Annotated in this window: 109 protein-coding genes, 3 tRNA genes and 2 pseudogenes (1 of these 114 running past the window's edge); 61 read left to right on the top strand and 53 right to left on the bottom strand. The window is 60.3% G+C overall.

The window, feature by feature from the left end; all coding sequences use genetic code 11:
• From serS to OLZ32_RS13115, 10 genes are all read right to left on the bottom strand, one after another.
• Positions 1 to 197 carry the start of a serine--tRNA ligase gene (serS, locus tag OLZ32_RS13160; protein WP_017991199.1) on the bottom strand. The gene continues 1,087 nt to the left of window position 1, outside the view, so the window shows 197 of its 1,284 coding nt (coding positions 1-197); it begins with the start codon at positions 195 to 197; the stop codon falls past the left edge of the window.
• A 201-nt stretch (positions 198 to 398) separates the two neighbouring features.
• The gene (gene tatC / locus OLZ32_RS13155) at positions 399 to 1,226 is read right to left on the bottom strand and encodes a twin-arginine translocase subunit TatC (protein ID WP_003538993.1); all 828 of its coding nucleotides are present in this window, start codon (positions 1,224 to 1,226) and stop codon (positions 399 to 401) included.
• Positions 1,223 to 1,834, bottom strand: coding sequence for a Sec-independent protein translocase protein TatB (tatB, locus tag OLZ32_RS13150; protein WP_003538992.1), 612 nt, complete (start codon positions 1,832 to 1,834; stop codon positions 1,223 to 1,225). Before tatB ends, tatC begins: the two co-directional genes overlap by 4 nt.
• Before the next feature lie 51 nt (positions 1,835 to 1,885).
• Positions 1,886 to 2,077 (bottom strand): twin-arginine translocase TatA/TatE family subunit, encoded by a 192-nt coding sequence (locus OLZ32_RS13145; RefSeq protein ID WP_003538990.1) that lies wholly within the window; start codon positions 2,075 to 2,077, stop codon positions 1,886 to 1,888.
• Positions 2,078 to 2,259: 182 nt separating this feature from the next.
• Complete coding sequence (scpB, locus tag OLZ32_RS13140; RefSeq protein WP_003538964.1) at positions 2,260 to 2,976, bottom strand: SMC-Scp complex subunit ScpB; 717 nt, start codon at positions 2,974 to 2,976, stop codon at positions 2,260 to 2,262.
• Complete coding sequence (locus OLZ32_RS13135; RefSeq protein WP_017991197.1) at positions 2,973 to 3,830, bottom strand: segregation and condensation protein A; 858 nt, start codon at positions 3,828 to 3,830, stop codon at positions 2,973 to 2,975. Before OLZ32_RS13135 ends, scpB begins: the two co-directional genes overlap by 4 nt.
• A gap of 18 nt (positions 3,831 to 3,848) precedes the next feature.
• Complete coding sequence (gene nagZ / locus OLZ32_RS13130; RefSeq protein WP_264421249.1) at positions 3,849 to 4,862, bottom strand: beta-N-acetylhexosaminidase; 1,014 nt, start codon at positions 4,860 to 4,862, stop codon at positions 3,849 to 3,851.
• 110 nt (positions 4,863 to 4,972) lie between these two features.
• Positions 4,973 to 8,215, bottom strand: a complete 3,243-nt coding sequence (locus OLZ32_RS13125) for an SPOR domain-containing protein (protein WP_264421247.1) — start codon at positions 8,213 to 8,215, stop codon at positions 4,973 to 4,975.
• Positions 8,216 to 8,277: 62 nt separating this feature from the next.
• A complete protein-coding gene (gene argS / locus OLZ32_RS13120) occupies positions 8,278 to 10,035 on the bottom strand; it encodes an arginine--tRNA ligase (protein WP_003538960.1) in 1,758 nt (585 codons plus the stop codon).
• 65 nt (positions 10,036 to 10,100) lie between these two features.
• A complete protein-coding gene (locus OLZ32_RS13115) occupies positions 10,101 to 11,318 on the bottom strand; it encodes a deoxyguanosinetriphosphate triphosphohydrolase (protein WP_003538959.1) in 1,218 nt (405 codons plus the stop codon).
• Between the two features lie 222 nt (positions 11,319 to 11,540).
• Between OLZ32_RS13115 and erpA the strand changes: the two genes are divergently transcribed.
• Both erpA and xth read left to right on the top strand, forming a co-directional pair.
• Complete coding sequence (gene erpA, locus OLZ32_RS13110) at positions 11,541 to 11,873, top strand: iron-sulfur cluster insertion protein ErpA (protein WP_003538958.1); 333 nt, start codon at positions 11,541 to 11,543, stop codon at positions 11,871 to 11,873.
• Positions 11,874 to 12,099: 226 nt separating this feature from the next.
• Entirely contained in the window at positions 12,100 to 12,891 is a 792-nt protein-coding gene (gene xth / locus OLZ32_RS13105; RefSeq protein ID WP_017991194.1) for an exodeoxyribonuclease III, read from the top strand.
• Between the two features lie 44 nt (positions 12,892 to 12,935).
• Here the strand turns inward: xth and exoR are convergent, their stop codons facing one another.
• The 6 genes from exoR to OLZ32_RS13075 all read right to left on the bottom strand — a co-directional run bounded on the left by exoR (position 12,936) and on the right by OLZ32_RS13075 (position 20,968).
• Positions 12,936 to 13,739, bottom strand: coding sequence for an exopolysaccharide production regulator ExoR (gene exoR / locus OLZ32_RS13100; protein ID WP_017991193.1), 804 nt, complete (start codon positions 13,737 to 13,739; stop codon positions 12,936 to 12,938).
• Positions 13,740 to 13,758: 19 nt separating this feature from the next.
• Complete coding sequence (locus OLZ32_RS13095) at positions 13,759 to 14,370, bottom strand: hypothetical protein (RefSeq protein WP_264395682.1); 612 nt, start codon at positions 14,368 to 14,370, stop codon at positions 13,759 to 13,761.
• Between the two features lie 89 nt (positions 14,371 to 14,459).
• Positions 14,460 to 15,740, bottom strand: coding sequence for an OmpP1/FadL family transporter (locus OLZ32_RS13090; protein ID WP_003538954.1), 1,281 nt, complete (start codon positions 15,738 to 15,740; stop codon positions 14,460 to 14,462).
• A 397-nt stretch (positions 15,741 to 16,137) separates the two neighbouring features.
• Positions 16,138 to 18,981 carry a valine--tRNA ligase gene (locus OLZ32_RS13085; RefSeq protein ID WP_264421245.1) on the bottom strand — a complete coding sequence of 948 codons (2,844 nt, stop codon included), beginning with the start codon at positions 18,979 to 18,981 and terminating at the stop codon, positions 16,138 to 16,140.
• Between the two features lie 116 nt (positions 18,982 to 19,097).
• Positions 19,098 to 19,967 carry a PopZ family protein gene (locus OLZ32_RS13080; protein ID WP_017991191.1) on the bottom strand — a complete coding sequence of 290 codons (870 nt, stop codon included), beginning with the start codon at positions 19,965 to 19,967 and terminating at the stop codon, positions 19,098 to 19,100.
• Positions 19,968 to 20,302: 335 nt separating this feature from the next.
• Positions 20,303 to 20,968, bottom strand: coding sequence for a protein-L-isoaspartate O-methyltransferase family protein (locus OLZ32_RS13075; RefSeq protein ID WP_017991190.1), 666 nt, complete (start codon positions 20,966 to 20,968; stop codon positions 20,303 to 20,305).
• A 479-nt stretch (positions 20,969 to 21,447) separates the two neighbouring features.
• On the opposite strand from OLZ32_RS13075, the gene OLZ32_RS39225 reads away from it, so the two are divergent.
• Positions 21,448 to 21,750 (top strand): hypothetical protein, encoded by a 303-nt coding sequence (locus OLZ32_RS39225; protein ID WP_319641106.1) that lies wholly within the window; start codon positions 21,448 to 21,450, stop codon positions 21,748 to 21,750.
• A 73-nt stretch (positions 21,751 to 21,823) separates the two neighbouring features.
• Here OLZ32_RS39225 and OLZ32_RS13065 read toward each other — a convergent pair.
• Positions 21,824 to 21,897, bottom strand: a tRNA-Cys gene (locus OLZ32_RS13065).
• A gap of 305 nt (positions 21,898 to 22,202) precedes the next feature.
• Here OLZ32_RS13065 and OLZ32_RS13060 point away from each other — a divergent pair.
• Positions 22,203 to 22,523 carry a hypothetical protein gene (locus OLZ32_RS13060; protein WP_003538942.1) on the top strand — a complete coding sequence of 107 codons (321 nt, stop codon included), beginning with the start codon at positions 22,203 to 22,205 and terminating at the stop codon, positions 22,521 to 22,523.
• Here the strand turns inward: OLZ32_RS13060 and OLZ32_RS13055 are convergent.
• A pseudogene (locus tag OLZ32_RS13055) lies at positions 22,520 to 22,931 on the bottom strand (ATP dependent DNA ligase); the annotation flags it as partial. The gene OLZ32_RS13060 and the pseudogene OLZ32_RS13055 overlap by 4 nt on opposite strands.
• Positions 22,932 to 23,283: 352 nt before the next feature.
• On the opposite strand from OLZ32_RS13055, the gene OLZ32_RS13050 reads away from it, so the two are divergent.
• Positions 23,284 to 23,622 (top strand): KTSC domain-containing protein, encoded by a 339-nt coding sequence (locus OLZ32_RS13050; RefSeq protein ID WP_264421242.1) that lies wholly within the window; start codon positions 23,284 to 23,286, stop codon positions 23,620 to 23,622.
• On the opposite strand, the gene OLZ32_RS13045 is transcribed toward OLZ32_RS13050, so the two are convergent.
• Positions 23,619 to 23,960 carry a hypothetical protein gene (locus OLZ32_RS13045; RefSeq protein WP_003538937.1) on the bottom strand — a complete coding sequence of 114 codons (342 nt, stop codon included), beginning with the start codon at positions 23,958 to 23,960 and terminating at the stop codon, positions 23,619 to 23,621. The genes OLZ32_RS13050 and OLZ32_RS13045 overlap by 4 nt on opposite strands.
• A 93-nt stretch (positions 23,961 to 24,053) precedes the next feature.
• Positions 24,054 to 24,371 carry a membrane protein gene (locus OLZ32_RS13040; protein WP_017991186.1) on the bottom strand — a complete coding sequence of 106 codons (318 nt, stop codon included), beginning with the start codon at positions 24,369 to 24,371 and terminating at the stop codon, positions 24,054 to 24,056.
• A gap of 117 nt (positions 24,372 to 24,488) precedes the next feature.
• Here OLZ32_RS13040 and OLZ32_RS13035 point away from each other — a divergent pair.
• Positions 24,489 to 24,563: transfer RNA gene (locus OLZ32_RS13035), tRNA-Asn, on the top strand.
• 976 nt (positions 24,564 to 25,539) lie between these two features.
• Entirely contained in the window at positions 25,540 to 25,794 is a 255-nt protein-coding gene (locus OLZ32_RS13030) for a hypothetical protein (RefSeq protein WP_017991185.1), read from the top strand.
• A gap of 144 nt (positions 25,795 to 25,938) precedes the next feature.
• Here the strand turns inward: OLZ32_RS13030 and OLZ32_RS13025 are convergent, their stop codons facing one another.
• Positions 25,939 to 26,118, bottom strand: a complete 180-nt coding sequence (locus tag OLZ32_RS13025; protein ID WP_003538930.1) for a hypothetical protein — start codon at positions 26,116 to 26,118, stop codon at positions 25,939 to 25,941.
• Positions 26,119 to 26,192: 74 nt separating this feature from the next.
• Positions 26,193 to 26,558 carry a hypothetical protein gene (locus OLZ32_RS13020; protein WP_264395820.1) on the bottom strand — a complete coding sequence of 122 codons (366 nt, stop codon included), beginning with the start codon at positions 26,556 to 26,558 and terminating at the stop codon, positions 26,193 to 26,195.
• Between OLZ32_RS13020 and OLZ32_RS13015 the strand changes: the two genes are divergently transcribed.
• The 9 genes from OLZ32_RS13015 to OLZ32_RS12975 all read left to right on the top strand — a co-directional run bounded on the left by OLZ32_RS13015 (position 26,455) and on the right by OLZ32_RS12975 (position 35,719).
• The gene (locus tag OLZ32_RS13015; protein ID WP_264421240.1) at positions 26,455 to 27,351 is read left to right on the top strand and encodes a hypothetical protein; all 897 of its coding nucleotides are present in this window, start codon (positions 26,455 to 26,457) and stop codon (positions 27,349 to 27,351) included. The genes OLZ32_RS13020 and OLZ32_RS13015 overlap by 104 nt on opposite strands.
• Positions 27,352 to 27,555: 204 nt before the next feature.
• Complete coding sequence (gene katE, locus OLZ32_RS13010; RefSeq protein WP_264395687.1) at positions 27,556 to 29,673, top strand: catalase; 2,118 nt, start codon at positions 27,556 to 27,558, stop codon at positions 29,671 to 29,673.
• Between the two features lie 208 nt (positions 29,674 to 29,881).
• Positions 29,882 to 30,973 (top strand): extracellular catalytic domain type 1 short-chain-length polyhydroxyalkanoate depolymerase, encoded by a 1,092-nt coding sequence (locus OLZ32_RS13005; RefSeq protein ID WP_264395688.1) that lies wholly within the window; start codon positions 29,882 to 29,884, stop codon positions 30,971 to 30,973.
• 54 nt (positions 30,974 to 31,027) lie between these two features.
• Positions 31,028 to 32,161, top strand: coding sequence for an ABC transporter substrate-binding protein (locus tag OLZ32_RS13000; protein ID WP_264395689.1), 1,134 nt, complete (start codon positions 31,028 to 31,030; stop codon positions 32,159 to 32,161).
• Positions 32,162 to 32,165: 4 nt separating this feature from the next.
• Positions 32,166 to 33,230, top strand: a complete 1,065-nt coding sequence (locus tag OLZ32_RS12995) for a FecCD family ABC transporter permease (protein ID WP_264395690.1) — start codon at positions 32,166 to 32,168, stop codon at positions 33,228 to 33,230.
• Positions 33,227 to 33,985 (top strand): ABC transporter ATP-binding protein, encoded by a 759-nt coding sequence (locus OLZ32_RS12990; protein ID WP_264395691.1) that lies wholly within the window; start codon positions 33,227 to 33,229, stop codon positions 33,983 to 33,985. The genes OLZ32_RS12995 and OLZ32_RS12990 overlap by 4 nt, the downstream gene beginning before the upstream one ends.
• On the top strand, positions 33,982 to 34,599 hold the full coding sequence (locus OLZ32_RS12985; protein ID WP_003538916.1) for a hypothetical protein: 618 nt from the start codon (positions 33,982 to 33,984) through the stop codon (positions 34,597 to 34,599). Before OLZ32_RS12990 ends, OLZ32_RS12985 begins: the two co-directional genes overlap by 4 nt.
• Positions 34,596 to 35,216, top strand: a complete 621-nt coding sequence (locus tag OLZ32_RS12980; RefSeq protein ID WP_264395692.1) for a hypothetical protein — start codon at positions 34,596 to 34,598, stop codon at positions 35,214 to 35,216. The genes OLZ32_RS12985 and OLZ32_RS12980 overlap by 4 nt, the downstream gene beginning before the upstream one ends.
• Entirely contained in the window at positions 35,213 to 35,719 is a 507-nt protein-coding gene (locus OLZ32_RS12975) for a hypothetical protein (protein ID WP_264395693.1), read from the top strand. Before OLZ32_RS12980 ends, OLZ32_RS12975 begins: the two co-directional genes overlap by 4 nt.
• Positions 35,720 to 35,759: 40 nt before the next feature.
• On the opposite strand, the gene OLZ32_RS12970 is transcribed toward OLZ32_RS12975, so the two are convergent.
• Both OLZ32_RS12970 and OLZ32_RS12965 read right to left on the bottom strand, forming a co-directional pair.
• Positions 35,760 to 36,059, bottom strand: a complete 300-nt coding sequence (locus OLZ32_RS12970) for a DUF6074 family protein (protein ID WP_264421238.1) — start codon at positions 36,057 to 36,059, stop codon at positions 35,760 to 35,762.
• A 109-nt stretch (positions 36,060 to 36,168) separates the two neighbouring features.
• The gene (locus tag OLZ32_RS12965) at positions 36,169 to 38,190 is read right to left on the bottom strand and encodes an adenine deaminase (RefSeq protein ID WP_264421235.1); all 2,022 of its coding nucleotides are present in this window, start codon (positions 38,188 to 38,190) and stop codon (positions 36,169 to 36,171) included.
• Positions 38,191 to 38,263: 73 nt separating this feature from the next.
• Between OLZ32_RS12965 and OLZ32_RS12960 the strand changes: the two genes are divergently transcribed.
• From OLZ32_RS12960 to OLZ32_RS12935, 6 genes are all read left to right on the top strand, one after another.
• The gene (locus tag OLZ32_RS12960) at positions 38,264 to 39,304 is read left to right on the top strand and encodes an ABC transporter substrate-binding protein (protein ID WP_130672458.1); all 1,041 of its coding nucleotides are present in this window, start codon (positions 38,264 to 38,266) and stop codon (positions 39,302 to 39,304) included.
• 115 nt (positions 39,305 to 39,419) lie between these two features.
• Entirely contained in the window at positions 39,420 to 40,244 is an 825-nt protein-coding gene (locus OLZ32_RS12955; protein WP_130763463.1) for an ABC transporter permease, read from the top strand.
• Positions 40,241 to 41,032, top strand: a complete 792-nt coding sequence (locus tag OLZ32_RS12950; RefSeq protein WP_018481231.1) for an ABC transporter permease — start codon at positions 40,241 to 40,243, stop codon at positions 41,030 to 41,032. Before OLZ32_RS12955 ends, OLZ32_RS12950 begins: the two co-directional genes overlap by 4 nt.
• A 7-nt stretch (positions 41,033 to 41,039) precedes the next feature.
• Positions 41,040 to 42,098: an ABC transporter ATP-binding protein gene (locus OLZ32_RS12945; protein WP_130686334.1), complete on the top strand. Its 1,059-nt coding sequence runs from the start codon at positions 41,040 to 41,042 to the stop codon at positions 42,096 to 42,098.
• Between the two features lie 17 nt (positions 42,099 to 42,115).
• Positions 42,116 to 43,513 carry a dipeptidase gene (locus OLZ32_RS12940; protein ID WP_264421227.1) on the top strand — a complete coding sequence of 466 codons (1,398 nt, stop codon included), beginning with the start codon at positions 42,116 to 42,118 and terminating at the stop codon, positions 43,511 to 43,513.
• Positions 43,514 to 43,646: 133 nt separating this feature from the next.
• Positions 43,647 to 44,912, top strand: coding sequence for a glycerate kinase type-2 family protein (locus OLZ32_RS12935; RefSeq protein ID WP_264421225.1), 1,266 nt, complete (start codon positions 43,647 to 43,649; stop codon positions 44,910 to 44,912).
• A gap of 87 nt (positions 44,913 to 44,999) precedes the next feature.
• On the opposite strand, the gene OLZ32_RS12930 is transcribed toward OLZ32_RS12935, so the two are convergent.
• Positions 45,000 to 45,956 carry an NAD-dependent epimerase/dehydratase family protein gene (locus OLZ32_RS12930; protein ID WP_264421223.1) on the bottom strand — a complete coding sequence of 319 codons (957 nt, stop codon included), beginning with the start codon at positions 45,954 to 45,956 and terminating at the stop codon, positions 45,000 to 45,002.
• Between the two features lie 92 nt (positions 45,957 to 46,048).
• On the bottom strand, positions 46,049 to 46,999 hold the full coding sequence (locus tag OLZ32_RS12925; RefSeq protein WP_319641105.1) for a lytic transglycosylase domain-containing protein: 951 nt from the start codon (positions 46,997 to 46,999) through the stop codon (positions 46,049 to 46,051).
• Between the two features lie 222 nt (positions 47,000 to 47,221).
• Between OLZ32_RS12925 and OLZ32_RS12920 the strand changes: the two genes are divergently transcribed.
• On the top strand, positions 47,222 to 47,944 hold the full coding sequence (locus OLZ32_RS12920; RefSeq protein WP_264421221.1) for a glutathione binding-like protein: 723 nt from the start codon (positions 47,222 to 47,224) through the stop codon (positions 47,942 to 47,944).
• Positions 47,945 to 48,185: 241 nt separating this feature from the next.
• On the top strand, positions 48,186 to 48,956 hold the full coding sequence (locus OLZ32_RS12915; RefSeq protein WP_130655259.1) for a gamma-glutamyl-gamma-aminobutyrate hydrolase family protein: 771 nt from the start codon (positions 48,186 to 48,188) through the stop codon (positions 48,954 to 48,956).
• A gap of 64 nt (positions 48,957 to 49,020) precedes the next feature.
• On the opposite strand, the gene OLZ32_RS12910 is transcribed toward OLZ32_RS12915, so the two are convergent.
• The 3 genes from OLZ32_RS12910 to OLZ32_RS12900 all read right to left on the bottom strand — a co-directional run bounded on the left by OLZ32_RS12910 (position 49,021) and on the right by OLZ32_RS12900 (position 52,816).
• On the bottom strand, positions 49,021 to 49,680 hold the full coding sequence (locus tag OLZ32_RS12910) for a peroxiredoxin (RefSeq protein WP_017991164.1): 660 nt from the start codon (positions 49,678 to 49,680) through the stop codon (positions 49,021 to 49,023).
• A 291-nt stretch (positions 49,681 to 49,971) separates the two neighbouring features.
• A complete protein-coding gene (locus tag OLZ32_RS12905) occupies positions 49,972 to 50,970 on the bottom strand; it encodes a TRAP transporter substrate-binding protein (RefSeq protein WP_264421217.1) in 999 nt (332 codons plus the stop codon).
• Positions 50,971 to 50,983: 13 nt separating this feature from the next.
• The gene (locus OLZ32_RS12900) at positions 50,984 to 52,816 is read right to left on the bottom strand and encodes a TRAP transporter large permease (protein ID WP_264421215.1); all 1,833 of its coding nucleotides are present in this window, start codon (positions 52,814 to 52,816) and stop codon (positions 50,984 to 50,986) included.
• Between the two features lie 334 nt (positions 52,817 to 53,150).
• On the opposite strand from OLZ32_RS12900, the gene OLZ32_RS12895 reads away from it, so the two are divergent.
• The 6 genes from OLZ32_RS12895 to OLZ32_RS12870 all read left to right on the top strand — a co-directional run bounded on the left by OLZ32_RS12895 (position 53,151) and on the right by OLZ32_RS12870 (position 62,269).
• Complete coding sequence (locus OLZ32_RS12895) at positions 53,151 to 53,738, top strand: ANTAR domain-containing response regulator (RefSeq protein ID WP_018241751.1); 588 nt, start codon at positions 53,151 to 53,153, stop codon at positions 53,736 to 53,738.
• Between the two features lie 34 nt (positions 53,739 to 53,772).
• A complete protein-coding gene (locus tag OLZ32_RS12890; RefSeq protein ID WP_264421213.1) occupies positions 53,773 to 55,053 on the top strand; it encodes a CmpA/NrtA family ABC transporter substrate-binding protein in 1,281 nt (426 codons plus the stop codon).
• A gap of 481 nt (positions 55,054 to 55,534) precedes the next feature.
• Complete coding sequence (locus OLZ32_RS12885; RefSeq protein ID WP_017991156.1) at positions 55,535 to 56,803, top strand: MFS transporter; 1,269 nt, start codon at positions 55,535 to 55,537, stop codon at positions 56,801 to 56,803.
• 17 nt (positions 56,804 to 56,820) lie between these two features.
• Positions 56,821 to 59,271: a nitrite reductase large subunit NirB gene (gene nirB, locus OLZ32_RS12880; protein WP_011651608.1), complete on the top strand. Its 2,451-nt coding sequence runs from the start codon at positions 56,821 to 56,823 to the stop codon at positions 59,269 to 59,271.
• 4 nt (positions 59,272 to 59,275) lie between these two features.
• On the top strand, positions 59,276 to 59,611 hold the full coding sequence (gene nirD, locus OLZ32_RS12875) for a nitrite reductase small subunit NirD (RefSeq protein ID WP_017960132.1): 336 nt from the start codon (positions 59,276 to 59,278) through the stop codon (positions 59,609 to 59,611).
• Positions 59,612 to 62,269: a nitrate reductase gene (locus OLZ32_RS12870; protein WP_264421210.1), complete on the top strand. Its 2,658-nt coding sequence runs from the start codon at positions 59,612 to 59,614 to the stop codon at positions 62,267 to 62,269.
• A gap of 36 nt (positions 62,270 to 62,305) precedes the next feature.
• Here the strand turns inward: OLZ32_RS12870 and OLZ32_RS12865 are convergent, their stop codons facing one another.
• Together OLZ32_RS12865 and OLZ32_RS12860 are read right to left on the bottom strand one after the other, a co-directional pair.
• Entirely contained in the window at positions 62,306 to 62,983 is a 678-nt protein-coding gene (locus OLZ32_RS12865; protein WP_264421208.1) for an HAD family hydrolase, read from the bottom strand.
• Between the two features lie 115 nt (positions 62,984 to 63,098).
• Positions 63,099 to 63,416 carry a hypothetical protein gene (locus tag OLZ32_RS12860; protein ID WP_003538856.1) on the bottom strand — a complete coding sequence of 106 codons (318 nt, stop codon included), beginning with the start codon at positions 63,414 to 63,416 and terminating at the stop codon, positions 63,099 to 63,101.
• Between the two features lie 213 nt (positions 63,417 to 63,629).
• On the opposite strand from OLZ32_RS12860, the gene OLZ32_RS12855 reads away from it, so the two are divergent.
• The 5 genes from OLZ32_RS12855 to OLZ32_RS12835 all read left to right on the top strand — a co-directional run bounded on the left by OLZ32_RS12855 (position 63,630) and on the right by OLZ32_RS12835 (position 69,181).
• Positions 63,630 to 63,956, top strand: a complete 327-nt coding sequence (locus tag OLZ32_RS12855) for a hypothetical protein (protein ID WP_003538855.1) — start codon at positions 63,630 to 63,632, stop codon at positions 63,954 to 63,956.
• 158 nt (positions 63,957 to 64,114) lie between these two features.
• Positions 64,115 to 65,566, top strand: coding sequence for a cryptochrome/photolyase family protein (locus OLZ32_RS12850; protein ID WP_264421207.1), 1,452 nt, complete (start codon positions 64,115 to 64,117; stop codon positions 65,564 to 65,566).
• Positions 65,563 to 66,897, top strand: a complete 1,335-nt coding sequence (locus OLZ32_RS12845; RefSeq protein WP_003538847.1) for an NAD(P)/FAD-dependent oxidoreductase — start codon at positions 65,563 to 65,565, stop codon at positions 66,895 to 66,897. Before OLZ32_RS12850 ends, OLZ32_RS12845 begins: the two co-directional genes overlap by 4 nt.
• Positions 66,894 to 67,745 (top strand): DUF1365 domain-containing protein, encoded by an 852-nt coding sequence (locus tag OLZ32_RS12840; RefSeq protein WP_003538846.1) that lies wholly within the window; start codon positions 66,894 to 66,896, stop codon positions 67,743 to 67,745. The genes OLZ32_RS12845 and OLZ32_RS12840 overlap by 4 nt, the downstream gene beginning before the upstream one ends.
• A 176-nt stretch (positions 67,746 to 67,921) precedes the next feature.
• On the top strand, positions 67,922 to 69,181 hold the full coding sequence (locus tag OLZ32_RS12835; protein WP_003538844.1) for an SAM-dependent methyltransferase: 1,260 nt from the start codon (positions 67,922 to 67,924) through the stop codon (positions 69,179 to 69,181).
• On the opposite strand, the gene OLZ32_RS12830 is transcribed toward OLZ32_RS12835, so the two are convergent.
• Together OLZ32_RS12830 and OLZ32_RS12825 are read right to left on the bottom strand one after the other, a co-directional pair.
• Positions 69,182 to 70,015 carry an SDR family NAD(P)-dependent oxidoreductase gene (locus OLZ32_RS12830; protein ID WP_003538843.1) on the bottom strand — a complete coding sequence of 278 codons (834 nt, stop codon included), beginning with the start codon at positions 70,013 to 70,015 and terminating at the stop codon, positions 69,182 to 69,184.
• 99 nt (positions 70,016 to 70,114) lie between these two features.
• Positions 70,115 to 70,774: a ChrR family anti-sigma-E factor gene (locus OLZ32_RS12825; RefSeq protein ID WP_264421206.1), complete on the bottom strand. Its 660-nt coding sequence runs from the start codon at positions 70,772 to 70,774 to the stop codon at positions 70,115 to 70,117.
• 226 nt (positions 70,775 to 71,000) lie between these two features.
• Here OLZ32_RS12825 and OLZ32_RS12820 point away from each other — a divergent pair, with 226 nt between their 5' ends.
• The 4 genes from OLZ32_RS12820 to OLZ32_RS12805 are packed head-to-tail and all read left to right on the top strand — an operon-like array spanning position 71,001 to position 74,236.
• Entirely contained in the window at positions 71,001 to 72,038 is a 1,038-nt protein-coding gene (locus OLZ32_RS12820) for a cysteine synthase A (RefSeq protein WP_264421204.1), read from the top strand.
• Positions 72,039 to 72,044: 6 nt separating this feature from the next.
• A complete protein-coding gene (locus OLZ32_RS12815; RefSeq protein ID WP_003538840.1) occupies positions 72,045 to 72,782 on the top strand; it encodes an alanyl-tRNA editing protein in 738 nt (245 codons plus the stop codon).
• 18 nt (positions 72,783 to 72,800) lie between these two features.
• Positions 72,801 to 73,670 (top strand): 3-mercaptopyruvate sulfurtransferase, encoded by an 870-nt coding sequence (gene sseA / locus OLZ32_RS12810; RefSeq protein WP_264395711.1) that lies wholly within the window; start codon positions 72,801 to 72,803, stop codon positions 73,668 to 73,670.
• Between the two features lie 5 nt (positions 73,671 to 73,675).
• On the top strand, positions 73,676 to 74,236 hold the full coding sequence (locus OLZ32_RS12805; protein ID WP_264395712.1) for a GNAT family N-acetyltransferase: 561 nt from the start codon (positions 73,676 to 73,678) through the stop codon (positions 74,234 to 74,236).
• 30 nt (positions 74,237 to 74,266) lie between these two features.
• Here the strand turns inward: OLZ32_RS12805 and OLZ32_RS12800 are convergent.
• A pseudogene (locus OLZ32_RS12800) lies at positions 74,267 to 74,502 on the bottom strand (hypothetical protein).
• A gap of 77 nt (positions 74,503 to 74,579) precedes the next feature.
• On the opposite strand from OLZ32_RS12800, the gene OLZ32_RS12795 reads away from it, so the two are divergent.
• On the top strand, positions 74,580 to 75,083 hold the full coding sequence (locus tag OLZ32_RS12795; protein ID WP_264421201.1) for a DUF1203 domain-containing protein: 504 nt from the start codon (positions 74,580 to 74,582) through the stop codon (positions 75,081 to 75,083).
• A gap of 53 nt (positions 75,084 to 75,136) precedes the next feature.
• On the opposite strand, the gene OLZ32_RS12790 is transcribed toward OLZ32_RS12795, so the two are convergent.
• The 5 genes from OLZ32_RS12790 to ald all read right to left on the bottom strand — a co-directional run bounded on the left by OLZ32_RS12790 (position 75,137) and on the right by ald (position 79,277).
• Positions 75,137 to 75,421, bottom strand: coding sequence for a DUF1330 domain-containing protein (locus OLZ32_RS12790; protein ID WP_264421199.1), 285 nt, complete (start codon positions 75,419 to 75,421; stop codon positions 75,137 to 75,139).
• 63 nt (positions 75,422 to 75,484) lie between these two features.
• A complete protein-coding gene (locus tag OLZ32_RS12785; RefSeq protein WP_264421197.1) occupies positions 75,485 to 76,033 on the bottom strand; it encodes a flavin reductase family protein in 549 nt (182 codons plus the stop codon).
• Between the two features lie 66 nt (positions 76,034 to 76,099).
• Positions 76,100 to 76,849 (bottom strand): SDR family oxidoreductase, encoded by a 750-nt coding sequence (locus tag OLZ32_RS12780; protein ID WP_264421196.1) that lies wholly within the window; start codon positions 76,847 to 76,849, stop codon positions 76,100 to 76,102.
• A 154-nt stretch (positions 76,850 to 77,003) separates the two neighbouring features.
• Positions 77,004 to 77,933, bottom strand: coding sequence for a helix-turn-helix domain-containing protein (locus OLZ32_RS12775; RefSeq protein ID WP_003538823.1), 930 nt, complete (start codon positions 77,931 to 77,933; stop codon positions 77,004 to 77,006).
• 225 nt (positions 77,934 to 78,158) lie between these two features.
• Complete coding sequence (ald, locus tag OLZ32_RS12770) at positions 78,159 to 79,277, bottom strand: alanine dehydrogenase (RefSeq protein ID WP_003538815.1); 1,119 nt, start codon at positions 79,275 to 79,277, stop codon at positions 78,159 to 78,161.
• A 156-nt stretch (positions 79,278 to 79,433) separates the two neighbouring features.
• Here ald and OLZ32_RS12765 point away from each other — a divergent pair, with 156 nt between their 5' ends.
• The 3 genes from OLZ32_RS12765 to OLZ32_RS12755 all read left to right on the top strand — a co-directional run bounded on the left by OLZ32_RS12765 (position 79,434) and on the right by OLZ32_RS12755 (position 81,443).
• Positions 79,434 to 79,895 (top strand): Lrp/AsnC family transcriptional regulator, encoded by a 462-nt coding sequence (locus OLZ32_RS12765; RefSeq protein WP_003538804.1) that lies wholly within the window; start codon positions 79,434 to 79,436, stop codon positions 79,893 to 79,895.
• A gap of 177 nt (positions 79,896 to 80,072) precedes the next feature.
• On the top strand, positions 80,073 to 80,954 hold the full coding sequence (locus OLZ32_RS12760) for a DMT family transporter (protein WP_003538798.1): 882 nt from the start codon (positions 80,073 to 80,075) through the stop codon (positions 80,952 to 80,954).
• A gap of 84 nt (positions 80,955 to 81,038) precedes the next feature.
• Positions 81,039 to 81,443 carry a PilZ domain-containing protein gene (locus OLZ32_RS12755; RefSeq protein ID WP_003538797.1) on the top strand — a complete coding sequence of 135 codons (405 nt, stop codon included), beginning with the start codon at positions 81,039 to 81,041 and terminating at the stop codon, positions 81,441 to 81,443.
• Here the strand turns inward: OLZ32_RS12755 and OLZ32_RS12750 are convergent.
• Entirely contained in the window at positions 81,413 to 82,135 is a 723-nt protein-coding gene (locus OLZ32_RS12750; protein ID WP_003538796.1) for a hypothetical protein, read from the bottom strand. The two genes, OLZ32_RS12755 and OLZ32_RS12750, sit on opposite strands and share 31 nt — an antisense overlap.
• Before the next feature lie 178 nt (positions 82,136 to 82,313).
• Between OLZ32_RS12750 and OLZ32_RS12745 the strand changes: the two genes are divergently transcribed.
• Complete coding sequence (locus tag OLZ32_RS12745) at positions 82,314 to 84,302, top strand: bifunctional 2',3'-cyclic-nucleotide 2'-phosphodiesterase/3'-nucleotidase (RefSeq protein ID WP_003538795.1); 1,989 nt, start codon at positions 82,314 to 82,316, stop codon at positions 84,300 to 84,302.
• A gap of 42 nt (positions 84,303 to 84,344) precedes the next feature.
• On the opposite strand, the gene OLZ32_RS12740 is transcribed toward OLZ32_RS12745, so the two are convergent.
• A complete protein-coding gene (locus OLZ32_RS12740; protein WP_003538794.1) occupies positions 84,345 to 85,313 on the bottom strand; it encodes a LysR family transcriptional regulator in 969 nt (322 codons plus the stop codon).
• 139 nt (positions 85,314 to 85,452) lie between these two features.
• Here OLZ32_RS12740 and OLZ32_RS12735 point away from each other — a divergent pair, with 139 nt between their 5' ends.
• On the top strand, positions 85,453 to 86,067 hold the full coding sequence (locus OLZ32_RS12735; RefSeq protein WP_264421193.1) for an FMN-dependent NADH-azoreductase: 615 nt from the start codon (positions 85,453 to 85,455) through the stop codon (positions 86,065 to 86,067).
• Positions 86,068 to 86,115: 48 nt separating this feature from the next.
• On the opposite strand, the gene OLZ32_RS12730 is transcribed toward OLZ32_RS12735, so the two are convergent.
• Complete coding sequence (locus tag OLZ32_RS12730) at positions 86,116 to 86,691, bottom strand: TetR/AcrR family transcriptional regulator (protein ID WP_164580539.1); 576 nt, start codon at positions 86,689 to 86,691, stop codon at positions 86,116 to 86,118.
• Positions 86,692 to 86,853: 162 nt separating this feature from the next.
• Between OLZ32_RS12730 and OLZ32_RS12725 the strand changes: the two genes are divergently transcribed.
• Entirely contained in the window at positions 86,854 to 87,630 is a 777-nt protein-coding gene (locus OLZ32_RS12725; RefSeq protein ID WP_130668029.1) for an SDR family oxidoreductase, read from the top strand.
• Positions 87,631 to 87,728: 98 nt separating this feature from the next.
• On the opposite strand, the gene OLZ32_RS12720 is transcribed toward OLZ32_RS12725, so the two are convergent.
• The 4 genes from OLZ32_RS12720 to ilvA all read right to left on the bottom strand — a co-directional run bounded on the left by OLZ32_RS12720 (position 87,729) and on the right by ilvA (position 92,256).
• Positions 87,729 to 88,937 carry an MFS transporter gene (locus OLZ32_RS12720; RefSeq protein ID WP_264421409.1) on the bottom strand — a complete coding sequence of 403 codons (1,209 nt, stop codon included), beginning with the start codon at positions 88,935 to 88,937 and terminating at the stop codon, positions 87,729 to 87,731.
• A 197-nt stretch (positions 88,938 to 89,134) separates the two neighbouring features.
• Positions 89,135 to 90,406 carry a GGDEF domain-containing protein gene (locus tag OLZ32_RS12715; protein ID WP_003538788.1) on the bottom strand — a complete coding sequence of 424 codons (1,272 nt, stop codon included), beginning with the start codon at positions 90,404 to 90,406 and terminating at the stop codon, positions 89,135 to 89,137.
• A gap of 235 nt (positions 90,407 to 90,641) precedes the next feature.
• Positions 90,642 to 90,968: an HlyU family transcriptional regulator gene (locus OLZ32_RS12710; RefSeq protein WP_003538786.1), complete on the bottom strand. Its 327-nt coding sequence runs from the start codon at positions 90,966 to 90,968 to the stop codon at positions 90,642 to 90,644.
• A 37-nt stretch (positions 90,969 to 91,005) separates the two neighbouring features.
• Positions 91,006 to 92,256, bottom strand: a complete 1,251-nt coding sequence (gene ilvA, locus OLZ32_RS12705) for a threonine ammonia-lyase (RefSeq protein ID WP_003538780.1) — start codon at positions 92,254 to 92,256, stop codon at positions 91,006 to 91,008.
• A 138-nt stretch (positions 92,257 to 92,394) separates the two neighbouring features.
• On the opposite strand from ilvA, the gene OLZ32_RS12700 reads away from it, so the two are divergent.
• Positions 92,395 to 92,829 carry a VanZ family protein gene (locus OLZ32_RS12700; protein WP_264421407.1) on the top strand — a complete coding sequence of 145 codons (435 nt, stop codon included), beginning with the start codon at positions 92,395 to 92,397 and terminating at the stop codon, positions 92,827 to 92,829.
• Positions 92,830 to 92,845: 16 nt separating this feature from the next.
• On the opposite strand, the gene OLZ32_RS12695 is transcribed toward OLZ32_RS12700, so the two are convergent.
• From OLZ32_RS12695 to wrbA, 3 genes are all read right to left on the bottom strand, one after another.
• Complete coding sequence (locus OLZ32_RS12695) at positions 92,846 to 92,977, bottom strand: hypothetical protein (RefSeq protein ID WP_264421187.1); 132 nt, start codon at positions 92,975 to 92,977, stop codon at positions 92,846 to 92,848.
• A gap of 140 nt (positions 92,978 to 93,117) precedes the next feature.
• Positions 93,118 to 93,202, bottom strand: a tRNA-Leu gene (locus tag OLZ32_RS12690).
• 216 nt (positions 93,203 to 93,418) lie between these two features.
• On the bottom strand, positions 93,419 to 94,015 hold the full coding sequence (wrbA, locus tag OLZ32_RS12685) for an NAD(P)H:quinone oxidoreductase type IV (RefSeq protein WP_003538774.1): 597 nt from the start codon (positions 94,013 to 94,015) through the stop codon (positions 93,419 to 93,421).
• A gap of 285 nt (positions 94,016 to 94,300) precedes the next feature.
• Here wrbA and OLZ32_RS12680 point away from each other — a divergent pair, with 285 nt between their 5' ends.
• From OLZ32_RS12680 to OLZ32_RS12665, 4 genes are all read left to right on the top strand, one after another.
• The gene (locus OLZ32_RS12680) at positions 94,301 to 95,077 is read left to right on the top strand and encodes a competence/damage-inducible protein A (RefSeq protein WP_003538763.1); all 777 of its coding nucleotides are present in this window, start codon (positions 94,301 to 94,303) and stop codon (positions 95,075 to 95,077) included.
• Between the two features lie 107 nt (positions 95,078 to 95,184).
• Positions 95,185 to 96,027, top strand: a complete 843-nt coding sequence (locus OLZ32_RS12675; protein WP_003538762.1) for a universal stress protein — start codon at positions 95,185 to 95,187, stop codon at positions 96,025 to 96,027.
• Positions 96,028 to 96,208: 181 nt separating this feature from the next.
• Positions 96,209 to 96,703, top strand: a complete 495-nt coding sequence (gpt, locus tag OLZ32_RS12670) for a xanthine phosphoribosyltransferase (RefSeq protein WP_003538759.1) — start codon at positions 96,209 to 96,211, stop codon at positions 96,701 to 96,703.
• Positions 96,704 to 96,999: 296 nt separating this feature from the next.
• A complete protein-coding gene (locus OLZ32_RS12665) occupies positions 97,000 to 97,590 on the top strand; it encodes a hypothetical protein (protein ID WP_003538757.1) in 591 nt (196 codons plus the stop codon).
• Positions 97,591 to 97,825: 235 nt separating this feature from the next.
• Here OLZ32_RS12665 and OLZ32_RS12660 read toward each other — a convergent pair whose 3' ends face one another.
• Positions 97,826 to 98,107 carry a hypothetical protein gene (locus tag OLZ32_RS12660; protein WP_157223152.1) on the bottom strand — a complete coding sequence of 94 codons (282 nt, stop codon included), beginning with the start codon at positions 98,105 to 98,107 and terminating at the stop codon, positions 97,826 to 97,828.
• A 122-nt stretch (positions 98,108 to 98,229) separates the two neighbouring features.
• Between OLZ32_RS12660 and OLZ32_RS12655 the strand changes: the two genes are divergently transcribed.
• The 7 genes from OLZ32_RS12655 (at position 98,230) to OLZ32_RS12625 (ending at position 106,113) form a co-directional block, all read left to right on the top strand.
• On the top strand, positions 98,230 to 102,048 hold the full coding sequence (locus tag OLZ32_RS12655; RefSeq protein WP_264421183.1) for a vitamin B12-dependent ribonucleotide reductase: 3,819 nt from the start codon (positions 98,230 to 98,232) through the stop codon (positions 102,046 to 102,048).
• 639 nt (positions 102,049 to 102,687) lie between these two features.
• Positions 102,688 to 102,846, top strand: a complete 159-nt coding sequence (locus tag OLZ32_RS12650) for a hypothetical protein (RefSeq protein ID WP_264421181.1) — start codon at positions 102,688 to 102,690, stop codon at positions 102,844 to 102,846.
• A 66-nt stretch (positions 102,847 to 102,912) separates the two neighbouring features.
• A complete protein-coding gene (locus OLZ32_RS12645) occupies positions 102,913 to 103,275 on the top strand; it encodes a helix-turn-helix domain-containing protein (protein WP_264421179.1) in 363 nt (120 codons plus the stop codon).
• Entirely contained in the window at positions 103,242 to 103,844 is a 603-nt protein-coding gene (locus OLZ32_RS12640) for an ImmA/IrrE family metallo-endopeptidase (protein WP_264421177.1), read from the top strand. The genes OLZ32_RS12645 and OLZ32_RS12640 overlap by 34 nt, the downstream gene beginning before the upstream one ends.
• Before the next feature lie 78 nt (positions 103,845 to 103,922).
• Complete coding sequence (locus OLZ32_RS12635) at positions 103,923 to 104,579, top strand: hypothetical protein (RefSeq protein WP_264421175.1); 657 nt, start codon at positions 103,923 to 103,925, stop codon at positions 104,577 to 104,579.
• Between the two features lie 67 nt (positions 104,580 to 104,646).
• The gene (locus OLZ32_RS12630; RefSeq protein WP_264421173.1) at positions 104,647 to 105,633 is read left to right on the top strand and encodes a toll/interleukin-1 receptor domain-containing protein; all 987 of its coding nucleotides are present in this window, start codon (positions 104,647 to 104,649) and stop codon (positions 105,631 to 105,633) included.
• A 12-nt stretch (positions 105,634 to 105,645) separates the two neighbouring features.
• Positions 105,646 to 106,113: a hypothetical protein gene (locus tag OLZ32_RS12625; RefSeq protein ID WP_264421171.1), complete on the top strand. Its 468-nt coding sequence runs from the start codon at positions 105,646 to 105,648 to the stop codon at positions 106,111 to 106,113.
• A 240-nt stretch (positions 106,114 to 106,353) separates the two neighbouring features.
• On the opposite strand, the gene OLZ32_RS12620 is transcribed toward OLZ32_RS12625, so the two are convergent.
• Both OLZ32_RS12620 and OLZ32_RS12615 read right to left on the bottom strand, forming a co-directional pair.
• Complete coding sequence (locus OLZ32_RS12620; RefSeq protein WP_264421168.1) at positions 106,354 to 108,144, bottom strand: chloride channel protein; 1,791 nt, start codon at positions 108,142 to 108,144, stop codon at positions 106,354 to 106,356.
• A 151-nt stretch (positions 108,145 to 108,295) separates the two neighbouring features.
• Complete coding sequence (locus OLZ32_RS12615) at positions 108,296 to 108,793, bottom strand: invasion associated locus B family protein (RefSeq protein ID WP_003538751.1); 498 nt, start codon at positions 108,791 to 108,793, stop codon at positions 108,296 to 108,298.
• Positions 108,794 to 109,404: 611 nt separating this feature from the next.
• Between OLZ32_RS12615 and OLZ32_RS12610 the strand changes: the two genes are divergently transcribed.
• Together OLZ32_RS12610 and OLZ32_RS12605 are read left to right on the top strand one after the other, a co-directional pair.
• A complete protein-coding gene (locus OLZ32_RS12610) occupies positions 109,405 to 109,776 on the top strand; it encodes a hypothetical protein (protein ID WP_157223151.1) in 372 nt (123 codons plus the stop codon).
• A gap of 77 nt (positions 109,777 to 109,853) precedes the next feature.
• Positions 109,854 to 110,039, top strand: a complete 186-nt coding sequence (locus OLZ32_RS12605; RefSeq protein ID WP_264421165.1) for a hypothetical protein — start codon at positions 109,854 to 109,856, stop codon at positions 110,037 to 110,039.
• Here the strand turns inward: OLZ32_RS12605 and OLZ32_RS12600 are convergent.
• Positions 110,017 to 110,367, bottom strand: a complete 351-nt coding sequence (locus tag OLZ32_RS12600) for a VanZ family protein (protein WP_264421163.1) — start codon at positions 110,365 to 110,367, stop codon at positions 110,017 to 110,019. The genes OLZ32_RS12605 and OLZ32_RS12600 overlap by 23 nt on opposite strands.
• Before the next feature lie 166 nt (positions 110,368 to 110,533).
• Between OLZ32_RS12600 and OLZ32_RS12595 the strand changes: the two genes are divergently transcribed.
• Positions 110,534 to 112,594, top strand: a complete 2,061-nt coding sequence (locus OLZ32_RS12595; RefSeq protein WP_264421161.1) for a hybrid sensor histidine kinase/response regulator — start codon at positions 110,534 to 110,536, stop codon at positions 112,592 to 112,594.
• The last annotated feature ends 223 nt before the right edge of the window (positions 112,595 to 112,817 follow it).

Raw genomic sequence — 112,817 nt, 5'->3', positions numbered from 1 at the left:
TTCTTCTCGGCCATCGCCGCGCCAATCTCCTTGGAGGCGAGGTTGCGGCGGGACAGCAGGTCCTGCGCCTTCTGCACGGCTGAGCGGCGCTTTTCATCGAGAGCGACAAGGCTTTGGGCAAGAGGCTCCGCGCCGCGCTTGGCTAGGGCGGCATCGAGCGCTTCGGGATTCTCACGGATCCATTTGATATCGAGCATCGTCGTTCCAGGTCGTTGCAACAGAGGTGGCCCGGCCAAAGCCTAATCTGGCCTCGACCGGATGTTACAGCGCCGCCCGGTCTTTTCAGACGCGCAAAGGACACCGCAACACTTTGAATTGCTGCCTAATTCCTTAAACCGATTCCGATTTAAGGATTACGCAGTCGACGGCGTTCATGAAGGGATTTCCGGGATCGCCGCTCAGACGCTGTCCGTCTTGGCAACGTCTGCGGATCCGGTTTCCTTTTCGACCGCCTGCCGGGCACGCTGGCGCTCCACGAGTCGCGCCGCATAGATGGAAATCTCGTAGAGAAGGATCGTCGGTATCGCAAGGCCGATCTGGGACATCGGATCCGGCGGCGTCAGCACGGCGGCGACGACGAAGGCGAGGACGATGGCAAACTTGCGCTTTTCGGCGAGCCACTGCGACGTCAGAAGACCGACACGGGCGAGCAGCGTGGTGATGACAGGCAGCTGGAAGACGAGGCCGAAGGAGAAGACCAGCGTCATGATCAGGCTCAGATATTCCGAGACCTTCGGCATCAGCGAGATCGCTACCTCGTCATGACCCGGCGCCTGCTGCATCGACAGGAAGAACCACATGACCATCGGCGTGAAGAAAAAGTAGACGAGCGCGCCGCCCATCAGGAACAGAACCGGCGAGGCGATCAGGAATGGCAGGAAAGCCTGACGCTCGTTCTTGTAGAGGCCGGGCGCCACGAACTTGTAGACCTGGGCGGCGATGATCGGGAAAGCGACCACAAGGCCGCCGAACATCGCCACCTTGACCTGGGTGAAGAAGAATTCCTGCGGCGCGGTGTAGATGAGCTGCGCTTTCTCGACGTCGAGATTAGCCCACTGGACCGCTGTCTTGTATGGGATGACCAGATAATTGAAGAGATTCTTGGCAAAAAAGAAGCATGCGATGAAGGCGACGAAAAACGCGCCGATCGACCACATCAGCCGCGTGCGCAGCTCCATCAGGTGCTCGATCAACGGCTGCGGCTTGTCTTCGATATCACCGCTCATGCCTCGTCCTTCTTTGTCTGCGCAGGCTTCTTCGGCGTTTCAGGCTTCCTGACCGCCGTCGTGCGTTTCGGCTTTTCCACAGGCACGGCAACGGCGGCCGCAGCATCGACCCGGTCGGCAGGCTTGACGCGCGGCTTGCGCACAGCCTTCGGCCTGGCCGCAACCGTATCGGCTTGCACAATCGCTGCGGCGGCGGGTTCCGACGGCACAGGTGTCGCTACCAATGGCGGCGTTTCCGGCAAGCTCATCGACGGCGTCGGGGCTGCGACAGCATCGGGCGGCACCTCGGTCTTGTTTTCCGTGACCGTGGTCGCCTTCTGCAGGTCGGCCTTGATCTCGTTGCCCATCTGGCGGAGCGGGTTCATCGCCTCGCGCAGACTGTTGACCGGGTTGAGCTTCTGGGCGTCGCTGATCGTCTGACGGACATCGTCAAGCTCGGCTTCGCGCAACGCCTCATCGAACTGCGCACGGAAATCACCCGCAACCTTGCGGGCGCGCTGCGTCATCTTGCCGAAAGCGCGCAGCATCGGCGGCAAATCCTTGGGACCGACGACCACGATCAGTACGACCGCGATGACCAAAAGCTCGGTCCAGCCAATATCGAACATGCAAGGCTCCTGGACGGGAAGCGCGGGGGCTGCGCTTTTTCCCGGACTTGGTTACTTCGTTTCGTCGGCCTTGTGATCGACGGTCTTTGCCGTGTCCGGCGCGTCTTCGTCCGTCATGCCTTTCTTGAAGCTCTTGATGCCCTTGGCAACGTCGCCCATCAGTTCCGGAATCTTGCCGCGACCGAACAACAACAGCACGATGACCAGAACGATCAGCCAGTGCCACATGCTAAAAGAACCCATTACGCTAACTCCCTGTTTCTATGTTCCCACGATGTAAGGATTTCCAACACCGTTTCCAACATCAAGCCCTTTGGATTGAGCTTAATGTCACGGTATCGCCCTTTGTGACAAGCCGTTGGCCCATCGAAAAGTGCTGGCTCCATTGTTTTCGCCATGCATGGCAAAAGCAAGACGCAAGCCCCTCAATCTTCAGAGGTGCCGCGCGGCGCCAGCAACCCCAGTTCCTCGAGGTCCATCTGTGTGATCGGGTCTTCGTCCTCGGTCAGTTCGTCGTTCATCAACGGCGAGGGAATGTTGAAATTCGCCGGAATGCGGCCCGACAGCAAGCCCGCTCCCTTCAACTCTTCGAGACCAGGCAGGTCACGCAGCTCTTCGAGGCCGAAATGGTCGAGGAAATCGCGTGTCGTGCCCAATGTCACCGGCCGCCCCGGTGTGCGCCGGCGGCCACGGAAGCGCACCCAGCCGGCTTCCATCAGCACGTCGAGTGTGCCGCGCGAGGTCTGGACGCCGCGGATATCCTCGATTTCGGCACGCGTCACCGGCTGGTGATAGGCGATGATCGCCAGTACTTCCAGTGCGGCGCGCGAAAGCTTCTTCACCTCATTGTCATCACGGCGGATGACGAAGGACAGGTCGGCGGCGGTGCGGAAGGCCCAGGCGCCTTCGACCTGCACGAGATTGACGCCGCGCGGCGCATATTGTTCCTTCAGGCGCAGCATGATCGCATGCACGTCGGTCTTCTCAGGCAGGCGCTCGGCGAGGAAGCCTTCGGAGACCGGCTGCGAGGAGGCGAAGACCAGCGCCTCGGCGATGCGCTCGGCCTCGATCTCGGCCTGCAGGTCGCGGCTCCTGTCTTCGAAATTGCCTTCGAAATCCTCTTCGCCCTTCAGATCGATCAAGCCGGCCGCTCCTGTTCGACCACCTGCAGCGTGGCATGTTTCGGACCGCGGCGCATGTATATCGGCTGAAAGGCGCCGTCCTGGCGGATTTCGAGCTTGCCCTCGCGCACCAACTCCAGCGAGGCGGCAAAGGCGCTGGCGATTGCCGTGATGCGCTCTTCGGGCGCTGCGAGATATCGTAGCAGATAATGCTCCATCGCCGTCCAGTCGGCGACCTCGCCGATCATCTGGGTCAGCAGCTCGCGGGCATCCGTCAGCGACCAGACGGTACGCCGCTCGATCGTCACCTGGGTGACGGCATGGCGCTGGCGCAGCGCCGCATAGGCGGTCAGGAGATCATAAAGGCTCGCCGCATAAGCTGATTGCTGGCGATCGGGAATATGCTCGGGCGCGCCGCGCACGAAGATATCGCGGCCGAGGCGATTGCGGTTGACGAGGCCGTCTGCCGCCTGGCGCATGGCTTCGAGGCGTTTCAGGCGGAAGGCGAGCGTTGCCGCCAGCTCCTCGCCGGAAGGGCCGTCATCCTTGACCTGCTGGGGAATGAGCAGCTTCGACTTGAGATAGGCAAGCCAGGCTGCCATGACGAGGTAATCGGCGGCAAGCTCGATGCGGATACGCCGGGCGCTTTCGATGAACAGTAGATATTGCTCGGCGAGCGCCAGCACCGAAATGCGCGACAGATCGACCTTCTGGTTGCGGGCGAGATAGAGCAACAGGTCGAGCGGGCCTTCGAAGCCGGCGACGTCGATCACCAGCGCCGGCTCGTGGCTGGCGCGCTCGGCACCGTTATCCTGCCACAGCTTGTCCATGGGCGTTGCCGCCTGCGGACGTTCCGTGCCCTTGACCGTGTTCACCTAACTGCTCCCTTACGATCAGACCGTCGCAAACATCGCCTCGAATTCCGCCCTCAATTCCGCTTCATCGGCGGTATCCGGCGCCGCGAAGCCCGCTTCCACCGCTTTTGTGCGGGCAAGCGATATGCCGGCGAGCGGCGGAACATTTGCCACAACCTCCCGCATCTCGTCCATATTGCCATTGCAATGCAGCACGATATCGCATCCGCCTGCAATGATATTCGCCGCACGTTCACCGATCGTACCGGAAAGAGCGTTCATCGAGCTGTCGTCGGAGAGTAGAAGACCGTTAAAGCCGATGTGCTCGCGGATGATGCCGTCGATCACCTTGCGCGAGGTCGTCGCCGGATTGTCCGGGTCGATGGCGGCGAAAACGACGTGACAGGTCATGGCCATCAACTCGTCCTTCATCGCGGCAAAGGGCGGGAAGTCATGGAGCTCCAGCTCATCGCGCGAGACGGTGACGACGGGCAGTTCCAGATGTGAATCGGCAAAGCCGCGACCGTGGCCGGGCATATGCTTCATCACAGGCAACAGGCCGCCGGCCTTCAGCCCCTCGGCAGCCGCCTGGCCCATGGCGATGACGGTCTGCGGATCGCCGCCATAGGCGCGGTCGCCGATGACGTTACTGCTGCCCTCGACCGGCACATCGAGCACCGGCAGGCAATCGACATCGATGCCGAGGCTCGAAAGATCGAAGGCGTGCAGCCGCGACATCAGCCAGGCGGTGCGCAGGCCGAGTGCGCGATCGCGGCGATAGAGATCGCCGAGCGCCTGACCGGAAGGATAACGCGCCAGAACGGGTGGGCGGATGCGCTGGACGCGGCCGCCCTCCTGGTCGATCAGCACCGGCGCATGCCAGCCGACGCTATCGCGCAGTTCGGCGACGAGGTCGGCGATCTGCCGTGCTTCGGAGATATTGCGCCCGAAGAGGATGAAGCCCCAGGGGCGCTCGCCCCGGTAAAAGGCTTTCTCTTCGGATGTGAGGGCAAGGCCGCTACAGCCAAGGATCATCGCTTTTGATTCGGTCATGTAAGAATCATAGACGGCGCCCGGCCAAATGCGAGCAAGGTCGGGCGCGATGCACAAAAAAGAGCGGCGGACCGATCCGGCCCGCCGCTCTTATATTGAAAATCGCGATCCTACCTGGAGATCAGGCAGCTTCCGCCCACCGCGCGATACTGTTCGCAGAGTGCTGCGGCCTCATCCTTGGAACCGGCCGGAATGCGGACACGGTAGAAGGTGCCCTTGCCGGCGATATCGGCCCTGCGGATCTCATGGCTGCGACCGCCAAGCACGCTGGCGAATTTCTTCGACAGGTTGGCATAGGATTTGGTCGCCTCGTCTTCCGAAGGCAGCGAGGCGATCTGGATGCCGTAGCCGCCGGCGGATGCGGCCTGCTGCGGCTTTGCGGCGACTGGTGCTGCGGCCGCGACCTCCGTCGCCTTCGGCTGCTGGGCAGGCGGGCGGACATTGCCCTTCTCGGTCACGGTGCCGACAACGTTGACGGGCTGATCGACCGGACGGGCGGTCGGAATCGGAGCGGTATCGGCAACCGCCGCGGTCTTGACCGGGCGCACGGGCGGAGCGACCGGAGCGGGATTTGCGGCCTGCGCGTCGGCACTGCCGGCGAGCGGCGGCTGTACCGGCGCGGTTTCGAAGGGGGCTGCAGAACGCCCATCGGCGGAAGCAACCTCGGCACTTGCCGGGAAGCTTGCGGCCGTTCCGCCGACGGGAGGTACAGGCGGGGTCGATTGCGCGGACGAGGTCGACGGAGCCGTCAACGCCGGCTGCGCCGGCGGCATCGGCTGGGCAGCGGGCGTCACCTGGGCAGACTGTGTCGCCTGGGCAGACTGTGTCGGCTCGTCGACGGGCGCCGGTTCCTCGCGGGCGACCAACGTACCGTCAGGCTTGACGATCATCGTGCGGACCTTGCGCGGCGAAACGGACGGCGTCTTGTCAGTGTCGGTTGCCGAAGCGTTGTTGGCGCTGTCCTGGGTTGGCAGCAGACGCGGATCCTCCGTCTCACCGACCGCAGTCGGCGTGACCTGATCGTCGACGCTGGCGTTCTCGTCGTCCTCGGGCAGCGCTTCGGGTGTCAGCGTGCGCTGGACCACATCGACGGGCGCCTCATCAGAAGAAACGAGCGCCTTCTGCTTCGGCTCTTCGGCAGAACCCGCAACGCGGTCGTAGACGGCCTTATCCTGGTTCGGCACGGTCTTGCCGCCAGGATTTTCCGGAACGACCTTGACCGGCTCCTTGTCGGCGGTGATCACACGCGGCTCGCCGGATGCGACAATGCCGAGCCCCTCGCCGTTCCAGACGGAGGAATAGACGCCATAACCGACGCCGGCAAAGACCACGAGCACGACGGCCCCGGCAAGAAGCTGGCGCATCGACCGAGCGCGGCTGAAATCAGCGGCCTGGCTTGCCGATTCGATGCGAACCTCGGAGGTCTCGCGGCGCTCGACCGGCTCGCGCACGCTGCGGCGAAAATCTTCCTCCAGCGCCCGTTCGAAATCATCGAGGCCATCGGCAATGGTGGGCTTGACCGGCTGTGCAGCGGCGGCGGCCGTATCCCGGACCGGCGTCGGCGTTTGCCGCGGTTTGGCCGGTTCAAAGAAGCTGGCGATCTCGGCGTCGAGATCGAAATCGAAATCCGCAGATTTCGCGACCGGCGCGGGCTGCTCGACCGGCGGCAGCGCCGGCACGTGCATGTCGTCGACGGCCTCGGGACGATCCTCCGGATCGGAGATCATCGCCGGATCGAATGGCAGGTCTTCGGTCGATTCGGAGACAGGCGTCCAGTTGAAAGCCGGAGCCGGAGCTTGAGCCTGCGGCTCGGGAACGAAGGCCGGAGCGGACCGCGCAGGAGCGGCAGCAGCCTGCTCAAAAGCAGGAGCCGGCGGCTCAGGAGCAAAAACCGGAGCGGGCCGAGGAGCGACGGCAGCGGCCTGCTGGGGAACAGGGGCTGGCGGCTCAGGTTGGGGTGCGGGCTCGGAAGGCTCAGAGAAATCGAGATCGGTGAGTTCCAGCTCGATGCCGGCAAGATCCAGCTCGAAATCATGGCCGGCGAAGGGGTCGTCGGCTTCCGATACCGGCTGCGGCGTCGGCGAATATGCCGCGGCGGCAGGCTGAGGCGTAACGACACTAGCAAGCTGCGGCGCGATCGGTCTTGCGGCTTCGGCCGTATAGACCGGAGCCGGCTCGACCGGGGCAGACCGGACGGGTGCTACGGCGAGCGATGCGGGCGCGATCACCTTGGGCTCGACCGGTGCGGCGGCGACGGGAGCGGCCGGAACGGGCGCTGCCTCGATCGATGCGGGTTGCTGCGAGACGGGCGCCGGATTGGCACGTTGCGGCACCGGATAACGCGAGACGTCGGCGAGCAGATCGTCGAGATCGAATGTGCCGGCGGTGTGCGGAACATCGGGGACGACCTCGGTCAGCGCGGCATCGGCCTGGATCTCGCCTTCGACGGCGGCGGCGATGAGATCGAAACCGGCGTCGGACCCGAAGTCCTCCAGCTCTTCCTCGACTTCGACGAATTCTTCGGTCGCGGCGGTCTCTTCCGGCGCGATCACCTCATCATGGCGATCGAGTTCGGCGGGAAAGCCAAGTGACGGAGAAGCAGATTCGAATTCCTCGGAAGGCTCGACAGCGGCGACAAGCGGCGAAGGCTCGATGACAGGTTGAGGCTCGACCACAGGAAGATCGACGGATGGTGCTTCAGCAACCGGTGCGGCGACAGCTTCGGCCACAGGCTCCGGCAAAACAACCGGTTCCTCGCGCCTCGGCGCATGGAAATTGGCAAGCGGCAGCCTGATGCTGGCAGCCGACCATTGCGGCGCCTTGGTGGGCTGCGCCAGCGAAGAGACCGGTGCTGCGCCGATCGACAGCTCAAGCTCCTCAATCAGGTCGCGCGCACCGCCGAAGGCTGATTGCACCGACGCATCGGACTCGGGAGAAAGCTGCTCCGCCCAGTCGACGGCAGATGCGTCCTCATTCCCTGCGGCGGGCAAAGCTTCTTCAGCCTCAACGGGGGCGACGGAAACCGAAACCGGCTCGGGGGCCTCCGCAGGTTCGACAGCGGAAGAAGCATCAAGAACAGGCTCGACGTAATCTTCAGGCGCGAGGTCGTCAGAGATCGGTTCGGCGGGCCGGTCGAGCTCTGCAAGCGGACGTGGCGAATCGTAGCGATCGAACTCGCGCCCAAGCTCGTCCTCGAGATCGAGGGCAGGCTCGCGGCGTGCGGTCTCCGTCACCGTATTCGCTGCAACACGCGGCTCGAAGCCGACGATCCGGGCCAGTTCAGCCAACGGATCATCGTCGGCAAACAGATCGTTTTTTCCGCGCGTATCATACGCAAGTTGTTTATCAGCCATGCCTATTCCCACTCGCAAACGCCAACGCTCAAATGCCAGCGCATTGTGGGGAAATGGTGACGTTATCGCATTTCGTCCGGTGCGGCAGTGCCTGTAATGGCAAGTCCCGACTTCAAAACCGACGCGACGGCGTACACCAGCCCAAGTCTGGCAATACTTGATTCTCGGTTTTTATCATTAACAAATCGTAATTCCGGCTGATCTTTACCTTTGTTCCAGTGCGCGTGGAAGGAACTGGCGAGGTCGTAGAGGTAAAAAGCGATACGATGCGGCTCCTGCGACTGGGCCGCCGCCTCGACAATGCGCGGGAATTCAGCAAGCTTGGCGACAAGCTGCAATTCGGCCGGATCGCCAATGCCTGCAACGGTTTTCGCCAGTTTCTCGTGGGAGACGTCGAGGTCGGGAAAAGCCTCCCTCGCCTGCCGGAAGACCGACATGCAGCGAGCATGCGCATACTGCACATAAAAAACAGGATTATCTTTCGACTGTTCGGTCACTTTGGCGAAATCGAAGTCGAGCGGCTCGGAATTCTTGCGGTAAAGCATCATAAACCGGACCGAATCACGGCCGACTTCTTCGACGACGTCCCGAAGCGTGACGAAATCGCCCGAGCGTTTCGACATCTTCACCGGCTCGCCGTTGCGATAGAGCTTGACGAGCTGGCAGAGCAGTACCGTCAGCTTCGCCTTACCATCCGAAACGCCGCGTGCAACCGCTTCCAGGCGCTTGACGTAGCCGCCGTGGTCGGCGCCGAGCACATAGATCATCTCGTCGAAACCGCGGTCGAACTTGTTCTTGAAGTAAGCGACGTCGGCGGCGAAATAGGTATAGGAGCCGTCCGACTTGATCAGCGGCCGGTCGATATCGTCGCCCACCTCGGTCGAACGGAATAATGTCTGTTCGCGATCTTCCCAGTCCTCGGGAAGCTGGCCCTTCGGCGGCGGCAGCGTGCCCTTGTAGACATAGCCCTTGAAGGTCAGGTCGTTGATCGCCGTGCGGATCGCGGCCGCACCATTGGCATGCAGGGTGCGTTCGGAGAAGAAGACGTCGTGATGGACGTTCAGCGCCGCCAGATCCTCACGGATCATCACCATCATCGCATCGATGGTGCGATCCTTGACGATCGGCATCCATTGGTCTTCCGGCATGTTGTGCAGCCGCACGCCGTAATCGGTGGCAAGCGACTGGCCGACCGGCACGAGATAGTCGCCGGGATAGAGACCCGAGGGGATTTCGCCGATCTTTTCGCCGAGCGCTTCGCGATAGCGCAGGAAGACGGAACGGGCGAGCACGTCGATCTGCGAGCCGGCATCGTTGATGTAATATTCCTTCTCGACGCCGTAACCGGCAAAAGCGAGAAGGTTGGCGAGCGCGTCGCCGACGACGGCGCCCCGGCAATGGCCGACATGCATTGGGCCGGTCGGATTGGCCGAGACATATTCGACATTGACCTTCTTGCCCGCGCCGAGCGCCGAGCGGCCGTAATCGGTGCCGGCGCCGATCATCGAGGCGAGCAGCCGCTGCCAGTAGCCGACGGCGAGACGGATGTTGATGAAGCCCGGCCCCGCGACCGAGACATCGGCGACGTCGGAATCTTCCTTGAGCTTGGCGATGATGACGTCGGCCAGCGCGCGCGGGTTGGTTCCGAGCGGTTTTGCCAGCACCATTGCGGCATTAGTCGCAACATCGCCATGGCTCGCGTCACGCGGCGGCTCGACGGTGATGCGGCCGAAATCGAGCTCGGAACGCTTTTCCCTGACCAGATCGATCTGTTCAAGGGCGGTTTTGATCCTGGCTTCGAAGTCGGTAAAAAGGTTCATCGCACTCTTCCATGCATAGGCTGTGCCAAAGGCTCAAATCGGCCCTCGGCGTGGGCGACCGCTGCCTATCGCAAATCCGGAGTGTGGTCAAACAACCGCCTGTGGGCGCTGAGGGCATATGTGTCGGTCATGCCGGCGAGATAATCGCCGACATGACGGGCCTTCGGCGCATCGGACAGGCCGGCGATATGATCGACCCAGTAATGGCTCTGCATCTCCTTGGGATTGGCCATGTAGGCGGCAAAGAGATCGGTGACGATCTGGGCGGCACCGGCACGGATGCGCATGATATCGGGATTGCGGTAGATGCGTTTGAAGAGCATGGCCTTGATCTGTCTGTCGGTCTCGGCCATCCCCTCGGAAAAGGTGGCGATAACCCGGTCGGCAGCGCGGATGTCGGCCGCATTCTCAGGGCGGAGGAGCGACAGGCGCTGCTGCGCCACGCCAATCACGTCTTCGACCATGCGGGTAATCTGGCGGCGCATGATCTCATGGGTGAAGCGGCTCGGTTCCAGATGCGGATATCGCGCCCTCACCTCGGCCATCAGCCCGGCAAGAAACGGGATTTCCTCCAGCATGTCGAAAGTCAGGTAGCCGGAGCGCAGGCCATCGTCGATATCGTGGGTATTATAGGCGATGTCGTCGGCGATCGCCGCGACCTGGGCCTCAAGACTGGCATAGGTTGCAAGCTCGAGATCGTGCAGCTCGCAATAATCGAGGATCGGCTGCGGAACGGGACCGCGGGTGCCGACTCCATCAGTCGTCAGAAGCGGGCCATTGTGCTTGACGAGACCTTCGAGGCTTTCCCAGGTCAGGTTGATGCCGTCGAATTCGGCATAACGCCTCTCCAGTTTGGTCACGATGCGCAGCGATTGGGCATTGTGATCGAAGCCACCGTAGGGCAGCAGCACCTCGTGCAGAGCGTCCTCGCCGGTATGACCGAACGGCGTATGGCCGAAATCGTGCACGAGCGCCACGCCCTCGGCCAGATCCTCGTCGAGCTTCAGGGCGCGGGCAAGCGCGCGGGCGATCTGCGCCACCTCGATCGTGTGCGTCAGCCGGGTGCGGTAATGATCGCCGTCCTGGGCGATGAAGACCTGGGTCTTGTGCTTCAGCCGGCGGAAGGCGGTGGTGTGGACGATGCGGTCGCGGTCGCGCTGGAAATCGGAGCGCGTCGGGCTTCCGTCCTCCTGATAGAGCCGCCCGCGCGTCGTCCAGGGGTCGGCCGCATAAACCGCCCTCTCACTGCTGCCGAAACCCAAAGCACGCGTATCGATCGTCATTCTTCACCGTCATCCTGCATGTTGCCGCATCTGCCCATTGACGCCGCCTAACGCTCTTCATACCTATAGCCCGATGAAACGGCAAAGAGGCGCTTTCTTAACCGCTTCGGCGCATCATCGCCTTTTCGCAGATATCATGGTAAGTTTCTTTGATATCAGGCATTTGAACATTCAAGTGCCAAAACCCATTCTCTCCGGATCTTGACCCCGGCAGGAGGAAACATGACGGATACGAGTGTAACCCTTTCAGATGCCGCGGCAAAGCGCATCGCCGCGATCGTCGGCGCCGAAGCCGGCAAGAGCGCCTTGCGCGTTTCTGTCGAAGGCGGCGGCTGTTCGGGCTTTTCCTACAAGTTCGATCTTGCCGACAGCGCTGACGACGACGACATCATCGTCGAAAAGAACGATGCCAAGGTGCTGATCGATAGCCTTTCCCTCGTCTATATGGCGGGCTCGGAAATCGATTTCGTCGACAATCTGCTTGGCCAATCCTTCCAGATCAAGAACCCGAACGCGGTGGCAAGCTGCGGCTGCGGCACCAGTTTCTCGATCTGAACGTCTAAACGCACATACTCCCCATCAAACCGGCCGAAGAATTCCTTCCGGCCGGTTTATCGTCTTGTCCGGCGGCGAAAGACCGCGATAAAAGAAGCACACTGAAGCGCGCCGGATCGACACTGATTCATGCGGTGCGCTTTAGCTCTTTGTTTTTATGCCCGTCGCCTCCCAGACCCGCTGCACTCTTCTGGGCGACATGCATAATACGGAACGGGACAGAGCCATGAAGATCGCGACCTGGAACATCAACGGCGTCAAGGCGCGCATCGACAATCTCACGCAATGGCTGAAGGATTCCGATCCGGATATCGTCTGCCTGCAGGAGATCAAGACGGTCGACGAAGGTTTTCCGCGGCTGGAGATCGAGGCGCTCGGCTATCATGTCGAGACGCACGGCCAGAAGGGCTTCAATGGCGTTGCGATCCTTTCCAAGAGTTCACCTTTCGAAGTGAACCGCGGTCTGCCCGGCGATCCGCTGGACGAACAGGCGCGTTTCCTCGAAGCGGCGTTCACCCTGTCCGACTCGAGAATCCTGCGCGTCTGCTGCATCTACCTGCCCAACGGCAATCCCGTCGAAACGGAGAAATATCCCTACAAGCTCGCCTGGATGGAGCGCCTGCAGAGGTTCGCCGCCGAACGGCTGGCCTATGAGGAGATGCTGATCCTTGCCGGCGATTACAACGTCATCCCGGAACCGCACGACTGCTTCGATCCCAAGGTCTGGGAAAACGATGCACTGTTTCTGCCGCAGACACGGGCGGCGTTCCGCAGACTAGAAAATCTCGGCCTGACGGATGCGGTGCGCGCCACGACGGATGCGACACAGTTCTATTCCTTCTGGGATTATCAGGCCGGTGCCTGGCCGAAGAACAACGGCATACGCATCGACCATCTGCTGCTGTCGCCGGAAGCAACCGACCGGATGACGTCGGCTGCGATCGAAAAACATGTGCGGGCCTGGGAAAAGCCGTCCGACCACGTGCCTGTCATCGCCTATTTCGATTTCGCGGGCTGAGGCTTTCCGCCTGCCGCTTCACGCCTCGGAATAGACGTGGGTGCTTAGTCGTCGGAGCCGCTCGCGATGGTGTGCGACAGCGATACCGCTGTGCGGCGGTCGACCTCGTTGGCAACAGAGAAGGCCTGCTCCTGCAGTGCTTCCATCCAGCCGCAGTCCTTAGGCTTGCAGCGGTCGAGTGCTGCCGTCATCAGCGCCAGACCGCGAGCCGTCTGGCCTTCGTCGAACAGAATATTGCCGAAGACCGCCATGGCGCCGGGATGGCCGCTCTTGCGGGCCTGGTTCAGCCATTTCTTCGCCTGCTGCGGGCTGGCTTTGCCGCCCTCGCCGGCCAGCATCATCTGCGCCAGCTGGAACTGCGCCTCGGGAACGCCAAAGGTAGAGGCCACCTGAAAATAAAGCTGGCGCGCCTGGCTGAGGTCGATCCTGACCGGACTGCCGGCAATGCCGTGCTTGTAATAACTGGCGAGCGAAAGCAGCGCGTTGACGAAGAAGCCGGTATCTTCCGAGCCGGGTTCGACGCCCTGCTGGGCGATCTCGCTGTAGATCTTGAAGGCTTCGAAATCGTCCTGCGTGACACCGTCGCCATCAGCATACATATTGGCGAGCGCCCAGCGCGAGCCGGTGTGGCCCTTTTCGGCAGCGTATTTATAGGCTTCGACCGCCTCTTCCTTCTGGCCGTTCTTATAGGCCTTGAAGCCGAACTTGAAGAGATCGAAGGGTCCGGATTCCTTGCTGACGCCACCTTTGATGTCGAATGCGCGGCATGGACCGGACAGCGCCAGCGCTACGGCTATCGACATGCCCATCAGCATGAATTTGAACAGTTTGAACTCGGACGTCACCATTTCAACCGATTTCTTTCGTTCATCCCAGGCAGGCGGCAACGGCGCTCATACCGTGCATCCCGCGGATGTATTTCTTCGAGGCGAGCGATCCCGCGGCGAGCTCCATGGCTCCTTTACCCGCGTCGCATCCAGCCCACTGGCATTTTCTCAAAGGCGATATTCTCAGCCCATCCTTCAGAACCACCCGGCTCCCGGCATGGCTCGACTGCAATCTCCGTGGCACTCTTTCGGCAGGTGCGGCATCCGCCTTCCCGCCTCTACCGCATTCGTAAACAGTAAATGTGACGAAACCGGTATCGACCTTTCCGGCAAAGCAGGGCTGCTCATCCGAGCGGGTCGAAAATAACGATAATGCATTAATCGACGACCTCATCGCGAGGCCGGATCGGCGGCCGAAACAGCCTTGTTCGGAAAGCGAAACGACCGCAATCAAACGATTGTCGCCAATCGCGCCGTACGACCTGATGTTACCGGAAAAAAATCGACCCATACTACTATTTACACGCACCGTATGCCTGCCATCACCTCGCCCGCAAATATCGCTGCGCCCTCTTTGTGGCGGGAAATGGACAAATTCGTCCCACCACCACCATACGCCAAACGTCGTAAAAATGTGTTGCTGAATCGTCACAAAACGGGATCGGGAAATGGCATGATTAACGGGCGCGAATAAAGAAGAGCCCGGCAGTGCCGGGCTCCTCAATTCTTCAAATGTGAGAATTAGAACTTGATCTTTAGGCTCGTCGACAGTGCAGCGACCAGATCGTTGTCAAAGGAGTACGAAACATCGTCTCCAAACGTGACACCATTCTGGGTCACGACGCCCGACGAACCGCTCGTCAAAACGCCCACGGCACCGGCAACGCGCCATTCGATATGTTCGGTCGGCGTGAAGGCTGCACCGAGCCCCAGCGTCCAGCTATCGGTTTGCGCACCATAGCCCTGGCTGGTGCCGCGATCCCAGGTGAGGCTGACTGCACCTGCCCACTGTTCATTGAATTTGTGGCCAACACCACCGGTGATCGTCCAACCGTCCTGGTAAAGAAGGTCGAGCGAGGTCAGCTCCGTCGCACCGCCGGAGGTGCAGGCGACCAAGCCCTTGGTCGATTTTGGGCAGAAAGGCACGGACTGCAGGACACTCCAGTTTGTCCACTTTACCGATCCGAAGGCAAGCCAATCCGGAGCGATACCGCTTTGCAACTTAAGCTCAAGCGAATCCGGCGCTTCGGCAGAGCCGAAGACATCCGTGACCCTTCCATAAGGAGCGCCATTCAGCGGTGCAAATGGTGCAGTCACCTGCGTCAGATCCACCGTACCGGTCAGATTGTCGTATTTTACGCGGCTGTTGTAGACGAGGCTCGCCCGCATTGCATATTCCGGAATCTCGTAGGCGAGACCGGCGCGCCAGCCCCAGCCACTATCTTCGAGATCGAGGCGGCCGACGCCGTTGCCGGTACCGACCAGAAGCGGAACGGTTGAAACCAGACGTTCCTTGAAGCCTTCGACTTCCTGATAGAAAGCGCCGCCGATGAAGCGAAGCTGCCCAGGGCCGACATCAAAACGATAGGAGCAGGTGCCACCATAGTTGCGGGTTTTGATCTCTGTCTCAATGTTATTGTTGGCACCGGCCCAGTTCAGACCGGGGTCGGTATGCCCGCCGAATGGCTCTGAATAGTCGACCAGGCAGTCGATTGCATCGCCAAAACCAGCCTTAAAGCCAATATAAGGAATGGTGTAATTTGAGGTATCGTCAGCGGTGTTTGGACGGCTGTTCAGATTGCCACCGCCTGGAGATGTCGACGTATCCGTGTCACGGACGTCCTTCAGCTTGCGCTGCGGCGTGACATAGGTAACGCCCGATTGAAATGAGAAAGGCGACGTATCGAACAGCTGATCGATGTTATAGCCGCCACGCTCCAGACCGCCAGCGAAGGACGGCGATGCAAGCGACGAAAAAAGAACGAGCGACGTCACGCCCTTGGAAAACCTACGCGATGCCATTGTGTCTCCCCCACTACAGCAGTTGATGTGACGACACAGTGTAAGTGTTCGCCGGAAATGGCAACGCGCCCCACGGCAGCGCCTCTGACCATTGCGACTGTCAATTTACGTAAAGAAATTGACGGACACGTCAAAAAACCTGGTTAATAAAATTTTATTCCAGGCCTATCGAATTTCAGGTGGGCTTTTGGGTTTTCATTCCAAACATTGCAGAAGCTGTATCAATCCGACAACAGTGGCAGTTTTCGCCCACTGGATGCCCATTCAGCCACAATCCACAGGCTCCGCGCCTGAAACCAGCCGTTTTCATGGCCGAATCGCATGCGCCAGAACGACAAAAAGACGCGCCGGCAGAGGCGCGTCTTTGAAATAACTTACCAAAATGGGTCGGTGAAACTTACCCGGCTTCGCTCACCCTGGAAAGAGCGATCCTCAAGCTTGCGATCTGACCCTTCAGTTCCTCGAGGCGATCACGCTCGGCCTCGACCACTTCGGGATTGGCGTTGGCGACGAACTTCTCGTTGGAGAGCTTGCCGTCGATGCGGGAGATCTCGCCCTCCATCTTGGCAATCGCTTTTTCCAGACGAGCCTTTTCGGCGGACAGGTCGATCAGCTTGCCGAGCGGCAGGCAGATGGTGGCCTCGGCGACGACGATCTGAGCGGCACCCTTGGGCGCATCGTCAGCCAGCGATATCGCCTCGACGCGCGCAAGGCGCTTGATGGCGGCGTCGTGGCGGAACAGCCGTTCACGCGTCAGGTTGTTGGCCTTGACGACGACGAGCGGAGCTGTCGCCGATGGCGGCACATTCATTTCAGCGCGCACCGAGCGGATGCCGGAGACGAGGTCGATCAGCCAGTTGATCTCGTCGGCGGCCCCATCATCGGCGTAGGACGGCGCCGGCCAATCGGCGAGGCAGACCAATGTGTCGCGCTCTTTGCCTTCGCCTGCGGTGTGGGCCCAAAGCTCTTCGGTCATGAAGGGCATGAAGGGATGCAGCAGCTTGTAGATCTCTTCGAGAATATAAGCGCTGCAGGCCTGGGCTTCGGCCTTGGCGCCCTCGTCCTCACCATTGAAGACCGGCTTCAACAGTTCGAGATACCAGTCGCAGACCTCGTTCCAGACGAAGCGGTAGAGCGCGCCGGCAGCATCGTTGAAGCGGAAGGCTTCGAGTGCTTCCGTAACGTCACGTTCCGTACGGGCAAGTTCCGTCAGGATCCAGCGGTTGATGGTGAGCTCGGCCGCCTCCGGCACGAAATGCGGGTCGCTCTTCGCACCGTTCATCTCGGCGAAACGCGTGGCGTTCCAGAGCTTGGTGCCGAAATTGCGGTAGCCGGCGATGCGGGCCGGATCGAGCTTCACGTCGCGGCCCTGCGCTGCCATGATCGCCAGGGTGAACCGCAGCGCGTCGGCGCCGTATTCGTCGATCAGTTCCAAGGGATCGATGACGTTGCCCTTTGACTTCGACATCTTCTGCCCATTCTTGTCGCGCACCAGCGCGTGGACATAGACGGTCTGGAAGGGCTCGACGGGTTCGCCGTCCTCATCCTTCATGAAGTGCAAGCCCATCATCATCATGCGGGCAACCCAGAAGAAGATGATATCGAAGCCGGTGACCAGAACGTTGGTCGGGTAATAACGCGCCAGTTCCGGTGTCTGCTCCGGCCAGCCGAGCGTCGAGAAGGGCCAGAGTGCCGAGGAGAACCAGGTGTCGAGCACGTCCTCGTCACGCGTCAGGATCTCGCCCGGCTTGAAGTTTTCAAGCAGGTCCTCGACATAGGCCTTCATCGGCCCCTCGTGCGAAAGGTAATGCTGGATCGCCGCCTGCAGCGCCTCTTCCTCGGTCTTTTCGACGAAGACCTGGCCGTCCGGGCCGTACCAGGCGGGGATCTGGTGACCCCACCAGAGCTGACGGGAGATACACCAGGGCTGGATGTTTTCCATCCATTCGTAATAGGTCTTGTCCCAGCTCTTCGGCACCATCCTGGTGCGACCTTCGCGGACCGAGGCGATCGCCGGTTCGGCGAGCGTCTTCGCATCCACATACCACTGTTCGGTCAGCCGCGGTTCGATCGGCACGCCGCCGCGGTCGCCGTGCGGGACCATGTGCTTGTGCGGCTCGATCTTGTCGACGAGGCCCGCCTCTTCGAAAATCTCGACGATGATCTTGCGCGCATAGAAGCGGTCCTGGCCTTCCAGGCGGTCCCAGGCGCCGTGCAGCGCCGCCGGATGGTCGAGACCTTCAAGAAAGTCCTCATTGTCCTTGATGGTGATCGTGCCGTCGCCGTTCATAATATTGATGACGCGAAGACCTGCGCGCTTGCCGACGTCGAAGTCGTTGAAATCGTGCGCGGGCGTTATCTTCACCGCGCCGGTGCCGGCAGCCGGATCGGCATAATCGTCAGCAACGATCGGAATTCTGCGGCCAACGATCGGCAGAATGACATGCTTGCCGACAATGCCCTGATAGCGTTCGTCCTTCGGATTGACGGCAACACCGGTATCGCCCAGCATGGTCTCCGGTCGTGTCGTTGCGACGACCACATAATCGCGCGTCTCGAATTCGGTCGGCTTGCCTTCCTCATCGAATGCAATCGGGTATTGGTAGGTTACGCCCTTTTCCAGCGGATAGCGCAGGTGCCAGAGATTGCCCTTGACCTCGTGCTGCTCGACTTCGATATCGGAAATCGCCGTCAGCAGCTTCGGATCCCAATTGACCAGACGCTTGTCCTTGTAGATCAGCCCTTCCTTGTAGAGCGTGACGAAAACCTCGAGCACGGCCTTTGAGAGGCCTTCGTCCATGGTGAAACGCTCACGCGACCAGTCGCATGACGCCCCCAGGCGCTTCAGCTGGTTGAAGATCAGGCCGCCCGATTCCGCCTTCCACTCCCAAATCTTGTCGATGAAGGCTTCGCGGCCCATGTCGCGGCGGCCCGGCAGCTGCTGTTCCATCAGCTTGCGCTCGACGACCATCTGCGTGGCGATGCCGGCGTGGTCCATGCCCGGCTGCCAGAGCACGTCCTTGCCGCGCATGCGCTCGAAGCGCACCAGTATGTCCTGCAGGGTGTTGTTCAGCGCATGGCCCATGTGCAGAGAACCGGTGACATTCGGCGGCGGGATCACGATGGTGAAGGTCTCGGCCCCGGCTTTGGCGTTCGCGCCGGCGCGGAAAGCGTCCGCCTCATCCCATATCGCGGCGATTTTCGGTTCGACGGCAGCGGAATCATAGGTCTTGTCGAGCATTTTCTGACCAATTTCGAGGTTCGAGGATGGCCGTTTGTAAATAGGATGGTCACGGCCAAGTCAATAAAAAAGCCGCCCCGGAGACCGGAGCGGCTTTTCAGGAAAAAGCAATCCGATCAGCGGCGCGGGCCGCGCGCCACGCGCTCGATTTCCTCGCGCACCAACCGCTCGACCAGTGTCGGCAGATTATCATCGAGCCATTCGCGCAGCATCGGGCGCAGCATGTCCTCGGCAATCTCGTCCAGCGAGCGGCGCTCGGCACCGTCGATTGCAGCGGCGAGCTCCTCGAAGGAGCGGCTGATCTGCAGGCCGGCATCCTCCGAAAGCAGCGTCGGCTGGACCTCGTCCATAACGCTCGGCAGGAAACGCTCGGTCGACGACTGAGTGGGTTCCATAGCCGGCAGCGCTGTTTCGACGGCAGGCGCAGGCTCGGCGACGGCAACCCTTTGCGTTTCCGTGAACACCGGCTCAGCCGGATGCTGGATCGCAACATGCTGGATGGACGCTGCGGCATCCGGGAAAACAGGCTGTGGCGGCTGGGGTTGCGGTGCCGCGGCGCGCGGCGGTTCCGGCATTACGGCCGGCTGCGGTTCGGGCTGACGGAAGCCGCTCGGAATTTCACGCAGGGCCTGACCGGCCTGCACGGCGCTGCGCTCGGATGCGGCGCGCACTCGGGCGGCGACATCGGCAAGCGACAGAGCGCGGGCCGGAACTTCTGCTTCGGGGGCGGTGCCGGCCGAATTGGCGGCGACGAAACGCGGATCGGAGGAGCGCAGGACCGGTTCGGGAAATTCCACGCCGGCATAGGTATCGTCGACCGTCAGGTGGATTTCGGAGCCGTTGTCATCCTCATCGGCGCCGTAGACCGGCGGCAGGGATGCGGAAATCGCCTTGCCGGCGCCGGGCTCATTGCTTTCGATGATCTGGCGGATGGAGGCCAGAATTTCTTCCATGGACGGTTCACGCGCTACACTTGGCTGAGCCATTTCTATCCCCGTTATCCCAAAACAACGACCGGATGGTGTGGAGCATTCATCCGAATCACCACGACCTTAGAATACCCCAAGCGTGAAAAAAATCATCGCGAATCAAATGAATGCGGCCATGCACAGTTTTGTTACCTGATGTTTGCCAGCCGCAAAGCGCGTCGCGATTTTGCGGCGGAAACATCTCATGAAACCGAAGTTGAAGCGCATAACATCCGTCCGATCCGCCGTGGCGGCGTCAGAGTAGATGATGTTTGTGAAGGCTTTCCAGCGGCGTTGACAAAAAAACGGGCGCCAATGGCGCCCGTTGCTGAATGTCATCGACACGAACGATGTCAGAAAACGAATTCGCGCGCCTTGGCGAAACCTGGCAGCGGCTTGACCGAGGCATTAAAGAAGACATTTTCCGAAATGGCGCCGCGCTCGGCGACGAAGACCTTGGCGCGGGCGGCATTGCCGTAACCTTCGACGGTGATCAGACGGCCACCATCGCGCAATTGACCGAGAAGGGCCGCCGGAACCTCTTCGACTGCGCCGTTGATGAAGATCAGATCATAGGGAGCGCCGGCAGCGTAGCCCTTTTCGAGCGGGCCGGTCACGACCTCGACCTTGGCGTAGCCGGCAAGCTGCGCCTTCGCTTCAGTGGCCAGCGTCTCTTCGCATTCGAGCGCGATGACGGAGCCGGCAATGATCGACAAGAGCGCCGAGGTGTAACCCGTACCGCAGCCGACCTCGAGCACGAAGTCGTCCTTGGTGATCGCTGCCAGCTGCAGCAGCTTGGCAAGCGGCGATGCTTCCATCAGGAAGCGGGCCGGCTTTGCCGGTGCGGCTGCGAGGATCTCGACGTCGTTGTCGATATAAGCCAGCAGCTTCGCCTTCTCCGGCACGAAAGCCTCACGCGGCACCGTGAGAAACGCCGTCAGCACGGAATGCGAGGTAACGTCCGTCGTGCGAACCTGGGTATCGACCATCTTTACGCGCGCTGCTTCGAAATCCATCATGTCCTCTCGCTCTTGAAAAGCGGTTCCTGTCCCTCGTCTCTTAATCCCCGCCACGGACGCTTTCAAGGCTTGGCAGGCTCCGGCGAAAAGAATCCGGCAGGCGCCCCTTCCGCGCCACAGGGGCAGGATGGACGCTGCAACTCCAGCGTGGAATCTTTTAGCCCCTCATGTTATGATCTGTAGCGGAGGAAATAGGAGGAGCAGGCCATGTCTGCGATTTTCGAGTATTTCACGCTGTTCGATTTCTTCATCGTCGCAGCGCTCATCGGCATATTCTGCTGCGGGCTGCTGGACGGCGAAACGACTTGGAAGCGATAAAGCGTCGAAACGCGCTTAGAGATACTCTGCATGGCGCTTGCGGCAATGATGCCCGGCGCAGGTCCGACATGCGTCGATTCCTTTGAAATCCAGTCCTTGACAGGACGCACGCGCATTAACGTTACGTCAACCATTTTGTTGCGGCGCCCTCGCCTTCCCCTATGGGTGTGCGCATGCAAACCTTCCCGATCCAATCGCGCGGCATAGAACCGCTTCACTACAATGCCGATGCCCGACTGCTGCTGATCAAATACAGCAGCTGCGAGATTCGCAGCTTCACCCGCATTTCGCCGCAGGGCATGCGGCGGCTGCTCGGTGCCGGCCCCGATATCGATGAGGGGCCAGAACTGAGCGATCTGCAATATCAGGCGCAAATCCGGAAAGGCGGCCTGAAGGCGCTCTACCGCCTCACGGGAATCAATCCGTTGCAGTTCGATTTTTCGCCCGGCCAGCGGGTCTGGTAGCATCGCAAACGCCAATGCCGCACCGCTGAGCCAGCCGCCGCGTTTCACGTAGATTATGTCTTGTGGAAGATGTTGGAGGCCTCGCCCGGAATTGAACCGGGGTACAAGGATTTGCAGTCCTCTGCGTCACCACTCCGCCACGAGGCCTCACCTGTGACCGACATCGAAAAATATCGTGTGGTGGCCGCGATTTAGACCAGCTCTAGAATGAGCGCAAGACTTTTCATTCTGAATGCGGTCCTTTTTTTATTCTGAATAGCCATTTGCTGAACGTTCCGGAACCGCCCTGCCCGATCTCGTAAACTGCCGCGTTGTCGGACGCGGCAGCGGGCCTTAGCCGGTCGACTGTTGAACAACCGAACGTTTGGTAACCAATGTCACAAAAGTCCAGAAATAGTGCTTGCGTAATTACTCGCGTGAGCTGTAGCTAATTACTTGGGGCGGGGAGATTCATGAATATAATTAATCACGCAGGCATGTCCTCTGCGGCTGCCATAGCGTCTCCGGACGAAGAAGTTATACAGCTTCTGTATATGACAGCGAAGGAAGTTGATCTCTGTTGTCTCATGACTGATGGGGAATGGGAAGATTACGACAAGACCGTTGTAAATCGCGCATGCGATCTCGGCTTGGTCACTATTCATAGTCCTGGTGGCGGGTGGAGTTACGTGACCGGCTGGCGGCTCACAAAGCTCGGCAAAGAAACAATAGGAATTCCGGCAAAGCTCGGCATCCTATCGCGTCTTCTGGCACTCACCCGCTTTGAACGCTAGTCGATCTCATAAACCGCCGCATTGTCCTGAACCTCGCGCAGCCCCTTATATGATGCATGCCGGGCCTTGCCGTCATGCGCCCACGCCCGGTATTTCAACCTCGGCCACCAACGCCGGCTTGATCCAGACGACATTTTTACGCCAGCCGGAATATTTCACCGCCGGCGCCTTGATCTTGTCTATCGCTTCGCGGAGCTGTGCCTCGCTGCGTTTATTGAAGCCGGTCCCAACCGAGCCGACGTAGACCAGCTCGCCAGCCTTAGGTGCCGCCAGTAATAGCGAGCGGATTTTCCCGAAAGCAGATCCTGACTTCTCGTAGCCGACGATCATGAAGCCGTCGCTCTGGACGCATTTAATTTTGAGCCAATCGCCGCCCCGGCCGGAGCGATAGGGCGCGCGCCGCCGCTTCGAAAAAACGCCTGAAATCGCGTTCTTGTTCAGAACGCCCATTGCTTTTGCTCAGCTTGCGGGGATTTGCAGTCCTCTGCGTCACCACTCCGCCACGAGGCCTCACGCGCTCGTATCTGAGCCGTGGAGAGCGTTTAGAATGATCGCAAGAGGGCATTTCGGAAAAACGCTATTCCGCGGCGGCTGAAACGACCATTTTTCCATCCCGAAACAGAACGGGCGCGGGCTGGAATTTCCACGGCGGTTACGATGCGCCATTTCCTGCCAATGATGGCATTTGAAACAAATTCTTGACTTGACTTCGATCACCGTCCGGGACTCAATTACCCGCGGGAGGGTATAGGAGCTTGAGATGGATTGGGCTGCCCTCAAATCGAAGCGCGTGCGAGCAGCATACGACGCCGAAACCCGGGATCTGCATGTAAAGTTTCCTGGTTCTCCGCCGGTGAAACATGCGGATATTCCGCCGCACGTCCACCGGAACCTGCTGGAAACGGATGATCCATACTTCTATTACCAGTACTATATAGCGCCGTCTCGCGTATCAGCGGGCCCTCGACAACCGGCCTCCGTGGCGTCCTACGCGGTGAAACTCGTCCTCCTCCTTGCCGCCTGCAGCCTGCTGATGACGACCGGCCTCGATCCGGACCATGGCGGAACTTTCGAGGAAAGCGAACTCAGATCCAACTAGACCCGAATGTGGATGAGCTGCGCGCCCAGCCCAATCTCAGGGCCTGCGACAAGGCGGCTGGTTCCGGCGTCGAAATTGTTGTCGCTCCTGTTCTGAGAACGGTAGCGCCGATTGTCCCGCTCGCGGTCGTTCCTCTCATCGCGCTCATTCCGGCCGTTGAAGTTGCGATAGTTGCGAGGCCCGTTGTAGCTGCCGCCCTGACCGTGGTCGACCATGCAGCCTTCGGGACGACGACAGATGCCGCGAGCGTCGAAACCGCCGCTGTCTACTTGGGCCTCGGCAGAGATGCCTGAGAGAAGCGCCGCGGCCGACAGGACGACAACAAAAGATACTTTCATTTCCTCACCTGGACCATTGTGACGCAATTTTGCGTTTTACATTCCACAAACCACGAATGCGAAAAGCGACCCACAGTTCCACACCCTTGCCGATCAGCCAGCCGGTTTTCGCCGCCTGTGCCACCAGACCGCCAACCGCCGCCGAAGCCGGCGCGCGAACGGCAGATCGTGCGAGAGCACGAGGAAACCGAGCGGCAGCATCCAGAAGCCGAGGATGGGCAGGAAACCCAACACGCCGCAGAAAATGAGGGCCATGCCGAGTGCCATCCGCGCGATGCGCGAGCGCGGCATGCCGATGCTGAAGGAGCCGAGCACGAGCCTGCCGCTTGCATGATCGATGCCGAAGCGCCCTGCCCGCGCCTTGCGCTTTTCGTCGCCACTTGTCTCACTGCGATCATTCACATTTGCCATTCCCCAGAGATGGGCGCAGGCATCCCAAATACAAGTTCATTTCATTTTTTTGAAAAAACCGCTTGGCAAATCGGGAAAGCGTTTGTATTAGCCCACTCACACCGCGCCAAGCAGTGATCCCTGGTAGCTCAGCGGTAGAGCATTCGACTGTTAATCGACAGGTCGCCGGTTCGAATCCGGCCCGGGGAGCCATTTTTCAAGTTAAGCGCCTGTTTCGTTGATAACTCCGAATGCAGGCGCTTTCTTCCCCACTTTCCCTCCCGCTTTTTGAAATCGATTTGTTGAAATTGGGGGTCAATAAATTTTCTTGATAATTTCTTCTGAATCTTGAATCCGCTATGACACTAAGGTTTTGCGGTCGCCCCGATGATCGACTGGACGGATCGGCCAAGCAACTATCGCCCTCAGAGCGCGTGTCGTACTTCTCGTCGTACCGTGGTTATTGCGCCTCCCTCACCTAGCCCTAAATCGGCACCCCCCTAATCCTTGCGAAAATTCACGAGGCGCATAAATTCAATCTATCAGATGGCTTTTGCTGGTGACCACGGATGTACTGGCACCCTGCTGATGCAATCAAAGAAGGGTCGGCGCGACCATTCGCCCGACCCTTTCTTTTTATCCAGACCGTTTTGTGGCTACTGCCGATAATCCCCATCCCTGGCCGACACTCCCTTGATCTCCTGGCAGCGCAGCTGCTCAGACCCGGACAGGTAGCGACGTAGATTGCCAAGCCGCATGTCCTTGTGCCGTGGGCAGTTGCCCTCGGTCTTATGAGGCTTGCACAGCCCGCACGACGCCTTGCGAGGACGCTTTCTTTTGTGATGCATGTCCATCTCCGAACGAAATCGGTGCGCCCCGATGGCGCACGCGTATGTTTCGGAGATGAAAAAGCGATTGCGTTGTCATGGTGCCGTTATATCACGGCTTGGGAGCGAGAGAAGACCATCGGCGCTGCCGTTGGCCCACCGCGTTTTGAACGTAGACCGTGAATAGAAAACGGGATCAGCTCGGCGCCTATGATTGCAATCTTCATCAACGGTCTCCCAAGCTATGGAATATACCGCCATCCGCGCACACTTCGCCGTCAAGCCGGCAGCCTAATCATGCGCTGTTACGATGGGTAGGCAACCGCTGGCCAAAAAACTGCCGGCGGTGTACAGCAAACGCCATGGCGCTAGATCCTGAAAAAGCATTCTTAGATTACAGTGCGGCCGACTGCAGTGTGCAGTTTTGGACCGCCAACGCACCGGCTGTGCAATTCACGTCTTTGGAAGCCGCCGTCAGGTTCGCAAAAGACCATGGCGGCAGGTGGGAAGAGATTGAGATAACAGTTCATCTGCCGCGCGAGGACATCGCCTTCGCCACCGGAAAAGTGCATCAACTCATTGACGCCTTGCCAGGTGACCTCCGGAAGAAACGGTAATGAGGCGGATTGGCTAGTCAATAGAACGGGCCGGCTCGCTGCTGGTGTAGGCGCAGGTGGTTCTCGCGCGGCCCTCGCGACCCTACTGGCGCCTGCCTAACACCTCCCCCAAGCTGCCCGGTTTTCCAGACAAGAGCCGACCTTTTAATAACTACATGAACGGCCCTCGCGGGGGCGGAAGCCATCGGCGCAGGCCGGGTTCATCGAATCTCCCGGCTGATATCCTGACGCCGAGCCATATGAATTCGGCGGCGTCGAGCAGGCCGAAGTCATGGCGGCAAGACTGATTGCTCCGGCTGCTACAAATGCCCGAAATTTGTTCATCGATGCCTCTCCAGTTTGGGCCGTGACCGAGTGACGAGAGCTTCTGCTCTCTCCTGCCAAGATCACCTTGTCCCTCAAGATATGGCGCTCTCTTCGCCGGACGTCAGCTCCGAACGCACAAGATTCTTATCAATCTCGATCAGCTCCGCATGAAGAGCGTCGACGACCAAGCCGGCCGGGAACAAAGACCGTGGTTCAAAGTTGAGTGGCATCAACCACGTAACGTCAGTTTCTGACAGGAGGTCTTTCATGGGTCGCGGTATTCTGCTTTGGCTGCTTGGTGTTCCACTGCCGATCATCATCCTTCTTGCTCTGTTTATGCGATAGGGACAGATCATGTCGGTTTCAATGACAGGTTCCGGAGAGATTGCTACTCCGGTCGAATCCTCCAAATCCGCCATGACATGGGGGCCTATCTTCGGAGGCGCTGCTGCTGCCATCGGAGTGACCCTCATTCTTTTGCTGCTTGGATCCGGGGTTGGGTTGACGATGGTGTCGCCCTGGTCGGGGCAAAGCAGCTCGCTCGGCACGGTCGGGGTGACGGCGGCGATCTGGCTCGTTGTCGTCCAATGGCTCTCCTCCGGGCTCGGTGGCTATATCACCGGCCGGCTGCGCACGAAGTGGGCGGCCGTCCACACCGACGAAGTGTTCTTCCGTGACACCGCGCATGGCTTCATCAGCTGGGCGCTGGCGACGATCTTCGTTGCCGGCTTTCTAGCCTCGTCGCTGACCTCGCTTGCCGGTGCCGGCGCACAAGCCGTGGGTTCGGCGGCCGCCGCCGCAGGTACGGCGGCATCATCGACGGCATCGGCCGCGGATCTGCCCACCGCCTATTTTACCGACGCTTTGCTGCGTCCTGAACAGGCCCGCACAGGAGCAACATCCGATGATACCGCAGCAACAGCAGAAGTCTCCCGCATCCTTCTCAACGGTGCTGCCGCCGGCCAGATCCCGGATGATGACAAGGCCTATCTTGCCACCATCGTCTCTGCTCGCACCGGTCTTTCCGAGGCCGATGCACGCACGCGCGTCGACACTGTGCTGAAGCGCATCGACGACGCCAAGGTCGCAGCCCAGAAAGCCGCCGATGAGGCACGCAAGGCTGCCTCCACCACGGCATTGCTCGGCGCGTTGTCACTTCTGATCGGGGCTTTCATCGCTGCCGCCGCAGCAGCGTTTGGCGGGTCGCAACGCGACGAAGAGGAAGACCTCCTCGTCACGCCCCGGATCTAAGGCCCGAGGCTCAGGATCAACGGAAACCGGGGCGCTGGGTCGAAAGGCCCCGCGCCCCATTTATGTGGAGCCATCCCCGGCTCTGCTGTGGTTGGATCATCGTCCGCCCCAGGCCTTTTTCTCAGTGGCGGTTTATTTCGCATCAAGCGGAACATGTGGCCGTCGTTGAGCTTCGGTTAGGTAAACCCTTTCCGGAGAATGTAGATGGCCAAGAAGACGTCCAAAACCTCGCCCTCGGACAACGTAACGATCCATGATCAGAAACTGCACCGGGGTGCAGGCGGTGAGCTTCATCAGTTTGCCGAAGACGGGATGCCGGTGCTGACCACAGCGCAAGGTGGCCCCGTTTCCGACGATCAAAACACGCTTCGTCTCGGCGCCCGCGGCCCCGCCCTCGTCGATGACTTCCATTTCCGCGAGAAAATCTTTCATTTCGACCACGAGCGCATTCCCGAGCGGGTCGTGCATGCACGCGGTTACGGCGCCCATGGCTACTTCGAAACATACGAATCCCTGGCAGCCTATACGCGGGCCGATCTTTTCCAGCGGCCCGGCGAAAAGACGCCGGCCTTCGTGCGGTTTTCGACCGTTGCCGGCAGCAAGGGTTCCTTCGATCTGGCGCGCGACGTGCGCGGTTTCGCCGTGAAGATCTACACCCAGCAGGGGAATTGGGACCTGGTCGGCAACAATATCCCGGTTTTCTTCATTCAGGACGCGATCAAATTTCCCGACCTCATCCATTCCGTAAAGCCGGAACCCGACAAGGAATTCCCGCAAGCGCAGTCGGCGCATGACAATTTCTGGGATTTCATCACTCTCACGCCCGAAAGCATGCACATGATCATGTGGGTGATGTCTGACCGCGCCATTCCACGTTCGTTCCGCTTCATGGAGGGTTTCGGCGTTCACACCTTCCGCTTCGTCAACGCGGCAGATGAATCGACCTTCGTCAAATTCCACTGGAAACCGAAGCTCGGCCTGCAGTCCGTCGCCTGGAACGAGGCAGTCAAGATCAATGGGGCCGATCCGGATTTCCATCGCCGCGACCTCTGGCAGGCGATCCAGTCGGGAAACTTTCCGGAATGGGAACTCTGCGTGCAACTTTTCGATCAGGACTTCGCCGACACTTTCGACTTCGACATCCTCGATCCGACGAAGATCATCCCCGAGGAGATCCTTCCGGTCAAACCGATCGGCCGTCTTGTGCTCGACCGAATGCCCGACAACTTTTTTGCCGAGACCGAGCAGGTCGCCTTCATGACGCAGAACGTTCCCCCCGGCATCGACTTCAGCAACGATCCACTGCTGCAGGGGCGGAATTTCTCCTATCTCGACACGCAGCTGAAACGTTTGGGCGGTCCGAATTTCACGCATCTGCCGATCAACGCGCCGAAGTGTCCCTTCCACAATTTTCAGCAGGATGGCCACATGGCGATGCGCAATCCCGTCGGACGCGTCAATTACCAGCCGAACTCCTGGAATCAGGGGCCGCGGGAATCCCCGGTTCAAGGCTACCGGCACTTCCCGGCCGAGGAGCAGGGTCCCAAGGTTCGGCTGCGGCCGGAAAGCTTTGCCGATCATTACAGCCAGGCCCGACAGTTCTACATCAGCCAGACTCCACCGGAACAACGCCATATCGCCGCAGCGCTGATCTTCGAACTGAGCAAGGTCGAAACGCCGGTCATTCGTGAGCGTATGGTCTCGCATCTCTTGAACATCGATGAGACGCTGGCCAGTAAGGTCGGCCACGCACTCGGCTTCAAATCGATGCCGAAGCCTGCCGATGCCGCCATGCCGACGCGACAGGATCTCGAGCCGTCGCCGGCGCTCAGCATCATAGAGCGCGGTCCAAAGCGGTTCGAAGGACGTAAGCTCGGCATTCTTGTCAGCGATGGCGCCGATGCCGCTATCTTCAAGGCGCTGCTTGCCGAGATCACCGAGCAGAAAGCAGCGTTCGAAGTGATCGCACCAAAGATCGGCGGCGTGACGCTCTCGGACGGCAACTGGATCGAGGCGCATCAGATGATCGACGGCGGACCTTCGGTGCTTTACGACGCCGTCGCCCTCCTCCTCTCGGCCGAGGGAACCGGCGACCTGCTGAAGGAGGCAACGGCCCGCGATTTCGTGGCGGACGCCTTCGTACACTGCAAGTTCATCGGCTATGTGGAAACAGCGCTGCCGCTGATGCAGAAGGCCGGAATTGCCGATTCACTGGATGAGGGCGTGATTGCGCTCGGAGCGGCGAAGGATGTCACGGCTTTTATCAAGGCGCTTGGCAAACTGCGTGTCTGGGGCCGGGAGCCATCAGTCAAATTGAATTGACCGTCTTATCGCCGCTATCCGGGAACGGCCTGTCGTACCATAAAACCCGTGGAAACGCGGGTTTTATGTCATTCGCGGCGCCCCAGCGTGCTCAGAAACGCGGCCACTCCAAAAAATAAATCATTGTGCACTGCAGCAACCTTTTCGTAGACTGACGCGTTTAGTTCAGCATCACCGCCATCCCGGCTGCTGATTGGCGGAGACTTTCATGAGATCTATGTCGGACACTCTCGCACGCCTTGCTGCGCTGCGAGGAACCCTTCGCGCCCAACCCACGCAGGACAATCCCGACCTCGTCGCCTTGGAGACGTTTGGCTCTAACCCGGGCGCCTTGGGGGGCTACACCTATCTGCCGTCGAAACGCGGGAAAAACACGGCCCTGGTCGTCGTCCTGCACGGCTGCACCCAGACCGCCGCCGGGTATGATATCGGGTCCGGGTGGTCGCGATTGGCCGAGGACTATGGCTTCGCGCTGCTGTTTCCCGAGCAGCGAAGGGCAAACAATCCGAACCTCTGTTTCAATTGGTTTAACCCGGAGGACATAAACCGGGATCACGGCGAGGTTTTTTCCATTCGCCAGATGATCGCAAAGGTCGCTGCGGAACACGGTATCGACGGCAGGCGCGTGTTCGTGACCGGGCTTTCGGCGGGCGGCGCCATGGCCGCTGCCATGCTCGCCACCTATCCGGACGTTTTTTCGGGCGGCGCGATCATCGCAGGCCTGCCATATGCAAGTGCCGCGACCATTCCCGAGGCGTTCGATCGGATGCGCGGTCACGGCAGCCCGACTGCCAAAGAGCTTGAACTGCGATTGAGAAAGGCTTCAGGGCACAAAGGCCCGTGGCCGACATTATCACTTTGGCAGGGAACCGCAGACAGAACCGTCGTGTCATCCAATGCGAATGCAATCGTGGAGCAATGGAGAAATATCCATGGCGTCGACATATCGCCGGGGCGCGTCGAAGATATCGGACAACATCAGCGAAAGATCTGGACCGATGCTCACGGTGTCGACGTGATCGAACTCTATACGATTGCCGGGATGGATCACGGCACGCCGCTCGATGTCGGCACCGGCTACGGAGCAAGCGGCCCCTTCATGCTTGACGTCGGAATTTCCTCGACGGTCGAAATTGCCAGGTCCTGGGGTCTGGTCCCCTCATTTGAAAAACGGCGCAACGCGAAACCCTCGGCTGCGCAACCGGAAAACGCCGCAGGCCCATTCGGCGCGGGCAGCGACCGGGGCGGCATTCAGAAAATCATTGAAGATGCCCTCCGGTCCGCCGGGCTAATGCGATAGTCATATCTAATTAAAGTGGAGATTTGTAGACAAGAATAAATACGCGGAATAGGAATGGCGCTCATCGTCATACGGGGAGACACCATGGTTCCGCTTTCGCTTTTTATCACAACTGCTTCGCGCCGCCGCATGGCGGCTGCACTTGCCGCCGTGCTGTTTGCACCGGCAGCTTTTGCCGAAGAGATCGTCTTCAAGGATCAGGGGAACCGCGAGGTGCGGCTGGCAAAGGCTGCCGAACGTGTGGTCTCGATCGTCATCCCAATGGCTTCTACCGTCATCGCGCTGGATGGCAGCACCCGGAAGCTCATTGGCATGAACCCGACGGCAAAGAGCGCCGTGGTCGAAGGGATTATCGGAAAGATCTTCCCCGAGGCGAAGGATATTCCGTCTGATGTAACCGCGCCGAATTTCGTGCCGAACGTCGAGGCGCTCACCGCCGCCAATCCCGATCTCGTCATTCAGTGGGGTGATCGCGGCGCCGATATCGTCGCGCCCATCACCAATGCCGGCCTCACCGCGATGCTGATCCTTTACGGCACGGAAGAGCTGACCCGCGATTATATGACCATGGCTGCGAAGGCGATCGGCAAGCCGGAGCGGATCGGTGAACTGGTGGAGTGGCGCGACCGCGTCCAGAAGGATATCGAAGCCAAGGCGACTGCTATCCCCGACGAAAAGAAGCCGAATGTTCTCTACCTCGGCCGTGCGCTCTCCGATATCAGCGCCTCCGGCACGAAGGGCAATTACAATGCCTGGTCCATCCAGCTTGCGGGCGGCAGGAACGCCTCGGCCGAACTCAACGGCACGGTCTCGGTGAACAAGGAGCAGATCGCCGCGTGGAACCCCGACGTCATCTTCCTCAATGCATTCGAGGCAAAGCTTGATATCGACTGGGTCTATAACGATCCGATCCTGTCTCTCACCAATGCCGCCAAATCCAAGCGGGTCTACAAGATGCCGCTCGGCGGCTATCGCTGGGATCCGCCGAGCCAGGAATCGCCGTTGTCCTGGATGTGGACGGCCAACCTGCTCCATCCCGAGATCTTCAAATACGACCTGCGGACGGAAATGAAGACGGCCTACAAGACCCTTTACAACTACGACCTGGCCGATAGCGATATCGACAATATCCTTTGGCTGAAGGAACAGGGCGCCGCCGCCGACTACGCGCAGTTCGAGGCGAAGTGACGTCATGGCGACGATAACGCAGGAGGAGACGGCGCCTGCCGTCCACCGCATTCACCTCGCCAGGCAGGCGCTGGTCTTTGCCTTGCTGCTGGCGCTGCTGGTGGTCGCCTTCACCGTCAGTCTCTGCGTCGGGCGGTTCTCGGTGCCGGCTGGACGCGCGCTCGAACTGATCTGGCAGGGGATCAGCGACCCCTCGCGGGAGCTTGCCGGGATCGACGAGCGCATCGTGCTGCTGGTGCGTGCGCCGCGCGTCGTGCTTGCGGCACTTGCCGGCGCCGGGCTTGCCATTTCGGGCGCCGGCCTTCAGGGCGTGTTTCGAAATCCGCTGGTTTCGCCAGACATACTGGGCATTTCCCAGGGGGCGGCCTTCGGCGGCGCGCTGGCGATCATGCTCGGCATCTGGGGATTTCCGTTGATCGCCATGGTGTTCCTCTGCGGCATGGTGGCCGTCATCCTGGTGGGGCTGCTCTCGCGCATCAACGGCCGGTCGGAAACGGTCACCGTGATCCTGTCGGGGCTGGTCATCAGCTCGATGTTCTCGGCAGTAGTCTCTCTGCTACAATTCATCGCCGATCCCAACACATCCCTTCCCGCCATCGTCTACTGGCTGATGGGATCCTTTGCGACGGCCACCTGGGAGCGCACGCTGGTGGCAGCACCAGGCCTCATCCTCGGAAGCTGCTTCCTGTGGATGCTCCGCTTCCGGCTCAACATCCTGTCGCTCGACGAAGCCGAGGCCCGCAGCCTCGGCGCCAATACGATACGCGAGAGATGGCTGGTCTTCTGCCTCATCGCCGTCATCGTCGGCAGCCAGGTCGCGGTTTCGGGCATCATCGGCTGGATCGGCATCGTTATTCCCCACGCCGCCCGTCTGCTGGTCGGCCATGATCACCGCGCGCTGCTGCCGGCAGCAGCCGTGCTCGGCGCAGGCTTCATGGTCTGCATCGACACCCTCGCCCGCACGGCGACGGCCGCGGAAATCCCGCTCGGCGTCATCACCGCCCTTGTCGGCGCGCCGATCTTTGCGGCACTCCTGCGCCATCACTATCGTGAAAGGACCGGATCATGATCGGATTGACAGATGCGGTCGTCAGGTTCGGGGCACGCACCATCCTCGACCGCCTGAGTTTCTCGGTTCCCGTCGGGCGGTCGCTCGCCATTCTCGGCCCCAACGGACGGGGCAAGACGACGACGCTGAAAGCCATGCTCGGCTTCCAGCGCCTGGACGAAGGCAGCCGCGTCGCGCCTGCCATCGTCGGCTATGTCCCGCAGACCGGAAGCAGCAACCAGCGCTACCGCGCCATCGATGTCGCCGTCATGGGGCGGGCAGCGCATCTCGGCCTGTTCGGGCAACCGGGACCTTCCGATTTCGAAATTGCCCATGCCGCGCTTGAGCGGGCGGGAGCGGCGCGCTTTGCCGATCATTTCTTCGACCGGCTGTCCGGCGGCGAACGGCAGCTCGTGCTTCTGGCGCGAGCGCTCGCCACCGGGTCGGAGGCGATCGTCCTCGACGAGCCGGCGGCGGCACTCGACCTTCGCAACCAGGAGCGGCTGCTGAACCTGCTCCAAAGCCTGCGTGAACCGCGCGACAAGGCAATCGCCTTCACGACGCATGATCCGAACCATGCGCTTGCCGCCGCCGACGATGCGCTGCTGATGATGCCGGATGGTCAATCGCTGTTCGGTCCGGTCGCAGAGACGATCACGCCGGAACATCTCGAACGGCTTTACGGTGTCCCGATGCGGGTGGTCGAGCTTATCGGCCCGACAGGCGACGGGCATCAGGCGGTTCTGCCGGCCTTTGCAGGAATTCGCGCCGCATGAGCATCCTTCTGATCCAGTCGCATTATCAAGACCCTTTCAGCATGAGCCCGCCGGCTTTCGCCGAGGCGACCGCGCAGGGCAAGCTGATCACCGTGCGCGAGATGGAGCTGACCGAGGCGCATTTCGCCGCCGCAAGCGGCCTCATCACCACGACCCATCTCGATCAGGTCGGCTTCCTCAGATACGCGCCGGCGATGGCGTCCTTCCTCGACCGAGGCGGCCGGTGGATCTTCAGCGGCCACATGCTTCGGCCGATCCTGCCGGAACTCGGCACCTATATCCCGATGCCGCAGCCGAAAAGAGCCGACTTCGTACAGGTCAGGCAATTCGATCATCCTGTTTTTACCGGCATCGACCAGAGGATGCTGGAAACGAACCGCGGCGTCGCGGGTTTCTACGGCCGCGGACACAATCCGATGCCATCAGGCGCCGTTGCGATCAATACGTTGGGACCGGCTGAGGTCCCCGTCGACTGGATCTGGGCGCGGCCGGAGGGCGGAGAAATATTGTCGCATGCCGGGAACGAGTTCTGGGGTTGCGGAGACGATCCCGACATCAAAAAGCAACTGGCCGGCCGTGTTGTCGCCTGGCTGGCGGGGGAGATGAACCGATGAGCGTGCTCGCGATCCATCCCGGCGCCTACTACCACATCGAGACGCTGGAAGCGCCGCGCTACCGGCATCATTTCGACAGGCTGGTGCGCCCGGAGGAGCTGCCCTCGACCGAACTCAGCGAACATCAGGTGTTGTTCATTCCCTGCCGGACGCCGGCGGACCGGATGGAGCCGCATGCGGCGCAACTGCGCGCCTATCTCGACCAGGGCGGCACGATCGTTGCGACCGGCGAGACGGCATGGGAAGCGTTTCTGCCGGCGATCCATTTCACGCCGCAACCGACAAACTGGTGGTGGTGGCTGACCGAAGGCGCCGATCTCGGCGTCAGGATCGCAGCACCCGGCCATTCGCTGTTCGAACATCTTAGGCAGGACGATCTGACCTGGCACCTTCATGGCTGGTTCGCTCCACCAGAGGGCGTCGAGGTTCTGGCAGTGAACAAGGAAGGTAAGCCGATCCTCTATGTGGACGAGGTCACGACGGCCGGGCGCATGGTGATCACCAGCCTCGACCCCTGCTTCCACCACGGATCGCATTTTATGCCGGCAACGACGCGCTTCCTGGATGGTTTCCTTCCGTGGATGCGCAAGGAACTGGACAAGGGAAAATCGGAATGAACGAAACAAAGATCGAAGTGCTCGAAGACGGCAAGCCGCTTGCCTACGGCTTCACCGACATCACGCATTATCACGGCTATGGTTTCCCTGGCGGCGTCGCCCATGCCTTCAAGGTGATGGAGCGCGCCTTTCCGCTGCTCAGCACCGACGGACCGCCGGAGCGCCGCGAAATCTCGATCCGCACGGCCTTTCGCGGTCCGGGCGGGCGCGATGCCTTCGAAATGGTGACACGCGCATTGACGGAAGGACGCTACAGCGTCGACCCCTCGCTCGATCGACCGGAGCGCGGCGATATCCTCGCCCGCTACGTCTTCGAGCTCAGCTATCGCGGCCGCACCGTCACCCTGCAACTGTGCGACGGTCATGTCCGCGAGGAATTCATCATGCTCGGCCGCAAGCCCGACCGGACACCCCAGGAAGAGGAGCGTCTCGCCTGGCTAAAGCAGGAGATGGCGGACCGCCTGCTGGCGTTGCCGCCGGAGGCGGTTTACGAAGAGGGATAGGACGACCACTCAGATTCGGCAGACCTCCCGAAGATCGCCATTATCGGTTTTGAGACTTGGGCAGTGGTCCGTTTTGGTGGCTGAAGACCAGTTCGCTCTGGACATCTTGCTGAAACTGCAGCACCCGCTGACCGACATCGCTCTCCGGCATCCCGGCCGCCAGAAGCTGATCGGCAAGCCTGCGGCATTCGGCCTTCCAGAATTCTATCGCATCTGCGCCATGCCGCCGGCCGAGTTCACGCGCGCAGCGCTCAATATTGGCAGTTCCGGTTCCAGCGGGAAAGGCAATAATCTTGCCTTCATTGGCGCCGACAGGCCGGCGGGTCATTTCAGTAGCCATCGAACACAGGTTCCTTTGATCCTGTTCGTTGTCTACGGGACTATGGTTAATGCTTTCTATTTGCTGTCGTAAGAAGATCAATCAGGTGGAATTTTGGTGGGCCGCAATGTCACCAGACGATCGGATGGGTTTTGCCGGTGAGCACGTTGACGAACCCCTCCGGCGCCAGCTCCGACGGCGCAACCAGGACCCAGCGCCAGGGCGAACAGGTCAGCGTCGCAAATGACAGGCGTTCGGGAAAGCCCGGCCACCAGCGGGGCGAGAAGGTGGGCTCGTACATCCAGTCGATCCCGGCACCGGCCGCATAAAGGGCCTGCATCTCCGCATCGAGCGCTTCGGCCGAACGCGCCGTCATCAGGCCGCCGACCTCGTAGCGGACGCGGGCGAGAATCTTGCCGCCGGAGACCAGCACCCAGCCTCCCTGCTGCTCGCTCAAGGCATTGACTGATATCGCCATCGCCTCGTCGGATGAGCCGACCGTCCAGATATTGTGCTTGTCGTGCCCGAGCGTCGAGGCGAGCGCCGTCTCCGGCGTGCGCGGTCCGGTGCCGAGCCAGAACATCCTGGAGACCTTGGCCTCGCCGGAGAACCGGTCGACAATCGAGAACTTGGTGACATTGCGCGCGGAATCCCGCTGCACGGCGCCATCCTCCACCGGCAACTCCATGGTGATGAAATCATCGTGCCAGTGAAACGGCCGCAAAAGTGCTGCGTTGACCGTGGTCCGGTTCGGCGGCGCCTCGATGCGGAAATCGTCAGCTGTGACCGTCCTGTCTATTTTCACGGTGCGCGTCGCCCATTGCGGCCAGTCGATTTCAGGGCGGACGCCAATGAATGTCGCGCCCTCGGACACAGGACGCCCGTCTGCCCATACCTTTTCGATCGACAGGCTGGCGACGTCGCTGAGAAGAACGATATCGGCGAAACGACCCGGCGCGATCGATCCGACCCAAGGCGTCAGCCGCATATGGCGCGCCGGATTGAGGGTGACGCACTGGATGGCGATCTCCGGCGCAAGGCCGTTTTCAATGGCGAGCCGGACATTGTGGTCGGTCGCACCGATTTTCAGCGTGTCCGAGGCACTACGGTCGTCGGTCACCAGAGCGATCTGCGACCAGTCCGTCAGCCCCTTGTCGATCAAGCCGCGGATGACCTCCGGCAGGGAATGCGGCCTGAGCTCGATGAAAAGGCCGTGGAGGAGTTTCTGCCAGATTTCATCGAGAAACCAGCCTTCGTGATCGGAGGCGAGACCCGCTGCGGCAAAGGCATTGATCGAGGCCATGTCGCGCAGTCCGGCACCATGGCCTTCGACCACGCCGCGCTGCTCGAAGGTCGCGCCGATCATGCCCCACAGCCGATCGTAGGAAGGATTGCCGGGATCGGATATGGACGGCCAGTCCATGACCTCGTCGAGCCCGGCGACCATCAGGCTTTCGGAAAGGAAGGCCTTCTGTTCCTCATAGCCGAACCAGCCGCCACCCCATTCATAGGCGGTCGGCGGGACGGCAGAGCCAGGCAGAGGAAAGATTTTCATCGGCGATCCGCGCCGGCGCGCTTCCAGCCAGAATTCCAGATTGCGGGCGCCGTTGACGTTGGAAAATTCGTGGCTTGCCTCGCATGTCCAGGTCACCCCATGCGGCATCACCAAAGCCGCCTCCCATTCTGGCGTCAGATGGGAGCTTTCGATATGTTTGTGTGCCTCGCCGAAGCCCGGCACGGCCGCAAGAGCCGGCTCGGAGAATCGCTCGCGCACCTCGCCTGCGTAACTGCCGGCGGGGCCGACATAGGCGATGCGGCGGCCCTTGATGACGATCTCCTGATCGTCGAGCCATGTCCTCGAATGGACATCGAGTAACCTGCCGACTCGCAACAACCTGTCGGCGGGCCGGCGTCCGAGCGCCGTCAGCACCAGATCCTGGCGCGTCAGAACCTCGTCGGACGCGTTGATCAGCAGATCATCGGGAAGAAGAGCAATACGCGAAGTGGCCATGAATGAAATGCCCGTGAGAAGCTGGAACCGCCGGACCGTAAAGACCACACGCCGATGTGTAAAGCGATGCTCCGGTCTTCGAAAATTCCTCGGACAAGAGCGTATTTGCTCAATTATTGAGCTTGCGACCCGATCGATCAAAAAATAGTATCCCTCAAATCCAGGGGGTATCATCCCGATTGCCAACGCCGTTTTTCACAGAAGGACATTGCTCATGAAGGCCAGACGTTTTGCCCGAATCCTGTCTCTTGCGTTGCTTGCCGCCGTCGGCGGCACCGCTGCGGCACAGGCGCAATCGAAGACGCTGACCATCTCCTGGTGGGGCTATAACGGCGAGAAGATGAATGCGAACATCATCACGCCCTTCAAGAAGATCTGTGGCTGCGAGATCGTGTTCGAGACCGGCAATAATGCCGACCGGCTCAACAAGCTAAAATTGCGCGATGGCAAGGGCGTCGACGTCATCTATCTCACCGACAGCTTCTCGCAGCTCGGCATCGAACAGGGACTGTTCCAGGAGGTCGATGCGTCGAAGATCCCCAACCTCGCGGATAGCTACGAGCTGGGCAAGGCGCCTCAGGGCAAATATGGCCCCGCCTATACGATCGGTCGCGTCGGCATCGTCTATGATTCCGCCAAGGTCAACCCGCCGATCACCGCCTGGGGTGACCTGTGGCGCGACGATCTGAAAAGCTCCGTCTCCTTGCCCGGAATCACTACTACGGCCGGCCCGCTGGTCGTTCTGGAAGCCGGCAAGCATGGTGGCGCAGATGCCTATGAAGACACCGACAAGGCCTTCTCGGAAATCGAGGCACTCAAGCCCAATGTCGTCAAGAACTACAATACCGGCTCGGAGCTGGTGAACCTGATATCAACAGGCGAAGTGCGCGTTGCGCTGGCCCAGGACTTTACCTTGGCATCGATGCAGGCGGCGGTTCCAACGATGACATGGGCCAAGCTTACGGACGGCGATATCGCCACGCTGAACACCGTGAACATCCCGAAGGGTTCGGAAAATGTCGAACTCGCGCATCAGTTCATCAACTTCATTCTGTCCAAGGACGTCCAACAGGCTGAAGCCGAACAAGGCGTCGATGCGCCGATCTCGACGAAGGTTAGCCTGACGCCGGACCAGGCGAAGATCTGGACCTATGGCCCGGATATGGTGGCAGGCCTCACCCGCATCGACTATGCCAAGATGAATGCCGCCAAGGCCGATTGGATCGACCGCTGGAACGAAGTCTTCGGTCAGTAAGCCGCGCGATATCCCGGCCTGATCTGAGGCCGGTTGATTGCCAGACATGGAAGCGCCGCAGATTCGAATCCGAGATGCGGCGCTCCTGATATCAGGACATGCCACGAGTTTTGAGATGAAGCATTTTGCCAGATGGGGATTGACGATGCCGGCGACGATTGCCGTCGTTGTGCTTCTCATCGTTCCCGTCGCCATTACCATCGCGGCGACGTTTGCAGAGCCGAAGGGCATATTTGCGCCCTATGTGACATTCTTCAGCAGCGGCTTTCGCCGGGCGGTTCTTTATCGGACGCTGGAGGTCGCCCTGGTCACGACGGCGATTTCGCTGACCGTCGGTTTCATCACCGCCTATGTGATCGCGCAGATGCCCGGTCGCGCAAAGAGCATCATGATCATCGCAGCGGTCTTTCCGCTGCTGACAGGTGTCGTCGTCCGATCCTTCGCATGGCTGATCATTCTCGGAAAGAATGGCATTCTGAACGCCATGCTGATCTCGACCGGCATCCTCAGTGAACCGCTTTCGATGCTCTATACCGAAGGTTCGGTGATCGTTGCCATGGTCTATCTCTTCGTCCCCCTGATGATCCTGACACTCGTGGGAGTGCTCGAAGGCATCCCGCGCGATCTGATCGATGCCGCCGCCTCGCTCGGCGCGAAACCGCTGATGACATTCTTTCAGGTGATCCTGCCGCTCGCGACACCCGGCCTCATCGTCGGCGCGGTCCTCGTCTTCACCGGCAGCTTCACCTCCTATGCGACACCGCAACTGCTCGGCGGAGAAAAACAGATGATGATGGGGACCTTCCTCTACCAGCGCGCCATGGTGACTTTCGATTGGGTCGGTGCATCGACGATCGCCGCCATCATGGTGGTGCTGACGCTCGGCGTCGTCCTGATCATGAGCCGCATCGCACGCCGGCTCAATCCGATGGCGGTGTGATGGAGAGGCGCATTCACCCGATCCTCGCCGCCTTCGCGGCCTGCGTTTTCTTCTTCCTGCTCGCACCGCTGGTCATCATCATCGGTGCAGCCGTCAGCGACACGACCTATCTGACCTTCCCGCCGCAGGGTCTGACATTGCGGTGGTTCGTCAATATCTTCCAGATCGAGGCCTTCCGCACGACCGCGATCACCAGCCTGCAGGTCGCCTTTCTCGGCACGGCGCTGTCCCTGCTGATCGGCGTCCCGGCGGCCTATGCGATCAACCGCTATCGGGTGGAATTGCCGCGCTGGCTTTCCACCATTTTTGTGCTGCCGATCCTGGTGCCGGAAATCGTCTTCGGATTCTCGCTGATGAAATCTGTGACCATCGGCCTCGGGCTGCCGATTTTCATCAGCCTGCTGGTCGGCCATGCGCTGCTGATCCTGCCCTATTCGGTGCGTGTCGTCGGCGCCAGCCTGGCGGCCTTCGATTTTTCCGTCGAGGAGGCGGCGATCAGCCTGGGTTGCCCGCCGCTGAAAACCTTCCTGACCGTGGTCCTGCCGAACATCCGCGCCGGGGTCATTGCCGCCTTTATCCTCGCCTTCATCACCTCGATCAACGACGTGTCGGTTTCGGTCTTCCTGACCGGGCCGGGCATCTCGACGCTGCCGATCCAGATCCTCGCGCATATGGAACAGTTCTTCGATCCGACAATCGCGTCGGTATCGGTACTGCTGATGTTCGTGACAGTCGGCGTCATGGCCGTCGTCGAGGCCACGCTCGGCCTCACCTTCCTGACAAAGTAGAACGCTCTTGACCGTATCCCTCACCATCGATTCCATCTCCGCCCATTACGGCAGCACGCAGGTGCTCAAGGACCTGTCGATCTCAATCATGGCCGGAGAACTGGTCTCCTTGCTCGGCTCCAGCGGCTGCGGCAAGACGACGACATTGCGCCTCGTGGCCGGTTTTCTGCAGCCGAGCAGCGGTAGCATCAAGCTCGGTGAGCGCGACCTGACCGGCCTTCCCGCACATGCGCGCGACATCGGTCTGGTCTTTCAGAACTACGCGCTTTTTCCTCACCTGAGCGTGCAGGACAATGTCGCCTTCGGCCTGAGGCAGCGTCGTATTCCCCTGCCGGAACGGACGAAAAAAACGATGGCCATGCTGGAGCGTGTCGGTCTTGCCGCCCTCGCCGACCGCCTGCCGTCGGCTCTGTCAGGCGGCCAGAAACAGCGTGTGGCTCTCGCCCGGGCCCTGGTCATCGAGCCGCCGCTTCTGATGTTCGACGAGCCGCTTTCCAACCTGGATGCAAAGCTCAGGATCGACATGCGCGTCGAGATCAGGCAGCTCCAGCGCGCCAACGGCACGACCTCGCTTTACGTCACCCACGACCAGGAAGAGGCATTCTCGATCTCCGACAGGGTGGCGATCATGAATGCGGGGCGCATCATGCAACTCGACGCGCCTGAGGTGCTGTATCGCCAGCCGGCCAACGCCTTTGTCGCCCGATTTGTGGGCTTCGAGAACCTGATCCGTATGAAGGTGGCTGAGCGCAACGGCGCGCTTGTGGTGGCGGAGACGACCGGTGGAGCCCGCCTGCAGCTGTCGCAGGAAACATTCGGGCCGATCAAGGACGACTTCGTGCTGGCTTGCCGCGCAGACGGACTTGCCGTCAGCCGTGACGGTGATGGCATCGCGGCCGTGCTCGGCACGCGCACCTATCTCGGCCGGGCCTATCAGTACAAATGCATGACATCAGCGGGAGAGATCACCGCCAATGGGGCGCTGTCCGATCCGCTGGAAACGGGGGCGTCCGCCGTGCTGACGCCTGTAGCAGAGCAATGCTGCATTCTCGATCCGGAAGATTGAAACGCTGAGGAGAGACGATGACTAGTGCCACGGACCAAGATATCGATGCCGTTCTTGCCCATGTGGACCAAAGCCTCGATGGCAGCCTGGCGCGGCTTTTCGAGCTGATCCGCATTCCGAGCGTCTCGACCGACCCGGCCTATCGCGATCACTGCCGCACTGCTGCCGAATGGCTGAGCCGGGATCTGGCTGCCATCGGCTTCGAAGCATCGGTGCGCAAAACGACCGGCCATCCGATGGTCGTCGCCCATGAAAAGGCGGCATCCGGACCGCATCTGCTGTTTTACGGCCATTACGATGTCCAACCGGTCGATCCGCTGGCGCTGTGGACGAGCGATCCGTTCGAGCCGCGCATGGAAGCCTTGCCGAACGGCGACACCGCGATCGTGGCGCGCGGCGCGTCCGACGACAAGGGACAGCTGATGACCTTCGTCGAAGCCTGCCGCGCCTGGAAGAGCGTCACCGGAAAACTGCCGGTGCAGGTGAGCGTGCTGTTCGAAGGCGAGGAAGAGGCCGGCAGCCCGAGCCTCGCGCCCTTTCTGGATGCCACGGCAGACGAGTTGAAGGCCGATGCGGTTTTCGTCTGCGACACGGATATGTGGGATCGCGAAACGCCCGCCGTCACGACGATGCTGCGCGGTATCTTCAGCACGGAAATCGAAGTCACCTGCGCCGATCAAGACCTGCATTCCGGCATGTTCGGCAATGCCGCGCGCAATCCGCTGCAGGTGCTGTCAGACGTCGTTTCAAGCCTGCGGCGCGCCGATGGCGGCGTCGCGGTCGAGGGTTTTTATGATGGCGTGAAAGAGCTTCCCGACGCCATCAAGGCGCGGTGGAAAAGGTTGCCCTTCGATGAGGAGGCCTTTCTCGGCGACATCGGCCTGAGAGATCCGGCCGGCGAGGCAGGCCGTTCCGTCCTCGAACAGATCTGGGCGCGGCCGAGCTGCGAGATCAATGGCATGAATGGCGGCTATACAGGCGAAGGCTTCAAGACGGTCATTCCGGCGAAGGCAAGCGCCAAGATTTCGTTTCGCCTAGTGGAAGGACAGGATCCCGAGGCGATCCGCGATGCCTTCCAGCGGCACGTGCGCGAGCGAATCCCAGGGGATTGTTCGGTCAGCTTCAAGGATTACGGGCTTTCGCCGGCAACCGTGATGCCGATCGACAGTCCGTTTCTCACCAGGACGCTTCAGGCGCTTTCGACAGAATGGCAATGCGAAGCCGCCCTTGCCGGCACGGGCGGCTCGATCCCCATCATCGGCGAATTCAAACGCCGGCTCGGATGCGATGCTCTCCTGGTCGGCTTCGCCCGCTTCGACAACCGCGTTCACAGCCCGAACGAAAAATACGATCTCTCCAGCTTCCATAAAGGCATACGATCCTGGGTTCGCATCCTGGCGGCCCTCGCCGACTGACGCGGGTGTACCGCGCCGCTTTTCGAGAGCCGCAAAGGACGCTGTAACACTTTGAATTGCTGCATTATGCCGTAGGCTATGGTGCAGCAAGCGCCCCATATTACCATCGATACCGAGGCAGCAGAGACCACCGATGACGATAACCGCTCCCCGCGATTTCCTGAAAGGCCTTTTCGACGCGGCGGTTCGCGCCGCCGATCCGCTGACCGGCATCAAGGCGCATCTGCCTGAAAGGCCGAAGGGAAGGACCGTGGTGATCGGCGCCGGCAAGGGCGCGGCGCAGATGGCGCGGGCGCTCGAAAGCGTCTGGGACGGACCGCTCGAAGGTGTGGTGGTCACCCGTTACGGCTATGGCTGCGAGACACGCGGCATCGAGATCCTCGAGGCCGCCCATCCGGTGCCCGATGCTGCCGGGCTTGCCGCCGCAAAGCGGCTGACGGAGACGGTGAACGGGCTGACGGAAGACGATCTGGTGATCGCGCTGATCTGCGGCGGCGGCTCGGCGCTGCTGCCCGCCCCGCCGGACGGGCTGACCCTTGAAGACGAGATTGCGCTCAACGAAATGCTGCTTGCCTCGGGCGCGCCGATTTCGGCGATGAATGTCGTGCGCAAGCATCTCTCCACCATCAAGGGCGGCAGACTTGCGGCAGCGACCAAAGCAAGGGTCATCAGCCTGATCGTCTCCGACATTCCCGGCGACAACCCGGCCCATGTCGCCTCCGGGCCGACAGTGCCTGATGGTTCGACACGGCAGGATGCGCTCGAGATCATCAGACAATACGGATTGCAGCTGCCGCAGGCCGCACTCGACCATCTGAACTCGCCGAAAGCCGATGCACCGCGGCCGGACGATCCGGTGTTTTTGCGGCACGCGCATCACATCATCGCCTCCGCCGGCGTTTCGCTGGAGGCGGCTGCTGCCCTGGCGAAGTCGCAGGGGATCGAGCCGGCGATCCTTTCCGATGCGATCGAGGGAGAATCGCGCGACGTGGCGCTGGTGCATGCGGCGATCGCCCGCGAGGTGTTGGGCCGAAACAGGCCGTTTTCCAAGCCGGTCGTCATCCTTTCCGGCGGCGAGACGACGGTGACGCTGAGAGCCAGGGGGGGCAAGGGCGGACGCAACGGCGAATTCGCGCTCGCCATGGCGCTTGCGATCGACGGACAGGAGGGCATTCATGTCCTCGCCGCCGATACGGACGGGATCGACGGCTCGCAGGATAATGCCGGTGCCTTTGCCGATGGCGGCACGGTGAGGCGCCTGCGCGCCGCCGGGCTCGATCCGCGCCGGCTGCTCGACGGCAATGACAGCTATTCGGGCTTTGCCGCCACCGGCGATCTCTTCGAAACCGGCCCGACCGGAACCAATGTCAACGATTTCAGGGCGATCCTGATCCGTTAGAGCAATTTCAGGAAAAGTGCGAAGCGGTTTTCCGTCCGGAATTGCGTAAAACAAGAGCAGCCGACCGCTACGCGCGGCGCTGGCGGATCAGGTCTCGATCCGCCCCTGCCCGACCAGCCACCCCACGGATTCCTGCACCGCCTGCAGGGACGTGTATCTCGGAGTGTAACCGAGCAGGCGTCCGGCTTTTGCGATCGAACAATTCGGGCTGCGAGCAATATGTTCCCAGGTCGCCTTCGCATCCTCAGCCGTCTGACTTTCGGCCCAAGCGTCGAATGGGGCGAAGCTGAGCTTCGGCTCGTGCCCGAACCAGCGAGACATGGATTCGGCATACCCGCGAAGGGTCAATGCCTGCTCCGAAACCGCGTGGAAACTTTCGCCGGTCGACGCATTCCAGTTGGCGATCGCATCCATGAACATCGCCGCCACGTCATCGGCATGGACGTGATGAATGGTCTCCAGGCCGAAATGGGGCAGCGCCAGGGTCTCTCCGCGGGCAAGGGTTGAAAAGACCTGCAGGTTGAAATTGCCGGCCGGATTGAGCGGCGTCCAGCCGGGACCGACAATGTGTCCGGGATGGATGATGGTTGCCGGAAATCCGCGAAGCCTTGCCTGCTGCAGCAGATAGGTTTCGATTGCCGCCTTCTGCGTCCCATAGTCGCCGAAGGGAAATTTCGGCGTCTCCTCCAGCGTCGGTACGACCGTCGAATGGCCATGCGTCCAGATCGTGCCGGTATGCAGAAAGTGACCGACATGCCCCGACAGCGCCGTCACCAGATGCTCGGCACTTTCCAGCGAGAAGCAGATCATGTCGATGACGATGTCGGCTTTCACTGCACGCACGGCCGGGCCGAAATCACCCGTCTGCTCCATGGCTGCCCGATCCATCTGACGCTGATCGACGGCAGCCCAGGCGTGGTTTGCCGTATAGGGCTTTGCCGTGCCGCGGCTGACCGTGACGACGTCGTGACCGGCTTCCACCAGACGGGGAACGAGATAGGTTCCGACATGGCCCGTTGCTCCGATTACCAAAACCCGCATCATCGTTCCTCCCTTGGCATTTCCGTGTTGAATATGCTGCGCTTAGGTGATCCTGCAAGCAGACTTTTCGTGATCAAGGGGCTGGACCAGGCCCGCTATCGATTCTTGAAAACAAGACAGGTGCCGCCGTGTTTGCGGACCTGGTTGCAGAGGTCGTTGGCTTCCATGCGCGTCTGCCGGCCGATGCGGGCAGCATAACGCGGCCGAAAACCAAAGCTGCGATCGCGCTGGCGCAAGATCAGCGGCTGCTCCGCATTCAGCGGCGCGGGCAGATCCTGCACGGCATCGAGAAACATGCGCCGGGCCACCGCGACATTCGCATTCGCCGCAAGCTGGACGCCCCAGGGCGCCCATTCACCCTCCTGACGCCAGGGCGTGTCCTTCAACGTCCGTCTCTCCGCAAGCGCCACGCAACCATCGAGGAAGGACTTGTCCTTGTCGAGCGGGGCGGCCGCATCTTCCGGTGGGTTATCCTTCCATTCGTCGACTGTATGCGCGGTGATCGCCATGACGTAGCCGCGCGTCTCGTAAGGTAATCTGCCTGACGCAAGGTAAGTAGCAAGGCCGTTTTCACCGGCATTATAGGCGGCGGCGGCAAGGCCGAGATTGCCGAAACGATTGCGCAATTCGTCGAGATACTGCGCCGATTTCCGCAGCGCTTCCAACACCTGGTAGCTGTCTTGGAGACCGCGCAGTTTCGCCGTTCCGGGCATGAACTGCGCGATCCCCTGGGCTCCCTTGAAGCTGACTGCATCGGGGCGAAAGGTGCTTTCCCGCCAGATGAGACGGGCGAAATAATCCGCTGGCAATTGATTGGCGTGGGCGAAATGCTCGATCGCAATGCAAAGGTCTCGATTGAAACTATCCTTGCGGATGCAAAGCGTCTCACCCGATGCCGAAGGCCCCGAATACAAACAGGCCGGAGGCCCGGCGCTTCCTTCCGGCTGGGCCTTTATCGTGTCCGCTTGGGAAAACAGAAGACCGAGCGAAAGCATGGCCTTCACCGATCTCCTCCCCATGTCGGACTGACGTTTCCGGCCTATCATCGGATCTCAGCAGGTTCGAACTTCCATCTCGACGCTCGATTCTAGATACCATCGATCAAGGCGCGACGCCTCCCCCATTTCCATATCTGCACCCGAATTGGCGCAAGGAACGGTCACAGGTTTCTAATTTCGCCATGGATTTTGGAACAAACATATTCGACCTGCCATGGTCGTAGCGTCATCCTGTTTGCCAGGAAATCCCGAGCAAACGAGGATACGCAGATGATTGATCTCCACTACTGGCCGACGCCGAACGGCAAGAAAGTTTCGATCTTCCTGGAGGAAACGGGTACGCCCTATCGGCTGGTGCCGGTCAATATCGGCCGGGGCGACCAGTTCAAGCCTGATTATCTCAGACTTAACCCCAATCACCGCATGCCTGCCATCGTCGATCACGAGCCTGCCGATGGCGGCGGTCCGTTGAGCGTCTTCGAATCCGGCGCGATCCTCTTCTACCTCGCCGAGAAGACCGGCAAATTCTGGCCACAGGATCTGCGCAGCAAATACGAGGTCACGCAATGGGTGATCTGGCAGATGGCGAACCAGGGGCCGAAACTCGGCGAGGCCGGTCATTTCCGTCGCCTTGGCGATCGCGAAGGCGATCAGTCCTATGCGGTGCGGCGCTTCACCGACGAAGCCAACCGACTTTACGGCGTTCTCAACATGCGGCTTCGCGACCGGCGCTATCTGGCCGGTGACAAATTCACCATCGGCGACATCGTCAGCTATCCCTGGACCGTCAACTGGCAAGCACAGGGTCAGGACATCGACGAGTTCAAGCATTTCAAGCGATGGTTCGAGGAGGTTGGCGCAAGGCCCGGCGTCCAGCGCGGTCTTGCGGTCGGCGCCGATCTCGGCACCGACAACAGCAAGCTCTCCGAAGAGGAACAGGCGCGCATCCGCAAGATCCTCTACAACCAACGCGCCCTTCCCGTTCCGGATTGAGCACCGGCCCGGCCAAGGAAACTCGCTTCTTCGAGCTTCGCCTTGTTCAGGCTTTTAACGGACCTGCCTTGGCGGTCGCAAAAGCTCTTGCACCTGCATCGCGACCAAGGATAACCATATAGTGACAACCGAGCCGGCAGTCAGCCCGAGGCCGGTTCCGGTTTCGCGGCGTTGCAAATCACCTGCCCGAGGGGCCAGGCGGCTTGGGTGGCAGGCGTTGCGACTTGGGGTGTGACAAGCAATGGCAAGACCTGTAATCGGCATCATCGGGAACGCCCGCATCATCGAAAGCCGCTTCTCGACCCAGCTTGTCGGAGAAAACAATTTGCGGGCCGTGGCCGATGTCGCCGAAGCGTTGCCGCTGATGTTTGCCGGCAATCCTAAACTGGCCGATATCGCGGATCTACTGGCTGTCGTCGACGGCATTCTGCTGACGGGTGCCAGAGCCAATGTCCATCCCAGCCGATTCAACATGGTGCCGGATCCCAAGCATGAGCCTTATGATGAGGATCGTGACGGGCTGGCGCTGCCTTTGATCGAAGCCTGTGTTGCGCAAGGCGTTCCTATTTTCGGCATATGTCGCGGTTTTCAGGAAATGAATGTCGCCGCCGGGGGCTCGCTACATCCCGAAATCCGGGAATTGCCCGGACGCATGAATCACCGAATGCCGCGCCTTGAGACCGGCGAGATCCATCCCGACCCCGCCATCGTTTTCGGCGATCGTCACGACGTTCGACTTATAGAGGACGGGATGTTTGCACGCATCCTCGGTCGGGAGACGATCCGGGTGAACTCCCTGCATGGGCAGGGCATCCTCGACCTAGGCGAAAGAGTCGTTGCCGAAGGCATCGCCGAGGACGGGACGATCGAGGCGATACGGTTCAAGGACGCGCCGGGATTTGCGCTCGGTGTGCAATGGCATGCCGAATACGATCCGCAAACCAACCCTGTTAATCGTGCGCTGTTTCAGGCATTCGGCGATGCGGTGAGAGCCCATAAAGCCATCGCTTAGTCTGATCAGTAAAAAGCCGCCGCGAAGTGCTTTCGCGGCGGCTTAGGGGGCTTGAAAGCAGTAGTCAGGCCGTCGGCTGCCTGGTCTTCCTGAGATAGGGCAGAACCGTATCGAACGAGCCGAAACGCGTGATCGCGTCTTCGTTGGAAACCGCGGCGGTGATGATGACGTCCTCGCCCTGGTTCCAGTTCGCCGGTGTGGCTACCTGGTGCTTGGCCGTCAGCTGGATGGAATCGATGGCGCGCAGGATCTCGTTGAAATTGCGGCCCGTCGTCATCGGATAGGTCAGGATCAGCTTGATCTTCTTATCGGGACCGATGATGAAGACCGAACGCACGGTGGCGTTGTCGGCAGGCGTGCGGCCTTCCGAGCTCTCGCCGGCGCCGGCCGGTAGCATGTCGTAGAGCTTGGCGACCTTGAGGTCCTTGTCACCGATCAAGGGATATTCAACGTCGAAACCGGTGGCGGTCTTGATGTCGTTCTTCCACTTGGCATGGCTTTCCACCGGATCGACGGAGATGCCGATGACCTTGGCGCCACGCTTGGAAAATTCCCCGGCCAGGCCGGCCATGGCGCCGAGCTCGGTCGTGCAAACCGGCGTGAAATTCTTCGGATGCGAGAACAGGACGGCCCAGCCGTTGCCGATCCACTCATGGAAGCTGATCGGTCCCTGGGTGGTGTCGGCGGTAAAATCGGGGGCAATATCGTTGATGCGTAAGCTCATGGTCGGCCCTCCAAAGCCTTGTGTTCAATGTTGTTTATCTCAAATCGAGGCCATGGGATCCGTGCGCCGGAAGCGGTAGCGAGATTGCGGTCAACAGGATCGCACCGGCCGAAGGTAAAAACTTCCCATTCCAGGATTTTAAGTAAGTTATATACCACGATCACCGAAGGCATGCTCTTTCGATTTCCGGCCTGCTCCGGCATTATTTTTCCGGCAAGTGCGTGCGATGAAGAGACCGACGGTTTTCCATCGGTCCCCGTTCAAAACCGCAGGAGAACCGCCGCCGCTTGCTCAGGCGGCCTGGACGGATTTGATCCTGTCGATGCCACCGACAACAGGCGCGAAATCGTCCCACACGCCCTGGGCGCCCTTCTGCCATTCCTCGAAGGCTTCCGGCTTCAAGAGCTTTCCGCCGTTGGCAAGTGCGGTCTCGACGGATTTGGATTCGTCATCGACGATCAGCTGGTTGAAATAGGTGGCCCCTTCGCTGGAAGCCTGCTGGAACACCGCCTTCTGCTCGTCATTGAGGCCGGCCCAGAAGGTCGAGGCATAATAGATGACGCCGGATGCCCAGATGTGGCCGGTCTCGGTCATATCGGGCACGACCTCATAGAGCTTGAAGCCGGCATAGGCCGACTTGGTCAGGTCCATCGCGTCGGCGACGCCGGTTGCGAGCGCATTATAAGTCTCGGTGATCGGAATGCCGATCGGCGTCGTGCCGAATGCGCTCCAGAGCTTGGTGTGCAGCGGGCTCTGGATGACACGGATGCGCTTGCCCTTGAGCTGCTCCGGCCGCGCCACCGGTTCCTTGGTCAGGAGATGGCGGGCGCCGTAATTGATGAAATCGCCGACGACGAAATTCTGCGCCTGCAGTTTCTGCTTGAGATCGGCGCCGACATCGCCGGCGACGGTCCTGCGGACATGGTCGGCATCGCGGAAGAGGAAGGGCAGATCGAGGATCTGCAGTTCCGGCGCCCAGCCGGAGAGCGACGAGACCGTCGAGAGGCTGGCCTGGATGGAGCCGAGGCGCACGCCTTCGGCCACTTCCTTCTCGCCGCCGAGCGCGCCGTTCCTGACGATATTGAACTTGAACTGGCCGGGAAGTTTCGCTTCGACCAGTTCGCCGATCTTCACCCAGATCTTCGTTTCCGGCTTGTCGTCACCGAGCAGCGAGGCGATCGTGATCGTCGTCGTGCGGGCGGCGGCCGTGCGGACGAAGGCGGGCGCTGCAAGCGCCGTTCCAGCGAGAGCTGCGGTCTTCAGGAAATTACGTCGGTTGAAATTGTCCATGGGGTTGTCCTGTTTACGAGAAGATGATGGCCCAGGCGCAGAGGATTGCGAGCGAGACCAGGAGAGCGAGCAGATAGGGAACGACCGCCCGAAAGAGCTCTGAGGCGGGAATGCGCGTGACGCCGCTGACGACGAAGATCAGCATGCCGAGCGGCGGTGTCAGTCCGTGGATCATCAGGTTGACGACGATGATCACGCCGAACTGAATGGGATCGATGCCGGCGGCAACCGCTGCCGGCAGCAGGATGGGGCCGAAGAGCAGGATCGCGGCGCCGATATCGAGAACGAGGCCGATCACCAGCAGGATGACGTTCGACAGCAGGATGACCGCAAGCGCACTGCCGCCGAGCACTGTCGTCAGGTGCGAGATCAGTCCCGACACGTCATCGACCGCCAGCAAAAAGGCAAAGGGGCCGGCCGTGCCGATGAGAAGGCCGATCGCCGCCGCTTCGACTGCTGCTTGGCGGAAGGCGGCATAGAACGAGAGAATGCCGAGGCGCGCACCGATGCCGAGCAGCAGCGTGTAGAAAGCAGCAAGAGCGGCGGCTTCCGTGGTCGTGACGATGCCGATGCGGATGCCGACGACGACGATGACGCCGAGCCCGAAAGCTGGGATCGCCTGGACCGCCGATTGCCAGCGCTGTCTCGCGTTTGCGCGCGGCAAGGGCACTTGCTCACGTACGGTCAGATGGATGGCGACCGCCAGGCATATGGCCATCAGGCCGCCGGCAAAGAAGCCGCCGAAGAGCAGCGAGCCGACGGAAAGATTGGTGGCGGTCGCAAGGATGAGAAATGCGATCGACGGCGGGATGACATTGTCGAGAACTGATGTCGAGGCGATGATTGCCGCCGCCTGCGCCGGAGGGTAGCCGTGTTTGACCAGCTCGGGCTGGAAGGTCGAGGCGCCGAAGGCGGCATTTGCGACGGACGAGCCGGAGGCGCCGGAAAAGAGGACGCTGGTCAACAGCGTCGTCTGCGCCAGCCCGGCCCTACGATGACCGACCATGGCGGCGGCAAAGCGCACGAGCTGGTTGGCGACTCCGGAGGCCGTCAGCAGGCCGCCGGCGAGCAGGAAGAAGGGAATGGCGAGCAGCAGGAATTTCGATATGCCGGTGACGGTCGCGGAAACGATCGCCGGCTCGGGCAGGCTGCTGCCGAAGGCGATGACGACATAGGCTGCGGCAAGAAAGGCGTGCGGCAGCGGCGCAGCAAGCACGAGCCCGACCGCGGCGATCAGTCCGAGGAAGATACTCGGCGGCCAGTCGAGATCGAGCGAGACATGCGGGATGCCGGCATAGAGCGCGACACCGACGGCAAGCGAGAGCAAAACCGGCAGGATCTTGCCTTCGGCGATGCGCTGCAGCAGCAGCACGACGAGGATCAGCGCGCCACTGGTGCCGAGGAAGCCGAAGCGGATCCATTCCGGCACACCGAGCGTCGGCGACACGCCGCCAAGCATCGTCATGATCTCGCTGCCGCCGAAGCTCAGAATCAGCGCCGAAAGCACGGTGAAGACGTCGGCGCCGATCGGCGTGACCTTCTGCAGGCTTTCCGGCAGCATTTTGACGAAGACGTCGAGGCGCATGGCAAGCGCGCTGTTGAGGCTGAGCGGCGCGCCGAGCGCAATCAGGCCTACATGCAGCCAGATGCCGAGATCCTCGGCACCGATGAAGCCGGCGCTGAAGAAATAGCGCAGGCAGACTGTGACGAGGACCATGAAGAGCAGCACGGCGAGAACGACTGCCGCGGCAATGCCGAGAACTGCTTCGACCAGCCTCAGCGCGCGTGCCGCCATGCGGTCATCCGGAGTAGTCGGTTCAATCGGATGAATTTCGCCGGTAGCCACTGAACTTACCTTCCGCCATGAGGATCCGGCGTTCTGACAATCAAAAGATCGCGATCGACGAGTATCGACCAAGTGTCATTGCGCGCCTTCGAGACTCCCTGCTGAGACCGAACCGCGGCTGCACCTTTTCGCTGAAACAACAGACTTCCTCAAGCAGCCGCATGCAGGAAAAGACAACAGATCGACGTCAGCCGTTGATCGGATTAGAATGTATGCGAGACTATAACTGCGCCCAAAAGCGGCATTTTGATTATTTTTTGCGCACATGCATTTATGCACACTTTTAAGGCGGGCGCGCTTGCCAAAATTGTTGCAGTGCGTCATGAGTATAGCAATGACGCATCTCGATCTGACAATTCTGGTGATCGACGAAAATGCCATTCGCGCCTCCATCATCGAAGAAGGCCTGCGCGAGGCAGGGCATGTGCGCGTCACCGTGGTCCACGAGGTCAACGGCATCGCGCGAATCATTGAAACGCTGATGCCCGACGTGATCATCATCGATATCGAGAATCCCAACCGCGACATGATGGAGCATCTGTTCCAGCTGACGCGCACCGTCAGCCGCCCGATCGCGATGTTCGTCGATCGCTCCGACACGGCCTCGATCGAGGCAGCTGTCGATGCCGGCGTCTCGGCCTATATCGTCGATGGATTGAAGAAGGAACGCGTCAAGCCGATCCTCGACATGGCCGTCAGCCGCTTCAATGCCTTCAACCGGCTGCGGCGGGAGCTTGCCGATGCCCGCTCCGCGCTGGAGGAACGCAAGCTGGTCGAGCGCGCCAAGGGCATATTGATGAAGATGCGCGGCCTGTCGGAGGAAGAGGCTTTCGCCCTGTTGCGCCAGACAGCGATGAACGAAAAGAAGAAGATGTCGGAAATCGCCCAGAGCGTCGTCACTGCCGCAGGGCTGTTGATGTAATGGCCGACCTGATGAATTTCCGGAGGAAACCGGAGTGGATATGATGACTACGACCTCCAACTCCGGCGGCGAGCTGCCCTCGCCCGTGCGGGTGAACAACGAAGGACCGAAAGTGCTGCGGGCCGGTTTCATTCCGCTCGTCGATGCATCGGTGCTGATTGCGGCGGCGGAATTCGGCTTCGCGCGGAAGGAAGGCCTGACGCTCGATCTCGTCAAGGACGTCTCTTGGGCGAATGTGCGCGACCGCCTGGCATTCCGCCAGTTCGACATTGCCCACATGCTGTCGCCGATGCCCGTCGCCTCCATGCTTGGCCTCGGCTCCAATCCCTCGCCGACCATCACGCCATTTTCGCTGGGGCGTGGTGGCAACGCCATCACGCTGTCGACGCGGCTCTTCGACAGGATGCGGGATGACGTGGGATTGCAGGAAACGGCAAGCGCGCTCGACAATGCCCGCGCCCTGGCAAAAACATTGGCGGCAATGAAGGCCCGCGGCGAGCCGCTGCCGACTTTCGCGGTCACCTACCCCTTCTCCTCGCACAATTACGAATTCCGCTACTGGCTGGCAGCCGGCGGCATCGATCCCGACAAGGATGTCAAGCTCGTGGTCGTGCCGCCGCCCATGACTTCGGATGCGCTGGCAGCCGGTGCGATCGACGGTTTCTGCGTCGGCGCGCCGTGGAACATGGTCGCTTCGGAGCGCGGCGTCGGCCGCATCGTCGCCGCCAAACAGGATATCTGGCCGTCGGCACCGGAAAAGGTGATCGGCATGCGGCCGGACTGGGCGGAAAGCCATCCGGAAACCGTTTCCCGGCTGATCGTGGCGCTCGACGCGGCAGCCCAGTGGTGCGACCGGCCGGAAAATCACGATGCACTGGCGGCAGCTCTTGCCGACCCGCGCTATATCGCTGCCCCCGTCGAGATCATTCGCCGTGTACTCGCCGGCGAATTCAGCCTCGACGCAAAGGGCAACCGCCGCATCGTCACCGATTATTTCATGTTCCATTCCGGCTTCGCCAATTATCCCCGGCCAAGCCAGGCGCTTTGGATCTACAGCCAGATGATCCGCTGGGGACAGGCCGAAATCAGCCTCAACATGGCAAGGGCCGCAGCATCCGCTTACCGCCCGGATCTCTATCGCGCGGCTCTCGGTGACGACAACGCACCTGAAGATGCCGATATCCGCATCGAGGGCAGTGACGAGGGCGACCGTTTCATGGACGGCCACATCTTCGACCCGGCGAGACTGCCGGACTATGTCGCAGGTTTTGCCGTCAAAAGCACCCTCGCCTTCGTTTCCGACGACGAGGTCTAACCGATGCCGGCCTGCACAAAACGCCAGCAAGCATCTGCCCGCCTCACGACAAGCGCACAAAATATTGGCATGAGCGAGTGGCGGCCCGAAAAACAAGCAGGCGGCGTGTTTCGTAAAATATCATTTGTATTCAGTGAATTAAACGTAGATCACAAAACTGGCACGCAGTTTGCATGGTCTCTAAAGCACCGGTCAATGACGATCAGCGCAGAGTGAGTGCGCGATAGACGCTCACGGAAGACACAGAGATTGCTCTTCGGATTGAAGAGGTAGGTTTTAGCTTGAACAATCCGGCCGACGGATTGCCTCCAGGCAACCGGGCCAGAAGGCCCAAGAATTCGGCGTCCAACGGCGGGCGCCACCAGCAAAGCCGCTGATCAGGATATTTCGCGCGCCTCGGGTATGCGCGTCCTGACCAGCGGCTTTTTGTTTTAACCCTCAGCGATGGATCGGCACGACCTTGTCGGGCCTCGGAGAAGTTATGTCTGTCATCGAGAAATCACAGCCAATGTCCGCAGGCGAACCAGCCAAGGCATTGTGGATCTCCACTGTAGCCTTCACCCTCTGTTTTGCCGTCTGGACGATCTTCGCGATCATCGGCATTCGCATCAAGCAGGATCTCGGCCTGAACGAGGCCGAGTTCGGATTGCTGGTCGGCACCCCCGTGCTCACCGGTTCGCTGGTGCGCATCGTCCTTGGCATCTGGACGGGCCGTTACGGCGGCCGTCTCGTTTACACGCTCACCATGCTGGCCGCCGCATTGGCGACCTTTCTGCTCTCCTACGCCCAGACCTATACGCAGATGCTGATCGCCGGCCTCGGCGTCGGCCTCGCCGGCGGCTCCTTCGCGGTCGGTGTCGCCTATGTCTCGCCTTTCTTCCCGGCGGAGAAGCAGGGAACCGCGCTCGGCATCTTCGGTGCCGGCAATGTTGGCGCGGCCGTGACCAAGTTTGCCGCTCCCTTCGTGCTGCTCGCATGGGGCTGGCAGGCGGTTGCGGAAATCTGGGCCGTCGGTCTGGCGCTGATGGCAATCGTCTTCTGGTTCACCACGACCGATGATCCGGCCTTCCGTCTGCGCCGCGAACGCCGCGCTGCCTCCAAGAGTTTCGCGCAGGAATTCGCACCGCTGCAGAACGTTCAGGTCTGGCGCTTCTCGCTCTACTATTTCTTCGCCTTCGGCGGCTTTGTCGCCCTGTCGCTGTGGCTGCCGCGCTACCTCGTCGGCGTCTACGGCTTCAACCTGGAAACCGCCGGCATGGTCGCGGCCGCCTACTCCATCCCAGGCAGCATCTTCCGCGCCTTCGGCGGCGTACTATCGGACAAGAAGGGCGCGCGCAGCGTGATGTATATGATGCTTGCCGTGTCGGCCGTGGCCACCCTCATCCTTTCGCTGCCGGCTGCTTCTGGGTCCGGGACGGGTCCGGCGTTCGGCATCACCCCCGTCATCTTCATCGTCGTCATCTTCGTGCTCGGCTTCTTCATGAGCCTCGGCAAGGCTGCCGTCTACAAGCACATTCCGGCCTATTACCCCGAAAACGTCGGCGCAGTCGGCGGCGTCGTCGGGATGATGGGCGGCCTTGGCGGTTTCATCCTTCCGATTGCCTTTGGGCTCCTCAAGGACATGACCGGCCTTTGGTCCAGCTGTTTCCTGCTGCTCTTTGCGATCGTCGTCATCTCTCTCATCTGGATGCACCTGTCCGTCAAGCAACTGTCGCGCCAAGGGCACTCGGCGCCCGTGGCTGCAACCTGATCTAAGGACCTGGAAATATGACCGAAAAACTTGTCATCATCGGCAATGGCATGGCGCCCGGGCGCATGCTGGAGCACCTCTTCGAGCAGGCGCCGGGTCGCTATGAAGTTACGATCTTCAATGCCGAGCCGCGCGTCAATTACGACCGCATCATGCTGTCGCCGGTTCTCTCCGGAGAAAAGGACTACGAGCAGATCATCATTCACGGTGACGGCTGGTACATCAAGCACGGCATCATGCTCTACAAGGGCCACAAGATCGTCAACATCGATCGCGCCGCCAAGACCGTGACCTCCGACCACGGCGTCACCGAAAGCTACGACAAGCTGGTGATCGCAACCGGTTCCGTGCCCTTCATCATTCCCGTTCCCGGCAAGGATCTGCCCGGCGTCATCACCTATCGCGATCTCGACGACGTGCAGGCGATGCTGCTTGCCGCCCAGTCGCGCGAAAAGGCCGTCGTCATCGGCGGCGGCCTGCTTGGCCTGGAAGCAGCGGCCGGCCTTGCCCAGCGCGGCATGGACGTCACCGTGCTGCATGTCATGCCGACGCTGATGGAACGCCAGCTCGACCCGGCCGCCGGTTATCTGCTGCAGAAGGCGGTCGAGGAACGCGGCATCAAGGTCATCTGCAAGGCCAATACCAAGGCGATCGTCGGCAACGGCAAGGTCGAGGGCATCGAGCTTGACGACGGCCGCATCATCCCGGCAACGCTGGTCGTCATGGCCGTCGGCATTCGTCCGAGTGTGGGCCTGGCGAAGGACGCCGGCATTGCGGTCAATCGCGGCATCGTCGTCGATGCCGGCATGCAGACCTCGGACGGCGATATTCTCGCGCTTGGCGAATGCGCCGAGGTCGGCGGCATGGTCTATGGCCTCGTTGCGCCGCTCTATGAAATGGCCCGTATCGCCGCCTCGCATCTTTCCGGCGATCGCTCGCCCGCCTTCGTTCATGCGGATACGCCGACCAAGCTCAAGGTCACCGGCATCGAGCTTTATTCACTCGGCGATTTCGCCGATGGCGACGATCGCGAGGAGATCGTGCTGCGCGATGCCAGCGCCGGCGTCTACAAGCGCCTGGTGCTGAAGGACAATAAGATCATCGGCACCGTACTTTACGGCGAAACTGCCGATGGCGCCTGGTTCAATGACCTGAAGAAGAAGGCAACCGATATTTCGGAGATGCGCGAGACGCTGATCTTCGGACAGGCCTATCAGGGAGGGTCGCCGCTGGACCCTATGGCGGCCGTTGCAGCCTTGCCGGATGACGCGGAGATTTGTGGCTGCAACGGCGTATGCAAGGGCAAGATCACTTCGACGATTTCAGGCAAGGGGCTGACGTCACTCGACGACGTACGCGCCCACACGAAGGCATCCGCCTCGTGCGGTTCCTGCACCGGCCTCGTCGAACAACTCATGGCGCTGACGCTCGGCGACAGCTACAATCCGACTGCGGTACAGCCGATGTGCACCTGCACCGAACTCGGCCATGACGACGTTCGCCGGCTGATCAAGGCCAAGGGTCTGAAGAGCATCCCTGCCGTCATGCAGGAACTCGAATGGAAGACCTCCTGCGGCTGCGCCAAATGTCGGCCGGCGCTCAACTATTACCTGGTCTGCGACTGGCCGGACGAATATGCCGACGACTACCAGTCGCGTTTCATCAATGAACGCGTGCATGCCAACATCCAGAAGGACGGCACCTACTCCGTCGTTCCGCGCATGTGGGGCGGCGTCACCAATTCGAACGAGTTGCGCGCCATCGCCGATGTCGTCGACAAGTTCGAGATCCCGATGGTGAAGGTCACGGGCGGCCAGCGCATCGACCTGCTCGGCATCGAAAAGGAAGACCTGCCCGCCGTCTGGGCCGATCTTGGCAAGGCTGGCTTCGTCTCCGGCCAGGCTTATGCCAAGGGTCTGCGCACCGTGAAGACCTGTGTCGGCTCGGACTGGTGTCGCTTCGGCACGCAGGATTCCACCGGCCTCGGTATCCGCATCGAAAGGTTCATGTGGGGCTCCTGGACGCCGGCCAAGCTGAAGATGGCCGTCTCCGGCTGCCCGCGCAACTGCGCGGAAGCAACCTGCAAGGACATCGGCGTGATCTGCGTGGATTCCGGTTTCGAGATCCATTTCGCCGGTGCGGCCGGTCTCGACATCAAGGGCACGGAGGTCCTTGGTCTTGTCCGCACCGAGGACGAGGCGCTGGAGTATATCGTGGCCCTGACGCAGATGTACCGCGAGCAGGCCCGCTATCTCGAGCGCATCTACAAATGGGCCAAGCGCATCGGCCTGGAGGAAATCCGCCGCCAGATCATGGGCGATGCCGAAAAGCGCAAAGCCTATTACGAGCGCTTCGTCTTCTCCCAGAAATTTGCTCAGGTCGATCCCTGGTCGGAGCGTGTTTCCGGCAAGGACAAGCATGAGTTCAAGCCGATGGCCACGATCGGCTATCCGCAGGCTGCAGAATAAGGAGATGGACATGAACTGGATCGCAATCGGTGACATCTCCGACATCCCGTTGCGCGGCGCGCGCTGCGTGAAGACGCCGCAAGGCAAGATCGCCGTCTTCCGCACGGCCGAAAACGAGGTCTTCGCCATCGAGGATCACTGCCCGCACAAGGGCGGCCCGCTCTCCCAGGGCATCGTCCACGCCAAGTCAGTCACCTGCCCGCTGCACAACTGGGTTATCTCGCTGGAAACAGGCAAGGCGCTCGGCGCCGACGAAGGCGAGGTCCGGACGATACAGGTGCTGAACGAAGACGGCAGGCTGTTCATCGCCCTGGAAAGCCTGATGATGGCGGCGGAATAGATGGCGGCTGAGGTCAAGACCACCTGTCCCTATTGCGGTGTCGGCTGCGGCGTTATCGCCACGGTCGACGAGGCCGGCGCAGTCAGCGTCAAAGGAGATACGGAGCATCCGTCGAATTTCGGCCGGCTCTGCTCGAAGGGTTCAGCCCTTGCCGAAACCATCGATCTCGATGGCCGGCTTCTCCACCCCGAGATCGAAGGCGAACGGAGCGGCTGGGACGAGGCGCTTGATCTGGTCGCCCGCCGTTTTTCTGAAACGATCGCCGAACACGGGCCTGACGCCGTTGCCTTCTACGTCTCGGGCCAGTTGCTGACCGAGGATTACTATGTCGCCAACAAACTGATGAAGGGCTTCATCGGCTCCGGCAATATCGACACCAATTCAAGGCTCTGCATGTCGTCTTCCGTGGCGGGGCATCGCCGCGCCTTCGGCGCCGATACGGTGCCCGGGACCTATGAGGATATCGAACTTGCGGATCTGGTAATCCTGACCGGCTCCAACCTTGCCTGGTGTCATCCCGTCATCTACCAGCGGCTTGCCGCCGCAAAGACGGCGCGGCCAAACATGCGGATCGTCGTCATCGATCCGCGGCGGACGATGACCTGCGACATCGCCGACCTGCATCTCGCCATCCGCCCGGACGGCGACGTTGCGCTGTTCATGGGACTGCTTGCCCATCTCGCGACCAGTCCGGCAATTGACCAGAATTATATCGGCGCCCATACCGAAGGTTTCGGCGATGCTTTTGCGGCCGCCGCCGCGCTCGATATCAACGATCTCCTGGAACGGACCGGCCTGCCCGCCATGCAGATCAGGGAGTTCTTCCGCCTGTTCGAGACGACGCCTAAGGTCGTGACCTGCTACAGCCAGGGCGTCAATCAATCTTCCTCCGGCACCGACAAGGTCAATGCCATCCTCAACTGCCACCTGGCGACCGGCCGCATCGGTCGCCCCGGCATGGGACCGTTTTCGCTGACCGGCCAGCCGAACGCCATGGGCGGGCGCGAGGTCGGCGGTCTCGCCAATATGCTTGCCGCCCATATGGCGATCGAAAATGCCGAGGACCGCGACCGCGTGCAGCGCTTCTGGAACTCGCCCGTCATCGCCGCGAAGCCCGGCCTGAAGGCGGTCGACATGTTCCAAGCCGTGGCCGACGGACGTATCAAGGCGCTGTGGATCATGGCCACCAATCCCGTCGTCTCGATGCCGGATGCCGACAGCGTCGAAAGCGCGATCGCCGCCTGTCCCTTCGTCGTCGTGTCGGACATCCTCAAAGAAACGGATACGACCCGGCACGCAAATGTGCTTCTGCCCTCGCTCGGCTGGGGCGAGAAGGATGGCACCGTCACCAATTCCGAACGGCGCATTTCAAGGCAGCGGCCGTTTCTCGATCTCCCCGGCGATGCAAGGGCCGACTGGTGGCAGCTTGCGGAGGTCGGACGCCGCATGGGATTTGCCGCCGCCTTCGATTTTGATGCGCCGGCCGCAATCTTCGACGAGCACGCCGCGCTTTCCGCCTTCGAAAATAACGGCAGCCGCGACTTCGACATCGGCGCGCGCGCCGGCATGAGCGGCGGGGCTTATGACGAACTGTCGCCCTTCCAGTGGCCGCAGGCGACAGGGACAGAACCGAGCATCACCCGTTTCTTCGCCGAGGGCGGTTTCTTCCATCCCGATCGCAAGGCGCGCTTCGTCGCGGTCAAACCGCCCGCAACCGATCGCACCAATGCCGAGTACCGCTTCACGCTGAATACCGGGCGCATCCGCGACCAGTGGCACACGATGACGCGAACCGGAAAGAGCGCGCGGCTTTCCGCCCATATCGCCGAACCCTTTGCCGAGATCCATCCGCGCGACGCGATCGAGACCGGTATATCAAGCGCGGGCCTCGTCGAGATCGACAGCCCCCACGGCAAGGCAATCGTCAGGGCGCTGGTGACCGATCGCCAGGCGCGCGGCGGCATCTTTGCGCCGATGCACTGGAACGACCAGTTCGCCGCAAGAGCGCGAATCGACGCCGTCGTCGCGCCGATAACCGACCCCGTATCCGGTCAGCCGGCATCGAAGAACATTGCCGTCGCCGTCCGGCCCTTCCGCGCCACCCACTACGGTTTCGCCGTCTCCGCCACAAAACCCGCCACGCTCGACGCCGCCTATTGGGCGCTGGCGAAAGCCGCCGGCGGCTGGCGGCTGGAGCTTGCCTTCGGCGACAACGTCGAAGACTGGACGGCCTGGTGCCGGGCGGTTTTCGCCATTCCGGCCGAGATCGAACCGCTTGGTTATGCCGACCGGCAATCCGGCGACCTCAGGCTCGCCTTCTTCGATGGCGAGGTCCTGCTTGCGGCGCTGTTTCTGGCCCGCGAACCCGTCGCTGTCGCGCGCAACTGGGCGATTTCGCAGCTCTCCGCCTCACATGGCGACCTCAGAAAACGCTTTGCGCTCGTTGCGGGTCGTCCGGGAGCAGGCAGGCCGGATCCGGGCGCCACCGTCTGCTCCTGCTTCAGCGTCGGGGTCAACCAGATCGCGGCTGCCGTACGCGGCGGCTGTCACAGCGTCGAAGCGGTCGGCAAGGAAACCAGCGCTGGAACCAATTGCGGCTCCTGCCGCAGCGAAATCGGCAGCATCATCGATCGCTGTCTTGCCGCAGCCGCGGAGTGAACCGCACAGAAGCAAGCAGGACGCAGCCGAGCACCGTCAGGCCGCGTTCGGGACGATCAGCATCCTGTGATCGGAGGAGATGCGGACCGAGATCTCGTCATAGGATGAAAGCGTCGGATGCGGCGTCTCCATCTTTTGGTGATGTGTTGCCGTGATGATCATGACATCGGCGCCCGCCGCCTCGCCGGCGGTAATGCCGGCTGCGACATCCTCGAACACCAGGCAGTCCTGCGTGCTGACGCCGAGGCGCTCGGCCCCGAGGATATAACATTGCGGGTCAGGTTTTCCGACCTTCACGTCCTCCGCCGTCACCATGAATTTCGGCACCGGCAAGCCTGCCGCCTCCAGCCGCCGGTGAGCAAGGCGCAACGGCGAGGAGGTGACGATCGCCCAGCGATCCGGGGGCAGTGAACTCAGAAAGGTCGCGGCGCCGGGAATGGCAACGACGTCGCTGACATCGGCGATTTCGGCCTCGGTCACCAGCTTCGATTCATGTTCGGGATCGACTCCAGGCAGGTTCAGCCGGGTGATCGTGTCAATGCCACGCGATCCATGCATCTTCGGTAAAAAGGTGGCGACATCGAGCCCGTGACGCCTTGCCCAGTCGCTCCATACACGCTCGGCCGCACGGATCGAATTGAGGATGGTGCCGTCCATATCGAACAGGAAGGCGGCATAGGGCTTCTCGAAGCCGCGGGGCATCGGCAGGGACAAAGGCGGATCCTTTTAAGGAGGGATGTCGGATGGTCGCTATCGATTGATGAAACGGCAAATCGTTGTGTTTTGCAAGCTTTCGGCTCAACGAGTGACCGCCCCAAACTGCTTTGGCCTAGAAGGCTGTGCTGGCGGTCGTGGTGATCAGGTTGCAGGAGAGTCGAAGGCCGATCGGATCGTGGCACAGATCATCCGTGCCGCTGGCGAGTTCCAGCCCGGCTGGAGCATCGGCACGCAGGTAGGTCTGCGTGGTCAGGTCGACGCGCACGGGAGCAGCGGTCCAGAGTGAGGGACGGCTGACGTCGATTGCCGAAATTTTAGCCTTGTCATTCCTGACGGCGTAGGAGGCGACCGCCATGCCACTCATCGTCAAGGTGAGTGCAAGCACGATCTGGAGACCGAGATCTGCGGCTTCGCGAAAGGAGATGAACATAGCGGCCTCATGCCACGGTTTTTTAGTATCTCCGCATGCAAGTAGGACATGTGCTGGCGCCGATCCAGCGACATCGCCCGTTAAGGTTTACGCATAACCATGCCGGGTATGCCGCAGAGCTTGAATGCAGGTTTTCTGCAAATTTCGGAACAATGATTCCATCAGACAGTTACCCCAGGGTCATCCAAGATGAAAATCCAAGGAGGATATCCCATGTCTAGATCCCTTATTGCCGCTTCGCTGCTCGCGATCGGCATGGCGTCGTCGGCTTTTGCCCAGTCTAACCCGAGTCCGATCGGGCCAACGAATGGCGGCTCGACCGATCCCGGTTCCGGCACCTATTCATCCGATTACACCAACGATGACAACGGCATTCGTCCGGTAACCGTCTCGCCGGTCGATCCGACGACGACACAGAGCATCGGCCGACCGCAGACGATGGAATGCCCCGGCATGCCGCAACAGATGTCCGGCGTCGACACGCGCGGCGGTCAGAGCGGCGCATCGATCAGCGAAGCCTGCCGCGAATACGACAACTAGGCGACAGACTGCCACTCTTGGAAAAGGCCGGTTCACACCGGCCTTTTTCATGCCGCCGACAGCCGTGAGAGCTTTTTTCCCACCAGATGAAACTTTTGATCCGGGCGTTCCGTACATGCGTAGCGGGTTGAAAAGAACACAAGCGGGGAACGGCTTCATTGGCAAAGGACGCAGCAAAACCGGTCATCCTCTGGTTTCGCAAGGACCTGCGCCTTGACGACAATCAGGCACTCACCGCCGCCCATCGTTCCGGGCGGCCGATTATCCCGCTCTATATCAGCGAGCCTGAGACGGCAGGCACCGGTCCGCTGGGTGCTGCGCAGGCCTGGTGGCTGCATCACTCACTCAAAGCGTTGGACAGGTCGCTGCGCAAGCGACAGGGACGGCTTGTGCTTGCAAGCGGCGAGGCGCTCGAAGTGCTCTGCGTCTTTATCAAGGAAAGCGGTGCCGACGCCGTCTTCTGGAATCGGCGCTACGATCCATCAGGAACGTCGATCGACATCCGTATCAAGCACCAATTGGAAAAGCAGGCGATCGAGGTGAGAAGCTTCGGCGGCCAGTTGCTGCACGAACCCTCCCGTCTGATGACCGGCAACGGCACGCCCTATCGCGTCTACACGCCATTCTGGCGCGCGCTGGAGGGCGGCGGCGAACCGGAGCCGCCGCTGGAGGCGCCGGCAAAACTGCGGCTGACATCGCAATTTCCGAAATCGGAAACGTTGGAGAGCTGGAAGCTGCTTCCGGCGAAACCGGACTGGGCGGGCGATTTTGCCGATCTCTGGACACCCGGCGAAGAGGGCGGGCACGAAAAGTTACGTGCCTTCGTCGAAGACGCGCTCGACGGCTACAAGGAAAACCGAGATTATCCAGCGAGGCCGACGACGTCGATGCTGTCGCCGCATCTGGCGCTGGGCGAAATATCCCCTGCCCGCATCTGGGATGCCACACGCGGCCTGTCGCAACGCGTGCCAGCAGCCGACATCGTGCATTTTCGCAAGGAGATCGCCTGGCGCGAATTTTCCTATCACCTGCTTTTCCATTTTCCGCGTCTTGCCTCTGCCAACTGGAACGATCGTTTCGACGGTTTCGAATGGCGCAACGACAGCGGGGATTTCCAGGCGTGGCGCCGCGGCATGACCGGCTATCCGATCGTCGATGCCGGCATGCGCCAGCTCTGGCGCCATGGCTGGATGCACAATCGCGTGCGCATGATCGTCGCCTCCTTCCTCATCAAGGATCTGATGATCGATTGGCGCCGGGGCGAGGCCTGGTTCCGGGATACGCTTGTTGATGCCGATCCCGCCAACAATGCCGCAAGCTGGCAATGGGTGGCGGGCTCGGGAGCCGATGCCTCGCCATTTTTCCGCATCTTCAATCCGGTGCTGCAGGGCGAAAAATTCGATCCCGACGGCGACTATGTAAGGACTTACGTGCCGGAGCTTCGAGAGCTCGGGGCAAAATACATCCACCGGCCGTTCGAAGCGCCGACGAGCATGCTCGACGAGGCCGGCATCACGCTTGGCCAAACCTATCCAAAACCGATCGTCGATCACGCGAACGCCCGCAACAGGGCGCTCGCCGCTTACAGCGCAACGAGGGATGCCGCATGAACGCACACTTCCGTCCCGCTCCACGCCGGCTGAGGATCGCCGTCATCGGCTCCGGCATCTCGGGCGCCTCCGCAGCCTGGGCACTGTGTCAGGTGCATGACGTTACGCTGTATGAAAGCAAGGCGCGGGCCGGAGGCCATACGGCGACGGTCGACGTGGATTACGATGGGGTTCAAATTGCGGTCGATACCGGCTTCATCGTCTATAACGAGCAGAATTATCCCAATCTGACGGCGCTGTTTGCCGAACTCGGCATCGCGACGCATGCAAGCGATATGAGCTTTTCGCTCTCGCTCGACCGCGGCAGACTGGAATGGAGCGGCGGCGGACTGTCCTCGATCTTCGCGCAGAAGCGCAACCTGCTGCGGCCCTCGTTCTTGTGGATGATCCGCGAGATCCTCCGCTTCAACCGCACCTGCCTCGAAGATCGCACCGCCGGTCATCTCGCCTCGCGCTCGATCGGCGATTATCTTGACTGGCGCGGCTTTTCGCCCGGTTTCACCAACAACTATCTCGTGCCGATGGCGGCGGCGATCTGGTCGACACCATCAGCCCGCATGCTGCAGTTTCCCGCTGAGCAGTTCGTCAATTTCTTCGACAATCACCGGCTGATCTATCGCCGGCAGCACCCGTGGCGCACGGTGACCGGCGGCAGCCGCACCTATCTCGACCGTCTGCTTCGGCCGCTCGGCGAACGCGTGAAACTCTCCTGCGGCGTGCGCGGGGTCATCCGCTCCGAGCGCGGCGTCACGATCATCGACGAAACGGGCAGCCAACACTCGTTCGACAAGGTGATCTTCGCCTGCCACAGCGATCAGACAGCCCGCCTGCTCGTCGATGCCACCGATCGGGAAAGCAGGCTGTTTGCTGCCATTCCCTACCAGCCGAACCGCGTCGTCCTGCATCGCGACCAAACGCTGATGCCGCAGCGGCGCAAGGTTTGGGCCTCTTGGAACTATCTGCGCTCCAGCCGTGAAGATGGAAACGCGGACGTCGCCGTGACTTACTGGATGAACCGGCTGCAGGGCATCGACGAGAAATTCCCGCTATTCGTGACCCTCAATCCCGACCGCGAGCCGGACCCCCGTAAAGTGTTTGCCGAATTCACCTATGAACATCCGCAATTCTCGGCGGAAGCCATGGGCGCGCAACAAGCGCTCACGACCATTCAAGGACAGAATAATTGCCATTTTGCGGGTGCCTGGACGGGCTACGGATTCCACGAGGATGGTCTCGTTTCCGGTCTGGCGGCGGCGGCGGCCCTGGGCGGGATCATACCCTGGCGAACTGTCCGAACCTCGTGGGAACCCCAACCGGATGCGGCGGCATGACAAGGCGCGGCGAAAAACGTGGCATGAACGCGGTAGCCAACGGTGCCCCACCGAATGCCGCGGCAGCGCTCTATGTCGGCGAGATCATGCACCAACGGATGAAGCCGTTCGGCCATCGCTTCCGCTACCGCGTCTTCTCGCTGCTTGTCGATCTCGACAGGCTGGACGAGGCCGGCGGGCTATCGACGCTGTTTTCCGTCAACAGACGCAATCTCGTCTCGTTTCATGAGAAGGACCATGCAAAAACCGGGGACACGTCGCTGCGCGCCTATGCCGACCGGCTGCTCGCCGAGGCGGGGCTCGACCGCGCGAAGAGGATCCTGCTCGTCTGCTATCCCCGAATTCTCGGCTATGTCTTCAATCCGCTTTCCGTCTATCACGCCTATGATGCCGGTGGTGCAGTCGTCGCCATGATCTACGAGGTGCGCAATACTTTCGGCGAGCGACACAGCTATATCTGTCCGGTCGGCCATGGGGAGATGTCGGAAAGCGGGCTTCGCCAGAGCTGCGACAAGCTCTTCCATGTCTCGCCCTTCATCGGCATGGCGGCGCGTTATCATTTCCGCATGCTGCCGCCCGGTGCCGAAATCCGGTGGCGCATCCTGGAAAACGACAACGAAGGCCCGCTGCTCTCGGCGACATTTTCCGGACGGCAGGTGCCGTTGACCAGCGCCTCGCTGCTGGGGTTGACGGCGCGCATCCCCTTCCTCACCTTGAAGATCATTGCCGGCATCCATTGGGAAGCGCTGAAATTGTGGCTGAAGGGCGCGCGCTACGTCAGGCGTCCGGCGCCTCCGCCAGAAGTCAGCATCCGGCAACCCCGCCCACTTGCGGACGCGGCGGAATGACATTACAGCGCCGCGCGCCCCGCGCAACGGACCCAGTAACATTTTGAACTGCTAAATCTGTTTCGATTTCAGGAATTATGCGGTAGCTTTCGATGTAATGGCCGGGGGGCGGCCGCGCATATCAGCACGGGCGCGTCGTCCTCCCCAACCGGCAAAAAAATGCTGGAGGAGAAGAGATGAGCAAGGCGCAGGATTGGAACCTGCTGGCTCGTGACGCGGTAACGCTGACGGCCGAAAACATGTCCCGCATGGCGAAGGGTCTGCCCTTCAAAGCAAAACTGGCGCTGCGCGGCCTTCTGCGCATGCAGCACGGTTCGCTTGCCGTCACCCTCCCCGACGGCCGCAGGCTGCTGATCGAGGGCAAGCAACCCGGGCCGAAGGCGGCGCTCAGCCTCAACAACTGGAACCTTGCCTATCGGGCGCTGACGAGCGGCACGATCGGGGTCGCCGAAACCTATATGGATGGCGACTGGGACAGCCCCGACATCACCGCCTTCCTCGAACTCTTCCTCGTCAACGGCGAGGCCGCATTCAGCTATGCGCATGGCAAGGGCGGTCTTGGCCGCCTGTTCGAGCGCGTCCGCCATTGGATGAACACCAACACCAAGACGGGCTCGAAGCGCAACATTTCCGCTCACTACGATCTCGGCAACGATTTCTACAGGGAATGGCTCGATCCGAGCATGACCTATTCTTCTGCACTCTATTCGACCGGCGCCAACGATCTGCAATCGGCCCAGAATGCCAAATACAGGGCGCTTGCCGAGGCGACCGGCATCGGGCCTGGCGATCACGTGCTGGAGATCGGCTGCGGCTGGGGCGGTTTTGCCGAATTCGCGGCAAGCGAGCTGAACTGCAAGGTGACGGGGCTGACGATCAGCCGTGAGCAGCTCGCCTTTGCCGAGGAGCGCATTCGCAAGGCCGGCCTCGACGACCGCGTGGAATTTCGCTTCCAGGACTACCGCGATGAAGCAGGGCTCTACGACCGGATCGTCTCGATCGAGATGTTCGAAGCGGTCGGCGAAAAATACTGGCCGTCCTATTTCTCCAAGCTCAGGCAATGTCTGAAGCCGGGCGGCAAGGCCGGCCTGCAGATCATCACGATCAAGGACGAGTCCTTCGACCAGTATCGCAGCAACCCCGACTTTATCCAGAAATATGTCTTTCCGGGCGGCATGCTGCCGACGCGCAATCATCTGGCCGAACTTGCCGGCAAGGTCGATCTGTCGCTGGTCAAGGATTTTGGCTTCGGGCTCGACTACGCCCGCACGCTCGCCGAATGGCGCGAGCGCTTCTGGTCGGTCTGGGAACGCATCCGCCCGATGGGCTTCGACGAGCGTTTCAAGCGGCTCTGGGAATTCTATCTGTTCTATTGCGAGGCCGGCTTTCGTGCCCGCAATATCGATGTGCGCCAGGTCGTATTCTCGCGCCGTTGATCATTCCGCCGCATGCGGTGTCACCGGGTGGCGACCAGCCGATGGCGGCCGCTCCCGCCAGCCGGTCACGCGGTTCACCAGCGTGAAATAAACGCTATAGGGGAGCAGGCGCGCGAGCTTCAGCATGGTGGTGAAGCGCTTCGGAAACGTGATCTCGAAGGCCTGCGATTTCAACCCGGCGGCAATCTCCCGGGCGGCCTCCTCGACCGATACCAGAGCCGGCATCGGAAAGGCATTCTTCCTCGTTGCCGGCGTATCGACGAAGCCCGGGCAGACGAGCTGGATACGGATGCCCATCTTGTCGAGATCGAATTTCAGGCTTTCGGCCATATTGATCAGCGCCGCCTTGGTGGCGCCATAGGCAGCTCCCGTCGGCAGGCCGCGATAGCCGGTGACGGAGGAAACGATGGCGATCTGTCCCTGCCCTTTTGCCTTCATATGGCGGATCGCCGGCAGCAGACAGTTGACGACGCCGGAAAGATTGACGGCAAAGCTCTTCTCGAAATCGGTGCGGTTCAAATCCTCGGCATGAACAGGCAGGTAGACGCCGGCATTGAGGATCGCCATGGCGAGCGTGCCGTGCTCATATTCGATCGAGGCCATGACATGTTCCATGTCCTCGGCATCGGTGACGTCGCCGTCGAGCACAATGATACTGCCCGAGAGGCCATTGGCCTCGGCTTGCAGTTCGACCAGCTTTTCGTGGCTTCTGGCCGTGACGGCGACCTTGTATCCTTCGCCGGCGAGCCTCAGTGCAAGCGCCCGGCCGATGCCTGAACTCGCACCCGAAATCCAGACGATTCCATGTTCGGGATGGGCAATGAAATCACGCATGACATGTTCCTCCGGGCTGCCTGATCAAATGCGAAAACAGGTCCGGAAGTTCCTCAACCCCTCCGGATTTACGGCTCTATCACACTATTGTGGCTGCTTTCAGCCGATCAGGTCGCCGATCATCTGGCGGAAGGATCCGGTGAGCTTGACCGGTCCGTCCGAGACGGCAAAGGCGATGCAAGGCCTGTCCTTTTCAGCGACCGGCCGGTGGTCGACCGTCTCGTCGGCAATGGAGATGTCGCCGGGGCCGAAACGGCCGCGTTCATCGTTGAAGGCGCCGTCGAGAATGAGGATCAGTTCCATGCCTTTGTGGGTGTGCGCCGGCAAGGCGCGGCCCGGCCGGATCCACATCAGGCTGACCTCGCAGCCGTCCATGTCGAGCGAATATTCCTTAAAACCGGGCAACCGCCTGCGCCAGGGCACATCCTCGGCCTCGAAGCCCAAGAGGGCGCGCAACGCTTGCGGAAATAACGCGTTTTCCGGTCGCGCGACCGTCCGTGGCGCCGGGACGGGAGACGTAGAGGAAAAGATCGCCGCAAGCCGCCCGTCGCGATCGGCAATGGCGACTTCAGGCGCGTTTTCCAGAGCTTCGCCTGCCAGCAGCTCAAGGCTGTTCACCAGGCTGCGATTGTCCGGTTTCATTTCGAGATGAGACTGCACCAGCACACGCGCCGGCTCGGGCAAGGAGCCGGCAACATAATGCGCCATCAATGCATCGATCGTGTCGATCTGCTCGTGAACCATGTCGGTTTCGGTCACGCCCTGTTGCCGCGCTCCGTTTTCGCTTTGTCGTCATCCGTACGGGGAAAGTCAATCTTCGGATCACCCCTCACACGGCGGGATTGCGGGCCATGCGTCATTTCGGAGGAGGAAAGCCAAATTTTATCGCGGCCGACAGAGGTGTGGAATAGCTTTTCTTGCCAACTCAGCCTTGTGAAGGGAAAAGACCGTTCCTAAAGTAAGAGTTCGAATAGAGGCAGATTCCATGACCTTCCACCCCTCCGTCCTCGACGCCATCGGCAACACGCCCCTGATCAAACTCAAGGGCGCCTCAGAGATGACCGGCTGCACCATTCTCGGCAAGGCGGAGTTCCTGAACCCCGGCCAGTCGGTCAAGGATCGCGCCGCGCTCTACATCATCCGCGACGCAGAGCGGAAGGGATTGCTTCGTCCGGGCGGCGTCATCGTTGAGGGAACGGCCGGCAATACCGGCATCGGGCTGACGCTGGTCGCCAAGGCGCTCGGTTACCGCACCGTCATCGTCATCCCGGAAACGCAGAGCCAGGAAAAGAAGGACGCGCTGAAGCTGCTCGGCGCCGAACTCGTCGAAGTGCCCGCCGTTCCCTACAAGAACCCGAACAACTACGTGAAGGTGTCCGGGCGGCTGGCAGAGCAACTGGCGAAGACCGAGCCGAACGGGGCGATCTGGGCAAACCAGTTCGATAACGTCGCCAACCGCCAGGCGCATGTCGAAACGACGGCAAAAGAAATCTGGAAAGACACCGACGGCAAGGTCGACGGCTTTATCTGCTCGGTCGGCTCCGGCGGCACGCTGGCAGGCGTGGCTACCGGCCTCAAGGCTTTCAAGGCAGACGTCAAGATTGGTATCGCCGATCCCGATGGCGCCGCACTCTATGAATTCTACCAGAACGGCGCGCTGAAATCCGAGGGATCCTCGATCACCGAGGGCATCGGCCAGGGCCGCATTACCGCCAATCTCGAGGGCTTCACGCCTGACTATGCCTATCGGATCCCCGATGCCGAAGCGCTTCCTTATCTCTTCGATCTCGTCGAGAACGAGGGCCTCTGCCTCGGCGGATCGACGGCGATCAACATTGCCGGCGCGGTCAACCTCGCCCGGGATCTCGGACCTGGTCACACGGTGGTGACGATCCTCTGCGATTACGGCAACCGCTATCAATCAAAACTCTTCAACCCGGATTTCCTGACGTCGAAGGGGCTGCCCGTTCCGGGCTGGATGGCGAAGTCGCCCGATATCCACGTTCCCTACGAGCCCGTGTGAGACGCCATGCCCGTCAATGCCCTCTATCGTGACGACTTCTATCTCTCGACGTGCGAGGCGGTCGTCATCGCCGTTCACGAAGACGGGGGCATCGAACTGGACCAGACCTGCTTCTATGCCACATCAGGCGGCCAGCCCGGCGACACCGGAGAGCTCGAGCGCGCTGACGGCAGCAAGATCGCGCTCGGCCAGACGAAACATGGTCCGAGCAAGGATGTCATCATCCACGTGCCGCTCGATGGTGCGCCGCGGCCCGTGGTCGGCGAGACGCTGGTGCTGCATGTCGACTGGCCGCGCCGCTACAGGCTGATGCGCATGCACACGGCCTGCCACCTGCTTTCCGTCGTCTGCTCCTATCCGATCACCGGGGCTGCCGTCGGCGAGGAGGAAAGCCGCGTCGACTTCGACATGATCGAGACGATCGACAAGGACGAGGTGACGGCCAAGCTGATGGAACTGGTCGAGCAGAACCATCCGGTCACTCTGCAATGGATCACCGACGAGGAGCTTGTGGCCAATCCCGATATCGTCAAATCGAAGAACGTCCGCCCGCCGATGGGGCTCGGGCGCGTCAGCCTCGTCTGCATCGGCGAGAACTCCTCGATTGACAGCCAGCCCTGCGGCGGCACACATGTCTCCGAGACTCAGGAAGTCGGCCGGATCCATATCGCCAAGATCGAGAAGAAGGGCAAAGAGAACCGGCGCTTCCGCATCCGCTTCGGCACGCCCGGCGACGAAGCCTGACCATCAAGGGAGACCATCATGAGTGAGACCAAGAGCCGTTTCGTCGTTTCGGCCGACTGGCTGCAGTCCGAGCTCGGGAAAGCTGACCTGCGCGTGCTGGACGCCTCCTTTTATCTGCCGGCGCAGAAGCGCGATGCCGATGCCGAATATGCGGCCGGCCATATTCCCGGCGCCATCCGTTTCGACCAAGACAAGATCGCCGACCATTCGACGTCGCTGCCGCACACGATCCCCTCGCCCGATTATTTCGCCGCCGAAGTCGGCCGGCTCGGCATCAGCGAGAATGATCGGATCGTCGTCTATGACGGCATCGGCCTGTTCGCCTCGCCGCGCGTCTGGTGGCTGTTCCGGGTGATGGGCGCGAAAAATGTCTTCGTGCTCGATGGCGGTCTCGACGGCTGGAAGGCCGAGGGCCGTCCGCTTGAAACCGAAGCGCCCAATCCTGCGCCGGCGACCTTCACGCCGAATTTCGATGAAAGCCGCGTGGTGACGCTCGATACGATGCGCGACATCGTCTCCAGCGGCGCGATGCAGATTGCCGATGCCCGCAGCGCCGGCCGCTTTGCCGCCGCCGAGCCCGAGCCGCGTGCCGGCATGCGCTCCGGCCATATGCCTGGCGCCCGCAGCCTGCCCTCCGGCGCCTTCGCCAGCCAGGGCCGATTCAAGTCGCTGCCCGAACTCAGGCTGACGATCGAGGATGCCGGCATCGATCTGTCCAAGCCTGTCGTCACCTCCTGCGGCTCGGGAGTCACCGCCGCCATCATCACGCTGGCGCTGGAATCGCTCGGCCATCACGACAACAAGCTTTATGACGGCTCGTGGAGCGAATGGGGCAGCCGTGACGATACGCCCATCGTCACCGGTCCGCCGACGCCGGTCAAAGTCTGATCGCCATGGGGAAGACACCCGCTTCGTTGAAAGCTCACATCACCCGGCTCGAAATGACGGCGCCGCCGAAGGCGAGCATGCCGGTGCCCGTCAATATCCAGACGGCGATCATGCGCGCTCCCGAGATCCCGCTGCCCTTCTACCGCTATCTCTACCGGCAGGTGGGCGCGCGCTGGCAATGGGTGGATCGGTTGCGCATGAGCGACGAGCAGCTTGCCGAGACGCTGAACGACAAGCGCAACAATATCAGCGTTCTCTACGTGAACGGCGCGCCCGCCGGCTTCTACGAATATTTCTGCGAAGACGAGGATATGATCGAGCTCAGCCATTTCGGCCTGATCGAACATGCGCTCGGCCTCGGCATCGGCAAATGGTTCCTGCTGCAGGCGCTCTATGCCATCTGGGCGCTCAATCCGAAGCGGGTCACTACCACCACCAACAATCTCGACCATCCGCGTGCGCTGCAGCTCTACCAGATGTACGGCTTTTCTCCCGTCTCGACCGGCACCGGCATCGTCCGGCCGCTCAGCGACAAGGAGCTTCTGGAGATTGCGCGGAAAAGCTGACGGCTTCTTTCCCAACGTAAATGCAGGCGACTAACGCTGCGTCAGACTGTTCGGGCGGCGTGGGTCGTTGCGTCGCTCGAAATCGAGCGTGCGACCCGACTGTTCCTTCAGTTCCGCCACATCCCGCCGCAGAGCCCTGAGCTCTTCCAGTATTTCTGCATTCTGTTGCGCCAGTAGCGCGAGATCGACATCGGGCATGGGCTTCTCCTTTCGCTTCACAGCGTACGGACAGAAGATACGCCGCTTTCGCTCTTCGGCGATCTCATATCCAGATGCAGGCAAGAATCGGGTGGCTTGCACACTCGTCCGGGTGCATTTCATGGCAATACAAAGGAGATCTATCATGACCGCCATTCGTTTTGTTGCCATGCCGACGACCGACGCCGAACACCTCTGGAATGGCGGCCGCGACGCCTATGACAGGCTGCCCGAGACGATCGTTTCCGATGGTCCTGGTCATCCCTGCCGCCATTGCCTCGAAAATATCGATGCGGGCAAGGCGTTGCTGGTCTTCGCTTACCGACCCTTCCCTGAGCTGCAGCCCTATGCCGAAACCGGCCCGGTCTTCCTGCACAAGCAACCTTGTGCACGCTATGCAGCCGAAGAGATCATGCCGCCGGTGCTGACGACGAGCCGTGACTTCATCGTCCGCGGCTATAACGAAAATGACCGCATCGTCTACGGCACCGGCGCGGTGACTGCTATCGGCGATATTCCAGCCTATGGCGAAGAGCTGCTGGGACGATCGGATATCGCCTATGTGCATGTGCGCTCCGCGCGCAACAACTGCTTTCAATGCCGGATCGACAAGGTAAAGGCGCCGGCCCTGGTGGAGGCCGGCGCCTGACAGGCGCAACAGGAAGTCGTCAATCTGTCGGAATCGCGCGCCTTCTAATGTTCTTAAACGCCACGCAAGGCGATGATCCGCGAACCTGCGGCAGCCTGCCGTTGGCGTGCGAGCGGCGCATATTCGGGCGATGCAAAGAGACCACGGATGGCATCCATATCGAGAAATTCGATGATCAGCATATTGGTCGCCTGCCAGCCTTCGAGTTCGAGCGGTGCGTCATCGAGAGCGATGAGACGTCCGCCGGCCTTTGCCACCAGGGGCAAGGCCTTCGAGCGGCAATCGGCAATGGCTTCGGGGTCGTGTATATCGAGATCGACAACGAGATAGGCGGACATGATGATATCCTTTCAATCAGTGTGAAGTTCAGAGAATGTGTTCTTTGCGTGCGGCGGCGCGCCTTAGGGCAAATGCCGCCACTTAACCATGCGCTTCCGGAGATCGAGCGTGCCGCCATCCACGGTGAAGCTGCCGTCACCGCGATGATGCATGGTCCGTCGTTCCTTGCTGGTCTCGTCGATCCAGATCCTCTTCGCTTCGAGGATGAAGAGATTGTATCGATCGACGAGGCTCGGATCGGCAACACGGCATTCGATATTGGCAAGGCAGTTCACCAGCAACGGCGCCGCAACATCCTTTGCTGGACGAGTCCTCAAGCTGAACCGCTCGAACTTGTCCACCGTGTCACCAGAGCAGTTGCCGATGTCCACCACGGTTTCGGCAAGGTCGACAGCTGGAATCGCAATCACGCATTCGCCGGTCTTTTTCAGGGTGTGGTGGCTGAAGTCCCAGGGGCCAATGACGCGACCGATCAGCGGCGGCGCATGCTGGATCATCATGTGAAAACCCATCGTCATCACATTCTGCGTGCCCTCAAGGCTCGTCGTCACAAGGACGATCGGGCCGGGTTCGAGCAGGCGATAGGCCTGGGAAGCGGAAATCTCTTTCATCCTGCGCTCCTTCGCTGGTCTCTTCCCCGCACCTATGCGGGGAAGCTGACAGACGTTCTGGCTTGGTTACCAGCCCTGTTCGACCGGCAGAACGAAGAGTTCCGCGACATTCACATGCGTGGGCGCCTGCGCCGCGAAGACGATGGTGTCGCCGATGTCTCCGCCCTGCAGGAATCTCATCTGCTTGGCAAGGTCGTCCATCTGCTTGATATAGCCAGGCTCCGTGATGTGATCGTACAGTTCGGTCGCCACGGCGCCCGGCTGGATACAGGTCACCCGAATATTGTGCTTCTGGCCCACTTCCATGCGCAGGCCGTAGGAGAATGCGGCGACCGCATGCTTGGTGGCGCAATAGACCGACAGGCCCTTGAAGACCTTGCGGCCAGCAATCGACGACATGTTGAAGATATGGCCCGAATGCTGGTTGATCATCTGCGGCAGAACGGCAGCCGTGGTGTTCAGCAGGCCTTTCACATTGACGTCGACCATCCGGTGCCATTCGTCGACTTTGAACTGATCGACATCCGAAAGCGGCATCAGGCCGGCATTGTTGACGAGAATGTCGATCGAACCATAGGCACCCACCAGCTTTTTGACGCCGGCTTCGACGGAGGCTGGATCGACCACGTCCATTTCGATCACGAGGGCTTCACCGCCCTTCGAGACGATCTCCTTTTTGAGGTCTGCAAGCTTTTCGGTGCGACGGGCGGCGATACCGACCTTTGCGCCGGCCTCGGCGAGCTTCAATGCGGTTGCGGCGCCGATGCCGCTCGAGGCGCCGGTGACCAGCGCGACTTTTCCATTGATATTCGTCATGGTTTATCTCCTTGTCTTGGCGCCCTTCCAACTGAAAGGGCGGTCGTGTTCGACAAGGAGGAACATAAGGAAGAGGGCCTGATCCCTCTCTCGGGACCTTGCGAGATCTGTCGGGATCTTGCTCAAATCGGCAACTCTAAAATCGCGACGCGCTTCAGCTGCGACGGTAGTCGCTGGGGGAGACGCCAGCCTCCCGGCGGAAAATCTGAGCAAAATGGCTGGGGCTCGAATACCCCACGGACATGCCGATCTCGATGATGCTGGTACTGGTTTCCTGCAGAAGATGCTGGGCTTTGGCTATGCGTTGGCGAATGAAATAATGGGATGGAGAAAGGCCGGTGGCCTTCTTGAAGAGGCGGCTGAAGTGAAACGCACTCATGCCGGCCGTTTGCGCCAGACGTGCGAGATCAAACGGCTCCTGAAGGTTGGCTTCCATGAACGCGACGGCCCGCCGCAGCTTTGCGCCCGGGAGGGCATTTGACGGCCGTGCCTCTGCGTCAAATGTTGCATATTGCCGGATAAGATGAACGGCGAGCGTCTGCGCCAAACCCTGGACGAAAAGCCGACTTCCCTGCCCTTCGGCCGTCAGTTCGGCATGGATCAGTTCCAGCATGCTGGAAAGAGGTTGGTCGCGGCCGCCCGATATGTCGCGAAGGCGCATGGCGTTGGCAGCCTTGCCGAGAACCGCTTCCGCCACCCGCTCAAACAACGGAACGGAGAGATAGAGATGCATCACCTGGAAAGGTTCGTCTCCCTCGGCTCGCCAGCGCATTTCATATGGCGTGGGCGACCGCGTCAGAAAAAAGTCCCCGACGCTGACTGTGTTGGCCTCCCACTCCCCACCCAGATCGCGTTCTTCCACGCATGCCTGACCTGAGATTACCCAAACTACGAGAGGTTCGGCGACCGCCGGAACAAGGAAGGGGCGTTGCACCGTCAGGCGGGAAAACACCTGAACGAATAGATCAGTCCAGGCCGGTCCATCCCCGCTGACGAGTGTTCTGCCGGCAATATATGTTTCAAGGCCGGCAGGTGACGTTCGAAGCGGGACCGGCGATATTTCCTCTCGACTATCGACCGTCATTGCTGCTCCGTTTAGATGCGACTGCCCATCGGCAGGATACGATAGGCACTGGTCGGCGGGACACAACTCATCGCTCTGATTGACAGGGAAAAGCATACCTGCAACGCCGCCGACGGTCGCGGTTCGATTACAGCTATGCCGTCATACAAAGAAGGCGGCATCCCCTCGGATACCGCCTCCCGGCCGAAAAATAGCGCTGTAAGTCGTTACCTAGAGTCAGCTAGCTTACGCCACGTTCAGCACGCTTTCCGGCGCGAAGGCTTCGTAGCCCAGCGCGTCGGCGACCGGCTTGCTGGTAATGCGGCCCTTATGGACGTTGAGGCCGTTCCTCAGATGCTTGTCTTCGGCGATGGCGCGCAGGCCGCGATCGGCAAGCGCCAGGCCATGAACCAATGTGGCATTGTTCAGCGCGTGCGCCGAGGTGACCGGCACGGCGCCCGGCATGTTGGCAACGCAATAATGCACGACGCCGTCGACTTCATAGGTCGGATCGGAATGGGTCGTCGCATGCGAGGTCTCGAAGCAGCCGCCCTGGTCGATGGCGACGTCGACGATGACGGAGCCCTTCTTCATGCCGGACAGCATCTCGCGGGGGACGAGCTTCGGAGCGGCAGCGCCGGGGATCAGCACGGCGCCGATAATGAGATCGGCCGAGAAGACTTCCTCCTCCAGCGCCTGGATGCTGGAATAACGCGTGTGGATGCGGCCTGCGAAGATATCGTCGAGCTGGCGCAGGCGCGGCAGCGACCTGTCGAGGATGCTGACATCGGCGCCAAGGCCGGCAGCCATCCTGGCCGCATGCAGGCCGACGACGCCGCCGCCGATGACCGCGACCTTGGCCGGCAGCACGCCGGGCACGCCGCCGAGCAGGACGCCGAGGCCGCCATTGGCCTTCTGCAGGGCGGTCGCTCCTGCCTGGATCGACAGGCGTCCGGCGACCTCCGACATCGGCGCCAGCAACGGCAGGCCGCCGCGCTCGTCGGTCACCGTCTCATAGGCGATAGCGGTGACGCCGGAGGCGATGAGGCCTTTGGTCTGTTCGGGATCCGGCGCCAGATGCAGATAGGTATAGAGAAGCTGGCCGTCACGGAGCTGCGCCCATTCGGCGGACTGCGGCTCCTTCACCTTGACGATCATGTCGCACTTTTCGAAGATATCCTTGGCGGAGGCGACGATCTTGGCGCCGGCTGCGGCATAGGCAGCATCATCAGCGCCGATACCGACGCCCGCCTTGGTTTCCACCCAGACCTCGTGGCCGTGGGCAACATATTCGCGCACCGACGCCGGCGTCAGGCCGACACGATATTCATGATTCTTGATTTCCTTCGGGCAACCGACACGCATGCGCGTTCCTCTCATTTTATCTCCGCGGCCGCGGATTTTTTCGGATGAGGAATCCAACCATCAAGACCGTGAAATGTCCTTGCAAAGACGATTTGCGAAGACGCGATTTTTCGGCGATTATTGTGCCTTTCCTATCTTTCTTCGAAGGTTCTTCGAATGGCCGATCTCGATACCATCGATCTTGCGATTCTCCGGGCATTGCAGGCCAACGCCCGCATCACCAATGCCGAGCTTGCTGAAAGGATCGGATTGTCGCCTTCGGCCTGTTCGCGCCGGCTCGACATCTTGGAAAGAAGCGGCGTCATCGGCGGCTACCATGCGCGGCTTTCACACAAGGCGCTCGACTACAAGATGATCGCCATCGTGCATATCTCGCTCTCCGGCCAGTTCGCCAAGACGCTGGCGGAATTCGAGGCAGCGGTGAAGCTCTGCCCGAACGTGCTCGTCTGTTACCTGATGTCGGGCGAATACGACTATATCCTCAGGGTCGCCGCCCGCGACCTCGAGGACTATGAGCGCATCCACCGCGACTGGCTGTCGGCCCTGCCCCATGTCGTCAAGATCAATTCGAGCTTCGCGCTCAGAGAAATCATCGACAAGCCGAATGTCGGCCTTTGAGGCCTTGCATCTTTGCCGAAAGCCTGCCCAGACTTTCGATGCGCGCAAGCGTTTCCCCACTACAGCGCCGCGCGTCTTTTCAGACGCGCAGAGGACGCTGTAACACTTTGGACTTCTGCATAATTCACCCTTAAATCGGAATCGATTAAGGGTGAAATTATGCAGTAATGGCAAATCATGACGTCGAAGACCCAAGGCTATATTTTCGCGCTGCTGGCGATCACCATCTTCTCCCTGCAGGATGCCATCTCGAAACATCTGGCGACGGCCTATCCACCAATCTTCGTGACGATGATCCGCTACTGGGCCTTCGCGCTTTTCACGATCATCCTCGCTGCGAAGATGCGCGGCGGCATTAAGGCGACGGCCCGCACCAAACGCCCTCTCCTGCAGGTGACCCGCGGCGTGCTGCTTGCCGTCCAGGTGGTTCTGGCCATCACCTGCTTTGCGATGATCGGCCTTGCCCGTTCACAGGCGATCTTTTCCGCGACGCCGATCCTGATCGCGCTGCTGGCGATGCCGATCCTCGGCGAACGGGTCGGGTGGCGGCGATGGGCAGCGATCGGCGCCGGACTTTTCGGGGTACTGCTGATCCTGAAGCCGGAAGGCGAATTTTTCGACGTGAAGCTGCTTCTCGCCGTCATTTCCTGCTTCAACTTCGCCTTCTACGTCATCGCCACCCGTCTGGTCAGCCGCGACGATTCGTCGATGACCAGCTTCTTCTATACCGGCGTCGTCGGCGGCGTCACGATGACGCTCATCGGACCGTTCTACTGGAGCTGGATGTCGTCGGGCGACTGGGGCTGGATGGCGCTCGTCTGCGTCACCAGCATTTCCAGCCATTATTTCCTGATCCGCGCCTATGATGTTCTCGATGCCGCCGCCGTCCAGCCGCTGACCTATCTGTCACTTGTCTACGCCTCGGTCATCGGCATGGCGGTCTATGACGAAACGCTCAGTCTCAACACGATCATCGGTTCGATCATCGTGGTTGCCGCCGGCATTTTCACGGTCTGGCGCGAGCATGTGGTCGGAAGCAGGGCCACCGCCGCCAATTGATGTTTCACTGCAATTTTAGCCAAGCCCCTAAAACCATTTCAATTTTCCGGCGCTATGCTCCCTCGCTATACCAAGGGAGACAGAGTGACCCGCAACTTGAAAATCACGGCCCGGAAGACTGATCGGAAAAACTGCCGCGTTTTCGGCCATGTCAAATACCTGAACAGCCAGGTGGATGCCCGCATCCTCGACCTATCGCTGACCGGTGCCGCCCTGGAGATGAAAGGGCCGCTCCATGCCGCTTCCGGCAGCAAGGTGCGCATCGAGGCCGAAAACCTCGGGCTGCTCGACGGCATCATCCGCTGGAAGCATAATGGCCGCGTCGGCATCCAGTTCGACGTGAATTCGAATGCGCGGGCGCAGATTTCCTCCTATTTCCGGTTTTTCCATAAGGAGGTGCGACCGGTGCTGGCGGTACGGCAACTGGCCAAAGCTGGCGCCAATAGCGACCGGATGCCTCATTTGGCAACGTCGACGCTGAAATCATAAGGCTGCACGGCCTTTGCGCCGAATGAGCGGCTGAGATCGTTCCAGTAGCTGCGGTTTACGTTGACGTCGAGGGTGACCGAGCCTTGCGTCTGCGGCAGCCTGGCGCCGAGGTCCCTGACGTTGACCGTGGCGGTATTGGCGTTGGCGCCGGACAGCAGGATCGTTTCCGTGCCGAGCGGCACGTTGACTGCGCCGGGCGCCTGGCTGCTGGAGAGCGGCTCGCTTGATATGATCTGGCCGTCTCCACCGAGGAACTTGATATCGCAGGTCTGGCATTCGCCCTGCGTCCAGCCGGGATTGACCTTCAACTCGACCCGCGGCGGCAGGGAGCGAGTGCCGTCCTGAGCATGGGCGACGCCGACGATGCCGAACAGGCTGGCGGCCGAGCTGACTTCGATCGGCCTCGGGTTGGCTGCACTCCCCTGTGCAGCGGCCATGATCAGAGCCGGTGCGCCGATGCCAAGAAGAAGCGCCTTCTGCAACTGCTGTTCGCGATAGATCAGGGCGATAGCGCCGCCGATAATGAAGAAGACGACGATGGCGGCAAGCGCGCAGGCAACCGAGATCCAAGGGTTTGCCGTCGTCGTCAGCCATTTCTCCACATCGCCGCTGTAGAGCGCCTGCGCCTTGTCGACCAGACTGGGTGCGATGCCTCCGAAACCTCCGACCAAAGCGATAACGACCTTGTTCATAGTGCCATCTCCCCAATGGTTCCAGCTGTTACCACTGTACCATAAATTGCATTTCACGACCATGCCGCTTTCCCGCTGGATTGTTTTGCCGTTCTGTCATTTTCACGGTGTACTCCTCGGCAAATCGTCCTAATTCTGACGGGCCGGACGATGCATGATCCCTATTAGGAGAATTTCCATGTCTTCCATTTTCGATGTTGGCGTAATGAGCCGCCGTTCCCTGCTCGGCGGCCTCGCCGCCACTTCCGCCCTGGTGCTGCTGCACCCTTTCAGCGCGCGCGCCAGCGCCAACCAGGCCCATCTCAGGCTGATGGAAACGACCGACATTCACGTCAACGTCTTCCCCTATGACTATTATGCCGACAAGCCGAACGACACGATGGGCCTGTCGCGCACCGGGACGATTATCGACGCGATCCGCGCAGAGGCCGTCAACTCGCTGCTGATCGACAATGGCGACGTGCTGCAGGGCAATCCGATGGGCGATTACATGGCCTATCAGCACGGCATGAAGGACGGCGACGTCCATCCGGTGATCAAGGCGATGAACACGCTCGGCTATACGGTCGGCACGCTCGGCAATCACGAGTTCAATTACGGCCTCGACTTCATGTTCAAGGTCCTGGCAGGCGCGAACTTCCCCTTCGTCTGCGCCAACCTGACCAAGGGCCAGCTCGCCTCGGACCCGAAGCAGGACGATCTCTTCTTCAAGCCCTACATCATCGTCGAAAAGCAGATCAAGGATGGCGCCGGCAATGAGAGCCCCGTCAAGATCGGCTTCATCGGCTTCGTACCGCCGCAGATCATGCTGTGGGACATCAAGAACCTCGAAGGCAAGGCACAGACGCGCGACATCGTCGAGGCCGCCAAGGCCTGGGTTCCCGCCATGAAGGAAGCCGGCGCCGATATCGTCATTGCGCTCTCGCATTCCGGCATCGACGGCAGCGCACCGTCCGAAAAGATGGAAAACGCCTCGCTGCATCTCGCCGCCGTCGACGGGATCGACGCGATCTTCACCGGCCACCAGCACCTCGTCTTCCCCGGTCCGAAGAGCTGGGACGGTGTGGCCAATGCCGACCCCGTCAAGGGCACGCTGCACGGCAAGCCCGCCGTGATGGCCGGCTTCTGGGGCTCACATCTCGGCCTTATCGACCTGCTGCTCGAAAAGGACGGCAATAGCTGGAAGATCGTCGATTTCACCTCGGAAGCACGGCCGATCTTCCATCGCGACGACAAGAAGAAAGTGGTTGCCGACTACGCCGACAAGAAGGATGTGGTCGAGGCCGCCAAGGCCGAGCATGAGGCAACGCTTGCCTATGTCCGCACCCCGGTCGGCAAGACCTCCGCACCGCTCTACTCCTATTTCGCGCTGGTCGCCGATGACCCCTCGGTACAGGTCGTCAGCCAAGCCCAGACCTGGTACATCAAGCAGATGCTCGCCGACACCGAGTTCAAGGATCTGCCGGTGCTTTCGGCGGCGGCCCCCTTCAAGGCCGGCGGTCGCGGCGGCGCCGACTACTATACCGATGTTCCGGCCGGCGATATCGCCATCAAGAACGTCGCCGACCTCTATCTCTACCCAAACACGGTGCAGGCCGTTGCCATTACCGGCGCACAGGTGAAGAACTGGCTCGAAATGTCGGCCGGCATGTTCAATCACATCGAGGCCGGCTCGAAGGATGCAGCACTGCTCAACAGTGATTTTCCGTCCTACAATTTCGACGTGATCGACGGTGTCACCTACCAGATCGACCTGTCGCAGCCGCCGAAATATGATTCGTCCGGCAAGCCGATCCATCCGGACGCCAACCGCATCCAGAACCTCGCCTTCAACGGCAAGCCGATCGATCCGGCCCAGAAGTTCGTCGTCGTCTCGAACAACTACCGCGCCGGCGGCGGCGGCAATTTCCCTGAGATCACCGCGGACAAGGTGATCTTCCAGGCACCGGATACCAACCGCGACGTCATCGTCCGCTATATCCATGATCAGGGCACGATCAATCCGTCGGCCGACGCAAACTGGACCTTCAAGCCGCTCCCGGGCACGACCACGACCTTCGAAAGCGGCCCGAAGGCGAAACAGTTCCTCGCCGAGGTCAAGAGCGTCAAGATCGAGGATGCCGGCGAAGGGGCCGACGGTTTCTCGAAGTTCAGGCTGGTTCTTTAGCCGAAAGACAATATCAGCGAAGGCGCGGCACCCGCGCCTTCGTCATTCGGCCGCAAGCGGCGTACCAGCTTCCTGCAGTTCCGCTATCTGTGCATGGAAATCGACTTGGCTCGGGCAGGCGGAAAGCCGCGTGCGGAACGCGTCGATCATCCAGGTGGCGGCAGGTCCGGGCGGGTTGGCGAGCTGACGGACTGAATATATCGGATACTCCCCCTGTTCGTAGGCATCCAGATCGAGATGGACGAGCCTGCCGCTCGTCAGATCGTCATGAATCACGGAAGCCGGAAGGCCGCCCCAGCCAAGGCCGGCCTTGATGAGCTGGTGTTTCGTCGCAATATCGCTGACGCGCCATGTCTTGTAGGAGAGAACGTTGAAATCGCGCCCCTTCGTCCGTCCCGATGCATCGGTGACGACGAGTTGCACTTCCTCGCGGACGTCGCCGAGCGTCAGCGGCCGGCCGATCCCGGCAAGCGGGTGGTTATGCGCGGCAACGGGCAACATGAAGGAATGACCGATCCGCTCAGTGACAATCGAATCGTCCTGCTTGACGACCGCGCCGCCAATCCCGATCGTCGCCTTGCCGCTGAGGACGAGATCCATGACCATTCCGAGCTCACCGACATTGAGGCTTAGCGAAACGGATGGAAACATCTCCCGGAATTCGCGGAGGACATCCACCAGGGCTCGCGAAGGCACCATGACACTGATGGCGACGGAAACCTCCGCTTCGAGCCCTTCCCTCAGGCTCTTGACGCGCGCCCGCATGACTTGCAGATCGCCCAGAATGCGCCGCGCATCCTCCAGCATCGCCTTGCCCGCCTCCGTCAGCTTCGGCTGACGGGCGCCGGAGCGCTCGAAAAGCGGGACTTCGAGCTGTGCCTCCAGATTGGCGATCGTATAGCTGACGACCGATTGGGCACGGTTCAGCGCTCGCGAAGCAGCCGAGAAGCTGCCAGTCTCGGCAACGGTCAGAAACACCTGCAACTGGTCCAGAGTCGGGTTCGGCAGCATCTTCTATCCATTCCATCGATAGTTTCGATCTACATTATCACCGTTTTTTCGATAGCAGGCCAGACCTATTTTCCTCATCGAGACTACGGCTCACCTCCCAGCAACGGGCCGTCAAATCCCATTCGAAAGGAAATGCACCATGTCGTCCATCCTGCTTCTGACGTCCAGCCCGCGTGCCGATTCTCTCTCGACGCCGATCGCCGTCGATCTCGCCGAAAAGCTGAAGAGCCAGAATCCAGGCAGCGTCGTCGTTCGCCGCGACCTTGCCGCCAACCCGCTGCCGCACATCGATGACCTCTTCACCGGCGCAATCCGCAAGCCGGCCGAGGCCCGCACCGCTGAGGAAGCCGCAGCCGTCGAGACTTCCGACGAACTCGTCAACGAACTGCTCGCCGCCGACACGATCGTCATCAGCACCGGCCTCATCAACTTCAACATTTATTCGTCGCTGAAGACCTGGATTGACAACGTTGCCCGCGCCGGCCTGACTTTCAAGTACACGGAAAGCGGCCCGGTTGGCCTCGCAACCGGCAAGAAGGTCTATGTGGTGCTCGCCTCGGGTGGCGTCTACTCGCAGGGACCGGCCGCCGCCTTGAACCATGCCGTGCCGTACCTGAAGTCGGTTCTCGGCTTCCTCGGCATCAGCGATATCGAGACCATCTATGTCGAAGGTCTGGCCTTTGGTCCGGAAGCTGCCGAAAAGGCGATCGACGCCGCCAAGTCGCGCGTCCAGGAAATCGCGCTGGCGGCCTGATCGGCTCCCAAATGCTTTACGGAACGGCCGGCCTTTGCCGGCCGTTTTTCATTTGTCGATATCGGCGACAAAATCCCGGACTGTCGCCAGGATTTCGGCCGAGAGTTCTTCATCGGACGAAATCCTGGCAAGGCCGACGCCGCCGGCCATCATCGCGAAGGCCATGATCGCCTTGCGGCGCCTTTCCCCTTCGTCCGCTCCCGCAGCCTTGCTCGCCAATGACGCGAAATTACGCCGGAGCCCGTCCGTGGCGATCCCCCGCGCCTTCTCGCCGCTGCGGGATATATCGGAGGTCAGCGCTGCGAAAGGGCAGCCCTCGCCGGGATTGTCGCGGTGATAGGCGCTGACATAACGATCGGCGACATCGGCAGCCGTCATCTCCGCCGGGTTCACCCCCTCGGCCTCCAGCTTGCGTCCCCATGAATCGAAAGCGGACTGGATCGCCTCGGCGACCAGATCGTCACGGGAGGCGAAATGTTTGTAGAAGCCGCCGACGGTCAGTCCGGCCTCCTTCATCAGATCGGCGACGCCAATACCGTCGAGCCCCTCCTCGCGCAGCCGCTTCGACGCGATCTCGACAATCTTCTCGTGCGTCTTCTGTTTCTCCAATTGCGAACGCCCCATCGGACATCTCCCCGGCACCAATCGAATGAGCATGATGTCGGCCGAAAACCGCTTACACTTTTCGGCATCATGCTCCTCTTGACTCATGTGGATTATCATCATAATCCTTATAGATAGCGATCATAATCCAGATCGTTGCCAATTCCAAGAGGAGCATAAATCATGCGTCTAAGAAACAAGGTCGCCCTGATTACCGGCGGAAACAGCGGCATCGGTCTTGCGACCGCCAGGGTCTTCATCGACGAGGGTGCCAAGGTGGTGATCACCGGTCGCAACCCGGAAACGCTCGCGGCTGCCGAAAAGGCGCTCGGCGCCGGCGTGCTGGCGCTGAAGGTCGACGTCACCGATGCCGCTGCCACCGAGAAGGCGTTTGCGGAAGCCGCCGGAAAGGTCGGCAAGTTCGACATCGTCTTCGCCAATGCCGGCATCGGCGGCGCGACGCCGCTCGGCGAGACATCGCCAGAGCAGTTCAACCAGATCATCAGCACCAATCTCACGGCGGTTTTCTTCACGGTGCAATCAGCCCTGCCGCATCTCAATGACGGCGCTTCGGTGATCCTCAACGGTTCGGTGCATGCGGTGCTCGGCGCTCCCGGCTGGTCGGCCTATGCGGCGACCAAGGCGGCAGTCCGGGCAATGACGCGCAATATGGCGTCCGAACTCGCGCCGCGCGGCATCCGCGTCAATCAGGTAACGCCCGGCGGCACCAAGACGCCGATCTGGTCGCCGATGGCCCAGACGGAAGACGCGATGTCGGCGCTCGAGGCGCGCATCGGCGGCATGAGCCCGCTCGGCCGCATGAGCGAAGCCGACGAAATCGCCAAAGCAGCGCTCTATCTGGCCTCGGATGATTCGGCCAATGTCACCGGCATCGAGATCACCGTCGACGGCGGCATGACGAGCGCGCCATCCGGCGCCAAGATCTTCCGCGCCGCCTGAACGAACAGGGCCGAGCAAGTCAAACCTGCCCGGCCTCACCCCCGCGCCAATCTCCTCGCCGACCTCGGTCAGCCGTCATCGAACGCTTCTATTTTCTTCTATGGATGCTTTGTTTCGTTCTCGCGCGTCGCGCGGCGGGCAACACGAAACAGGACGATCGCCAAATTCAGGACCGCAAGCATGAGCAATACACCGAGCATGGTCTGGATTCCGGAGAAAACGATCAGATTGCCGGCCACCAGTGGAAAGCCGAAGACACCGATGCTATAGGCCAGCGAGAATAACAAAAGCGATTGCGGCATGAGGCCCGCGGGAGCTTCATTTGCAGCCAGACCGTTGATGACGGAATAGGTCAACCCATAGCCCACCCCCAGCATCGCTGCGCCTGCCAGATAGGCAAGCTGATTTGAAGTCAGCATCAGGAACAGCAGGATCGATGCCAGCGTCAGACTTGTCAGGACCAAAAGCGAATAGAGTGGGTCTTTCTTGACCACATATCCCGCCACGAACAGCCGACTCAGAATCGCGGCGGACATGAAGCCGATGAAGAATAGGGAGTAGTCGAATCCGTGCGCCTTGGCGTAGCTGGTCTGAAAGCTGGACAACCCGCCGAAAATCGCGCCTCCGATGCCGACCATCATGATGGAATAGATGGCCTGCGAACCGATCACCTCACGCGCTGAGCCAAATGAGATCTTGTTGACATGGGGCAAAATCTTGCCGGCCTTGGTCAGTCGGATATGAAGCAAAAAGTAAAGCGCACCGCCGGCGAGACTGGCAAGGAACGCAAATACGAAGGCCGCCTCGACCGGCATCGACCAGTTGGTGGCGATGCGGCCAATGATCGGTCCGGCGCCGATGCCCGACATCATCGATCCCGAAAGCAGGGCAAAAAACCTGATCCGGTGTTCGGGTTCGACGATCGCGGCGACCAGAATGGGTCCGAGCGCATAGAAGATGCCCCAGCCTATGCCGAGGATGAAACCGACCGCCATCAGACTCAGCCCAACTGAAGGAACCATGGCAAATCCCAGCGCTGACGCGGCAAGAAACAATCCCGAGACAGCCACCGCCCGCGCCGAGCCGATGGCATCCGCGATATGGCCGGACAGGATCACGAGAATGACGGTGCTGACAGTCGCAGCCGAAATGATCAGGCCGGCCAGCGCCTCGTCGCCGCCATGCTGGCCCACCAGCACCGGCATCAGAAAGGTCACGCCATAGGCGATCGAAAGAAGAAACCCTCCGATACACAAAACCGCAAACTCGCCGCCATCGACTTTCTGTGCTGCAACTGAATCACTCATGTCCACGCCCTTCGCAGGAAAGCTCATCCGGAATGCTGCGGCAATGGAGATCACGTTTGCGTTATGCTAACAAGCCGTTTTTATGGCTCTCATAACCTGTTGAAAATACGTAAATATATGGGAATGTGTTTCTGTTTACGCAACATCATAAACACCCGCGGCCGACCGCACTGCGCTGATCGACGAGCCCACCGGGCCTAACTGAGTTTCACCACGCCGGAGCGGCCGACGACACAGTTGCGGCCGCTCTTCTTGGCTGCGTAGAGCCTGCCGTCGGCAGCCGTCAGCACGGCGGTGAAATCGACGCCGTCCTCGTCGGCGGTTGCAACGCCGATACTGACCGTGACCGGCCTGTCATCCGGCGTCTTGACGCTGGTTGCGATCGTCCAACGCAGGCGCTCGGCAAGCAGCAGACCTTCTTCGTGGTCGGTACCCGGACAGACGGCAACGAATTCCTCGCCGCCGAAGCGGAAGACGCGGTCGCTGGAACGCAGCGTCGTACCGATCCGAGCGGCGATCGCTTTCAGCACCTCGTCGCCCTGGAGATGGCCGTAGCCGTCATTGACATCCTTGAAGTGATCGGCGTCGATAATGAGGACGGTGGCGAATAACCCCTGCTTCAGCGCCTCGAGCAGCATCAGTGGTGCTTCCATTTCCATGCGCGTCCGATCGTAGACGCCAGTGAGCATGTCGCGGCCGGTGCGCTCCAGAAGATCGTTGTAGCGCTCGCGGAACGTCAGGTCGCCGAAAACGTCGCTAATGGAGCGTGCAGACATAGCCGCCCGGCCGCGACGTATACGGTATTCATAGATTGCGAACATCGCCGCATAGAGGCAGACGGCGAGCATTTTCGCCTTCCATCCGCCCCAGAATGCGGCGATCGGCACATCCAGGAAATAATGCAGTGCGGCGAAGAAGCCGATCTGGTCGAAGGTCAGCAGCACGAAGCCTGAAATCAGGAAGCGCAGGACGACGCGCCGGCGGAAGAAGTCGCCGAGTTTTTCGTAAAGCAGAATGATGCCGAGCGAATCGACATAGAGCAGCGCCGTGCCCCAGACCATCAACCAGCCCATCTCCTTGAGAAAATCGACATCGGGTGTGTGGTTGGTCGATATCTGCAGCGGCTGGTGCAGTTGCAGCACCCAGGCAATACCGACGGTGAGCAGGTTGCCGAGGAAAAGACCATAGATCGGCTGGCGCACCGTCGCGGCATCTTCCTGCAGGTAAAGCATCAGGATCATCATCAGCTTGCCGGAGAAGAAGACGGATGAGCCCGGCGACACATCCCCGAACGGCAGCGAGACATAGAAGACCGCCGCCAGATAGGTTTCCATGAAATGCATGACGCCGAGCGCCGTCAGGAAAACCCCGAGACCGAGCCGGTGACGGAAATGCAGAAGCGTTACCATCAGCGCGAAATAGGCGATGGCTTCGACGACGAAGAGAAGGAGGTTGAGTGTCTCCATCATGAGACCTGGGCTCCGGACGTTCGCCCTCCTGCTGGCGCGGCGATCGCGACAGCGAATCCTTTGGTCGATCGTCCGAAACAGTCAAACACGGGGATGTCCTGCAAATCCTGCAGGCGATACCTTTCACCGCAATCCTTTAAGATTGCGTGAGTGAGATTGCTCCCGCAGGGGGGCACCCGGGTCACACAAAGGAATAGTAGCAGCCGGTATCAAGGACCGATGCCCGGATCCCGATTCAAACCTGACGGAGCTTCTCGCCGTCACCAAAGAGCGACGAACCATGCTGATCGATGATCTGCTGCGCCTTGCGCACCGTGCATTCGAGCGCGTCATCGGAGGAGGAAAACAGATCGGCGCGGATGAAATTGCGCACCAGCACCTCGTCGCCGACCTTCTTTTCGATGCGGCCGGCAAGGCGATACTGGCCGCCTTCCTTTCGCGGCTCGGCATAGATCGTGCAATCGCCGTAAAGCTGCGGCTCGCCGGAAGGGCCTGCCGCCTCCGAAGCCGGTTTGCCGCCACCGGAGAACATCGAAAATATATTTGAAATGAACGAAGCCATGCTCCGCCTTTAGCACGACCGTATCGCTGTCGCCAAGTCAAATGATCAGATTGGCGAGGATCTCGTTTTCGGTAATATCCTCGTAACCCATGCCGGCTGCTTCGAAATTTCCGATCAGCCGGGCGAAATTCTCCGGCGCCTTGGTTTCGATGCCGATCAGGATCGAGCCGAAGTTGCGCGCCGATTTCTTCAGATATTCGAAGCGGGCGATATCGTCGTCGGGGCCAAGCAGATTGAGGAAATCCCGGAGCGCCCCGGGGCGCTGGGCGAGCCGCAGGATGAAGTATTTCTTCAGCCCCGCGTAACGCATGGCTCTTTCCTTTACGTCAGGCAGGCGCTCGAAATCGAAATTGCCGCCGGAGACGACGGCGACGATGGTCTTGCCGCGGATCGATTGACCGTCCATCGCGGCGATCGCCGTCAGCGACAAGGCGCCGGCCGGCTCCAGCACGACGCCCTCGACATTCAGCATCTCCTGAATGGTGACGCAGATGGCGTTCTCCGGCATGAGTTGCACCTGCTCGGCCGGAAAATCGCGAAGAGCGGCGAAATTCAGGTCGCCGATGCGCGCCACTGCAGCGCCATCGACGAAATTGTCGACCTTGGCAAGCGTCGTCACCTTGCCCGCTTCGATGCTGCGCTTAAGGCTCGGCGCGCCGGCCGGCTCAGTGAAGACGAAAGCCGATTTCGGCACCGTGCCGTCGAGATAACTGGTGATGCCGGCGGCAAGTCCGCCGCCGCCAACCGGCAGGACGACCATGTCCGGCACTGTTCCCTCCGGCAGCTGCTGCATGATTTCGGCGGCGACGGTCGCCTGGCCTTCGATGATGTCGGCATGGTCGAAGGGCGGCACCATGACGCCGCCAATCGCCTCCACATGTTCGCGGGCGGCTTGGTAGCACTGGTCGAAGAAGTCGCCGAACAGCCGGATGGTGATGAATTCGGCGCCGAACATGCGGGTCTTGTCGATCTTCTGCTGCGGTGTCGTCACCGGCATGAAGACGACGCCCGGCACGCCGAAATGTCGGCAGACGAAGGCAAAGCCCTGGGCGTGGTTGCCGGCTGAGGCGCAGACGAAGGTCTTGCCGGCAGCACCCTGCCCGATCGCCTTGCGGAAGAAATTGAAGGCGCCGCGGATCTTGTAGGAGCGCACCGGCGACAGATCCTCGCGCTTCAGCCAGATATCGGCACCGTAGCGGGCCGACAGATGATCGTTGAGCTGCAGCGGCGTTGCCGGAAAAAGGCTGCGCATCGCCTCTTCGGCGCTTTCGACATCAAGTCTCGTCACGGGCGTGGTCCATTCTCTCAATTAGCCACCGCCGCTATGGCACAGGCCGGCCGGCAAAAGAAAGCTCGTTTGGGCCGTTTCCGGTTCGCTCCCGGACCGTTTCGCTCCGAGGAAGGCTTTCTTAAGCCAATCGCGACATTGGCGGCACATGAACTGATTTTAACTGTCAATGAAAAGGGCGGCCACTTATATAAAGCTATGATGATCTTCAAATTCGCAAAACCGCTCGCCTGGCTGCTGCTCGCCCTCATCCTCTTCGTCACGGTTTCGCCGATCGGAGAGAGGCCGGATACGGTCACCACGGTCGATGTCGACCGTGCCGCCGCCTATCTTCTCGTCGGCTTCGCCTTTGCGCTTGCCTATCCAAAGCAGTGGAAAACCGTAGCGGTGCTGCTGATCGTCGGCGCATTCGCCATCGAATGGCTGCAATATTTCGCGCCGACCCGCCATCCGCGCCTGCATGACGCGAGCATCAAGGCCATGGGTACAGCCCTCGGGCTGCTGGCCGGCTGGGTGATCAACAAATGGCGCGATACGAAGGCGCCAAACGCCCTTCCGTTCGCAGAACGCTGATTATCGGCGGGATCGACTAGAAAGCGCGCAATTGCACTGCCCAGAAGAACAGTGGTATCGCGGCCATCGCAGTTCCGAGAACGAGCGCGACACTGGTCTTGAAGACCCGGATGCGCCTAGTCCTTGCCCCACTCCAATCGTAAACCATCGTCTTACTCCCACAAGACAACACTTACTCAACCGCCGCGGCGCAATCCTTGCTCCGAAAATGCCAAATGCAAGCAATAGCGCGCTTTTATCCACAATATACAGGCATAATACAAGCATATTCGAACAGGATTATGAGGGTGGTGCGGGCGACGGGGGTCGAACCCGTACAGCCAAGGCCGAGGGATTTTAAGTCCCTTGCGTCTACCAGTTTCGCCACGCCCGCTTGCGGCATTTTCAATATCTTGCGTCATGGGCGATGGGAAGAGCCGCGAGGCGTAAAAATTATGCTTGGTTTTCCGGCAGCACCGACGAATGATCGGCCAAGCATTTCCCTCCCGAAAGCCCTCGCCGATGAAGGCTGCCAGTCTCTCGTGGAAAAAACAGAAGTGGCGCGGCGAGCCCCATGCCCGCCGCGCCTTCTTTATTTCAGCGTCAAAGATCAGGCGAGCTTGGCAGCAAGCTTGGCGACGTGGGCGCCCTGGTATTTCGCGCCTTCCAGTTCGATCTCGGAAGGCTGGCGCGAGCCGTCGCCGTTGGTGATGGTGGAGGCGCCGTAAGGCGAGCCGCCCTTGACTTCCTCGGTGCCCATCTGGCCCTGGAAGGCATAAGGCAGGCCGGCAACGACCATGCCCTGGTGCAGGAAGGTCGGGATAAAGCCAAGGATGGTCGATTCCTGGCCGCCGTGCTGGGTGGCCGAAGAGGTGAAGACCGAACCGAGCTTGCCGACGAGTTTGCCGGCGAACCAAAGGCCGCCCGTCTGATCCCAGAAATTGCGCATCTGCGAGGCGACCGTGCCGAAGCGGGTGCCTGCGCCGACGATGATCGCGTCATAGTCCGCCAGTTCGTCGACGGTGGCAATCGGAGCCGCCTGGTCGACCTTGTAATAGGAAGCCTTGGCGACGTCTTCCGGAACCAGTTCCGGAACGCGCTTGACGGTGACCTCGGCACCGGCCGACTTCGCGCCTTCGGCGACCGCATAGGCCATGGTTTCGATATGGCCGTAAGCCGAATAATAAAGGACGAGAACCTTCGCCATCTTCTATCTTCCTTGAAACATCGGGTTGAATTTCGTGCCCGACGCGATTTCTATCAGCGCGTCTGGGCGAACACAGCCCTGCCCTCAAGAACTCAGTGTTCACCACCCGGAGACGAAATTTCGCTTGCGGTTTTCATTTCGGCAAAAATGACGCATCGCCCGAATTAAAGAGTTGCCGCATGATGTCATCCGAAACCGCCTGCACTTTTCGGCATCATGCTCTGGTGTTTGCAAAGCGAGCAAACGGCGCTACCTATTCCCCAGCCTCACATTACGGAACATCCCATGAGCCAAGACATCGTCGTCACCGCCGCCATGCTCGCCATCGGCGACGAACTTCTTTCCGGCCGCACCAAGGATAAGAATATCGGCCACCTCGCCGATTTGCTGACGCTTTCCGGCATCGACCTCAAGGAAGTGCGCATCGTCGCCGACGACGAGGACGCGATCGTCGAGGCGCTGAACGCGCTTCGCGGCAAATATGACTACATCTTCACCTCGGGCGGCATCGGGCCGACGCATGACGACATCACCGCCGATGCCATCTCCAAGGCATTCGGCGTGCCCTGCGAATACGACGAAACAGCAATGACGCTGCTTGCCGAGATGTACCGGCGCCGCGAGATGGAATTTACCGAGGCGCGCCAGCGCATGGCGCGCATGCCGCGCGGCGCTGTGCATATCGCCAACCCGGTCTCGACGGCGCCAGGCTTCATCATCGGCAATGTCCATGTCATGGCCGGCGTGCCGCAGGTCTTCCAGGCGATGGTCGACAATGTGCTACCGATGCTTCGAACCGGCACGCCGGTGCTTTCGCTCGCTATCGCCTGCCCTTACGGCGAAGGCGAGATCGGCACGCCGCTGACCGCAATCCAGAAGGCACATCCGGAAACCAGCATCGGTTCCTACCCGCGCTATATCGGCCAGAAATTCTCGACCGAGATCGTCGTGCGCGGCCGCTCGCAGGCAGCAATCGATGCGGCCGGCGCCGAGGTGCGCGCGATGATCGACACCATCCGCCAAAGGAAGGACATCGCCGAAAACCATTCTGCCGAGGCTTGAGGGCGACGCCGGAACCTGGGGCATCCTTGATCCCTATCAAGGAACAGCAGAACCGTCCGGCGCATTCCTTCCCTCGCGCAAGCCATTTCAGCGCAAGGAGAATTGATATGTCTTACAAAACCATTCTCGCCATTCTCGATACATCAGACAATAGTGCTGCGGTTGCCGATTTCGCCTTTGCCATCGCTGCTGAAAGCGGCGCCCATGTGATCGGCCTGCATGCCGAAATCATCTCCGCCGTGCCGCTGGTCGCGCCGATGGAAATTCCCGATCCCGTTGCCGTGCAGGCACTACAGGACATGGCGCACAGTGAAACGATTGCGGTTGAGCGCATCTTCAGGCGGAAAGCGGAGGCATCCGGCGCCTCCTTCGAATGGCGCAGCTTTGCCACATCAACCGGATACGGCTCCGCACCGCTGATCGAAAGTGCGCGCAGCGCCGATCTCCTGATCGCATCGCAGGCTGATCCGGCCAGACCTTCCGACAGCCACGTCGACGTCGACAGTTTCCTTTTCGAAACCGGCCGTCCGGTGCTGATGATCCCCTATATCATTCGCCAGCCGAAGCCGATCAAGCGCGTGCTGATCGCCTGGAACGGCTCGAAAGAGGTGGCGCGCGCAACCTTCGACGCATTGCCGATCCTCAAAGCCGCCGACGAGGTGGAGATCTTTTCGGTCGATCCGGCCGACACGGCGCTGCAATCGCCGCTGACCGCCGGCGCCGACATCGCCGCGACGCTGGCACGTCATGGCGTCAAGGCGACGCTTTCGACGGCGCAAAGTGCGGACAAGAGCGCATCGCATGTCATCGAGAACCGGCTTTCGGACAGCAGCATCGATCTTCTCGTCATGGGCGCCTATACGCATTCCTGGCTCTGGCAGATGATCTTCGGCGGCACGACGAAGACCTTGCTGCAATCGATGACGGCGCTGACCCTGCTATCGCGTTGATTGGCTGCTCTTGCCTTTTGCCGGCAAATCCCGCTAATTGCGGCGACCGATGACAGCTTCGAGCCTCGGCCCCATCTCGCGCAGTTCCGGCTGCGCGATTTGCGTTTTGCCAATCGCCGCTTCAAGCCCATCCGGTCGCCGGCAAACGGCGTGTCGTTTTTTCATGCCGCGGAGCAGCCCTATGTCCCTTCCCGATAAAGCCTTTCCCGTTTCCTGGGATCAGTTCCACCGCGACGCGCGCGCCCTTGCCTGGCGGCTTGCCGGCTTGAATCAGACGTTCAAGGCGATCGTCTGCATCACCCGCGGCGGCCTCGTTCCGGCTGCGATCATCTCGCGCGAGCTGAACATCCGGCTGATCGAGACCGTCTGCGTCGCTTCCTATCATGACTATGTGAACCAGGGCGACATGGTGCTGCTCAAGGGAATAGCGCCTGAACTTATGGAGAATGGCGGCGAAACCGTGCTGGTCGTCGACGATCTGACCGATACCGGCAAGACCGCCGCACAGGTGCGCACCATGCTGCCGAGAGCACATTTCGCCTGCGTCTACGCCAAGCCGAAGGGCGTGCCGACCGTCGATACCTTCATCACCGAGGTCAGCCAGGATACCTGGATCTACTTCCCGTGGGACATGGGCTTCACCTATCAGGAGCCGATCGCCAAGAGCGCGGGGTGATCGCCACCGATCAAAGCGCGCGACACTCGGATTTACTACTTGAAATTGTTCCAGATTTTGTCGGCGAGGTTTGCTGAATCCGCTATCGGGATCTGCACATCTATTTTATCTTTTGCTTATAGACTGCTGCCTAATTCCTTCAATCGGAATCGATTCAAGGGTGAAATTATGCAGCAATTGAAAGTGATACAGCGTCCTTTGCGGCTCTCGAAAAGACGCGCAGCGCTGTAGGGCGTGCGAATCGTGTCAAGTTGCGCTTAAAGCGTGCAATGTTCGATACGGTACAAGGAAACAAGATGGCGCAGTGGGGGCATATAAGAGCGGTTGTGACCGTCGGGCTGGCGGCCTTTCTGTTGCCGCTGGCGCCGGTCCGCGCTGAGCCTGCCTATATTCCCCTCGTGCGCGACTATGTCGAGAAGCGGATCCGGCCAATAGTGGAAACGCCATTGGTGCTGAAAGCCATTGCCGATCAGAATGCAAAATTCGGCAATGTCAGCGAAATGGATATGCGAGTGCTCGACGAGACCTACCGGTCGGAGGTCGATCAGCACCACCTGCAGATGGTCAAGCTGCTGCTCGACAAATCCGTTTCGCATTACCTGAAAGCCAAACAGGACGCCTCGCAGGGCGCGATCATCGAATTTTTCCTCACCGACAGCCACGGGCTGAATGTCGGGCAGAGCACCATCACCGCCGACTACTGGCAGGGCGACGAGGAGAAATATCTCAAAACCTTCGCCAACGGCTCCCGCGAGATCTTCATCGACCGGGCGGAGCGCAACGAATCCACCCAGAATCTCGAAACGCAGGCGAGCTTCGTCGTCAGGGACGACGACAACAGGCCGATTGGCGTCGCCATCGTCACCATCGCCATCGATGCGCTCTAACAGCATGTCGCGCAAAAGTTTGCGGTTTTGCGATAAGGACGCTCTTTAGGAGCGCGGATTTCACCGGCGAATCGGCATGCCGATTTGCGCCGGAAATGCCATCACAAGATTTGCCGCAGGACGCTTTTTTGCCATTCTAAGGTTTTCCTTAGCCGGCAACGCCTGCAAGCCATTGTAATTTCAGCGCTCCCCGGCTTTCCCCAATCTCCACAGGCGCATCCACAACATGTTGTGGTTAGCAATCAATTAAAAGCCAGCCCTTGACGGAATCAGCTGTTTCAAACTTTACTGCTTCTGATGTTGCGGCGGCGACAGGACCGGAGGTAACGAGCCCGGTTCCCTTTTGAAAATTAGGACGCGGAATCAGGGCGATGGACCGAGAACGGTTCAGGCCTGACAGGATTTCTGCGCGATTTTCAGCCTCCAAAAAAAGTGACATCGGGGCTGGCGATAATAAGCTGTTAATACTATATTTAGTGTTTGCAGCCACCATCACCACAAGATACAGGAAGGACATCTCCGGATGACACCCCTGTCACAATACGGAAACGAGACTGGCTGTGCGACGACAAAGTGCCGCCGGATAGGAATTTTGCGCCTGAGGTCGTGGGGACCGGGCGCCAACGCGAGGTCAAGACTATGCGCATCGAACGTCGTTTCACGAAGGCCGGCCAAGGCGCCTATGCGGATATCGAATTCCGCAAGGCGACGAGCGAGATCAAGAACCCTGATGGTTCGGTCGTGTTCCGCCTCGAGAATATCGACGTTCCGGCGCAGTTCTCCCAGGTCGCGACCGACGTGCTGGCGCAGAAGTATTTCCGCAAGGCCGGCGTTCCCACACGGCTGAAGAAGATCGAGGAAAACGATGTTCCTTCCTTCCTGTGGCGCTCCGTTCCCGACGATGCTGCGCTGAAGAACCTGCCGAAGGACGAGCAGACCGGCTCCGAAATCGATGCGCGCCAGGTCTTCGATCGTCTGGCCGGCACCTGGACCTATTGGGGCTGGAAGGGCGGCTATTTCTCCTCCGAGGAAGATGCCTCGGCCTTCAAGGACGAGCTTGCCTATATGCTCGCCACCCAGCGCGTCGCCCCGAACTCGCCGCAGTGGTTCAACACCGGCCTGCACTGGGCCTATGGCATCGATGGTCCCGGCCAGGGCCATTTCTATGTCGATCCCTTCACCGGCAAGCTGACCAAGTCCAAGTCGGCCTACGAACACCCGCAGCCGCATGCCTGCTTCATCCAGTCTGTCGAGGACGATCTCGTCAACGAAGGCGGCATCATGGACCTTTGGGTGCGTGAGGCGCGCCTTTTCAAATACGGCTCCGGCACCGGCTCCAACTTCTCGATGCTGCGCGGCGAAGGCGAGAAGCTTTCCGGCGGCGGCCGTTCCTCCGGCCTGATGAGCTTCCTGAAGATCGGCGACCGCGCGGCCGGCGCCATCAAATCGGGCGGCACGACGCGCCGCGCCGCCAAGATGGTGGTCGTCGACATCGACCATCCCGATATCGAGGAATACATCAACTGGAAGGTCAAGGAAGAGCAGAAGGTTGCCGCTCTCGTCACCGGCTCCAAGGTCGTCGCCAAGCATCTGAAGGCGATCATGAAGGCCTGCTTCAATTGCGAAGGCGGCGATAACGGCGATTGCTACGACCCCAACAAGAACCCTGCCCTGAAGCGCGAAATCCGGGCCGCCAAGAAGGACCAGGTTCCCGAGAACTACGTCCAGCGCGTCATCCAGTTCGCCCGCCAGGGCTACAAGGATCTCCAATTCAAGACTTACGACACGGATTGGGATTCGGAAGCCTACCTCACGGTATCCGGCCAGAACTCCAACAACTCCGTCTCGATCAAGGACGACTTCCTGCGCGCCGTCGAGAATGATGGCGAATGGAACCTGACCGCCCGCAAGGACGGCCGAGTGATGAAGACGTTGAAGGCGCGCGATCTCTGGGAAACCATCTCCTACGCTGCCTGGGCCTCGGCCGATCCCGGCATCCACTTCAACACGACGATGAACGACTGGCACACTTCGCCGGCCGGCGGCCCGATCCGCGGCTCGAACCCGTGCTCGGAATACATGTTCCTCGACGACACGGCTTGCAACCTTGCTTCGCTGAACCTGCTGCAGTTCAAGGACAAGGCTACCAAGCGCATCAATATCACCGATTACGAACACGCGGTTCGCCTATGGACCGTCGTGCTCGAAGTGTCGGTGATGATGGCGCAGTTCCCGTCGAAGCGCATTGCCGAACTCTCCTACGAATACCGCACGCTCGGCCTCGGCTACGCCAATATCGGCGGCCTGCTGATGTCGTCAGGCATTCCCTATGACTCCGCGGAAGCCCGCGCCATCGCAGGGTCGCTGACCGCGATCATGACCGGCATCTGCTATGCGACCTCGGCTGAAATGGCTGCCGAACTTGGGCCGTTCCCGAACTTCGCGCCGAACCGAGAGAGCATGCTGAAGGTCATTCGCAACCATCGCCGTGCGGCGCATGGCGAGAGCTCCGGCTATGAAGCGCTGTCGATCAACCCGGTCGCGCTGATCCATTCGGAAAACCCGGACCAGGATCTCGTCGCCCACGCCAAATCGGCCTGGGACAAGGCGCTCGAGCTTGGCGAACAGCATGGCTATCGCAATGCCCAGGTCTCGGTCATCGCGCCCACGGGCACGATCGGTCTCGTCATGGATTGCGACACCACAGGCATCGAGCCCGACTTCGCCCTCGTCAAGTTCAAGAAGCTCGCCGGCGGCGGCTACTTCAAGATCATCAACCGCGCCGTGCCCGACGCGCTGCGCACGCTCGGCTATTCGGAAAGCCAGATCGCCGAGATCGAGGCCTATGCCGTCGGCCACGGCAACCTGAACCAGGCGCCGGCTATCAATCCGTCGACGCTGAAGACCAAGGGCTTCACCGACGAGAAGGTGGAAGCCGTCAACGCCGCGCTGAAGAGCGCCTTCGACATCAAGTTCGTCTTCAACCAGTGGACGCTCGGCGCCGACTTCCTGAAGGAAACGCTGAAGGTTTCCGACGAACAGCTGGCCGACATGAGCTTCAGCCTGCTTGACCATATCGGCTTCTCGAAGAAAGACATCGAAGCTGCCAACATCCATGTCTGCGGTGCGATGACGCTGGAAGGCGCGCCCTTCCTCAAGAATGAACACCTGCCGGTCTTCGATTGCGCCAACCCCTGCGGCAAGATCGGCAAGCGTTACCTCTCGGTGGAAAGCCATATCCGGATGATGGCGGCTGCCCAGCCGTTCATCTCGGGCGCTATTTCCAAGACGATCAACATGCCGAACGAGGCGACCGTCGAGGATTGCAAGAACGCCTACATGCTCTCCTGGAAGCTTGGCCTGAAGGCCAACGCGCTCTATCGCGACGGCTCGAAGCTGTCGCAGCCGCTCAATTCCTCGCTGATCGAGGACGAGGACGACGAGGATGCGCTGGAGGAACTGCTGCAGGCGCCGCTGGCCGCCCAGGCGGTCACCGTCACCGAGAAGATCATCGAGCGGGTGATCGAACGAGTTTCGCGCGAACGTGAGAAGCTGCCGAACCGCCGCCAGGGCTATACCCAGAAGGCCGCCGTCGGCGGACACAAGGTCTATCTGCGCACCGGCGAATTCGGCGACGGCCGCATCGGCGAGATCTTCATCGACATGCACAAGGAAGGCGCTGCCTTCCGTGCGATGATGAACAATTTCGCCATCGCCATCTCGCTCGGCCTGCAATATGGCGTGCCGCTCGAGGAATATGTCGAGGCCTTCACCTTCACCAAGTTCGAGCCGGCCGGCATGGTCATCGGCAACGATGCGATCAAGAACGCCACGTCGATCCTCGATTATGTCTTCCGCGAACTTGCCGTCTCCTATCTCGGCCGCCATGACCTCGCGCATGTCGATACGTCGGACTTCTCGAACACGGCACTCGGCAAGGGCATCCAGGAAGGCAAGACCAACCTGCTCTCCACCGGCTGGACCCGCGGCTACAAGCCGACGCTGGTGTCCGGCACCGGTGGCGAACGCCAGGCGGCGGCCGAGCCCAAGGGTGCGGCCACCGCCGCCCCTGCCCGCGCTGCTTCCACCGGCACGGTGACCGCCTTTGCCGGAAGTGCTGCCCGCAAGCTGGAGCCGACGGTTGCCGTCTCCACCTCCGAAATCGTCGCCTTCAAGCGTGATTACGAGGAGCGCGCCAAGGAATTGGCGGAAGAGATCGCCGAAGAGGTGACCGAGGAACTCACCAGCGACGCAACGGCCCTCTTCTCCGACAAGGCGGCAGCCGATGCGGCAACGGCGAAATCCGAAGCCAAGAAGCGCGAAGCCGAACGCCGCCAGCGCTCGATCATGCAGGGCTATACCGGCAACATGTGCTCGGAGTGCCAGAACTTCACGATGGTGCGGAATGGTACCTGCGAGAAGTGCGACACGTGTGGTGCGACGAGCGGGTGCAGCTGAGTGGGCGCCGGTTGTCTATTTGTAACGCAACGCGCACCTAAACAAGGGCTAAAACGAAAGGAAAAGGGACGTTTCGCACCTACTGATTGCTGTCTTGAAGAGGCATGGCGTCTTCACAACCTGCAATCAGCGCGGCAACGGCTCCTTTAGACACGGATGAACGAAGTGGCTCCGGGCGCGCAAGCGCCTGGAGTTTCGAGTCGAAACTTCAGGAAGAGCTGACGACATCCGGGTCGCTCGCTTCGTCCTGTTGGACTGCCCCGGTATGTTGGAGTGGCGGGAGAACGCTGCTTCATGCGACTACCGTTGTCCTAACACTTGAGATAACGCGCTTATCGCATTGAATTTTAAGAGATTTTTATAGAAATACGCTTCCCTTTTTCGACGCAACATCGTAGATTCAGGGTACGAATCAGTCGGGGGAAAGGAGGATTTCTTCTGTGAATCCGGAGATTTCATCTCCGCAATACCGCAACCGAGCTACCAACCCGGTTGCAGCATTTTGCGAATATCGCATGCGTCATTCGCAAGGCGAATAGACCGAAGGCCTCCGCCGTAAGCAGGAACACTATGGGAGATTCGGGACTATCTGTCGATGGTTGGGCGCTTGTTTTCCACTGTTCGAAAAGGAACACGGACATGAGTACCCGCAAGACATTTGACGTTGGACGAGACTCTGGCTCGGGCAAATTCGTCACGGTGAAAGAAGCCGAGGCGCGCCCGAACACGACGACTGTCGCACGCATCCCGAAATCCGGTTACGGCGACACCAAGGGTGAGCCCAGCCGCCACAAGTAAGCGAACGGTGGTGCCTGTAAAAAGGCACCTCTTTCGAGACCTTGAAACCCATAGTGAGGTTAAAGCATGACCGACAATAAAGACGTCGGCCTGAAGGCCGCGTTGCGCGGTTTTGGAGACATCGTCCGGCATAAGCGACAGGCTTGCCGGTGGGTCTTTAGGGAGCTATCCGAGAAGACCGGTATCGACATCACGTCGCTCAGCGATGTCGAAGCAGGGATCGATGTCCTGACGGCTACCGAACGAGAAACCCTTTGCGAGTTCCTCGGGATCGACATCGACACCTTTCCGAAGATTCTCCGCAACGAGCGCTCCAAGGCAGTTTCGACCGAGGTCAACACGCCGGAGCAGCTTCGTTCCGCATCAATCGTCGACCTCACGAGGTATCGCGAGACATGGCAAACGACTACTTCACATCCAGAGGACTAAACACTCCGAAGATGATGTCGGTGGCGATGAAGTATCGAAACGAGTTCGACATGCAGCATGTCGAACTCGTCGACATCGTCAATATCATCGAGTTCAAGCTGGTCGAAAGGTTCCCGGAATTCAGGCTCGTCATTGCCCGAGATTCCGAGATGACAGAAGACGCGCTCGCCGAGCCAGTGAAGGGTCGGATAACCGTCAGGAAGTCAGTCTATCTTGCGGCATGCGATGGAGACGCCGAGGCCAGGCTCGTTCTTGCGCATGAGCTTGGTCACTTCCTGCTGCACCGGGAGAAGGACGTGCCCATGCACAAGGATCCGCGTGGCGCCGTCCAGAACATCAGGGGCATGACGGCAACTGAAAGCGTCGAGGACCAAGCTGACATGTTCGCAAGACATTTCCTTGCGCCTCCCGATCTCGCCTACCGGTTTCGGAACGAACCCCGGCGGTTGGCGGAAGCTGCCGGCGTGCCGCTTCGGATATCGAAGGGCAACATCACGATGTCGAGGTGGCCAGAGGTTTACGCGATCAGAAACGAGGGAGGGACTGCCGGCCGCAAAAGCGACCTGTGATTTCGTCTGCAGTTCAGTCCAATCCTGCGGCTGCCGTCATCTCGGTGGGTTGGTCGCGCTTATTGAAAAGGTCTCTGCATGCCAGTTCCGAAAATAGGTTTCTCCGCGTTTCTGAAGATCATCAACTGCAACCCTCGTCCCCAACGATCCATCGTTCGGGACCGGTGCCGTCCGAGCTCAGGTGGCTACGATTTTCATAAAAGCTTTCGCTACCGCGTTCAGCAAGTCTCGTTCGCAGGCCTCACGCCGGCCGAGGTGCTAGCGTCCACCCAGCAGATATCCAGGGAACCTGAACGGCGATCGGCTCGGCGGGCGTTGGAGCAGTTCTTCGTCTGGAAGGAAGAGCACCCCGGCGAAATGTTTTCGTCGCAGGCCATTTCGTTCGAGAGTCCGGCCGGACAGTTCAAGCTTGAGTTCGTGCCAGACTTCCTGTTGGAAATCGCGGGGCGACGGACTGCCGTCCATCTCTGGAACACCCAACATGATCTCAGCACACGCCTTGTACGCGCCGCGTTGTGCTCCGTAGCCACCCGTCACCCCTTGGAAGACCGTCCGGACGACTTCGCCGTGCTCTCGCTTCGGGACCGGACCCTCTGCCGATGGTCTGATGCCGACCGGGAAACCGCAGTGCTGGGCGAACGACTCCTTGGACTGCTCGACATGCAGTTCGCTGCTGCACGCATGGAACTCGGCCTGCCGGCGTCGCCGCGGGAGGAGCCCCGCCCCTTGTCCTGATCCTGATGGTCGACGCCGCAACGGGAATGCGGCGCCGACCGATCTGAACAAATTGTTGGAGTTATGAATGGCTAGTGTCTTCTTTTCATATTCTCACGTGGACGAAGCTTTGCGAGATCAGCTTGAGAAGCAGTTGTCGATCCTGAAGCGCCAAGGCGTCGTGGAAACCTGGCATGACCGGAGGATCGACGCGGGAGAGGAAATCGACGCGGCGATCAGTAAGAACCTGACATCGGCAGACATCATTCTCCTTTTGGTCAGTCCCGACTTCATCAACTCTGACTACTGCTACGATCGCGAAATGACGGCGGCGATGGAGCGCCACGCGGAGGGCAGCGCGATCGTCATACCCGTAATCCTTCGGGCATGCGATTGGCACGGCGCTCCGTTCGGCAAGCTCAATGCCACGCCACCCGACGGTCGCCCGATCACCCAGGCCGTCGATCGCGATCAGGCCTTTCTCGAGGTCGCAAAAGCCGTGCGGGCTGCAGCCGAGCGGATTGGGAAAGTTGACGTCGATACGGGCGTTGCTCGGACCAGGTTCTCTCCGCCGACCGCATCGTCCGCCGTCCAGCGAGCGCTCCCGGACACGCCTCGCTCGAGCAACCTTCGGATGACGAAGACCTTTACCGACCGCGACCGTGATCGCTTCAAGGCCGATAGCTTCGAGTTCATCGCCAAGTTCTTCGAGAATTCCCTAAACGAACTCCAAACACGCAATCCCGGCGTGGAGGGAGACATGCGAAGGATCGACGCAAACCGGTTCACTGCGTCGGCCTACCGCAATGGCAAGGCCCTCAGCCGATGTACCATTTTTGTCGGCGGCGACCGAGGCTTCATCAACGGCATCGCATATTCAGACGGCGAAATCTCGGCGAGCAATTCCTACAATGAGATGCTGCATGTGGAGTTTGACGATCAATCGCTCTTCCTCAAGTGCTCTGGGATGAGGCACATGACGGGCAACGGTCGTGACGAGAAGCTTTCGCCGGAAGGAGGCGCAGAACTTTTCTGGACGATCTTCATGGCACCGCTTCAACGCGAACGAGGCTAGGAGTGCTGACAGATGCTTTCGATCTCTGATTTCAGCGTTGGCGACGTCGCCGAGGCTCCCTTGCGCAGTCTCATCCTTCCCCGCTCCACGCGTGAACAGCCAGGCTTCATCGGCCAAGTCGAAGACGTTCCGCACTTCGTTTTCCTGAACGGCAAGAACAATTTCGGAGCGTTCAAGCAGTCCGTGAGGCTGCGGAACCCTGGCATCATCATTCCCAACGTCAGCGTGGAAGTGGATGAATCCTCGGTTGGCGAATACGACGCGTGGGAAACCCGCGCGGGGTCATTCGTCTTCGAGGGAGGAAAGGCGGGAGTGCTTGCTGGAGACACGCGGACGGAGGGTGTCGGCCGCTTCGTGGTCACGGTTGCCGATGTCACCAAGAGCGAGATCTCGGTATCTTTTTCCAGATGGCAGGTGGTGCTTGGCTCAGGTCGCGATCGGAAAGTGCTTCTTTCTATCAACGCCACACCGTCTGCATAGCGCGCTGCGTCCAATCCATGAGGCGGCTCGCGCGTTAAGCAAAAAAGTCCTTTTTGAAATTTAGCAATTAAGTGGATGAGGCATAAGCATCACATGGTGATATGCCGCCGGCACTATTGGCTCCGAGTGCGACAAAATTTCATCGCGGCCAAAGGACTTTCTCTTTCGCGAGCGCGCCCAGCCGCGTCCTTTCCGCGGAAGGATCACAGCAGCAGACTTGAAACTAGCAAACGGTTTTGTTCAAAGCTCGCCCGTTACCTCTCTGCGCCGCCGATCAAGTTCTTCGCTATAGCGTCTGAGCGTGTGGCTCTCGGTCAAGAGACCGATGACCTTGCGTTCGCCGTGGTTGTTGACGACAGCCAAAGCTTCACTCTCGGCGCTATCGAAAAGGCCCGCAGCTTGCTTTGCGTTCATCTGGGGCAGCAGAAAGTCATCCCTCCAGCGGATGAATTCACCAAGGCCGTGATCATCGTCGCCTTTCTCGACCGGGCTGGCGTAAATGTCGGGGAGCAGGACGATACCGCGATACTGGCCCTGGTCACCGACCAGGATCACACGCTGTGTGGACCCCAGCGGAAAGTCGTGACGAAACTGCGAAAGGCGCATATTGACGTCGGCGGTGCGAACATCTGCGCGCATGAGCCTTTCGACCGTCAGATTTCTGATCCAGCCGACATCGTGGGCACTTCGAATACTTTCCCCCCGCAAATGGAAGCGCCATGTGGCAAACGAATAGCCGAACGTCGAGCGCACCACCAGGGACGAGGTGATCACCGCGGCAAGCACGAGGGCGGTGATTGGAAAATCGCCGGTGATTTCCAGGGCAAGGAACGTCATGGTCAGAGGTCCACCAATGACGGCCACGGCAAGCGAGCTCATGCCGACAACAGCGTAAATCACGGGGGTGAGTGTCGCGTGATCGAAATAAGGGGTGGAATAGGCAAAGATCTTGCCAAGAAGCGCTCCCATGAACAGCGAGGCGAAGAAGAGCCCTCCGCGGAATCCGGAACCGATGGACACTGCCGAGGCAACGGACTTCAAAAGGAACAGGCCCAGAAGCGCCGGGATTGCTACTTCGTGCGAAAGGTTGAGGTGGAGGGCGCCGTGTCCCGCCGAGAGAATCTGGGGGGAAATCAGTGCCAGGAGGCCAACGACAACACCCCCCAGCATCGGGCGATAGGTAGGGGCTATCGAACTTCGACGCGACAATTGCTCGACGAAGGAAACGGCCTGCATCAATAAGATGCCGATGATCGCGCAAAATGCTCCCAGCAGCAAAGCCGGCAGATAGTCCGCGCCAACGACGCTGCCAAAACTGCCCACGTCGATCACGAAATTTTCGCCCGATAACAATCGCGCAATGATCGTCGACACCAGGGCGGAAACGACGACGGGGGTCAGCGTGAGGATGGAATAGCTACCTATGATCAATTCAAAAGCATAAAAGGCGCCAGTCAACGGGGCGCTGAAGGCGGCAGCGATTGCTCCTGCAGCACCACATCCGACAAGAACGCGAAGATCTGCACGGCGAAATTGGAGACTGAGACCTATTTTAGAAGCTATCCCTGCCGCAAGTTGAGTGTATCCCGCCTCCAGTCCGACGGATGCGCCAAAGCCGTTTGACACCAAGTTTTGGACGGCAACCAGTATGCTGTCGGTGAGAGACAACCGCCCCCCGTGGAGAGCATTGGCCTCGATCGGATCTACCATTGGTTTTTTGCGGGTCTTGCTCAGGAAGAGCAACATCAAGCCAAGCAAAAACCCGCCTGCAATCGGCGCGACCAGAAGCAACAACTTGTTGCCGACCTCGACAGAGCTGAGCCGGTCGGTATCTTCCAATCCAAATATCAGGCTGTGAAGATGGCGCGATATAAAACTCATTGCCGTGACGGCGCAGCCGGAAGTCACACCGATCAGGGCACCAGCCAAAGCCAGTGCGAGCTCTCCTCGTCGACTGAGCGATCGCAAGCGACCGAGGTCAAGATTGGCAAGAAACGAAGTAACAGTCGGAGATCGGAAAGGATTGTTCATCGGAAAGGACTGGGAAACAGCGGGTGAGTTCGACTATCTCTACCCTGCCAGCTATGCAGCCGCCACCCGTTCCCCAGGAAAATGCATGACAACACCGCAAGAACTGCTATTGGCGTCTCCGATCCTTCGCCGATCGCACTTCGAGACCGTTCTAGTTGCAGCTGTTTAGTCGTTTCAACGCAGCCGTCACTCCATTCAGCGAGTAGCTGTATTTGGTTGCAGTACCGCGTTGAGATGTGGCCTCAACTTGCATGTCGTGGCCGGACCGCATCGCCTCGATCATTTCGCCCACCCGCGCCTCGTTGCGCATCCATGCGGAATTGTCTTTTGTGAACATGTGGAATGTTTCGTCACCAATGCGAACGATCACAGTGGGGCCAGACTTCAGCGGATATCCCATCCTCGCCTGAGGTTCGTAATGTGCCTTCGAACCGCTTGCAGGCGCGACAATGAAATAATTATTGCCATGATCGACGTTCGACGGTTCCTTCGAAGACGGCGCCGTCAGCAGATAGCAGCTGTTCTTGCCGTTATCGTCATAAGAATAAACGCCCCAGGCACTAAACTGCTTCACCATCGTCGGCTGCGCATGTGCGCTGATCGCACCCAGCAGTGCAAAAAAAGATGCTCCGAGAGCAATTTTCATCATCATGTGTCCCCGCCGATAGCGTTGGTGGATGCGGGCCGCAAATGGACCGGCTGGTTAAGGGCGGCATTCAAATGTGACGGGGTTACCAGACTATTAATAAAACCAGCAAAATGCTGGCAATAACAAGGCTGTGATGGATTCTTGATCGCGCTCATGTCGGCATGTCACGACGCCCCCTCTGTGGCTTGCCAAAGTCGAAAGTACGCCTGCTTTCTGGACCCGAGCGATTAACCCGACGCAACCGGCGGCGAGTTCATCTGCATTCAGTGCGCCCGCTCGGCACTCGCAAACAAAGATTTTGGACCCGTTGCTCGCGGATTATTTCCGTAAGGGTCCCACTGGGCGCAGTAGAAGCGTCTTGCGCTTCATGTCCTGAGCGGCGGCTGGGTAGAATGGAGCGCCGACGATCCTCACCATTTTTCCCCCCACGTCTTTAATGTAACCGCTCGGTTCGGCATGCTTTCTGGCGGCAGCCGACGCCGCAATGATCGCAGGACGTGAATGGGCGTTCGCATCAACAGGTGCCAAGGGTGCTATCAAGATTGCCGTCAGTGCCAGAATGAGTCGCATCGGAGCTGCCCTCGGTCGTTGGCATAGAATGCCCTTCAGCCGTGCCATCAACTATCGCGCCGGCTCTCGCCATTTCCGGCCTCGAATATTTGCATAAGGCCAAATGTGCCGATATCATGGCAGTAGAAGGGGCCTATACCATGTCGTTACTCATTTTGATCACATCAGGAACAATCGCGCTCGCTGAGCCCGCCAGTCCGCCGCCAGTGCTTTTGGCAGAGGCACAGGCGCAGGTCCTTGATTGTAGCGATGCTGCCGATGAGATTCTGATGAAAACGGAGGGACGCCTGCTGTCGATACGTCCCCATGCCGACCGGTGCACTGTGGTTGTCCTGATCACCAGGGAAGGCGAACGACCCCAAAAGAAGATCTTTCGGATCTCGCCTGTGACCGATCAGATTAAGCCGCATTAGATGTCGGCGTTCGAACCGATTTTCCTCCGGAAGAACGGACGCAAGATCGAACAACGGACGTGAGAAGAATTGCGCGCTTGGCAGTCCTCGCCCTGGTGTCACTCTCTATCGTGCTTGGCGTCATCGTTTTTGCTTTGCGCAACTACGTCCCGGTCATTACCGCCCGCTATCAGATCGAAAGACGCAACGGACACAGCACGTTGAGCAAGAGCGGAGCCGTTGCCGTGAAGATCGAGGGGGCTAGTGACGTTCAAAGGAAATGAATTGCACGATGACGGCGCTAATCAGGACACCAGCCAGAGCACCAAATGCCTTCAGCAGCGCGTCGTTGACCTTGGGATGACGCCTCGGTGAAATAAGCTGCGAGAGTTCTGAGGCAACGGCGCCAAGAATACAGAGTATCGCAACTGCCCGCCGGTCGTTGGGGTAAGCGAAGGCGAAAAGCATTGCCAGCAGGACGAAGGTCAAGACACGATCGACGTGCGCGGAGACGACCATCGGCGCGCGCCAGCGCAGGGGTGCAATCGTGAGCAGACCAACGGTAGCCAGTGAAACCCATGCTATAGCGCGAACGATGTCAACAATGCTCATAACCGCAGGTTACCAGAAAATTACAGACTGGCAATTTCCCGAACTGGCAAGTTGAAACTGAAAATATTCGCCCTCAACGCTTCGTTCTTAATGCGTCGGGATTGTCGTTTTGATCTGGAACTCTAGGTCAGCATTGATTGTTCAATTGTAAATGGACGGGGCACTTTTGAACAAACTTCGACCAAGTCTGCTTTTGTTGCTATGCGCGACGATCCCCGTTCTGGTCGTCGGTGTGGTCATTGCGCAATATTCCCTGAGACAGCAGCGAGCGGCCATCGATCGAGATATCGCCCAACGCGCAGCTTTTTCCGCCACCGGGTTGGCACGTGCCCTTGAGACGCAACGTCAGTTGTTGTCAATCGTTTCCGAAACGCCCAGATTGGACCCGCCACTCGACAGGAAGGCTTTCAGGGAACTCGCCCATCGCTTAGAGGGCCGAATACCCGTCTGGCAAATGCTGCATATCAGCGACCTTCACGGCAACATTGTGCTGTCGGTGCCAGCGCCCGAGGATGGCGCATCGCATTCAATGGTGAATGATTTTGAGAGTTATCGACGAGTGATTGAAACCCGTTCTGCCGTCGTTGGAAGCGTGGTGCGGGGCGAGCGGGAAATACCGACATTCCCGATTCGCGTGCCTGTAGAGCGAGACGGTGCGATTGCCTCTATCCTTACCGCATTGATCCGGCCTGAAGAGGTTACCAATATCCTTTATGCTAATGGATTAGCGAAAAAGTGGACCGCTTGGATTGCCGACGGCGACGGGAGGCTCGTGGCAGCGACCGGCGCCGCTCCCTCCCTGGTCGGGGGTCCATTGAATGCGTTTGTTCGAGAGACAGGGTCAGAAGAGTCCGGCATTGCCGGCGTGAAAATTGTTGGCGGAGAGGAGGTTCGAACAAGCTCCGCTTCAATCGCCGGCTCGAATTGGACCGTCCACGTTGGCATGCCTCTCGCGGAATATCAGGAAATCGGCCGGACCGGATATCGGATTTTGATGGCGACAATCTTCCTGATCGTGGCCCTTTTCATCGCAGCAGCGTTCTTGTTTAAACGCGAACTGGTCGCCCGTCGCCGGCAGGAACTCGCCGTTGCCAGTGGCCAGCGAATGGAAGCGCTTGGGAAATTAACCGGAGGTGTGGCGCATGATTTCAATAACCTCCTAATGATCTTCCAGGCAGGGATCGAAGGGGTCCGACGTCGCAAGAACGACGAGCAAAAGCTGAATCTGACGCTCGATATGATGTCAGAGGGAGTATCCAAGGGAAAGGCAATCACTCACCGACTCCTGTCTTTTTCCCGGCGCTCCAACCGCGACGCGGAAACCTTTTTTATTCAAGACAAGATCGGCCCGCTGGAACATTTGGTGAAGCAAGCCGCGACGGACCAGATCATTGTTGACACTGAGCTCGATCCGGACATGTGGCCGGTCGCTGTGGACCCCCAGGCATTCGAGGTGGCAATCATCAATTTGGTGACCAACGCCCGTGAAGCCATGCCTGGCGGAGGCCGACTTCGTATCCGTGGCCGCAACATGAGTGATGGTTTCAAAGAAATGAAACAGCTTCGCGGTCCCTGCGTTTCAATTTCCATATCCGATAACGGCCCAGGAATATCGCCGGCAGACATTCACCGGGTCTTTGAACCCTTCTTTACAACGAAAGGTGGACGAGCATCCGGTCTGGGCCTAAGTCAGGTGTACGGATTTGCTCAGCGATCAGGCGGAACCGTCGTTGTAAACAGCTTGCAGGGTCAAGGCGCTTCCTTTGTCATCTATCTTCCGAAGGCCGCAGATCAAGTCGCTCCTTCAAGCTCAGCTACGTCTGTCGCCAACGCTTTGCCGCGTAAAGTTCTGGTTGTAGACGATACTCCGTCTTCACTCGAAGCATCGAAAATGCTGCTCGAAATTGAGGGGATCACCGTTGCTTCAGCGCCAAGTGGTCAGGAGGCGTTGACCGTACTGGCGTCGGACCCGAATGTCGAGCTGGTTTTGAGCGACATCATGATGCCGAACATGTCGGAGCTCGAGCTGGCAATAGAGATTCAAATTCGTCACCCCGACACGTCCGTCATATTGATGACCGGGTATAGCGATGCCCTTGAACAAGGTGCCAGAACACAGTTCCGGGTCCTTTCGAAACCGTTCACCAGAGCCGACATGCTCGCGGCATTCGCGGCGACCGCCGCCCAAAAAAAATCCGCATCGGTGGTAAGGCTACATCCCGGTTAGGTAGCGACAGACCAGCCTGAAGCGCAGGCACCGATGGCCTGGCTAGGTCGACGCCGGCGCGATGCAGCGTCTCCCGTATTGGCTGAGCCCGCGAGCCCGCCCATCGCGAGATCATCTCTGGGCTGCTGCGCCGATGCCCTCCGGGATCGATCATGGCAGCGGGTGACGAACACAGGCCGGATTTGTTTCCGGTCAGTGCGGAGACTGGAGATGGCTGACCATG

This window comes from Rhizobium acaciae (genome assembly GCF_025941625.1).
GTDB lineage: Bacteria > Pseudomonadota > Alphaproteobacteria > Rhizobiales > Rhizobiaceae > Rhizobium > Rhizobium acaciae.
The sequence above is the reverse complement of the archived record's forward strand: the minus strand, read 5'-3'. Positions and strand labels throughout refer to the sequence as shown.

Excerpts from the sequence above, each read along its gene's own strand:
- OLZ32_RS12765 (WP_003538804.1), top strand. The coding sequence starts at position 79,434 with ATGGCCGATCTCGATACCATCGATCTTGCGATTCTCCGGGCATTGCAG.
- OLZ32_RS13030 (WP_017991185.1), top strand. The coding sequence starts at position 25,540 with ATGGCGCTAGATCCTGAAAAAGCATTCTTAGATTACAGTGCGGCCGAC.
- OLZ32_RS12795 (WP_264421201.1), top strand. The coding sequence starts at position 74,580 with ATGACCGCCATTCGTTTTGTTGCCATGCCGACGACCGACGCCGAACAC.
- OLZ32_RS12910 (WP_017991164.1), bottom strand. The coding sequence starts at position 49,680 with ATGAGCTTACGCATCAACGATATTGCCCCCGATTTTACCGCCGACACC.
- OLZ32_RS12980 (WP_264395692.1), top strand. The coding sequence starts at position 34,596 with ATGAGCGTGCTCGCGATCCATCCCGGCGCCTACTACCACATCGAGACG.
- OLZ32_RS13085 (WP_264421245.1), bottom strand. The coding sequence starts at position 18,981 with ATGCTCGACAAGACCTATGATTCCGCTGCCGTCGAACCGAAAATCGCC.
- OLZ32_RS12895 (WP_018241751.1), top strand. The coding sequence starts at position 53,151 with ATGACGCATCTCGATCTGACAATTCTGGTGATCGACGAAAATGCCATT.
- OLZ32_RS12805 (WP_264395712.1), top strand. The coding sequence starts at position 73,676 with ATGGGGAAGACACCCGCTTCGTTGAAAGCTCACATCACCCGGCTCGAA.
- tatB (WP_003538992.1), bottom strand. The coding sequence starts at position 1,834 with ATGTTCGATATTGGCTGGACCGAGCTTTTGGTCATCGCGGTCGTACTG.
- OLZ32_RS12970 (WP_264421238.1), bottom strand. The coding sequence starts at position 36,059 with ATGGCTACTGAAATGACCCGCCGGCCTGTCGGCGCCAATGAAGGCAAG.
- katE (WP_264395687.1), top strand. The coding sequence starts at position 27,556 with ATGGCCAAGAAGACGTCCAAAACCTCGCCCTCGGACAACGTAACGATC.
- OLZ32_RS12935 (WP_264421225.1), top strand. The coding sequence starts at position 43,647 with ATGACGATAACCGCTCCCCGCGATTTCCTGAAAGGCCTTTTCGACGCG.
- OLZ32_RS12740 (WP_003538794.1), bottom strand. The coding sequence starts at position 85,313 with ATGCTGCCGAACCCGACTCTGGACCAGTTGCAGGTGTTTCTGACCGTT.
- OLZ32_RS12675 (WP_003538762.1), top strand. The coding sequence starts at position 95,185 with ATGTCTTACAAAACCATTCTCGCCATTCTCGATACATCAGACAATAGT.
- OLZ32_RS12840 (WP_003538846.1), top strand. The coding sequence starts at position 66,894 with ATGACAAGGCGCGGCGAAAAACGTGGCATGAACGCGGTAGCCAACGGT.
- OLZ32_RS13075 (WP_017991190.1), bottom strand. The coding sequence starts at position 20,968 with ATGATGGATTTCGAAGCAGCGCGCGTAAAGATGGTCGATACCCAGGTT.
- OLZ32_RS12785 (WP_264421197.1), bottom strand. The coding sequence starts at position 76,033 with ATGAAAGAGATTTCCGCTTCCCAGGCCTATCGCCTGCTCGAACCCGGC.
- OLZ32_RS12710 (WP_003538786.1), bottom strand. The coding sequence starts at position 90,968 with ATGGCTTCGTTCATTTCAAATATATTTTCGATGTTCTCCGGTGGCGGC.
- OLZ32_RS39225 (WP_319641106.1), top strand. The coding sequence starts at position 21,448 with ATGGGTGTGCGCATGCAAACCTTCCCGATCCAATCGCGCGGCATAGAA.
- OLZ32_RS12905 (WP_264421217.1), bottom strand. The coding sequence starts at position 50,970 with ATGGACAATTTCAACCGACGTAATTTCCTGAAGACCGCAGCTCTCGCT.
- wrbA (WP_003538774.1), bottom strand. The coding sequence starts at position 94,015 with ATGGCGAAGGTTCTCGTCCTTTATTATTCGGCTTACGGCCATATCGAA.
- OLZ32_RS12925 (WP_319641105.1), bottom strand. The coding sequence starts at position 46,999 with ATGATAGGCCGGAAACGTCAGTCCGACATGGGGAGGAGATCGGTGAAG.
- OLZ32_RS12975 (WP_264395693.1), top strand. The coding sequence starts at position 35,213 with ATGAACGAAACAAAGATCGAAGTGCTCGAAGACGGCAAGCCGCTTGCC.
- OLZ32_RS13025 (WP_003538930.1), bottom strand. The coding sequence starts at position 26,118 with ATGAACAAATTTCGGGCATTTGTAGCAGCCGGAGCAATCAGTCTTGCC.
- sseA (WP_264395711.1), top strand. The coding sequence starts at position 72,801 with ATGAGTGAGACCAAGAGCCGTTTCGTCGTTTCGGCCGACTGGCTGCAG.
- OLZ32_RS12750 (WP_003538796.1), bottom strand. The coding sequence starts at position 82,135 with ATGAACAAGGTCGTTATCGCTTTGGTCGGAGGTTTCGGAGGCATCGCA.
- OLZ32_RS13045 (WP_003538937.1), bottom strand. The coding sequence starts at position 23,960 with ATGAAAGTATCTTTTGTTGTCGTCCTGTCGGCCGCGGCGCTTCTCTCA.
- OLZ32_RS12790 (WP_264421199.1), bottom strand. The coding sequence starts at position 75,421 with ATGTCCGCCTATCTCGTTGTCGATCTCGATATACACGACCCCGAAGCC.
- OLZ32_RS12680 (WP_003538763.1), top strand. The coding sequence starts at position 94,301 with ATGAGCCAAGACATCGTCGTCACCGCCGCCATGCTCGCCATCGGCGAC.
- OLZ32_RS12960 (WP_130672458.1), top strand. The coding sequence starts at position 38,264 with ATGAAGGCCAGACGTTTTGCCCGAATCCTGTCTCTTGCGTTGCTTGCC.
- OLZ32_RS12735 (WP_264421193.1), top strand. The coding sequence starts at position 85,453 with ATGTCGTCCATCCTGCTTCTGACGTCCAGCCCGCGTGCCGATTCTCTC.
- OLZ32_RS12855 (WP_003538855.1), top strand. The coding sequence starts at position 63,630 with ATGTCTAGATCCCTTATTGCCGCTTCGCTGCTCGCGATCGGCATGGCG.
- OLZ32_RS13115 (WP_003538959.1), bottom strand. The coding sequence starts at position 11,318 with ATGACGATCGATACGCGTGCTTTGGGTTTCGGCAGCAGTGAGAGGGCG.
- OLZ32_RS12695 (WP_264421187.1), bottom strand. The coding sequence starts at position 92,977 with ATGGTTTACGATTGGAGTGGGGCAAGGACTAGGCGCATCCGGGTCTTC.
- OLZ32_RS12990 (WP_264395691.1), top strand. The coding sequence starts at position 33,227 with ATGATCGGATTGACAGATGCGGTCGTCAGGTTCGGGGCACGCACCATC.
- OLZ32_RS13000 (WP_264395689.1), top strand. The coding sequence starts at position 31,028 with ATGGCGCTCATCGTCATACGGGGAGACACCATGGTTCCGCTTTCGCTT.
- nagZ (WP_264421249.1), bottom strand. The coding sequence starts at position 4,862 with ATGACCGAATCAAAAGCGATGATCCTTGGCTGTAGCGGCCTTGCCCTC.
- nirB (WP_011651608.1), top strand. The coding sequence starts at position 56,821 with ATGACCGAAAAACTTGTCATCATCGGCAATGGCATGGCGCCCGGGCGC.
- OLZ32_RS12635 (WP_264421175.1), top strand. The coding sequence starts at position 103,923 with ATGCCAGTTCCGAAAATAGGTTTCTCCGCGTTTCTGAAGATCATCAAC.
- OLZ32_RS13020 (WP_264395820.1), bottom strand. The coding sequence starts at position 26,558 with ATGGCAGCAGCAGCGCCTCCGAAGATAGGCCCCCATGTCATGGCGGAT.
- ald (WP_003538815.1), bottom strand. The coding sequence starts at position 79,277 with ATGCGTGTCGGTTGCCCGAAGGAAATCAAGAATCATGAATATCGTGTC.
- xth (WP_017991194.1), top strand. The coding sequence starts at position 12,100 with ATGAAGATCGCGACCTGGAACATCAACGGCGTCAAGGCGCGCATCGAC.
- OLZ32_RS12860 (WP_003538856.1), bottom strand. The coding sequence starts at position 63,416 with ATGTTCATCTCCTTTCGCGAAGCCGCAGATCTCGGTCTCCAGATCGTG.
- OLZ32_RS12830 (WP_003538843.1), bottom strand. The coding sequence starts at position 70,015 with ATGCGTGATTTCATTGCCCATCCCGAACATGGAATCGTCTGGATTTCG.
- OLZ32_RS12995 (WP_264395690.1), top strand. The coding sequence starts at position 32,166 with ATGGCGACGATAACGCAGGAGGAGACGGCGCCTGCCGTCCACCGCATT.
- OLZ32_RS13125 (WP_264421247.1), bottom strand. The coding sequence starts at position 8,215 with ATGGCTGATAAACAACTTGCGTATGATACGCGCGGAAAAAACGATCTG.
- OLZ32_RS12845 (WP_003538847.1), top strand. The coding sequence starts at position 65,563 with ATGAACGCACACTTCCGTCCCGCTCCACGCCGGCTGAGGATCGCCGTC.
- OLZ32_RS13080 (WP_017991191.1), bottom strand. The coding sequence starts at position 19,967 with ATGGCTCAGCCAAGTGTAGCGCGTGAACCGTCCATGGAAGAAATTCTG.
- OLZ32_RS12820 (WP_264421204.1), top strand. The coding sequence starts at position 71,001 with ATGACCTTCCACCCCTCCGTCCTCGACGCCATCGGCAACACGCCCCTG.
- OLZ32_RS12775 (WP_003538823.1), bottom strand. The coding sequence starts at position 77,933 with ATGACGGTCGATAGTCGAGAGGAAATATCGCCGGTCCCGCTTCGAACG.
- OLZ32_RS13050 (WP_264421242.1), top strand. The coding sequence starts at position 23,284 with ATGGATTGGGCTGCCCTCAAATCGAAGCGCGTGCGAGCAGCATACGAC.
- OLZ32_RS12665 (WP_003538757.1), top strand. The coding sequence starts at position 97,000 with ATGGCGCAGTGGGGGCATATAAGAGCGGTTGTGACCGTCGGGCTGGCG.
- OLZ32_RS12630 (WP_264421173.1), top strand. The coding sequence starts at position 104,647 with ATGGCTAGTGTCTTCTTTTCATATTCTCACGTGGACGAAGCTTTGCGA.
- OLZ32_RS12780 (WP_264421196.1), bottom strand. The coding sequence starts at position 76,849 with ATGACGAATATCAATGGAAAAGTCGCGCTGGTCACCGGCGCCTCGAGC.
- OLZ32_RS13060 (WP_003538942.1), top strand. The coding sequence starts at position 22,203 with ATGAATATAATTAATCACGCAGGCATGTCCTCTGCGGCTGCCATAGCG.
- OLZ32_RS13005 (WP_264395688.1), top strand. The coding sequence starts at position 29,882 with ATGAGATCTATGTCGGACACTCTCGCACGCCTTGCTGCGCTGCGAGGA.
- OLZ32_RS12885 (WP_017991156.1), top strand. The coding sequence starts at position 55,535 with ATGTCTGTCATCGAGAAATCACAGCCAATGTCCGCAGGCGAACCAGCC.
- OLZ32_RS12870 (WP_264421210.1), top strand. The coding sequence starts at position 59,612 with ATGGCGGCTGAGGTCAAGACCACCTGTCCCTATTGCGGTGTCGGCTGC.
- OLZ32_RS12760 (WP_003538798.1), top strand. The coding sequence starts at position 80,073 with ATGACGTCGAAGACCCAAGGCTATATTTTCGCGCTGCTGGCGATCACC.
- OLZ32_RS12725 (WP_130668029.1), top strand. The coding sequence starts at position 86,854 with ATGCGTCTAAGAAACAAGGTCGCCCTGATTACCGGCGGAAACAGCGGC.
- erpA (WP_003538958.1), top strand. The coding sequence starts at position 11,541 with ATGACGGATACGAGTGTAACCCTTTCAGATGCCGCGGCAAAGCGCATC.
- nirD (WP_017960132.1), top strand. The coding sequence starts at position 59,276 with ATGGACATGAACTGGATCGCAATCGGTGACATCTCCGACATCCCGTTG.
- OLZ32_RS12715 (WP_003538788.1), bottom strand. The coding sequence starts at position 90,406 with ATGATGGAGACACTCAACCTCCTTCTCTTCGTCGTCGAAGCCATCGCC.
- OLZ32_RS13145 (WP_003538990.1), bottom strand. The coding sequence starts at position 2,077 with ATGGGTTCTTTTAGCATGTGGCACTGGCTGATCGTTCTGGTCATCGTG.
- OLZ32_RS12985 (WP_003538916.1), top strand. The coding sequence starts at position 33,982 with ATGAGCATCCTTCTGATCCAGTCGCATTATCAAGACCCTTTCAGCATG.
- exoR (WP_017991193.1), bottom strand. The coding sequence starts at position 13,739 with ATGGTGACGTCCGAGTTCAAACTGTTCAAATTCATGCTGATGGGCATG.
- OLZ32_RS12645 (WP_264421179.1), top strand. The coding sequence starts at position 102,913 with ATGACCGACAATAAAGACGTCGGCCTGAAGGCCGCGTTGCGCGGTTTT.
- OLZ32_RS13090 (WP_003538954.1), bottom strand. The coding sequence starts at position 15,740 with ATGGCATCGCGTAGGTTTTCCAAGGGCGTGACGTCGCTCGTTCTTTTT.
- OLZ32_RS12930 (WP_264421223.1), bottom strand. The coding sequence starts at position 45,956 with ATGATGCGGGTTTTGGTAATCGGAGCAACGGGCCATGTCGGAACCTAT.
- OLZ32_RS12620 (WP_264421168.1), bottom strand. The coding sequence starts at position 108,144 with ATGAACAATCCTTTCCGATCTCCGACTGTTACTTCGTTTCTTGCCAAT.
- OLZ32_RS12745 (WP_003538795.1), top strand. The coding sequence starts at position 82,314 with ATGTCTTCCATTTTCGATGTTGGCGTAATGAGCCGCCGTTCCCTGCTC.
- OLZ32_RS12640 (WP_264421177.1), top strand. The coding sequence starts at position 103,242 with ATGGCAAACGACTACTTCACATCCAGAGGACTAAACACTCCGAAGATG.
- OLZ32_RS12600 (WP_264421163.1), bottom strand. The coding sequence starts at position 110,367 with ATGAGCATTGTTGACATCGTTCGCGCTATAGCATGGGTTTCACTGGCT.
- OLZ32_RS13040 (WP_017991186.1), bottom strand. The coding sequence starts at position 24,371 with ATGGCAAATGTGAATGATCGCAGTGAGACAAGTGGCGACGAAAAGCGC.
- argS (WP_003538960.1), bottom strand. The coding sequence starts at position 10,035 with ATGAACCTTTTTACCGACTTCGAAGCCAGGATCAAAACCGCCCTTGAA.
- OLZ32_RS12940 (WP_264421227.1), top strand. The coding sequence starts at position 42,116 with ATGACTAGTGCCACGGACCAAGATATCGATGCCGTTCTTGCCCATGTG.
- OLZ32_RS12730 (WP_164580539.1), bottom strand. The coding sequence starts at position 86,691 with ATGGGGCGTTCGCAATTGGAGAAACAGAAGACGCACGAGAAGATTGTC.
- OLZ32_RS12915 (WP_130655259.1), top strand. The coding sequence starts at position 48,186 with ATGGCAAGACCTGTAATCGGCATCATCGGGAACGCCCGCATCATCGAA.
- OLZ32_RS12815 (WP_003538840.1), top strand. The coding sequence starts at position 72,045 with ATGCCCGTCAATGCCCTCTATCGTGACGACTTCTATCTCTCGACGTGC.
- OLZ32_RS13015 (WP_264421240.1), top strand. The coding sequence starts at position 26,455 with ATGTCGGTTTCAATGACAGGTTCCGGAGAGATTGCTACTCCGGTCGAA.
- OLZ32_RS12655 (WP_264421183.1), top strand. The coding sequence starts at position 98,230 with ATGCGCATCGAACGTCGTTTCACGAAGGCCGGCCAAGGCGCCTATGCG.
- OLZ32_RS12835 (WP_003538844.1), top strand. The coding sequence starts at position 67,922 with ATGAGCAAGGCGCAGGATTGGAACCTGCTGGCTCGTGACGCGGTAACG.
- OLZ32_RS12615 (WP_003538751.1), bottom strand. The coding sequence starts at position 108,793 with ATGATGAAAATTGCTCTCGGAGCATCTTTTTTTGCACTGCTGGGTGCG.
- OLZ32_RS12660 (WP_157223152.1), bottom strand. The coding sequence starts at position 98,107 with ATGTCCTTCCTGTATCTTGTGGTGATGGTGGCTGCAAACACTAAATAT.
- tatC (WP_003538993.1), bottom strand. The coding sequence starts at position 1,226 with ATGAGCGGTGATATCGAAGACAAGCCGCAGCCGTTGATCGAGCACCTG.
- gpt (WP_003538759.1), top strand. The coding sequence starts at position 96,209 with ATGTCCCTTCCCGATAAAGCCTTTCCCGTTTCCTGGGATCAGTTCCAC.
- OLZ32_RS12920 (WP_264421221.1), top strand. The coding sequence starts at position 47,222 with ATGATTGATCTCCACTACTGGCCGACGCCGAACGGCAAGAAAGTTTCG.
- OLZ32_RS12650 (WP_264421181.1), top strand. The coding sequence starts at position 102,688 with ATGAGTACCCGCAAGACATTTGACGTTGGACGAGACTCTGGCTCGGGC.
- OLZ32_RS12625 (WP_264421171.1), top strand. The coding sequence starts at position 105,646 with ATGCTTTCGATCTCTGATTTCAGCGTTGGCGACGTCGCCGAGGCTCCC.
- OLZ32_RS12955 (WP_130763463.1), top strand. The coding sequence starts at position 39,420 with ATGAAGCATTTTGCCAGATGGGGATTGACGATGCCGGCGACGATTGCC.
- OLZ32_RS12720 (WP_264421409.1), bottom strand. The coding sequence starts at position 88,937 with ATGAGTGATTCAGTTGCAGCACAGAAAGTCGATGGCGGCGAGTTTGCG.